The sequence below is a fragment of the Novispirillum itersonii subsp. itersonii ATCC 12639 genome, assembly GCF_000381985.1.
Taxonomy (GTDB): Bacteria; Pseudomonadota; Alphaproteobacteria; order Rhodospirillales; family Rhodospirillaceae; genus Novispirillum; species Novispirillum itersonii.
The window spans coordinates 1-114663 of sequence record NZ_KB907345.1; the positions used below are offsets into that span (position 1 = coordinate 1).

109 protein-coding genes and 2 tRNA genes (1 of these 111 only partly in view) are annotated in these 114663 nt (G+C 60.1%); 36 read left to right on the forward strand and 75 right to left on the reverse strand.

Annotation, left to right across the window (positions count from 1 at the left end):
* Positions 1-152: 152 nt before the first annotated feature.
* From G365_RS0113440 to G365_RS21555, 3 genes are all read right to left on the reverse strand, one after another.
* Positions 153-1067: an AraC family transcriptional regulator gene (locus G365_RS0113440; protein ID WP_019646048.1), complete on the reverse strand. Its 915-nt coding sequence runs from the start codon at positions 1065-1067 to the stop codon at positions 153-155.
* Positions 1068-1201: 134 nt separating this feature from the next.
* Complete coding sequence (locus G365_RS0113445) at positions 1202-2047, reverse strand: isocitrate lyase/PEP mutase family protein (RefSeq protein ID WP_019646049.1); 846 nt, start codon at positions 2045-2047, stop codon at positions 1202-1204.
* A 67-nt stretch (positions 2048-2114) separates the two neighbouring features.
* A complete protein-coding gene (locus tag G365_RS21555) occupies positions 2115-3005 on the reverse strand; it encodes an EamA family transporter (protein ID WP_019646050.1) in 891 nt (296 codons plus the stop codon).
* Positions 3006-3552: 547 nt separating this feature from the next.
* Between G365_RS21555 and rpsD the strand changes: the two genes are divergently transcribed.
* The 3 genes from rpsD to G365_RS23530 all read left to right on the forward strand — a co-directional run bounded on the left by rpsD (position 3553) and on the right by G365_RS23530 (position 6164).
* Positions 3553-4167 carry a 30S ribosomal protein S4 gene (gene rpsD / locus G365_RS0113455; RefSeq protein WP_019646051.1) on the forward strand — a complete coding sequence of 205 codons (615 nt, stop codon included), beginning with the start codon at positions 3553-3555 and terminating at the stop codon, positions 4165-4167.
* A 176-nt stretch (positions 4168-4343) separates the two neighbouring features.
* Positions 4344-5690: a tyrosine-type recombinase/integrase gene (locus tag G365_RS23525; RefSeq protein WP_155976266.1), complete on the forward strand. Its 1347-nt coding sequence runs from the start codon at positions 4344-4346 to the stop codon at positions 5688-5690.
* A 42-nt stretch (positions 5691-5732) separates the two neighbouring features.
* Positions 5733-6164 carry a lysozyme gene (locus G365_RS23530; RefSeq protein WP_019646052.1) on the forward strand — a complete coding sequence of 144 codons (432 nt, stop codon included), beginning with the start codon at positions 5733-5735 and terminating at the stop codon, positions 6162-6164.
* On the opposite strand, the gene G365_RS23825 is transcribed toward G365_RS23530, so the two are convergent.
* The 25 genes from G365_RS23825 to G365_RS0113555 form a co-directional block, all read right to left on the reverse strand.
* The gene (locus G365_RS23825) at positions 6151-6291 is read right to left on the reverse strand and encodes a hypothetical protein (RefSeq protein WP_155976267.1); all 141 of its coding nucleotides are present in this window, start codon (positions 6289-6291) and stop codon (positions 6151-6153) included. The genes G365_RS23530 and G365_RS23825 overlap by 14 nt on opposite strands.
* 2 nt (positions 6292-6293) lie before the next feature.
* Positions 6294-6446: a hypothetical protein gene (locus G365_RS24110; RefSeq protein ID WP_169545152.1), complete on the reverse strand. Its 153-nt coding sequence runs from the start codon at positions 6444-6446 to the stop codon at positions 6294-6296.
* Positions 6447-6450: 4 nt separating this feature from the next.
* On the reverse strand, positions 6451-6795 hold the full coding sequence (locus G365_RS21560; RefSeq protein ID WP_019646053.1) for a hypothetical protein: 345 nt from the start codon (positions 6793-6795) through the stop codon (positions 6451-6453).
* 13 nt (positions 6796-6808) lie between these two features.
* Positions 6809-8275 (reverse strand): phage tail protein, encoded by a 1467-nt coding sequence (locus G365_RS0113475; RefSeq protein ID WP_155976268.1) that lies wholly within the window; start codon positions 8273-8275, stop codon positions 6809-6811.
* Positions 8276-8313: 38 nt separating this feature from the next.
* A complete protein-coding gene (locus tag G365_RS23535) occupies positions 8314-8874 on the reverse strand; it encodes a YmfQ family protein (protein ID WP_081628555.1) in 561 nt (186 codons plus the stop codon).
* 10 nt (positions 8875-8884) lie between these two features.
* Positions 8885-9982, reverse strand: a complete 1098-nt coding sequence (locus G365_RS23540) for a baseplate J/gp47 family protein (RefSeq protein WP_081628556.1) — start codon at positions 9980-9982, stop codon at positions 8885-8887.
* Between the two features lie 37 nt (positions 9983-10019).
* On the reverse strand, positions 10020-10454 hold the full coding sequence (locus tag G365_RS0113485; protein WP_019646056.1) for a phage GP46 family protein: 435 nt from the start codon (positions 10452-10454) through the stop codon (positions 10020-10022).
* A gap of 12 nt (positions 10455-10466) precedes the next feature.
* Entirely contained in the window at positions 10467-10721 is a 255-nt protein-coding gene (locus G365_RS24565; RefSeq protein WP_081628557.1) for a PAAR domain-containing protein, read from the reverse strand.
* Positions 10722-11366 carry a phage baseplate assembly protein domain-containing protein gene (locus G365_RS23550; protein WP_081628558.1) on the reverse strand — a complete coding sequence of 215 codons (645 nt, stop codon included), beginning with the start codon at positions 11364-11366 and terminating at the stop codon, positions 10722-10724. It abuts the gene before it with no gap.
* 2 nt (positions 11367-11368) lie between these two features.
* The gene (locus G365_RS23830) at positions 11369-12499 is read right to left on the reverse strand and encodes a phage baseplate assembly protein (protein WP_155976269.1); all 1131 of its coding nucleotides are present in this window, start codon (positions 12497-12499) and stop codon (positions 11369-11371) included.
* Positions 12496-13623: a DNA circularization N-terminal domain-containing protein gene (locus tag G365_RS0113495; protein ID WP_026345359.1), complete on the reverse strand. Its 1128-nt coding sequence runs from the start codon at positions 13621-13623 to the stop codon at positions 12496-12498. Before G365_RS0113495 ends, G365_RS23830 begins: the two co-directional genes overlap by 4 nt.
* Positions 13624-13671: 48 nt before the next feature.
* Positions 13672-15297, reverse strand: coding sequence for a phage tail tape measure protein (locus G365_RS0113500; protein WP_019646058.1), 1626 nt, complete (start codon positions 15295-15297; stop codon positions 13672-13674).
* A gap of 169 nt (positions 15298-15466) precedes the next feature.
* Positions 15467-15721, reverse strand: coding sequence for a phage tail assembly protein (locus G365_RS0113505; RefSeq protein WP_019646059.1), 255 nt, complete (start codon positions 15719-15721; stop codon positions 15467-15469).
* A 70-nt stretch (positions 15722-15791) separates the two neighbouring features.
* Positions 15792-16154: a phage tail tube protein gene (locus tag G365_RS23555; protein ID WP_081628559.1), complete on the reverse strand. Its 363-nt coding sequence runs from the start codon at positions 16152-16154 to the stop codon at positions 15792-15794.
* Positions 16155-16167: 13 nt separating this feature from the next.
* Entirely contained in the window at positions 16168-17646 is a 1479-nt protein-coding gene (locus tag G365_RS0113510; RefSeq protein WP_019646060.1) for a phage tail sheath C-terminal domain-containing protein, read from the reverse strand.
* Positions 17647-17649: 3 nt separating this feature from the next.
* Positions 17650-17832 carry a hypothetical protein gene (locus G365_RS23835; protein ID WP_155976270.1) on the reverse strand — a complete coding sequence of 61 codons (183 nt, stop codon included), beginning with the start codon at positions 17830-17832 and terminating at the stop codon, positions 17650-17652.
* A gap of 58 nt (positions 17833-17890) precedes the next feature.
* Positions 17891-18427, reverse strand: a complete 537-nt coding sequence (locus tag G365_RS0113515) for a hypothetical protein (protein ID WP_019646061.1) — start codon at positions 18425-18427, stop codon at positions 17891-17893.
* Positions 18427-18738 (reverse strand): head-tail joining protein, encoded by a 312-nt coding sequence (locus G365_RS0113520; protein WP_155976271.1) that lies wholly within the window; start codon positions 18736-18738, stop codon positions 18427-18429. The genes G365_RS0113515 and G365_RS0113520 overlap by 1 nt, the downstream gene beginning before the upstream one ends.
* Positions 18738-18926, reverse strand: a complete 189-nt coding sequence (locus G365_RS23840; protein WP_155976272.1) for a hypothetical protein — start codon at positions 18924-18926, stop codon at positions 18738-18740. The genes G365_RS0113520 and G365_RS23840 overlap by 1 nt, the downstream gene beginning before the upstream one ends.
* A gap of 71 nt (positions 18927-18997) precedes the next feature.
* A complete protein-coding gene (locus G365_RS0113530) occupies positions 18998-20677 on the reverse strand; it encodes a phage major capsid protein (RefSeq protein ID WP_019646064.1) in 1680 nt (559 codons plus the stop codon).
* A gap of 53 nt (positions 20678-20730) precedes the next feature.
* A complete protein-coding gene (locus tag G365_RS0113535; protein WP_081628560.1) occupies positions 20731-22125 on the reverse strand; it encodes a phage portal protein in 1395 nt (464 codons plus the stop codon).
* 15 nt (positions 22126-22140) lie between these two features.
* Entirely contained in the window at positions 22141-22644 is a 504-nt protein-coding gene (locus G365_RS23845; protein WP_019646067.1) for a hypothetical protein, read from the reverse strand.
* Positions 22610-24556 carry a terminase gpA endonuclease subunit gene (locus G365_RS23565; RefSeq protein WP_081628562.1) on the reverse strand — a complete coding sequence of 649 codons (1947 nt, stop codon included), beginning with the start codon at positions 24554-24556 and terminating at the stop codon, positions 22610-22612. Before G365_RS23565 ends, G365_RS23845 begins: the two co-directional genes overlap by 35 nt.
* Complete coding sequence (locus G365_RS0113550; protein WP_155976273.1) at positions 24540-25001, reverse strand: hypothetical protein; 462 nt, start codon at positions 24999-25001, stop codon at positions 24540-24542. The genes G365_RS23565 and G365_RS0113550 overlap by 17 nt, the downstream gene beginning before the upstream one ends.
* 536 nt (positions 25002-25537) lie before the next feature.
* Positions 25538-26104 carry a hypothetical protein gene (locus tag G365_RS0113555; RefSeq protein ID WP_019646069.1) on the reverse strand — a complete coding sequence of 189 codons (567 nt, stop codon included), beginning with the start codon at positions 26102-26104 and terminating at the stop codon, positions 25538-25540.
* A 77-nt stretch (positions 26105-26181) separates the two neighbouring features.
* Between G365_RS0113555 and G365_RS0113560 the strand changes: the two genes are divergently transcribed.
* Positions 26182-26577, forward strand: a complete 396-nt coding sequence (locus G365_RS0113560; RefSeq protein ID WP_019646070.1) for a hypothetical protein — start codon at positions 26182-26184, stop codon at positions 26575-26577.
* 44 nt (positions 26578-26621) lie between these two features.
* Here G365_RS0113560 and G365_RS23850 read toward each other — a convergent pair whose 3' ends face one another.
* The 3 genes from G365_RS23850 to G365_RS23045 all read right to left on the reverse strand — a co-directional run bounded on the left by G365_RS23850 (position 26622) and on the right by G365_RS23045 (position 29923).
* On the reverse strand, positions 26622-26825 hold the full coding sequence (locus tag G365_RS23850; RefSeq protein ID WP_155976274.1) for a hypothetical protein: 204 nt from the start codon (positions 26823-26825) through the stop codon (positions 26622-26624).
* 520 nt (positions 26826-27345) lie between these two features.
* Positions 27346-28938: a primase-helicase family protein gene (locus G365_RS0113565; RefSeq protein ID WP_019646071.1), complete on the reverse strand. Its 1593-nt coding sequence runs from the start codon at positions 28936-28938 to the stop codon at positions 27346-27348.
* 115 nt (positions 28939-29053) lie between these two features.
* Positions 29054-29923, reverse strand: coding sequence for a bifunctional DNA primase/polymerase (locus tag G365_RS23045; RefSeq protein WP_019646072.1), 870 nt, complete (start codon positions 29921-29923; stop codon positions 29054-29056).
* 435 nt (positions 29924-30358) lie between these two features.
* On the opposite strand from G365_RS23045, the gene G365_RS23855 reads away from it, so the two are divergent.
* The 7 genes from G365_RS23855 (at position 30359) to G365_RS0113600 (ending at position 33086) form a co-directional block, all read left to right on the forward strand.
* On the forward strand, positions 30359-30898 hold the full coding sequence (locus G365_RS23855) for a putative PDDEXK endonuclease (protein WP_155976275.1): 540 nt from the start codon (positions 30359-30361) through the stop codon (positions 30896-30898).
* Positions 30899-30953: 55 nt separating this feature from the next.
* Complete coding sequence (locus G365_RS23860; protein ID WP_155976276.1) at positions 30954-31175, forward strand: hypothetical protein; 222 nt, start codon at positions 30954-30956, stop codon at positions 31173-31175.
* On the forward strand, positions 31168-31335 hold the full coding sequence (locus G365_RS0113580; RefSeq protein ID WP_155976277.1) for a hypothetical protein: 168 nt from the start codon (positions 31168-31170) through the stop codon (positions 31333-31335). The genes G365_RS23860 and G365_RS0113580 overlap by 8 nt, the downstream gene beginning before the upstream one ends.
* A 5-nt stretch (positions 31336-31340) precedes the next feature.
* On the forward strand, positions 31341-31961 hold the full coding sequence (locus G365_RS23865) for a hypothetical protein (RefSeq protein WP_019646075.1): 621 nt from the start codon (positions 31341-31343) through the stop codon (positions 31959-31961).
* Between the two features lie 127 nt (positions 31962-32088).
* Positions 32089-32400: a hypothetical protein gene (locus tag G365_RS0113590; RefSeq protein ID WP_155976278.1), complete on the forward strand. Its 312-nt coding sequence runs from the start codon at positions 32089-32091 to the stop codon at positions 32398-32400.
* 18 nt (positions 32401-32418) lie between these two features.
* Positions 32419-32808, forward strand: coding sequence for a hypothetical protein (locus G365_RS0113595; protein WP_019646077.1), 390 nt, complete (start codon positions 32419-32421; stop codon positions 32806-32808).
* Positions 32809-32837: 29 nt separating this feature from the next.
* Positions 32838-33086, forward strand: a complete 249-nt coding sequence (locus tag G365_RS0113600; protein ID WP_019646078.1) for a hypothetical protein — start codon at positions 32838-32840, stop codon at positions 33084-33086.
* A 215-nt stretch (positions 33087-33301) separates the two neighbouring features.
* On the opposite strand, the gene G365_RS0113605 is transcribed toward G365_RS0113600, so the two are convergent.
* From G365_RS0113605 to G365_RS0113705, 20 genes are all read right to left on the reverse strand, one after another.
* Positions 33302-34288 (reverse strand): phage late control D family protein, encoded by a 987-nt coding sequence (locus G365_RS0113605; protein WP_019646079.1) that lies wholly within the window; start codon positions 34286-34288, stop codon positions 33302-33304.
* Positions 34288-34503, reverse strand: coding sequence for a tail protein X (locus G365_RS23870; protein ID WP_019646080.1), 216 nt, complete (start codon positions 34501-34503; stop codon positions 34288-34290). Before G365_RS23870 ends, G365_RS0113605 begins: the two co-directional genes overlap by 1 nt.
* Before the next feature lie 5 nt (positions 34504-34508).
* Complete coding sequence (locus G365_RS0113615; protein ID WP_019646081.1) at positions 34509-34907, reverse strand: phage tail protein; 399 nt, start codon at positions 34905-34907, stop codon at positions 34509-34511.
* A gap of 2 nt (positions 34908-34909) precedes the next feature.
* On the reverse strand, positions 34910-37411 hold the full coding sequence (locus tag G365_RS0113620; RefSeq protein ID WP_019646082.1) for a phage tail tape measure protein: 2502 nt from the start codon (positions 37409-37411) through the stop codon (positions 34910-34912).
* Positions 37412-37529: 118 nt separating this feature from the next.
* Positions 37530-37859, reverse strand: coding sequence for a phage tail assembly protein (locus G365_RS0113630; protein WP_019646084.1), 330 nt, complete (start codon positions 37857-37859; stop codon positions 37530-37532).
* Positions 37860-37939: 80 nt separating this feature from the next.
* On the reverse strand, positions 37940-38452 hold the full coding sequence (locus tag G365_RS23055) for a phage major tail tube protein (RefSeq protein ID WP_019646085.1): 513 nt from the start codon (positions 38450-38452) through the stop codon (positions 37940-37942).
* Between the two features lie 21 nt (positions 38453-38473).
* Positions 38474-39646: a phage tail sheath protein gene (locus G365_RS21595; protein WP_019646086.1), complete on the reverse strand. Its 1173-nt coding sequence runs from the start codon at positions 39644-39646 to the stop codon at positions 38474-38476.
* A gap of 14 nt (positions 39647-39660) precedes the next feature.
* Entirely contained in the window at positions 39661-39930 is a 270-nt protein-coding gene (locus G365_RS21600) for a hypothetical protein (RefSeq protein WP_019646087.1), read from the reverse strand.
* Between the two features lies 1 nt (position 39931).
* Positions 39932-41452: a phage tail protein gene (locus G365_RS0113650; RefSeq protein WP_019646088.1), complete on the reverse strand. Its 1521-nt coding sequence runs from the start codon at positions 41450-41452 to the stop codon at positions 39932-39934.
* Between the two features lie 7 nt (positions 41453-41459).
* A complete protein-coding gene (locus G365_RS23060) occupies positions 41460-42089 on the reverse strand; it encodes a phage tail protein I (protein ID WP_169545154.1) in 630 nt (209 codons plus the stop codon).
* Positions 42089-42988: a baseplate J/gp47 family protein gene (locus G365_RS21610; protein WP_019646090.1), complete on the reverse strand. Its 900-nt coding sequence runs from the start codon at positions 42986-42988 to the stop codon at positions 42089-42091. Before G365_RS21610 ends, G365_RS23060 begins: the two co-directional genes overlap by 1 nt.
* 4 nt (positions 42989-42992) lie before the next feature.
* Positions 42993-43334, reverse strand: a complete 342-nt coding sequence (locus G365_RS0113665; protein ID WP_019646091.1) for a GPW/gp25 family protein — start codon at positions 43332-43334, stop codon at positions 42993-42995.
* A 2-nt stretch (positions 43335-43336) separates the two neighbouring features.
* Positions 43337-43924 carry a phage baseplate assembly protein V gene (locus G365_RS21615; RefSeq protein WP_019646092.1) on the reverse strand — a complete coding sequence of 196 codons (588 nt, stop codon included), beginning with the start codon at positions 43922-43924 and terminating at the stop codon, positions 43337-43339.
* Positions 43917-44432: a hypothetical protein gene (locus G365_RS0113675; protein ID WP_019646093.1), complete on the reverse strand. Its 516-nt coding sequence runs from the start codon at positions 44430-44432 to the stop codon at positions 43917-43919. The genes G365_RS21615 and G365_RS0113675 overlap by 8 nt, the downstream gene beginning before the upstream one ends.
* Positions 44433-44667: 235 nt before the next feature.
* Positions 44668-45714 (reverse strand): ABC transporter substrate-binding protein, encoded by a 1047-nt coding sequence (locus G365_RS0113680; RefSeq protein ID WP_019646094.1) that lies wholly within the window; start codon positions 45712-45714, stop codon positions 44668-44670.
* Positions 45714-46829: an agmatinase gene (gene speB / locus G365_RS0113685; RefSeq protein WP_019646095.1), complete on the reverse strand. Its 1116-nt coding sequence runs from the start codon at positions 46827-46829 to the stop codon at positions 45714-45716. The genes G365_RS0113680 and speB overlap by 1 nt, the downstream gene beginning before the upstream one ends.
* 107 nt (positions 46830-46936) lie before the next feature.
* Entirely contained in the window at positions 46937-47851 is a 915-nt protein-coding gene (locus G365_RS0113690; protein ID WP_019646096.1) for a LysR family transcriptional regulator, read from the reverse strand.
* Between the two features lie 62 nt (positions 47852-47913).
* Entirely contained in the window at positions 47914-48426 is a 513-nt protein-coding gene (locus G365_RS24235; protein ID WP_211217692.1) for a group III truncated hemoglobin, read from the reverse strand.
* A gap of 129 nt (positions 48427-48555) precedes the next feature.
* Complete coding sequence (locus tag G365_RS0113700) at positions 48556-49557, reverse strand: HD domain-containing phosphohydrolase (RefSeq protein WP_019646098.1); 1002 nt, start codon at positions 49555-49557, stop codon at positions 48556-48558.
* The gene (locus G365_RS0113705) at positions 49557-53252 is read right to left on the reverse strand and encodes a PAS domain S-box protein (RefSeq protein ID WP_019646099.1); all 3696 of its coding nucleotides are present in this window, start codon (positions 53250-53252) and stop codon (positions 49557-49559) included. Before G365_RS0113705 ends, G365_RS0113700 begins: the two co-directional genes overlap by 1 nt.
* A gap of 326 nt (positions 53253-53578) precedes the next feature.
* Here G365_RS0113705 and G365_RS0113715 point away from each other — a divergent pair, with 326 nt between their 5' ends.
* Positions 53579-54538, forward strand: coding sequence for a serine protease family protein (locus G365_RS0113715; RefSeq protein ID WP_019646101.1), 960 nt, complete (start codon positions 53579-53581; stop codon positions 54536-54538).
* Between the two features lie 186 nt (positions 54539-54724).
* On the forward strand, positions 54725-55378 hold the full coding sequence (locus G365_RS0113720; protein WP_019646102.1) for an SPFH domain-containing protein: 654 nt from the start codon (positions 54725-54727) through the stop codon (positions 55376-55378).
* 85 nt (positions 55379-55463) lie between these two features.
* Here the strand turns inward: G365_RS0113720 and paaK are convergent, their stop codons facing one another.
* The 7 genes from paaK to G365_RS0113755 all read right to left on the reverse strand — a co-directional run bounded on the left by paaK (position 55464) and on the right by G365_RS0113755 (position 63580).
* Positions 55464-56783 carry a phenylacetate--CoA ligase PaaK gene (gene paaK / locus G365_RS0113725; protein ID WP_019646103.1) on the reverse strand — a complete coding sequence of 440 codons (1320 nt, stop codon included), beginning with the start codon at positions 56781-56783 and terminating at the stop codon, positions 55464-55466.
* Between the two features lie 184 nt (positions 56784-56967).
* Positions 56968-58173 carry a 3-oxoadipyl-CoA thiolase gene (pcaF, locus tag G365_RS0113730; RefSeq protein WP_019646104.1) on the reverse strand — a complete coding sequence of 402 codons (1206 nt, stop codon included), beginning with the start codon at positions 58171-58173 and terminating at the stop codon, positions 56968-56970.
* Position 58174: 1 nt separating this feature from the next.
* Positions 58175-58645, reverse strand: a complete 471-nt coding sequence (paaI, locus tag G365_RS0113735; protein ID WP_019646105.1) for a hydroxyphenylacetyl-CoA thioesterase PaaI — start codon at positions 58643-58645, stop codon at positions 58175-58177.
* Positions 58638-60143 (reverse strand): 3-hydroxyacyl-CoA dehydrogenase PaaH, encoded by a 1506-nt coding sequence (gene paaH / locus G365_RS0113740; RefSeq protein WP_019646106.1) that lies wholly within the window; start codon positions 60141-60143, stop codon positions 58638-58640. Before paaH ends, paaI begins: the two co-directional genes overlap by 8 nt.
* Positions 60144-60147: 4 nt before the next feature.
* On the reverse strand, positions 60148-60939 hold the full coding sequence (gene paaG / locus G365_RS0113745) for a 2-(1,2-epoxy-1,2-dihydrophenyl)acetyl-CoA isomerase PaaG (protein WP_019646107.1): 792 nt from the start codon (positions 60937-60939) through the stop codon (positions 60148-60150).
* Positions 60940-60988: 49 nt separating this feature from the next.
* Entirely contained in the window at positions 60989-61804 is an 816-nt protein-coding gene (locus G365_RS0113750; protein WP_019646108.1) for an enoyl-CoA hydratase-related protein, read from the reverse strand.
* A gap of 996 nt (positions 61805-62800) precedes the next feature.
* On the reverse strand, positions 62801-63580 hold the full coding sequence (locus tag G365_RS0113755) for a Phenylacetic acid catabolic protein (protein WP_019646109.1): 780 nt from the start codon (positions 63578-63580) through the stop codon (positions 62801-62803).
* A 340-nt stretch (positions 63581-63920) separates the two neighbouring features.
* Between G365_RS0113755 and G365_RS0113760 the strand changes: the two genes are divergently transcribed.
* The 3 genes from G365_RS0113760 to G365_RS23875 all read left to right on the forward strand — a co-directional run bounded on the left by G365_RS0113760 (position 63921) and on the right by G365_RS23875 (position 67582).
* Positions 63921-64376: a flavodoxin domain-containing protein gene (locus G365_RS0113760; RefSeq protein WP_019646110.1), complete on the forward strand. Its 456-nt coding sequence runs from the start codon at positions 63921-63923 to the stop codon at positions 64374-64376.
* Between the two features lie 146 nt (positions 64377-64522).
* Positions 64523-66196 (forward strand): phenylacetic acid degradation protein PaaN, encoded by a 1674-nt coding sequence (paaN, locus tag G365_RS0113765; RefSeq protein ID WP_019646111.1) that lies wholly within the window; start codon positions 64523-64525, stop codon positions 66194-66196.
* A gap of 342 nt (positions 66197-66538) precedes the next feature.
* Positions 66539-67582, forward strand: coding sequence for a PIN domain-containing protein (locus G365_RS23875; RefSeq protein ID WP_155976279.1), 1044 nt, complete (start codon positions 66539-66541; stop codon positions 67580-67582).
* A 107-nt stretch (positions 67583-67689) separates the two neighbouring features.
* Here the strand turns inward: G365_RS23875 and G365_RS0113775 are convergent, their stop codons facing one another.
* From G365_RS0113775 to gph, 8 genes are all read right to left on the reverse strand, one after another.
* A complete protein-coding gene (locus G365_RS0113775) occupies positions 67690-68046 on the reverse strand; it encodes a cupin domain-containing protein (RefSeq protein WP_019646113.1) in 357 nt (118 codons plus the stop codon).
* Positions 68047-68280: 234 nt separating this feature from the next.
* The gene (locus G365_RS0113780) at positions 68281-70164 is read right to left on the reverse strand and encodes an SLC13 family permease (protein ID WP_155976280.1); all 1884 of its coding nucleotides are present in this window, start codon (positions 70162-70164) and stop codon (positions 68281-68283) included.
* A 41-nt stretch (positions 70165-70205) separates the two neighbouring features.
* Positions 70206-72839 carry a PEP/pyruvate-binding domain-containing protein gene (locus G365_RS0113785; protein WP_019646115.1) on the reverse strand — a complete coding sequence of 878 codons (2634 nt, stop codon included), beginning with the start codon at positions 72837-72839 and terminating at the stop codon, positions 70206-70208.
* Positions 72836-73438 carry a TetR/AcrR family transcriptional regulator gene (locus G365_RS0113790; RefSeq protein ID WP_019646116.1) on the reverse strand — a complete coding sequence of 201 codons (603 nt, stop codon included), beginning with the start codon at positions 73436-73438 and terminating at the stop codon, positions 72836-72838. Before G365_RS0113790 ends, G365_RS0113785 begins: the two co-directional genes overlap by 4 nt.
* A gap of 155 nt (positions 73439-73593) precedes the next feature.
* A tRNA-Val gene (locus G365_RS0113795) sits at positions 73594-73668 on the reverse strand.
* Positions 73669-73752: 84 nt separating this feature from the next.
* Positions 73753-74463 carry a monofunctional biosynthetic peptidoglycan transglycosylase gene (mtgA, locus tag G365_RS0113800; RefSeq protein ID WP_019646117.1) on the reverse strand — a complete coding sequence of 237 codons (711 nt, stop codon included), beginning with the start codon at positions 74461-74463 and terminating at the stop codon, positions 73753-73755.
* 130 nt (positions 74464-74593) lie between these two features.
* Positions 74594-74668, reverse strand: a tRNA-Val gene (locus G365_RS0113805).
* A gap of 78 nt (positions 74669-74746) precedes the next feature.
* Positions 74747-75469 carry a phosphoglycolate phosphatase gene (gene gph / locus G365_RS0113810; protein ID WP_155976281.1) on the reverse strand — a complete coding sequence of 241 codons (723 nt, stop codon included), beginning with the start codon at positions 75467-75469 and terminating at the stop codon, positions 74747-74749.
* 218 nt (positions 75470-75687) lie between these two features.
* On the opposite strand from gph, the gene glmU reads away from it, so the two are divergent.
* Both glmU and glmS read left to right on the forward strand, forming a co-directional pair.
* Complete coding sequence (gene glmU / locus G365_RS0113815) at positions 75688-77043, forward strand: bifunctional UDP-N-acetylglucosamine diphosphorylase/glucosamine-1-phosphate N-acetyltransferase GlmU (protein ID WP_019646119.1); 1356 nt, start codon at positions 75688-75690, stop codon at positions 77041-77043.
* Positions 77044-77055: 12 nt separating this feature from the next.
* Positions 77056-78879, forward strand: a complete 1824-nt coding sequence (gene glmS, locus G365_RS0113820) for a glutamine--fructose-6-phosphate transaminase (isomerizing) (protein WP_019646120.1) — start codon at positions 77056-77058, stop codon at positions 78877-78879.
* Positions 78880-79034: 155 nt separating this feature from the next.
* Here the strand turns inward: glmS and G365_RS0113825 are convergent, their stop codons facing one another.
* The gene (locus tag G365_RS0113825; protein WP_019646121.1) at positions 79035-80009 is read right to left on the reverse strand and encodes a toll/interleukin-1 receptor domain-containing protein; all 975 of its coding nucleotides are present in this window, start codon (positions 80007-80009) and stop codon (positions 79035-79037) included.
* A 210-nt stretch (positions 80010-80219) separates the two neighbouring features.
* Positions 80220-81074 (reverse strand): MurR/RpiR family transcriptional regulator, encoded by an 855-nt coding sequence (locus G365_RS0113830; RefSeq protein WP_019646122.1) that lies wholly within the window; start codon positions 81072-81074, stop codon positions 80220-80222.
* 122 nt (positions 81075-81196) lie between these two features.
* Between G365_RS0113830 and G365_RS0113835 the strand changes: the two genes are divergently transcribed.
* The 7 genes from G365_RS0113835 to G365_RS0113865 all read left to right on the forward strand — a co-directional run bounded on the left by G365_RS0113835 (position 81197) and on the right by G365_RS0113865 (position 89401).
* Entirely contained in the window at positions 81197-82807 is a 1611-nt protein-coding gene (locus tag G365_RS0113835; RefSeq protein ID WP_019646123.1) for an ABC transporter substrate-binding protein, read from the forward strand.
* An 87-nt stretch (positions 82808-82894) separates the two neighbouring features.
* Positions 82895-83872, forward strand: coding sequence for an ABC transporter permease (locus G365_RS0113840; RefSeq protein WP_019646124.1), 978 nt, complete (start codon positions 82895-82897; stop codon positions 83870-83872).
* Complete coding sequence (locus tag G365_RS0113845; RefSeq protein ID WP_019646125.1) at positions 83869-84786, forward strand: ABC transporter permease; 918 nt, start codon at positions 83869-83871, stop codon at positions 84784-84786. Before G365_RS0113840 ends, G365_RS0113845 begins: the two co-directional genes overlap by 4 nt.
* Positions 84783-85778 carry an ABC transporter ATP-binding protein gene (locus G365_RS0113850; protein ID WP_019646126.1) on the forward strand — a complete coding sequence of 332 codons (996 nt, stop codon included), beginning with the start codon at positions 84783-84785 and terminating at the stop codon, positions 85776-85778. The genes G365_RS0113845 and G365_RS0113850 overlap by 4 nt, the downstream gene beginning before the upstream one ends.
* Positions 85775-86779: an ABC transporter ATP-binding protein gene (locus G365_RS0113855; protein ID WP_019646127.1), complete on the forward strand. Its 1005-nt coding sequence runs from the start codon at positions 85775-85777 to the stop codon at positions 86777-86779. Before G365_RS0113850 ends, G365_RS0113855 begins: the two co-directional genes overlap by 4 nt.
* Positions 86776-87648: an alpha/beta hydrolase gene (locus tag G365_RS0113860; protein ID WP_019646128.1), complete on the forward strand. Its 873-nt coding sequence runs from the start codon at positions 86776-86778 to the stop codon at positions 87646-87648. The genes G365_RS0113855 and G365_RS0113860 overlap by 4 nt, the downstream gene beginning before the upstream one ends.
* 331 nt (positions 87649-87979) lie before the next feature.
* Entirely contained in the window at positions 87980-89401 is a 1422-nt protein-coding gene (locus tag G365_RS0113865; protein WP_019646129.1) for a M20 family metallopeptidase, read from the forward strand.
* Between the two features lie 10 nt (positions 89402-89411).
* On the opposite strand, the gene G365_RS0113870 is transcribed toward G365_RS0113865, so the two are convergent.
* Both G365_RS0113870 and pdxR read right to left on the reverse strand, forming a co-directional pair.
* Complete coding sequence (locus G365_RS0113870; RefSeq protein WP_019646130.1) at positions 89412-90194, reverse strand: methyltransferase; 783 nt, start codon at positions 90192-90194, stop codon at positions 89412-89414.
* Positions 90195-90250: 56 nt separating this feature from the next.
* Positions 90251-91717: a MocR-like pyridoxine biosynthesis transcription factor PdxR gene (gene pdxR, locus G365_RS0113875; protein WP_019646131.1), complete on the reverse strand. Its 1467-nt coding sequence runs from the start codon at positions 91715-91717 to the stop codon at positions 90251-90253.
* 124 nt (positions 91718-91841) lie between these two features.
* On the opposite strand from pdxR, the gene G365_RS0113880 reads away from it, so the two are divergent.
* Both G365_RS0113880 and G365_RS0113885 read left to right on the forward strand, forming a co-directional pair.
* Entirely contained in the window at positions 91842-92543 is a 702-nt protein-coding gene (locus G365_RS0113880) for a glutamine amidotransferase (RefSeq protein WP_019646132.1), read from the forward strand.
* A 22-nt stretch (positions 92544-92565) separates the two neighbouring features.
* A complete protein-coding gene (locus G365_RS0113885; RefSeq protein ID WP_019646133.1) occupies positions 92566-93285 on the forward strand; it encodes an MOSC domain-containing protein in 720 nt (239 codons plus the stop codon).
* Between the two features lie 339 nt (positions 93286-93624).
* Here G365_RS0113885 and G365_RS0113890 read toward each other — a convergent pair whose 3' ends face one another.
* The gene (locus tag G365_RS0113890; protein ID WP_026345367.1) at positions 93625-94536 is read right to left on the reverse strand and encodes a LysR family transcriptional regulator; all 912 of its coding nucleotides are present in this window, start codon (positions 94534-94536) and stop codon (positions 93625-93627) included.
* 101 nt (positions 94537-94637) lie between these two features.
* Here G365_RS0113890 and G365_RS0113895 point away from each other — a divergent pair, with 101 nt between their 5' ends.
* A complete protein-coding gene (locus tag G365_RS0113895) occupies positions 94638-95228 on the forward strand; it encodes a flavodoxin family protein (protein ID WP_019646135.1) in 591 nt (196 codons plus the stop codon).
* A gap of 258 nt (positions 95229-95486) precedes the next feature.
* Here the strand turns inward: G365_RS0113895 and G365_RS23065 are convergent, their stop codons facing one another.
* Positions 95487-96704 (reverse strand): GGDEF domain-containing protein, encoded by a 1218-nt coding sequence (locus tag G365_RS23065; protein WP_019646136.1) that lies wholly within the window; start codon positions 96702-96704, stop codon positions 95487-95489.
* 164 nt (positions 96705-96868) lie between these two features.
* Complete coding sequence (locus G365_RS21630; protein WP_019646137.1) at positions 96869-99217, reverse strand: alpha/beta fold hydrolase; 2349 nt, start codon at positions 99215-99217, stop codon at positions 96869-96871.
* A 197-nt stretch (positions 99218-99414) separates the two neighbouring features.
* On the opposite strand from G365_RS21630, the gene G365_RS0113910 reads away from it, so the two are divergent.
* From G365_RS0113910 to G365_RS0113920, 3 genes are all read left to right on the forward strand, one after another.
* Entirely contained in the window at positions 99415-100002 is a 588-nt protein-coding gene (locus G365_RS0113910) for a hypothetical protein (RefSeq protein ID WP_155976283.1), read from the forward strand.
* A 280-nt stretch (positions 100003-100282) separates the two neighbouring features.
* Positions 100283-102325 carry a putative bifunctional diguanylate cyclase/phosphodiesterase gene (locus tag G365_RS0113915; RefSeq protein WP_019646139.1) on the forward strand — a complete coding sequence of 681 codons (2043 nt, stop codon included), beginning with the start codon at positions 100283-100285 and terminating at the stop codon, positions 102323-102325.
* Between the two features lie 471 nt (positions 102326-102796).
* Entirely contained in the window at positions 102797-104869 is a 2073-nt protein-coding gene (locus G365_RS0113920) for a methyl-accepting chemotaxis protein (RefSeq protein ID WP_245554761.1), read from the forward strand.
* A 113-nt stretch (positions 104870-104982) separates the two neighbouring features.
* Here G365_RS0113920 and G365_RS0113925 read toward each other — a convergent pair whose 3' ends face one another.
* Positions 104983-105657, reverse strand: a complete 675-nt coding sequence (locus G365_RS0113925) for a response regulator transcription factor (RefSeq protein WP_019646141.1) — start codon at positions 105655-105657, stop codon at positions 104983-104985.
* A complete protein-coding gene (locus G365_RS23070; RefSeq protein WP_051089900.1) occupies positions 105654-108293 on the reverse strand; it encodes an ATP-binding protein in 2640 nt (879 codons plus the stop codon). The genes G365_RS0113925 and G365_RS23070 overlap by 4 nt, the downstream gene beginning before the upstream one ends.
* A gap of 486 nt (positions 108294-108779) precedes the next feature.
* Between G365_RS23070 and G365_RS0113935 the strand changes: the two genes are divergently transcribed.
* From G365_RS0113935 to katG, 5 genes are all read left to right on the forward strand, one after another.
* A complete protein-coding gene (locus G365_RS0113935) occupies positions 108780-109940 on the forward strand; it encodes a Re/Si-specific NAD(P)(+) transhydrogenase subunit alpha (protein ID WP_019646142.1) in 1161 nt (386 codons plus the stop codon).
* Between the two features lie 17 nt (positions 109941-109957).
* A complete protein-coding gene (locus tag G365_RS0113940; protein WP_019646143.1) occupies positions 109958-110377 on the forward strand; it encodes an NAD(P) transhydrogenase subunit alpha in 420 nt (139 codons plus the stop codon).
* 15 nt (positions 110378-110392) lie between these two features.
* Complete coding sequence (locus G365_RS0113945; protein ID WP_019646144.1) at positions 110393-111790, forward strand: NAD(P)(+) transhydrogenase (Re/Si-specific) subunit beta; 1398 nt, start codon at positions 110393-110395, stop codon at positions 111788-111790.
* A gap of 120 nt (positions 111791-111910) precedes the next feature.
* Positions 111911-112249 (forward strand): glutaredoxin domain-containing protein, encoded by a 339-nt coding sequence (locus tag G365_RS0113950; RefSeq protein WP_245554759.1) that lies wholly within the window; start codon positions 111911-111913, stop codon positions 112247-112249.
* A 397-nt stretch (positions 112250-112646) separates the two neighbouring features.
* Positions 112647-114663, forward strand: partial view of a catalase/peroxidase HPI gene (gene katG, locus G365_RS0113955; RefSeq protein ID WP_019646146.1) — the 5' portion only. It continues 137 nt past the right edge of the window; only the first 2017 of its 2154 coding nucleotides appear in the window; the start codon lies at positions 112647-112649; its stop codon lies off the right edge, out of view.

The following is a 114663-nucleotide window of genomic DNA, read 5'->3' on the forward strand; positions in this document are numbered from 1 at the left end:
GGGCAGAGCCCGCTGTTTTTACGTCTGCTGGCAAAGCCAGCGGGGGGCAGAGCCCGCTGTTTTTACGTCTGCTGGCGAAGCCAGCGGGGGGCAGAGCCCGCCGTTTTACGTCTGCTGTAAAAACGGCGGGGTCTTTGCCTTTATCTGCTTACTCATTCCACCGGCAGCAGGATCAGGGTCTGCAACTGATCGGGCGCTGTGGTGGCGGGGGAGTTGAGGTAGATTTCCTGACAGGGGCGATGGGCGACCTCGTGGCCGCTGTCGGGCAGCCATGTGGCGTAGAGCCAGCTGTAGGCGGCCTCCAGACCGGTATAAGGGCCGGTATACAGGATCTGGGCGTACCGGCCTTCGGGGATTTCCTGCCGCACCAGCGGGGCAAGGTCGGCGATATCGGGGACGGGGCCGTGCAGGGTGATGCAGGCGTCAGCCCGCAGCCGGTCAGCATCGGTCTGGCGCGGGTCGTCGTAACTGATCTGGATCACCTGCGTTTCTGCGGTCAGCAGTCCCTTTTGCCCGGCCAGCATCATCAGGCGTTCAAATACCGGGCCGATGGCGGTATAGGGGCCGGTATGGCGCAGGCTGGCGACGGTGCGGGCGGGCCGGGTGGCGACGGTGACGGCTGCGGTGTCCAGCCCGGCAGGGGCTGACGGGCGGTGTGGGGTTGTGGTCATCGCGGTATCTCCTGTGGGGGCCGGGGCGGGGGCGAAGACGCTGCGGTCCCGCCGCCACCGTGACGGCGGCAGCCCGAAATGGGCGCGGAAGATCCGGCTGAAACTTTCCGTGGCCTCGAAGCCGCAGTCGAAGGCGATATCGGTGACGGTGCGGCGGGAATAGCGCAGGTGCCAGGCCGCCCGCTCCATCCGCAGTCGGCGGATGTACTGGGCGACGGTCTCCCCCATTATCGCGGTGAACAGGCGATGAAAATGATAGGGTGAGAAGTTGGCAACCTCCGCCAGCCCGTCAACCGTCAGCGGCTGGTCAAGGTGGCGCTGAACGTGCCGCACCACCCGGTCAAGACGGCGGAGGTAACCGGGGTCCGTCGTGGTGGGTGTGGGGCTGGCTGTCATCGGAAAAGTCTTTCAGGTCCGGGTGGGGCAGGGGTGCCCGACACCGCCAACAGTGCCGCAGCCGGGCGGATTGCGCCTGACCGTTCTTGCTGACCGTTCTCGCGGACCATTTTTGCTCTGGGGCCTTTCGTGGGTTACGGCACCACCTGTTGCCCGGCGAAGTACTCCTCCATCCGGGCAAAGCCGATGGCCTGTGACACCGCCCCGAAGGTGCCATGCTCCAGAATTTCCTGCGCGGCGCTGATGGCCGCACCATAGGCGGCCCGGGCGAGCGATGAGCCGATGCTGATCCGCCGCACTCCGGCGGCGGTAAGATCGCTGACGCTGAAGGAGATGCCGGGCAGGCCCATAATCACGTTGACCGGGCGGCTGACGGCGGCGCAGACGGTGCGGATGCTGTCCAGATCGCGCAGGCCGGGGGCAAACAGCACGTCTGCCCCGGCTTTTTCAAAGGCCTGAAGACGGGCGATGGTGTCATCCAGATCGGCCCGCCCCCACAGAAAATTCTCGCAACGGGCCGTCAGCACGAAATCAGCGGGCAACCCGGCGCGGGCCTCGGCGGCGGCGGCAATGCGGTCAACGGCCAGCTGAAAGTCGAAGATCGGGTTGGCCGGGTCGCCGGTGTGATCTTCGAGAGAGCATCCGGCCAGCCCGACGGCGAAGGCCGCCCGGATGGTGTCTGCCGCCTCTTCCGGGCTGTCGCCGAAGCCTTTCTCCAGATCAGCGGAGACCGGCAGCGGGGTGGCCTGAACCAGCGTCCGGCAGTGGTCGATCACCATCGCGCGGGGGACTTTCCCTTCCCCGACCCCGTGGGCGAAGGACATTCCGGCGCTGGTGGTCGCCAGTGCCGGAAAGCCAAGGGCGGCCAGCAGCCGGGCTGACCCCGTATCCCACGGGTTGGGAATAACGAAGGCGCCGGGTCCGTCATGGAGCTTGCGGAACGCAGCCCCTTTGGCTGCGGAATCCTGAGGGGCGGTCATGCGGCGTCTCCGTTGAAAGTCAGGCTCACAGCGTGATCTCAGGGCATGAACAAATCAAGAACAATTTTCAGGGGGTCTGTGGCCGCAGCCGCTGCAACAGGCGGTCGCCAAAGGTGTTGAGGATCAGGCCGGACAGGATCAGCGCGGCGGCCAGCAGTTTGGCCGGGGTCAGGCTTTCCCCCAGCAGTAGGGCGGCGCTGCCCATGCCCCACACCGGTACCATCAGGGTAAAGGGGGCGACCTGTGCCGCCGGGTGGTGGCCCATCAGCCAGCCCCAGATCGCAAAGCCCAGCAGGGTGGCGATGGCGGCGAGGAACACCACCGCCCCCCATCCGGCCAGACTGGCGGCCTGCACGGTCTGCCACGCCTGTGCCGGTCCGGCCTCCAGCCCGAAGGACAGCAGCATCAGGGGCACGGGCGGAATCAGGCTGGCCCAGACCATCAGATTCAGCGGCTTTGACCCGGCGCAACGCTTCTGGATCAGGTTGGCGAAGCCCCAGGCGACGGCGGCGCAGATCGCCAGCGCCAGCCCGGTCAGCGGCAGTTCGGCGGTGTCAGCCCCGCTGACGAGTACCCCGATGCCGGAAAACGCGATGGCGGCGGCCAGCACCCGCATCAGGGTCAGCCGTTCTCCCAGCAGCAGCACCGCCAGCAGAATGGTGAAGAACGCCTGCGTCTGCAGCACCAGCGACGCCAGCCCGGCGGAAACCCCGACCTTCATGCTGACAAACAGCAGCCCGAACTTGACCACGCCCAGCGTGGCCCCAAGGGCGACAATCCATTTCCACGGAACATCAGGGCGGCGCAGGAAAAACACCGCCGGCAGCGCCGCGAACAGAAACCGCAGCGCACACAGCATCAGCGGCGGAAAGTCGTGCAGGCCGATCTTGATGACCACAAAGTTGATGCCCCACAGGGCGGTGACCAGAACGGCAAGGGCAATATGCGGCAACGGCATGATGGGGAGTCCGGTTGCGAAAAGGGGTGCGGCTACACTGCGCCCGCTTTTGCCAGCGGTCATGCGGAGAAATGTTGTACGGGACATCTTTTTATGTGTTTTTTTGTTGGGTTTCTTGTTTGTTGGGCCCCTCAGGCGCCGGGCGCGGACATCCGTCCGCTTGGCTTACGCGCGAATGGTCGCGCGGGCCCTCAATGGGCCAGTCGGTACGGCGGAGCCGTACCTCCGTTTGTTGGGCCCCTCAGGCGCCGGGCGCGGGCCTCCGCCCGCTTGGCTTACGCGCGAATGGTCGCGCGGGCCCTCAATGGGCCAGTCGGTACGGCTAAGCCGTACCTCCGTTTGTTGGGCCCCTCACGCGGCGGGCGCGGGCTTTTTCCGATTTCCCGTTTGACATCCGGCGCGGTTTGACGATAATCCGCCCCCTCATTCCCGAGAATGTGGGCACCGGCCTGTCTGCCGTGGCCCCGCCGCCTGAAGCGGGCTGTCAAGCCGCTGTTTCGGGGCCGGACTATCGGGACAACAAACCAAAGCGATCAAAGGACCGACGATGTCGAAGCGTCATTCCGCGAAATATAAGATTGACCGCCGTCTTGGCGTTAACCTGTGGGGCCGCGCCAAGTCTCCGCTGAACAAGCGTGAATACGGCCCGGGCCAGCACGGTCAGCGCCGCAAGAAGCCGTCTGACTACGGCGTGCAGCTGATGGCCAAGCAGAAGCTGAAGGGCTACTACGGCAACATCAGCGAAAAGCAGTTCCGCAAGTACTATGCGGAAGCCGTCCGTCGCAAGGGCGATACCTCCGAGAACCTGATCGGCATTCTGGAACGCCGTCTGGACGCCGTGCTGTACCGCATGAAGTTCGTCCCGACCGTGTTCGCGTCTCGCCAGGTCGTCAACCACGGCCACGTCCGTGTGAACGGCAAGCGCGTGAACATCGCCTCCTACATGATCAAGGAAGGCGACGTGGTTTCCATCCGCGACAAGTCCAAGGACATGGCGCTGATCGTCGAAGCCTCCACCAGCTCCGAGCGTGACGTTCCGGATTACCTGGAAGTCGACGCTAAGGAACTGAAGGGCACCTTCATCCGCACCCCGAAGCTGGCCGATGTGCCGTACCCGGTGCAGATGGAACCGAACCTGGTGGTCGAATTCTACAGCCGTTAAAAAAATCAACAGTTTTTTCAAAAAAAAAGCTAACAAAATCAAGCCCTTAGTAGAAATGCTAAGGGCTTTTTTGACGTTGGGGAGTCGTTGGAGAGTATTTTTAAGCCCTTGAAATCACAGGCGAACGAGTTCACAGTTTTGGGAATTCCTTGGTGGCTTTTTGGGGGTACACATACATGGTGCGGTATCTGGATAAGCACTTCCTCGAGGGCGGGAACGTCCTTTTGTTTCAGGACAGCAGGGCAGTCCGGGGCATATGGCAGGGGCGTTTTAAGGTTCCCGGCGTCAAGGGATATGTTGATAAAAGTTCAGGAACAACCGATTTTGGGGCGGCCTGCGCATGGGCTTCCGAGTTCTATTTTGAACTGAGAATGAGAGTCAGGAACGAACAACCGGTGAAGGTTGTGACCTTCAGAAAAGCCTTTGACAGATGGCTGAAGGAAGGTGTGATAAATTTATCACAGGACAGACAGACCCTTCATCGTGGCATTGGTGCCAGATATCTGCTCGGCTACTTTTCCGATTTCAACGTTGAGTTGATAAATGACGACGATATGGAAGGTTATTGGAACTGGCGTGACACATATTGGACTTCCGGGCCGGGGGCTAACGACCCTAAAAAACGAAAGGATTCCGGGACTCCATCCGTAGCAACTCGGAGGATGGAGCGCGGCTTATTGACGCAAATGTGGGGGTTTTTTCAAAGAAAAAAGCTAGTAAAAACCATACCAAATTTCCCATTACCGACAATGACGAGAGCTGAAAGCGACCCCAGAACCAGCAGAAGACCGCACCTAGAACCCCATGAAATTCGCCAGCTGTTCGATGTAATGGACGAATGGGTGAATACTGAAGACCCATTGAGTCGTACTTACCAGCGTCATTTAATCAAATATGCCATCGAAATTGTATACTACTCAGGGCTTCGACCGGGTGAGTTGTTTCAGCTGCGTTGGTCAGATGTGCGGGTTCAAAACGGGCATGTCACTCTTCAAATTAGAGAAACAACGAAGACCGGCGCACGGGTTTGTGTGCCCATGCCAGAAATTGAGCCTGTACTAAGGGGGCTTCGCGAATGGCTTGGGGACGAAGAAGGATCTGAAAAACTAATATTACGCGCAGAAAAAGGCGGACCGATCAAAAATTTCGGCTTTAAAACCATGAAAAAACTAATGGACTTAGCCGGAGTGGGGGTTGATGGGGATGGAAAAGAAAGAACGCTCTACAGTTTTCGACACACTTACATTACAGAACGTCTTTTAGCTGGGGTTGATGCCTACACAGTAGCGCGGAATTGCGGGACTTCTGTTGAACAAATTCAAAAGCATTATGACCATACGACTAACATACTGAGAGCAGACGCACTGACGCAAGGTGGCGCGGCAGTGGTAGCAAAAGTGCGCAGAACCAGTAAAAAGAAGTCAGAACCAGAAGAGCCATTACCAGACGAGTCAGAAGAAGAGATGATAAAAAGGATAAGACAAGACCTGATTCAGCCAGCAAAACGGCAAATAATATTCTGATAAAACGATAAATACCCCTAGTTAATTCTGGGGGTATTTTTTATGAATTATCTTGACATCATCAAGGAATTTGAAGGCTTTGAATCGAGAGCTTACCTGTGTCCAGCTGGCGTATGGACTATCGGTTATGGCACCACAAAAATCAATAACAAGCCCGTTAAACAGGGGCAGGTCATCACTCAGGCGGAAGCAGAACAAGAGCTGGTCAAGCACTGTGAACAGGTAGAAAGAGACATTCTTCAGCTTGTTAAAGCCCCATTAAACGACAATCAAAAAGGGGCTTTGATTTCATTTGTATACAATATCGGAATTGGAGCGTTTAAAAACAGCACCCTGTTGCGACTGCTAAATGCTGGTGATTTCACTGGTGCGGCTGAACAGTTCGCCAGATGGAACAAAGCAGCGGGTAAAGTGCTGCCCGGTCTAACTAGACGGCGGGCAGCTGAAAAAGAATTATTTGTCAAAGAAGACTAATAATATTGACAAGTTCACCAATCCCGACAACAGGGAGAACAATACCAAAGGCAGCAAAAGCCGGCACAACGATCAAACTATACGCCAGAAAAGCAACAACAATCCACACAGTGATTGATTTCTTCATTTTTACCCCCTTTTTGACTGTATCCAATCAATAATACGGATAGCAGTCCAAATAATCGAAAGTATGGCAGCGATTGCCGGTAAATACTGAGCAATCGCGCCAAAGACTAAAACCAAAGAAGCTAAATCAAGTAAATTTTTACCATCGTGAAACATTTAATCACATCACAATATCGGGGTATCTGAGACGAATTTCATTGACTTTTGACAGCCATTCTTCTTTGGTGCCTTCGTCTCGCTGCCACTTGAAGAACAGGGGGTCTGCCTCCGCTGCGTAAGCCAGCTTACGCAGATTATCAACCTTAGCCTGCTTTTCCTCTGGTGTTTCTTCTACTTCAACGGGGTCAGCCAGCGTCGGCATCCCGTCAACATCTGCGATGATGACCTTGCCGGCAGCCTGCCAATTCATCAGTTCAGCGTGCCGTTCTGCGCTGATCAGCACCGCGCCGTCGGGAATGACATTAAGACCATCAAGATAAAAAGCACCGTCTTTAAAGTAATACATTTATCAATCCCCCTTAATAACCAATAGCAATGATTCGCGGAATGTAAGTCCCCGATGCCGTAGTAGTGTTCGCAAGAAAAACCCCTACCGCGCTATTAGTTGTGTCCGACGCATTTTCAGCAATTGAACAGCCGTTGCCTGACACATACTTAGCAGTAACGCTGACACCGAGCAGCGCATTTGGGAACGTAATTGGGAGCGTAAGGGTTGCCACGGCACCAGACGATGGGGCAGCCGTCATGGCCGAGCCGGTAACCCATTGAAGAATCAAACCTCCGGGCAGCTTCTGCCAGCCGTTAGTGGTCAGACTCTGATTGATGCCAGTAAAAGCACTCATCGGCACCTTGCCAGACACTTCGTTAGCGAGCGAAGTAAGATCAAGCAAACCACTGTTAGTTGCGGCGCTGAAGGCTTTGATGATCGGCAGACGACCGGCATTCCTTGGGCGGGTTTCATTTGAGGTTCGCGGTGTTCCGTTTCCAAGATATTCCCCAGGAATCAATGGGTTAAAGGGGACCGCCGCGCCATTGGTTACATGAACGCGCCCGGCACCGGGGGCGGAAACCGTGGCGGACCCCAGCCCCTCAAGCCCGTTGTTCGTCAACTTAAGTGTCGGGTCAACACTGTTAACCAATTGGAATGCTTGGAAAGCATCATCCTGCCGCCGCCCGAAGTCAGGTTCCGTTCCTGCCTGCGCACGAATAAAAAGATTCCCGGTAATGAGATCAGGCAGACGGAAAGTCGTGGAACCGTCGCCGCTGGAAAACTTCGACCGGTTCGCAACAGAACCAGTCCATTCGGTATCCGAAACAATCATTCCGCTGGCCTGCGCAAACTCCCACAGCTGCGGGTAGGTCGAACGCGCAACCAGTGCGCCATTTTCAATCAAATATCCAGCCGGGGCAGTCTTGCCGGGCCACAGCATTTCCGTACCAACCGGTACAGAGTCAGAGCCGCCGAGCGTAAACCAGTTAGAACCGTTGCTGATAATCAGCAGGGTTTGCCCGGTGCCAACCCGAAAAGACGCAGCAGAATCAATGGTTTCCGCACCAGACGGTTGAACGGTTAGCAGGCCGGGGGAGGAATTACGAACCCCAACCGTAAAACAATTGCCAGCTACAGCAGCAGCCGGCAGATTCAGAACAGAGCTAGTCGTAAAGTTGAATACCTTGTTCTTATCATCAATCAGAGCGGTATAATCGCCCGTTTTAGTTGTGGAAATGAGCCTGAAACCAGCCTCGTCAATAAGCGCACTAATTGCGCTTGCCATCTGAGCATTGTTGTCGGGATCAGGGGTCTGACCGGTCAGCTGAACCACGTTAATAATCTCTTCCTGAACAGCGTTCAGGAAGTCTGCCGTAACCGTCGTGGCCGGGGTACCAGTATACGGGTTGCCACCAGTGAAATAACCGGGGCTAACCGGAGTATAATCCAGTTCTGGCATAGTAGTAACGCGGTTCGGATGCCTAATTCGTTCCATTTTTCACCTTAAAATATAAAAACAAGTCAAGTTATTTATCACTCATACATGAAAATGACATGCGTATGCGCGGGCGAATACTTGCGGATGACACATTCCAGTAGATCAAAACCCCATGTTGATAGGGGTTCACCAGCGCCCGAACCGGCTGAAAAATGCTTGGTGCCAGACCCCCGAACTCTGACTCCCCACACGTGATTCCAAGAATCATTATAAAGCGGCTCACTGACAACCGAACCAGCCGTGAACGGACGGAATTCTTCAATTTTTACAATGTCATAGCCCAGAGAACGCCCCAGCTCCAAAAAGTAGGCAGGGGTCTGCCCACCACGACCGCGCCAGCGGGTAATTAGGGCTTCTCTGCGCTCTTGGGTTGTAGGATTTAGCGAACATTCATCGGGCAGACCGGCTTCCGCCTCCCTCGCAGCGAACATTTCCCCGCTGGTCAAAGGGTTAATTTCAATCAGCAGCTGGTCAGCCCGGTCAGCAGCTGCCTGAAAATCTGCCCCCATAGCAGCAAAAAAGTTTGTGATTTCTTGCCCCTGCCATGCCGGGCCGGGCGGAACAAGCTGGAACAAATGCGGAACAACATTAACCATGTCTAACCCCTTACGCGAAAATTACAGAACCGAACACAATCAAATGGTTCGGGGTGACCGGAACCATCGGTCCGGCAGGGGAGGTGACTGTGTGGCTGGCCTCACCGCTTGCCACACTCACGGCTTCCCAGATCTTGGATACCGGGATTTGCGCACCGGGTGCGCCTTCGCGCCGCAACATTGCCCTGATTTCCGCCTCGACGGCAGCCCGAACGGAAGGAGTGTTCGGGCTAAGGTTTGAAATAATGAAGTCAACAGGCTGTGGGATTGGAGACACTACATAAACAACCGCAGTCACAGGGCGGCGTTCATCAATATAAAGTTGAATATCGTCTGTTACTTCTTCTGGTGGAATACCATTAGTATACAAATCATCCATAAGAACGCGAACCGTAACACTTGCTGCCCCCATCTCACCGGCTGAAACCCAAGCTCTAGTTACTCCCGGATATTCAAGCGCCCAAACCCGATAGTCTCCGGCGCTGCCGCCATGCGGTGGCGTCTGGATTCTGTCAAGAATCCGCCCCCGGTATCCCTGTTTAGTGTAGGGCTTTCCGTCCTGTTCCTGATCTGTTCCGCCAGTGATTGAGGCAACAACAGCAGAAGACTGAACGCCAGACAGCGCCAGCGGAATGGTCATCTGCGCACCCGGTGCGCAATTGAATGCCGCGCCAGCATCAGAAGAGCTGACTGGAACAGACGCGGCACCAGATGGCGGGATTTCTGCTTCGGCAGTCGTATAATAAGAAGCATTATCAGATGTGCGTAAAAGTGTAGTGCCAGCTGGCACTACAGAGCCGGGAAGACCACTGAAATTGACCAACCCAGCTGCTACTGTGGCCTGCTTCCTGCTGACTCCCCAGACCGCTCCCCACCTTTCCAAATATTCAGCTTCAGCACTTAGAACATTAGATTGAAGAGAGATGTAACCCATATGACTGTGAAGCAGGTGAGTCATTCCGGCCTGAACAGCAGCAACAACATCAGTAGTATTGCGTCGCAGATCACTATCAATAGTGCCTAAACGCGCCTCATATTCTGTCTTCGCCTGCTCAATTAGTTCATTCAGGTCAGGCCGAATAAACCCAATATCATTTTGAATATTCATAAAAAGTACCCCAGAATTATATCATCTGGGGTATTTATTACTTCAGGGCCGCCCAAGCATCGCGAATGGTCAAATTCTCAATCGTACCATCTGGTTTTGCGATGGAAATCAATAAATTCACCCTGTCTTTGTTGCTGGCGTCGCGTTCCACAAACACATTTATAGAACTGGCAACCCCATCTTCAATCATCCATTTTAGGGCTTCTTCAGTGTATATTTTGACTCGCTTTAACGTTTCTTCCGTTATCTTTTCGCGGCGCAGCAGCCAGAGGCGAGACCCCATTTTATCATTCTGGACAGCCCCGAACTCGTCACCCCACCAGCCCATCCGGTCTTGATCTGGCGGCAGAATGTCAGAATCTAGGGCACGTCTCCAAGTAAAAAGGGACTGAATGACTGCGCTATGTAGTACATTATCGCCATCAAAATCACCCACAAAAATATCACTATCCCAGCTCAAAAGAAAAACCATAATATTGCCTCATTAATGATCTAGTTGAATACACGATTCACCAGTTAAAATTACATCCCCGCAGCTGGTGAAACACCCGACGAATGCCACTTGCGCGCCAGTATCACTGAAAACACTTGATCCAGTAGTTACAGTTTGTGCCCCATGTATGGGGCAAGAATAAGTATCCCCCACTCGCGCAACTTTCTTTCCACCAGCAGTCGTTTTGCCACCTGTGGTAATAATTCCGCCATGCCCACCAGTGCTTCCAATCGTAGCAACATCCATTTACGTTACCTCCAAGTTGCCATTAATGGAAACGGGGCCGCTGATACCAATCGAACCAGTGACGGAACAGTTAGTACCGGATACTGTAACGTTTTCACCTGTTACAGACACGGAAGAACCGTTAACCGCTACAGTGGAGGCGTTAACAGTCACGGTCTGAGACTGTACCGATACTGTGCTTTCAGTAACGGTAACGGTGGAACTACCTACGGTCAGCGTGATCTGTCCTTCATCTGACACAAGAATTTCTGTTTCAATACCATTGGATGCCCTGATAATAATCTTGCGTTGCCCTCCATCAGTCGAAAGGGCTATGCGGTGTTTTGCCGCAATATGTGCGCTTTGCGGATTATCAAGCCAGCTATAAAGCATCACGTCCCCAGCCGCCGACGCAACAGGCCGGAACCTGCGGTCATCCCGAACTAGACCGATCATGCGGGAACTGGACCCAGAGCGCGCAAGAATCACTTCACTACCCTTGCCGCCGTCAGCTGGCCGGGGGACAGCTGACAGCCCATAATTTTGAAAGAACTCAATGTTATCAAGCAATTCGCCGTCAAGCCCGCTGACCTGACCAGTTTGTAACTTACCGGTATCTGTTGCGAACTTAATAACTCCAACTCTAATTTCTGGATTCTTGCTCATTTTTATTTCCCCTGAACGTCTTTTCGCACCTGCGCATAAATGCCATCATCGCCATCATCTTCGCCCTTTTTGTCTTTCTTTGGCTTCAGCTTCGCAGGGTCAACTTCAAGCGCTTCTTTTGACTTGATGGTCATTTGCGTTTTTGTGCCAGCAGAATCAAGCGAATACGTAATGCTAGTTACCACTAAGTCGTTTGACGTATTCATAAAGTCATCATTTACTTGAATCAGACCGAGTTGCCACAGAGCATCATTTTCTTGCCGCCAGCCCTGAACAGTGATGTTCCAAATCTGACTTTCACCCCGCCTTGCGGAAACCTCCCATTCTGCCTGCGCCTTACAATCAGATAATCCGCCTTCGCCTGACAGATTCTTAGTCAGCTGCTTGCCATTTTTACATCGTGTGTCTTCAGCCGTGTAACTGATCTGGTTTTTTGACTCACCAAACTCTTCATCATCTCCCTTTTGTTGCGCCCTAATTGTCACAAACTGGAAGCGATTAGTGTCATCTGCCGTAAGAGAGGCTGATAGAATGTTGTTATTCTTTGCCCCTGACACATGCTGAAGTCCTGAACTATTACGTTCAGCTGTTGAACTGAAGAGAACTACCCTGCCTTCAGCATCGTCAGTCACGATTAGTTTTCGACTCCAGCACAAGCGCTCAATGACATCAAATGCCTTTTCATCTTGTTCTAACGTGAACACTGGAACAGCTGCCCCCTGATCTGTGTTCGGGGCAAGTACAACATCAACCCCAAATGGGCCACAAAGAGATTTAGCAATATCCAATACAGTCATATTCTTGAATTGAGTTGTCTTTACCTTCGGGCTGGAATCAATAATCTTGCTCGTTAGGCTTCGTCCGCTGATTTTTCTGGTGTGATCTGTTCCGGAATAACTGATTTCTACTTTGTCAATTACTCCAGTGACGACGAGATCTTCACCTGTTTTGTTATCAATTAGGATTTGAACCTTGTCCCCCGGCTTCAGAGTGAGTTGTTCGCCAGTCGAGGGGTATTTCTCGCTAATATCCATAGCGAAGGTGCTTGCTGCTGCCTCTAACGAGCGAGTAATAGTTACGGATTTCCAGCCGCCATAGAGAACAGAATTGACCTTGACCCATACTTTATTCATTTAGTCAACACCTTATATTCATCTGGGATTATAAATGGTGACACGATATTATTTCGTGTCATGATTTCTGCTTCACGGCGGGATGTGCCATGGTGCCGATAACTTGTGATTAGTGGGGAAGGGCGATCACGGTAACTGGCTACCGTGACGCGAGGCTTACGTGAAGCCCGTTCCGTGGTGTCAGTGATTACGGAAGCCCGGAGAGCCTTCATTTCACGGTACAGAGATACCGTACCGGCCCCACCAGCCGCAGAGCTGGTGACAGATTTATCAATCATTGACGTGATGGTGTTCATGTCACCGACCGCATCATCATACGCTGGGGCATCATTGGAGGCGGCAGCACGGGCCGCCGTGGTCACTGACAAAACATTTGTCAGCTGATTTATGGCAGCAGCATTTAATGCCTGCCGGTGGGCAGTGGTGCCGGTCTGCCGAGGCACCTGAACGACTGGCTGTGAGTCCTGAAAGGTAGAAAGCCCTTCAACAATTCCTGGCATCTCATGGACACCGCCAAAAAGTTTGACAAATTCAGCCGCCAGACCTGCCGGGTTGCGCGCGACTGCCAGCAGCGCCCCGCCGTCTAGACCAACCCCAAGTGTCGCCCCCAGCAGTTCGATTGTCGAAGCCGCAGCAAATTCAGCGGCTTCCTGAACGTACCCCGGCCACCCCGCCACATCAAAAGTGTTGATAAAATTAGTTATGGAAGCTGAATCAAGCGCATCGGCTGTTTCCACAACCCTGTCAGACGTGCTGACTCTGCCTTCCGGGTAGCGCTGTTCTCCCACTGGTTGAACCGTCAGGCTGAACGCAGCCATCCGCTGCGACTGATTATCGTGAGTAAGTGAGAGCGATTCGCAATAAACTTCCAACTCCCCAATCAGATCAAGGGTCAGTTTTACCGGGTCAGCCCCATTACAAATCTTAGTCAATTGCGCACAAAGTGCGCTCACGTCGTCGGAAAACAGTGCCCCGGAGATGGTCAGTTTTCGCGCCTTGTTCCCGAGGTTCTCAATAAATGGCACATCTCGCTGTGGGTATTCGTGAGTAACTAGGCGGTTTCCGCATTCATCCGTGATGTTGTTTACGTGAAACTCCACGTCTCCAATCTTATTGATTTTCATTATAAAAATACCCCATGTAATCAAATATCATGGGGTATTTATCTTTTGTCAGTTTGTTAGCTTACGTGCGCCCACATTACTTTGATTGATTTGTGTGCTAGTCGGGCCGGACCCATCAACGGACTTAACAACTAGCCCGTTTTGCGTGTTTTCCAGATTGACGACCACGTTATTTTGTGAATTGATTTGCGGCGCAACAGAGGCAGGCCCCTGCGCAATCCGTTCGTTTGCCCGCTGTGAGAGGGACGGGACAGGCGCACCCGGTGCGCCAGCGATGGCAAGGGTTCCGCCCCCATCAGCAAACGGATTGATGGCGTTCAGCCCCGATTGAACTACAGAATAAAGCTCACCAAATCCAGAACTAATTCCAGCGGTTAAAGAACCGACAATCTGTTTACCCGCGCCTGACAGGTCAAATCCAAATAGATAATCAAGGACGCCACCCCAAAGATCAATCGTCAACTTCAATGGATTGAATTCCTCAAAAACTTTTATTATCCCGTTGACAAATCCTTCATCAAATGCGGCATTAATACCTGAGAACATGTCAGAGAAATACTTGGAGATGGGCGACCAGTTATCCCAGATCATATAGGCGGCAGCAGCAATGCCCGCAGCAATCAAAATAATTGGGTTGGACAGGGCCGCAGCGGTCATTACTCGGATGCCGTTTGTCACAAATCCCAAAGAAGACGCAAACAATTTCACGCCAGCAGCAGCAGGCCCCCAGAGAAGACCTACAGCAGAGACGACAGTAACGAGCATACCCAGACCAGTAACGGATACAGCAATAGTAGATGCGAGTGCCTTATTATTGACAATCCATTCTGACAGCTTATCAATGTATGGAATGAGTACAGGCATTAATGATGTTCCAACGGCAGCAGAGACAGCAGCCAGAGCATTACTCAATCCACGGTTAGCCCTAGCCCAGTTTTTCGCGCCAGTCATGGCATCATCATTCATGATCAAGCCAAGGTCTTCAGCCTGTTTGCCAAGTTCTTCAAGCCCTTTTGAGCCTTCTCCCATGACGTTATATAGTTTTGAAGCCTCATCGCCAAACATTCTCAAAATAAAAGTGGTTCTGGTTGCTGGATCACTGACCTTCTGTAGTTTATCAGACAGCTCTTTGAAGACCTGAATCACATCCTTGGTCTTGCCTTTATTGTCTTTTAGGCTGATACCAAGAGACTTATACATTTTTTTATGGTCTTCGGCACCCGTCAACGCATCAATCATGCTTTCTTGGAGGGTTTGGAGGCCGTCGCCAACCCCCTCGAGATCAACTCCGACGCCAGCGGCAGCATAGCCCAGCTTCTGAAACTCAGTCGCATTTAGGCCAAGTTTGTTAGTCCACATATGGATTTCAGCGGCTTTTTCAGCTACTTCATCAAATTTTTCCTTCGCACCTGCCAGCGTTAGCGAGCCGCCGACCAATCCCAGCACCTCACCAAATCCGCCGACTTTTTCGTTGAGGTCGTTGAGACTGCCTTTAAATTGGGCAGCGGACAGGTTCAAGCGTTTAAAAGAGGCACTTTCCCCAATTTTAGACAAAGCCTTATTCGTAGAAGCAACGGGTGATTGAATTGAAGAAATGGACGAACCAATCTTTTTAATTGGTTCGCTTATTTTGTCCACGCCCTTGAAAATGGCAGAAATGGAAAAACTCTTCATTCAATCACCTTCTATTACTTTTTATATGCTTCCGCCTCTCTACCAATTACTCTTTCCGTTTGTGAGAGCCAAGTACCGAGGTATTCATTATTTAGCGGAAACCCGTCTATTTCTTCACGGCCCCAGCCCCAATACCGCCCCAGATCAAAAACAGTTTCGATAAATCGGTTCAGCTGAGGGCAGAGGACAAAAAATCACTTGACTTTGCGATGATTTCTTTGGCCTGCCCAAGTGGGAGGTTACTAAACACAACGTCAGAATGACCGGCAAGCCGCGCAATCAACTTCACGGTGTGTTCCAGCTGGTTTTCAGATGCGCTCAAGTCGAGCCCGTACAAGTCTTTAAGAACAGGTTCCCGCAGTTCAAGTTTTTCGATGGTCTTGTTTCCAATAGTGATAGGGTTTTCAAGCTCAATGACACACATTTCAGTCTCCTAAAAAAATAATGATGGGGAATGTTCCCCATCATTATTTATAAATTCAGCCCATTTTAAGTTAAGACTGAGTAACCGCCCCGGACCATTCAACAGCAATAGTGCCGCCATCAACAGAAACCTGCCAGTCACCAGTCGGGATTGCTTCATCCATAGTAAAAGTCATTCCGTTGGAAAGCGACAATACTACAGTGGCACCAGTGCTATTCTTCAGGTCAGTGACATTTACATCACCAGAAAGGTAGATTTCACCGCTGATTACACCAGCGGCGAAAGTCTCTTTGTAGACGTGAGTACCATTCGAGGCAACCATTACTTCGCGGGTAGGGCCACCCGGAGTAATTGAGAAGGTTCCAGAAGTATCGAAGGAAGTACCATCCAGTACAATGGTTGCCATCCCACCAATATGATTTGATTTAGCCATAGTTCTTTACTCCTTAATTGCTTTCCAGCACGAATTGATTCTGAACGGCAAAGATTCGCAGCTGATTAATCAGATCCGGGTTCATCCGCACATTCAGCCGGTTCGGATTGCTGATATCGCGTTCCACAATCAACCCCTTGGCGAAAATGTCAGACCGTTCAACCAGCCCAAGGGTTTCCAACCTCTGGTAGATGGCGATCAGTTCAGCCTTGATGATGGCCGGTGTGACAATGGCCTGACCGGCCCCGAAGCGCGTGCCATCAGCGGCCAGCTTGTGCCGCGCATATTTGCTGGTGATCACAGACCGCAACTCACGGTTGACACGGGCAAGGGTCGCGGGCGTTTCCACATCAAGGAAGGAGATATCAGAGTCACCAAACAGGTTCTTCTGAAAAGTAGTAACACAACGGTCCCACACCAGTTCGCCAGACACGACCTTAGTAGTAGCAATGCCCGACGAAAGGAGGATGTTAGCTTCGTTGAAAGCCCAATCATTGGTGGATTTGGGGGCGACGACACCCTTAATCACCAGAGACTGAATAGGCCGGGCTGGATCGTTTGTCAGTTCCCGACCGGCCACCGTACCAGCGGCAGCAGCAATGACATAAGACGGGGACGGCGAACCATAACAACCAAGGATTGAAACATGCGGATCATTGCGGCTCTCACCAAACGTCACCAGTTCACTGAATGTTTCAGCCTTGGCGGTGAACACGTGGCCATAACGCTGAGTTGAATATCCCCAGCGGCCAGCCATGAAGTCGCGCAGAATGTTCAGGGAATTCACATCCGAATAGGCGGAAATGATATATTCAAAATCGCCTTCTGGTAGAATGGAAGACAGGTCAGTCAGATCAACAACACCAGCGCCCCCAGCCATCTGGGAGACAGTCAGCGCCAGACCAGCGGGCAGGGATTCGCCAGCATCCGCGCCACCAAAATTGACAAGAATCGGGCAGTCATTTCCGATGCTTCCCACCTGCTTGTGCGTCATCGTCACGACGCCAGCGGCAGCGGTGGCAGTGATCGGCAGATCAGGCATACCATTGATTTTGCTGACGATTTTCGCGGCCACATCGGCGACAGTGTCACCGGCAGAAACATTCGTAGACACACGGGTTCCAGCCACGTACAGGAAGATGGTTCCGGCAGAGGTGGGGGCAGACGTGATGGTGATGGTTCCGGTGGCAGCAGTGCCACCAGTCGGCTCGGGCAGGGCCACAGCCACACAATCCATGATGGTGTTGTTCGCGAAATGCGCGGCAACCATGCCAGCCAGAACCGATCCAGCGCCAAACAGCTGCCGCGCCTGCCCGGCAGAACTAACGCGAACAGGTTCAAGAGTGGCGGCAGACCCGGCAGAAGTCTTCTGACCGATAATCAGGAATTTGTGATCCTGACTGTAAATATTGGCCTTGGAATTGTCGATTTCCACATAGAACAACGGCTTCATCAGGCCAGAAGACGGGATAGTACCGAAAGAAATAGCCATTTATTATTTCCCCTTTTTATTTTCAATTACAGGAACGAGATCCCCGGAAGCAATCAGGCGCTTAATGGCAGCCCGTTCAATACCTTCCAGCTGATCTAGATCAACTTCTTTAAGAACTTCCCCGCTTATAGGATGCCGAACGGTCAGGGGAGTACCGTCTTCCTGTTTCTTTGGTGCGTATTTCACTGTAAAAAACCCTCAAATGTGTTAACACTGAGGGTATTTATAATTCTGTTCATTTTGATTACGTGTTTAGTTTTATTTCAATTTCCGAATCAATAATGCCATCTGCTTCAACTATATCTTCCTCAATGAAGATAGTGTCAAGGGCATCAATAATCATTCCAGTTGAATCAATTAACGGATCGTACTTTTCGCTATACACGCAATCAAACTTGAACTGACGAACTACCGTTTGCTTGGAATCGTTCAGGAAGCCATCTTGAAATGAATGAGATACTTCTTCAAACAAGTCTACCCATGCGCCATTCTGATAGAGGGAGGCCAAAATGATTGCCGTGATGGTATCAACTGCGGTCCCGTAATTCTGGCCTGATGTTTCCACAGAAAGGTCAATGTTTAAAGTTGTATTTGTTCGGAACAGTGGTGAATTACCGATTGAAGTGGCGCGTTCGTCAGAGGTAGTGACGACGATACAAGCCTTGTTCCCCTTGCCAATCAGGTGCTTTGATGGGTCCAGCTCGGAATTTAGAACCGGCATCGGCAGGACATTTGATAGAATATCAACGGTTTTGTTACGAATTACTTGTCTGTGAAGCATCACATTCCCCCGGTTTCGACTAGATAAACCACAGATACACCCTGATAATCGTTCTGAATATCCGCAGTTCTGAACATCAAGCTGCGGATTTGAACGGTAAAACCATCTTCAAATCCGCCGATATCTTCCGATCTAACCGTCAATTTTGGGTCGTAACTGGTATGCCGCAGGTCATTAAATTCATCACTTTGTGGCAGGGCATCGAACAAGGCTTTGATGGTTTTTTCAGTCGGCATTGTGGGGTTGATTGTTACTGTTTCACCAATCAGCCCAATCATCATTCCGATTTGAGACGAACTAATACCAACCATTACGCCACCTTTTTCTTGCGGGTAACGGGTTTCTTGTTTTCTTCAACCTTCTCTTTTACATCTTCAATGTGTTCAACGACGCGCCCAAGGGCTTTCAGGGTGTGGAACATTTCAACGTCAATTTCAATCACGTCACCTTCTGAGACGTGCCCATTAAGGTTAAAGTTGCTAATTGCTTTGGCTTTCATGTCATTCTCCAAATGAAAAATACCGGGAAATTGCTTCCCGGTATTTATTCAAGTGTTCGATTACAGTGCCATTACGCAGTAATATTGATAGCCTTCACGAACGCAGCCGGGTTGGTCACGGCGGCATCAACCATCATGCTGATCGAGACTTCAATCTGGCCCTTGTTTTTCTGCGAATACGGATCAACCAGAACGACAGGAGCGCCCCAGTCGGCCACGGTGAGGTGGCTGAAATCACCGGCAAGACCCACCGATTTCGGGGAGGCCGTCAGGTGATTGGTAACGAGGTAGTTACTACCTTCAGCGGTCGTGCCTTTCTGGGTAATACAACGGTAGGAGTCTGTACCAACCAGAACCGGGGTGCGCTTCAGCAGGGCTTCAGTCTTACTATTGAAGATGTAAGTCGGATTGACAGCATTGGCAGCCGCGACCATGCCGGACATGCTCACCAGTTCGGTGAAGCCAAAGCCGGAAGTGGCATCAACCGAGCCAATACCAGCGGTTCCCAGCACCTTGCCAAGAACATAGGCTTCAAACTGCGCACTCAGTGCGCGACGCAGGGCATCAACCACATAGGATTCGACGCTGAAACCGGCCTGCGACATCAGTTCCATGCTGACCGGAACAACAGCCTGTAGGCGCTTGCCCACCAGCGTAATACCACTGGTAGAAATGTCAGAGGCGCTAACAGTAGCACCTTCGTTGTAGGCACCGACAGACGGAACAGACAGTTCGACGGGGATCTGAACCTGACCGGTCAACCCTGACAGCGTTCGCACCGGGAGGGAGGCCAGAACCGACGCATTCAGCAGGGCTGGCACAACCCCAGCCTGAGAAATGGTGGTAAATTCGCCACCTACGCCAGCAGTGGTAGAGGCGCGGAACAGGGTTTCAGTCGGCAGCTGGAAAGAGCGGGAACCGCCTTCAGTGGCAGCGCGCAGCTGCCCGGCAAAGTCAAAATCAGAACCACGGTTAGAAATAATGCCAGCCGTGCGGGTAATATTTTCAGTCATATTGTTACCTCTTTTGATATCAAAAACAGAACGATTGTTCGTTTTATTTATCATGGAGGCATTTTTAGTATTGACTTCTTCCGTATCTTCTTCTTCGTCTTCTTCTTCAACAGTGACTTCAACGGTCACATCTTCAGCCGGTTCTTCCGTGTCTTCAACCGTGTCTTCAACCGTGTCTTCAGTGCCTTCAACCGTGTCTTCAACCGTGTCTTCAACCGTGTCTTCAACCGTGTCTTCAACCTCTTCAACCGTGTCTTCAGTGCCTTCAGTGCCTTCTTCTTCGTCTTCTTCTCCAATTGCGCGACCAATGCCGACGCTTTCATCAGCTGGAACGCTCACAAGACTGATTTCAAACGGCTTCCACTTACAAACAACATCAGAACCAGTCTTCTTCATGTCCGTAATGACATAGCCAACGGACACATTCTTGCGAATTCCGTCTAGCACGTCCTTCAAGACTTCCTGCGCCAGCTGGTTATTGCTGAATTTAACTTCAGCAATTGATCGCGAATCCTGAATAGTGGCATTGACCACAACACCAATTAGCTTTTCGTGATCGTGATCGAGGAGGAGGGGGGCATTTCCGCTGGAAATGAACGAGAAATCCGCGTCTCCTTCTTTGTGCGAGAGGATTTCGTTCCCGAACTTACGCGGATATGGGGCTTCGCTGGCGAATGACAGGGTAATGACACCATCACGGTGTTCAATGGATCCAGCGCGATAATACTTTTTATCCATAATTACAGGCACCTTTATTAGTTTTAGGTGCCTGTATTTATGTTTTTATGACCTTATTCAGCTGTATTATCTGGTTTAATGCTTTCAGCAAGCTGCCCGATGGTGATTCCGAACTCTTCCATCAGGGCTTTATCTTGCTTTAGCTGGCTAAGGTGGTCCCGGAAGTCTTTGCCAAGTTCCTGTAGGGCTTCCGATGGAGTGACAAGACCAAGTTGAAGTTGAAGCTGGATTGCCTGCGCATCCTTCAGCGGATCGACCCACTCCCACCCGTCACCAGACCAGACGGCAGCATCATCAAGTTCAGACAGCTCAACATAGGCCGGAATATTACCAAGTTCCTGTTCAAAAGCTGCCCACTTGTTGAAGAATACAGTACAGAATTTCTCAATGATGAACTCTCTACGGCGCTTATAGTGTGCTTTTTCTAAAAGTTTGTCTTCTCGCAGAGATGAATAACTTACAGATTCAAAGTCACCCGCCAATTTATTATATGACAGGTTCATGCCTGCGGCAGCACCCCGGAGACTTGACTTAATTACTGTTGCGTGTTCTGCGCTCGGGAACGGGCTTTCTGTGAACTTTAAGTTCAATCCAGCTGGAATAACTGGCGTACTACCCAATTCAAACGGCACCTGCGGAACATCCCCGAAGCCCATATCAGCAGCTTCTAGCCAAGAGTCGGTAACTGCTGCTTTTTTTGATGCCAGCAGGTGGGCATCCTGAAATTGATCGACCCACTGAAGTTTAGACAAAGAGCTGTTAAAGTATGGAAACCCCCGAACAGCAGAGGCGCTTTCTTGCCGGAAGACATGAATGATTTCTTCTGCCGGGATGAATACAGTCTTGCCGTTGGGAATATAGTAATCATCAAGGCTTGTTCTTACGTGATACCCCGTCACTTTGCCGAACTGGTTCATTTCAATGCCATTTGCGATGAACGAGCCACCCGGAAGTTCACGATTGATCGTTTCGTCTACCTGATCACTTTCCAGCACCTGACATTTGATGCCTTCGTCCGTCTTATAAAGCCGAATAAAGCATTCACCATCCACCAGTTCAGTACGTTCAATTAGCTCCAAAAGGCTTTTAAATGTGTGTCTTCCGTCAACAGTTATGCTTTTACCTGCCTCCCAAAAGAGATTTTCAATGGCTTTCAGGTCTTCCAACGTCACAGTCTGGAAGTCCACATGATGGCGAAGGGACAGGCGAAGGCCGGAACCAAGGGTGTTGATTCTAGACAGCTGAATAGCCCTAGCCGCGTAAGGGTTTACGCTGGCGGCATGACGGGAAGCACCCCGTGCGCCTTTCAGATTGTTCGTAATTTTATGTTTATTGCTTTGATTTGTAAGGCCCAAGGTGTTCTGAAGTGGGGACCCGTTGAAGTCGCCCCATCCGCTGCGCACTTCCGTTTCTGATTTGTTCTTCCGTTGCCAAAACTTCCAATTCATATCTACACCTATTAATTAATTTTTAAAAATGATGGGGGAGGAGGCGATCACGGGGCGGCCTTCGCGTGTGGCCTTCTCCCGCGCCACCTCGTTTCTGAGACTGGTTCGCAAATTCACCAGCTCTGACAAGCTCCGACTCTGAAGGGTTCTGCCTGCGATTGAAAATGATTGCTGTTCGAAGGTTGCCTGATTGGTCAAGACCGCTTCCAGCGCACTGAGTGCGCATTCGGCAAAGCTACGAACGTCAGTGACAGCGCCGGGGGCAGACCTGACGGTCAGCCTGTCCTGTTCCACGATCTGGCGGCTTCCTGCGTCAGATGTGAAAATTAGATAATAGTCATATTCACCAGCTGGTAGCGCACTGGTTGCGCTTTCATCAAGCATCACGCCATCAGCATCGCCACCCACTGACAGGGCAGCAGGGCCGGATAGAATCAAAGAATAAACGCCGTTCTGTTGCTTATTCTTTGGTTCAACATGAATACTAAAACCTTGAAAAACGTCCATTGTTACCACCATTCGCGAATAATCCAGTAGAAGTATTTATGCGGGATGGGGTATTTGCTTGCTGCTGACGTGCCTGTTGCGTGCCTTTATTCGTGTCTTCAATGCGTTTTAGTGTCTCATTCATGTTCAAAGTAAGGGAATATGCTGCCGCAAGCGCGTACACTCTACAGTCAAGTGCTTCGTTTCTGACGCCAGAGGCGCAGTACCAATAGTGTGTTTTTCTGCCTGTTTTGGGGTCAGTTTTGCTCTTTTTCTCTTCCGCCGTAAGCATACGGAAGTAATTATCAGGCAGGTGTTCTGGGAAATGGCAGTATCCGTTCTTACCTGACTGGATTTGTTTAGTAATTTCATCTAGTAATGGTTCAATTTCTAGCGAAGTGTATACTTGTTCCTTAGCCTTGCTAACTCCAACCGTAAGAACTTTACGCCCATTGCCTTTCAGTTCTGTGATTCGCTGGGAAATGATTGGGGAGTCATACGTGTTGCTACCCCGTACCCCAAGGATAGGGCCGGTTTTGGGGGCGATTCTATTAAGTCTTTCAATCTGATTTGTTACATTCGTTGATTCGTATGACGTATCAACAAACGTCAGTTTAACTGGGAGAACTACCCCATCAACTCGCGTATATTGCTGCGAAATAATGGTCTTTAACTGGTCCCATGCTTCAGGGTCTTCTGGCGGAAGCGGAATTACTCGATAGTCTATACACCAGCTTTCCAGACCAGCGCCCCAGCCGACAATCTCCAATTCAATTCTGTCTTTCTGTACGTCAGCACCACAGGTAAGTGCTACCACTTCATTGGGAATTGTTTGTGGTGAATAGCTTTCAACTCTGTCATTGAGCTTAATTACGTCTGGTCTTGCGCCAGCATCCGACCACCATTCCGCTAACTTGTTGTTTACAAAGCTCTGAAGTGCGTTCAAGCCGCCTGTTTTAGTGCTTTCCCAATCCATCGCCAGCCGCTCCAAGCTGGTTAAGTCTGACAGGAGCGTCGGAAACCGGAAGCCAATCCATTGCCCCCCGGAGCGGGTGGCGCGCCATTCCCCCCTGTTGATGTTCTTCTTTCGTTCCGTGTCATTCCAGCCTTCGCCGCACGACGAGCAATAATATTGCGCGGTGTGGAACAATGGTCTGTCCACTTCGTCGCGCTCCCACCTGACGCGGAATGTTCCATCTTTGTTCCGCCAATCCAAGACCTGTTCATGCCCGCAATGGTGGCAAGGAACAAAAAACTCGCGCTGATCTGAGTCATTCCAGAGTGGTTCCAGCTGACATAGGTCACGGGTTCCGGGGGTTGAGTTAACAACAGCTCGCATCTTCTTATGCGTGGTGGCGCGATTAAGCGCCAACTGAACGGGGGAACCTTCTCCACCGGAGGTTCCGCCCCAGCCGCTCACTTCTTCCAAAAACAAATGTTTGATACTTTTCCCGCGCAGCTGAGACGGGCTGTTCTGTGACGCAAAGGTCACACTGCCCCCCCGGAAACTTTTAGAAAGAATAGTATTTTGTGCGGTTCTTGACTTAAAAGCCGCAAAATGTTCAGTGAGGAGTGGGCTTTCCTGAATGAAACTCGCCAGTCTGGTGTTTGACAAGTCAGCTGCGCTGGCTTCGTCTGTGCTAACGATCAGCTGGCGGGAAGGCTCATGTACTGCTGCCCACAAGGAAAGCCCCATTAACATTGTGGTTTTGCTGACCTGTGCGCCGCCGACAACGACGATCTTTTGCGCACCCGGTGCGCCATAAAAATTTAACAAATCCCTCTGCGGTTTGCTCCACCGCACCGGCCCGGTGATGGCAGACCCCCCGGCAGAACTAAGAATCATATGTTCTTCCAGCCATTCAGCTGGTGGGATTACCTCTTGCTCTTCCAGCAGTTCAACCATCAGCCCGATTAGTTGATTAATCTTAGTGCCGGAGGTCATTCAATGCGCTCCGAAACTTACCAACTACTCTGTTTAGTTCAGATTCAATCAGCTTTTCTGCTTCTTCTGCGTCCTGACATGACAGAAGGGCGCGGGAAAGGGATGCCGGAAGTTCGGCCACACTTGCCTTCAGTTCAGTCACGGCTTCCCCGACAAGTGCCTTTACTGAGTCGTATTCAATGAGCTTTTCTTGCTCTTTTTCTAGCTCCAATTCTGCCAGCAGCGCGTTAGCTTTTTCGCGTCTTGCTTTCCAATATGCTGAAGTCTCTGTTTCTTGTTCGGCACCAGCGCCATTCTTGTATTCAAGGATGGCAGTTTGAACTTCATCAGGATCGAACTTGCCGTGTTCATCTGACACAATCACACCAAGGCGCTTGTACTTGTGTAGCGTCTGGCGGCTGACTCCAAGTTCAATCTCTAGTTCACTGATATTCATCTTAGTCAATTGCTTTTCTCCTGATCTGTGTCAGGATTATTTAGTCATTTTGATGATTTTTTTGTTGTAAACTTGATTTTTTTTATGAGTGGCTGCGAAACATATGCGCGAGCGCACCACCCCAATTTGAAAAAGGGCCAGAGGGACCCATTTTTGGGGTTATTTTGGGCCATTTGGCACGGTTTTTGCCGTATTTGGCCTATTTTTACCCTATTTTAGGCCCTTTCTAGACTAAAATAGGCTTTTTCTCTCTCAAAATGGCCTTTTCCTAGCAGAAAACAGCCTTTTGCCTCCTGTTTTTACCCATTTGCTCACTGATTTACAGGAGCGGGGGACACCATCATCAGCCCTACCAACCATAGCTTTTTATTGGTGATGCCCCCCTAAATGTTGTGTCAGACAGGAGACGAGAGAGGAGAGACAGACACAACATCATGAAAGTATTTAGCAATTTGCCAATAAAAAAAGCCCCCCAATGGGTGAGGTCCATTAGGGGGCTAAGTCTAGTGAGGTGTGTAGGGCTTCGCTTCCTACGCATCTATTTATCACTTAAGGGCATCTATTAAGTACTTATATAACAGGTCTGAGAACTTTTTTTGTGTGGCGGACTCAATTGTATCTTGAAAGTGAAGGCGCGGTTGATAAGTGCTTTTCTCTTCCAGACCATACAGAGTTCTAGTTCCGCCATTGGGCATTCTCTGAGCAATGACCTTTCCTTTTCGACTGTTCATTGTGAAAACATCTTCTCGCTTCAACAGCGCCTTTGGGCGCATCGCGCGCGGTACTTTTGTAGTTCCTTTGACCTTTCTTGTCGGGACATTGAGGTTCTTCTTGTCGGGGGTGATGGTGCCGCCTTCCTCATGTTTGGTCAGGAATTGTGCCCGCTCCAAAATGCCAATTGTTGCTTCTAAGCTATCTTTTGTTGCTTTTGTTACGCTCACTGACCGGGGAATGAAGTTGCCTGACCGCAAGGTAAACTCCGATTCAATCTTATCAATCAGCTCCCGACGAGCTTCAAAGCTCATACTGTTCAGGGCGCGCATCATCGCGTATGGCAGCTGTTTAGCTCCCCCTCTTGACAGCCATTCACCAAACTCATTATAAAAATCCATACCAGCACCTATATTGATTGACTTATTCGTCCCCTTTTGCTTCCATATTTACAAAAGTTCAATCGGAGGCAAAAGACATGGCAGCCAAGCCTAAAAGTGTGACAGAACAGCCCGTTCAGAACTGGTTTGATGGTTTTGATTTGGGAATTATGCCTGTTCGTACTGGCAAAGACCCGCTTCAAAACTTCCTAACCCAGTTGGATAAACAGCTAGAATTGTTTCGTGAGGGAGCGCCATCAACTGGTAGAGGTTCTTCCCGCTGGGCGCGGGAAGTCGCTGGGGTCTGGTGGATCAGGCCGACTTATTCGAGGAGGGGTTTGGATTTTGGAGGGGGCAGGGATGCCATCAGGGTCGGCCCCCGCGATCTGGTCGAGGCGGGTTTTGACAAAATTCGCGCTGCCGCTGAGGCGGGGTTCTTTACGGACCAGTTGAATCAAATCGCGGGGGAAATCGCTGATCGACTGAAAAAATGATTTGCCAAAATGTCAACACCCCCGAAAGGGGGTGTTTTTTTGTGTCAATTCCCCCCTTCGGGGGTGGGTTTATCTTCATCATTCCGCTTGACATAACGCAGGAATGGTTCGTCAACGGATGATTTTGCGATTTCCCGGAATTCTGGGGAATGAAGTTTGTCAATTTCTCGGAATGCCCGCGCAATCACCCTCAATGCTCTCTGTTTTGCCTGCCAATACTCCCGACTCAACTTACTTTCATTAATCATTCTGTTGTTCTCCTGTGAAGTCACAGGGGTATTTATTAGTATCTACGCATCTACACATCTACACAGCTTTTAAACTCGTTCTACACCGTATGGCTGACTTCTGGCTAAAATGGGGTGAAAATGCCAAAATATCTACACAACTCCCCCAATATCTACACACCATCTACACAGCTCAATGGAGTTGTGTAGATGAAAAAAGCTAGGTTTCATGCGGGTTTCAGAGGTTTTTTTGTCAATATCTACACATCTACACAACTTTTTAACTTCTAGGGGAAATAAAGAGAGAGATAGAGGTTATATAAGGAACAAGTTGAAAAGCTGTGTAGATGTGTAGATATTACGTATCCGAAATGAAAAAACCTAGGATTCATGCGGGTTTCAGCCTGTTTTTTCATCTACACAACTCAATCGAGCTGTGTAGATGGTGTGTAGATATTGTGTGGAGTTGTGTAGATGGCGCGTAGACAAACACAAAACCCCCGGATTTCCGGGGGTTTTGTTGTGATGGTGTGTAGATATGTCAATCGAGGAACGACAGATCGAGGTTGTAAGCCCCAACCGGATATTGCGAATTGTTATCAACCAGTGGCCCGGCATCAGTCCGCCGAATGACAGTCACGGTCTGCCGGTTCCCAGCCCCGTCGCGCCATGTGGTGTTCCTGACATATTCCAGATGGGGGGCATTCAGCTCAATCCACGACTTGACAAAAGCAATGAAAGAATTGCGGTTCTTTCTGAACTTTTGAGCAATTCCGGCAGAATCAGCAGCGGCGCAATAATAATCAAACAGTGTAGCGACACTGATATGCGTAAAATTAGCGTCTTGGAATATATGTCTCGCCAGTCGTTCACACGGCAGCATACTTGTTTCAAGCGACTCCCGGTATGCGCGACCGTGGAACGCACGAACTGAACGCAGGTCAGAATGCTTTGTCAGAAGGCAGTTAAACCAAATTGAGAATTGTTCGCGATCTTTAAGAATCTGCTGCCCATCGCCGAAAAGCCAATCTTCCGCCTCGTCGGCAGGCACCCCGAGCCGGTCAGCAATCCAATCTTTAAGGGGTCTGCTGCCCTTCACGACACTGAAGCGCCTGTCTGTTGAGTCCCCGGACAGCCGAACCGTACCAGATTTATCGTTACTCGACATCACGCACCACAACATATTGTTTACAGCAAGCCGGTCCTTGCCCTTAAACTCGACTGAAATTGTAGGCGAACCAATGACTTGCTTCAACGAATTCATATCTGTACGGTCTGCCGGAACCTCGTTGACCATGCCTGTCAGCTTGCCAGTCAGAGCAGAACCAGTGAATCGCCCCACCACCGCATCGATTGACAAATTAGCACTGTGTGCCCGATGCCCGAACATGTGGGAAATAACCACATCCCCCAGAAGGGTTTTACCAGTGCCCCCCGCATCGTTCAGCACCAACCAAGGAATCGTAAAGTCAGCTGGGTTCCGGTATTTAAACACCAGCAGTTGTTCGACGTGTTCCACCGCAGCTTCATCACCGCCACAGACAGACTGAAGTAATGTGCCAAAAATCCAATGCGGCTGACCAGATTCAGGCACGGCAGGCAGCGGCGCGACATCCAGCAGATTCAACACGTCACCGGGGCAAGCATCGGGGGGGTAGGCACCGACAGTCAGTTTGATTCTGCCACTTGATTGAATCTGTGAATCCCATTCTGAGATTCCACCAGCACCAAGCGCCTGAATATGTGAATATTTGAGTGCTTCCGGCGCGACAAGTACACGTTCGCCGCTCTCAGACCTGATAGACCAAGACTTGAAACTGCTAATATAGTAGGGGTCAAGCCGTTCAATCAGTTCAGCAACCCGACTTGTCAAATCTTGTGGCGCGGCAGGAGTCATCGCACCAGCCCCACCATCGCCAGCCGCCAGTGCCGAAACATCAACGCCGCCTGCCTTCAGTTGCCGCTTCAATCCTCCAAGTTGAACGAGCAGATTCGGCACCATCGTTGCCTTGTCTTGGTCACTCAAATCAGAATCATTCTTAACATCAGCGATTGCGGCCTGAACGTCAAAGTATTGGTTTTTCAGGTCGTCAAGTTGCTGGTTCTGCGGCGGAAACGAAACAATATTACCCATGATTACACCTCACGTTTTGATGGGTTTTTTACATTTGGACCACTTTCCATTCTGTGGTGCCGGAAGTATTTATATGGACCAATCCGGCATTAAGTCCTTGGTTTACAATATTTTATTACATTTTTAGCGCCTCCCTCACTTCCTGTTCCCCGGCGACCTGACAGGCATACCACCATACAGTTCCGGCAGTGATGCCACCGGGCTTATAACCCCTCAGAATTTGGTGATATTCCCCGCCCTTTTCCTCCCCCAGAGTCGCACGCAGTGCGCATTCTGCCAGCGCAGGGCCGACCATATGAGCTGCGCCCCACACGACCCTAAGCCAGTCTGAGTATGGAAGCCTGCCCCCCCGCGAGATCAGGTCTAAGAGGATGACCAGCCTATAATATTCGGGGTCTGTGACTGACACTGACGGGGCATAGGAGCGCACAGGGTGCGCCTGCTGAACAGGCTTACAGGCATCAAGCCAGAAGGTCATAAGTACGTCTGGGAGCTGCGGCAGCGGCCCGGAAGGGGCCGCGCCCCACAGGTAAGCGCCAGTCTGAGGATGGCGCGACGGCGGAAGAACAGACTGGGAACCATGCCAGCGAAATTCCAGAGCGCCACCGGGACCGGCTTTGTATGTCTTCAGCTCGTCCCAGTGCCGGAACGTAACCTGAAACGCCGCCTGAAAGCGATCAGGCTTGCCAGAAGTCCACCATACCGCCCCATCAAGATCAAATTCTGGGTGAATTTCCACAAGGAATTCAAGAGCTTCCGGGCCATCCACATCAAGGCTCATGACCCCACCGGACACAGGGCCATTAAGCAGACCAATGCCATCAGCTGCCGCATATGCTGCCGCGTCCTGCCAGCTGTGAGGCCAATCCTGCCAGTCACGCATGAAGGGCCGTTTTCCCCGGACCGGCACGAATTGCCAGTGCGGAACGTGAGAAGCCCATTCCGGGGGAGTCATGGGAACGGGGTTTTGTGATTCATCAAACATTTGTCAATCCCTCCTGATCTGTCAGAGGTATTTAGCATCAACATTTGTCAATTAAATACAGAGTTAACGGATCAGCAGCCCAGATAACGAGGCAGACGGTGGAGGTTTTGACACAGGGAATCAAGAGAAATTCACACAAAGATTTTCAGTCAGTCGCGGTGCTGACTGAACATTTCGCAACGAATTTAAAAACGTTGAGAATTGTCAAGCGAAAAAAGACTTGACGCCCATAAAAACTGTGGCACGGTAGAGACAGAAAGCGCAGGAAGCCCGCTGAAGAGCTTCAAGACACATAATAAGGAAGGAGTGAGCAAAAAACCTACCGCCTCTGTACGGGCTTTAAACGGGCTTATGGAGGCATTTAAAAAGATTAAAAGCATAATTTAATTGAGGTAGGAGGTGAGTAAATAAAAGACAGCAATTGGAGGCTTTGAAATGACAAAGGTAAATGGAAAGCAAAAGGGTAACACATGGGAACGGGAGGTGGCAGCACACTTGTCTAACGTTTTTGGTGGGTCTTTTGTCAGGACTCCCGGCAGCGGTGCGAAGGTTGGGGGCAAGCACGTTGTGCGACGGGGAGACGTAGAAATCGAGGTAAAAAGTCACAAAATCATGCGGTATTCCGCCGGTCAAACCCGACAATATCGCGGGGATATTTGTCCACCAGACGAGCTGCCGCGAATGGTGATCGAGGCGAAGGCATACAAAGATTTCCCATTTAATCAGTTGATTACGCGCACTGAGTGCGCACAGCTGAAGGGGTGGGTTCGGCAGGCACAGGAAGCCTGCGGCCCCGGTGACACTTGGTTTCTGGTCGTTAAGATTAACCATACTGGGAGTATGGTTATCGTCTCACAGCAGACGGCAGCGGCGCTTGAACTGACTGCCGGAACGTTTCAAGACTCCCTGTGGGTCGGCCCCCTTGACGGGTTCTTTGAAACTAACAAGGTAAAAATTGAGCAGTTGTGTAGTTAAAAGTGTGGGTTTAACTACCAATTGAGGCAGTTAAATACATTTGGAGGGGGTAAAAATGGAGGAATATCAGGAAGAACACATACTATTCGGCACCGTTACCAGCTTCACCAGCTGGGAACCATCGGCGGAAGAAGCGGCAAGTTCTGCCGCCTTCCACCGGGAGGAGGAGGTAAAAAAGCGGCAGGAACGCCGCGATCAAAGCCGGAAATATTGGCAAATGGCGCAAAGATATTTGAGTAATTATCTTGCGCGAGATGATGGAGACGAAGATGAATGATAAGTTAAAAGAAGCCCTTGAAACCGGGATCGAGGCATGGGAAGCGGCAGAACAGCAGGCAAACGACCAGTTGAAAAAACTGGAAGACCTAGGCAGCAAGAAAGAGAAGCCTAGCCTTTTGAGAATGGTTCTCAATTGGATCACTGGTAAACAGGAGTAAGAGAGATGAATGATACATACACATACAACTTCAAGGACGGCGGATCATACGAAGACCCGTGTGTGTGTTATTTCACCGGCGACTGGTGGACTACTTTTGAGAGTATCCGGTATCATTTGCTGTGGAGTTACGATGCTGCGGAAGAACCAGAAACAGATAAAGAAACATTGACTGCCACTGACTTGACAAACGTTGATGAAGACGAAGACGAAGACGAAGACGAAGACGAAGACGAAGACGAAGACGAAGACGAAGACGAAGACGAAGACGAAGATGAAGAGAGCAGTGAGAGATATTGCGTCGTTCTTGAATATTCAGACCTTCCAGAATCTTTCAAGAACTTTTGTGATTTTAAATACTCTGGCTGGAACGAATACCGGAGCGAATACAGTAAAGTGAATCAGGCACTTTATGACGCAGACGAGCCATTTAGTATCGACGACAATGAAGAAAAAGACTCAGAGGGGAGAAGGCACAGCACAATCCGACCCGCTGTTATCTGGTCTGACGGAACTGAAGACTGGTATGTCAATGGTAAAAAAATTGACATCGTTGAAGTTCTTGGAGAGGAACCGGACTGGCCGCTCTCTATCGAACAACAAATGGTTCTCGAACTCATGTTCTGATTAAAAAGACCGGGAATTTCCCGGTCTTTTTTTTTATCAAAATCAAGCAAAAAACATTAACTACGGTTTTAAAAATCATTGACAACGTTATAAATATTTTCGTGGTAGAGAGATAGGAGGCCGCAAAATGAATCAGATGTACTGTTTACTTCACTCGTTCCCATTTAAAACCCTAAAAAACCCTGTTCTTGTGACTGGAAAGCTGCCGCCATTGGTAAAAAATCCGGCCTATGTTCCGTGCCGGTTTATGGATCAGGACACGTTTTTTTATGTGATTGACGAAGATTCGATTGACTTTTCAGATGATATTGACACCAGCGGGTGGCTAGCCCTGTCCGGGAAAGAGGCCAGATTTTTTAACAATTGTTTCAAAAAGTTGAAAAAACCAAAGGATTGGGGGTCGGTCCCATCCCTATTTGGCAAATGGGTTAACATTTGATTAAGGAGGAACATTAAAATGAAACAATATTACAAGTTTGAAGCAGATGATGACGGAATCCATGAAATTGAATCAATATTCCGCGAACACAATATTAACTTCATCAGGAATAAAAACGTAATGTATTCTTGGTGTGACGACGAACACGTTGTGCTTGCTGCTATGTATGCTCAAGACACCAAACAAATAACAAAAGAAGAAATTGAACTGGAACTTGATCCGGTAGAGTATGGGTTTTACATCAAGTGTGACGGCGTGCTGAAGCTGCTGCCCTGTGCCGAACCGGATTTGTCAAAAATTTTGACATCTCAGCTTAGGAAAAAAATGTATACGGAAGTCAAGGACTTGCCCGGCGCTTGGGACGAGCTGTGGCGCTGGCTTCACGCTGCGGCAGGGTGGCGATTTTGAAATACCCACAGTCAAAGAATGGGTATGGGATGGTGGAGCTTTCGCCATCCCTCCCCCTGTCCAAACTAATATTCGTTCTCAACACATTACAGGCGCGACAGCTAGAATATACTTTCGTATATGGCGATACGATTTTTGTGCGCGGTGACGATTGCGAGGCATTCGCAGAAATACTTGATGAAAATGACGTTCCGGGGCTTCAACACCTGCTGCTTCCTGACCATGCGGTCAGGAAGATTCTCGACGAAGAGCAGGGCCGCTGGTGGTTTCCAGACTAGACAAATTATTTTTACGTCTATATATTTTTTGGGTTGACAAATTCTCTTCGGTAGAATTCGACCGATTGGGAAAAAATTGGAGAGATTTTTTTATAGGTCACAAGGTATTGATTTTATTGATGTTTTTTTTAGTCGAATTATACAGCCGTTAATCGGCTGCGCCACAGGGTCTGTTACGGCAAAGGCCGCTTCCGGAAGGAAGCGGCCTTTGTGCTTTATGCCAGGGTCGGCGGGGTCAGGGTCAGGGTGGTCTTTAAGGTTCCGCTCAGGGTGTGGGTGGCTTTTTCGACTTTCCACTCCCCGTTCAGTTCGGCATCAGGGAACCCGGCAAGCACCACCAGCCCTTCGGCCCGTATTTCCGGCCGGCCGGGCCCTGACAGGCTGGCCCGCAGATGGTTGCGGGCGGCGGCATTCAGGCGGGCCCGGGCGGCGGACAAGGCTTCCTGCTCCGTTGCCTTGGTGCCGGGCACAACCTCGGTACGGGCATCGGGGGTCTGGCTTCCCACCACCACCTCCTCCCGCCGCCCGTTGGCAGGATTGATCCATGCGGCCCGGGCGGCTGTCACCTGATCGCGGTCCTCAATCTCCAGCATCCAGTCATCACAGTCTGACGGGGTCAGCGGGGATGGTGTCTGGGGCAGCCCGGAGACCGTGGTATCCCGTCCGACCGGGGCCAGAATCAGCCTCTGGTCCTGTACCTTTGCTGTCAGGCCGTGCAATGCCCCCAGCCGGGTCAGCAGGTTCAGGTCGCTTTCGTCCTGCTGGTTCAGGTGGCCGGGGATGATCGCCGCCGCTTCGGGGTGGATGGCGGCAATCAGACCGTGCCGGTTGGCGATGGACCGGGTGATATCCGCCAGACTCAGGCCATCAGCCCAGGCTGTTGACCGCCGCTCGATGATTTTGCTGCCAACCGGGGTTGCCCGGGCGGCGACGGAGATTCTGCGCTGGGGTCCGCTGACCGAGACTTTGGTGATGTGGTAGGTTCCGCAGGCGATGTTGGCCCCGCCATACCCCAGTGCCACCGTCATCAGTTGCCCCCGGCGGGGCAGGGCGTACCGGGTCCGTAGATCGGTGAAGACGATGCTGGCCTCGTCGGACTGATAGCCGCGTTCGTCGGTGACGGTGATCGACACCAGCCCGTCAGCCAGCACGGCTGAAACATCCTGCCCGCTGACCTCGACCTGAAAAGACGGTGACTGCATCAGTCAAACAGGCGCTGTGGCAGCGCCGCCCCCTCAATCGGTTTCGGCAGGCTGGGGAAGGTGATCTGATCCCCGGCCTTCAGAAACAGAACCCGCTTGGCCAGACCGGGGTTGCTGTCAATGACGGCTTCATAGGCCCCGGCGAGGGTGCCGTAAGCATCATAGACAACCCGGTCAAGGCGCACGGCGTCGCGCGCGACTGTATAAACCCGCATCTCTGTTACTCCCGTACACAGACCAGTGACAGGGCCCAGCTCTGCTGGGCCGGATGGTTGCCGATGACAAACTGCCTGCTGTCCACCGACAGCGACTTGACCGCCCATTCCCCCCATACATACCCGGCGCTGTCAGTCATCAGGGCAGGGGTGCCGCTGCGGATCAGGGCGCGCAGCCCTTCCAGCGGGGTGATGCCCCCCTGATCCAGCGGAAACCGCACCCCTGACAGATCAATGCCGCGCTTCCAGCCGTGATGCTGCTGGGTGGGCAGCCCCCCCTGCGTTTCAATCTCGCTGATCCTTGCCTCCATGCTTTCTTTGAAGCTGTCGTACTGCAGGGTCGGCAGGTCGAACACCACATCCGGCCCCAACCGCATCTGCATCGTCGGTGCGACTTTGGCCATGGTTACACTCCGATCGGGTCATAGTTGGCGCGGCCGAAGCCGGGAACGGTCAGCCCGCCCCGGGTGCCGGACAGTTTTTCAATCACTTTCCGCACAATCGCTTCGGCGTCGGTGCCGGGCTGGGCATTGATGGTGAAGTTGAAGATGGTATCCCCGCCCTGACGGTTGCCGTTTCCGCCGGGCTCTCCGGCAGTTTCAAAGGCAGGCGCGGCAGTGGCCTGCATGTCGTCGGCGGCAGTGGCAACAGCCCGTCGCAGATGACCCGGCGCGGAAACACCGTTGTCGTCATCGCCCGCGATGGGGGGGGCAGGGCCTCCTTCTGCTGGCGGATTGGCATAGCTGCTTTTGGGTTTGTCCCCGGCCTCGCCAAGCCCGAGCAGACCGGCAGCCCATTGAATCCCCTCTTTCGCGGCATCAATCATCGGTGTCAGATACCGGCTGATTGACTCCCAGTTTTCGATCACCAGAGCGGCAAGATTGAGCAGGATCGACGGCAGAGCCGTAATCGGGTTTGTCATGCTGGCAATGCCGATGATCCGGAAGCCGGTGGCAACCGCCCGCATCGGCAGCCCCGACAATGCCAGCAGCCCCGCCCCGGCGACGCTTGATGCCATACGCAGTCTGGTAAGACCGCCCGCCCCCTGAAAGCCGGATGCGGCCAGCCCGCTCAGTCGCTGGGTAAAGCTGCTGATGGGGACGGCGGTGATGGCGCGGCGCACCTGCCCCAGCCTGCCGGTCAGGGCATCCAGTCCGGTCGCGTTGATCCGGTTAAGACCGCCAAGGGCTGCGGCAAAGCCGTTGGCCCTGATCGTTCCGGCGGCACTGGCTGCCCCTGCGCGGGCTGTCGCCGTCGACAGCGCCAGCACAGGCATCTGGGCCAGTGCGGTGGCAATGCGGACGCCATGAACCGCCATCTTCAGGGCGGCAAAGCCGACAATGCCATGCATCACCACACTGGTGACGCCGGGGAAGGCCTGAGCAAAGTCAGTCACGAAATTGATGGCGGTGGCGGCGGCACCTGCGACGGAGGCAAAGGTTTCGATCAGCGGCGTCCCTGCCTGCGCGTTGAAATTGGCAATGGCGGTTTGCAGCCGGTCCATCTGCGCCGAGAACTGGCCCCCGGCTTTCGCAAAATCACCGGCGATGCTGCCCTTATCCTCCAGGCTGCTCTTGCTGATCGCCTTGAAGGTTTCAAGATCCTTCAGCATCGGGGCCAGAATGGTATTCAGCCTGTCATCGCCAAACAGTTTCCGCAGGATCAGCGGGTCCCCCTTGGTCGCTTGGTTCAGCTTTTCCATCAGGGCCAGAAGCGGATCGGCTTTATTTGTGGCCGCTGCCGCGACTGTCCCGGCGACATCAATCCCCATGTCTGACAGGGCCTTGGTGACGTCCTTGTCTTTTAACTTGTCCAGAAACATCCCCAGCCCGGCGGCGGCGGTGTCACTGCTGCCGGTGGCCCGGAATGCCATCTGCAGCGATGCCCCCAGAGAAGAGACCGCCGCAGTCCCCTGCATCCCGAGGTCGCCTGCCTGCTTTGTCAGTGCGGGTAAGGCTTTCGCCATTTTATCCATCTCGAACCCGCCACGGCGTCCGGCGACGAACAGAGAGTCCAGCGATTGTGCAAACTCTTCCCCCGAGACCTGCATCGACTGGCGGAGGGAAACGGACAGGGCCGACAGATCCTGCACCGTCGCTTTGGTGACGGTGGCCCCTTTGCTGATCACATCAAGAGTGGCAAGAGCCTCATCATGGGAGACGCCCCGGGTGATCTGTGCCTCCAGCCCTTGCAGCAGATCGGCAGAGGATCGGCCGGTCCGGCCGCTGATCGCCAGAAGACGCTTTTCCAGGGTATCCCGCCATGCGGCATCCTGCTGTTGATCGGCCTCGCTTCTGTTGGCATTCCCGACAGACTCAGGGCGGGCTTTTGCCATATAGCGGTCCAGCCGGTCCTGATGGTCGTCGGCCTGCTGTGCCATTGGTATGGCGTAGGTGGTGATCACCGCCGCCGCACCGGGGATCTTGACGCCCAGATCTTCCAGCCGTTGCGCATTGGCGGCCTGCCGGTCCTGCGCTGTCTTCAGAGTGTTGATCGCCGTGATGCCTTTGGTGGCCTGTTCGGTTTCGGTCCTGACGGCTTTCAGGGACAGACCGGCCTCTTTCGCTGCGATGGAGACGGCGCGCAGATTTTGCAGATTGGTTTTATGGGCTGTCTGGGCCCGCTCCAGTTCCTGACGGACGGCGGTGTTAGCAGCCGTCAACTCCCGTGTTGGGGTGGCTGTGGCAGCCAGTTGCCGGTTCAGACGCTCGGCCTGTATCCGTGCGTCCTCATAGGCCAGCCGTCCTTCGGTGACGGCTTTTTTGGCCTGACGCCAGCCGTCCAGCAGGGCAATGCGGCTGTTCAGGGCGGTAAGGGCTTTGTCCAGACGTTCCGCCGATGTCGTCGTGACGCCCAGAAAAGCCGCGATGGCTGTGATATTGCTGACGACAGCGGCGGGCCCTGTCATGATTTCAACTCCTCCTGCAGGATGTGAACCGCCTCCCGGTGATAGGCCAGCAGGCGGCTCAGGGGCATCCGTTCAAGTTCGGTGATGGATTGGCGGTAATGTCGGGCCAGCCACAGGATCAGGCGGCGGACATCCCGGTAAAATTTCCCGCCGTCCCCGCGCAATAGGCGACATAAACCTGTTGCAGGCGCCGGTAATCAGGCCACTTGATGGCGTTCAGCTCTTCGGTGGTGATGCTGCACCAACCGGCGACGGTTGCCTTTTCCCGGGCCATATCCGGGCCGGTCAGGGTTTCCATCGCCTCGATATCCAGCAGGCTGGGGCAACGCATGATCAGGGTGGCGGTCTCTTTACCATCCACCCGCAGCGGGTGGCGCAGGGTGATGCGGGCATCGCCGCTTTCCAGCCAGTCAACGCCGGTCAGGGTCGGTTCAGGGGCGGTGGTCATGATCGTTTCTCATCCGATAAAAGGGGGGGCGCAGGAAAAAGGGGCGGGGGCCGTGTGGCCGCCCCCGCCGGATCTGCCGCTTACGGCAGGCCGAGGGCCTTGTTGACCCTGGCCCGCAGGTTGTTGCCACCGATGATCAGCACGCCGCGTTCCGGGTCGACTTCATCAATCACCAGATTGTTGGCGTCGAGGCGGTAGTAGCTGAGGGCGATTTCGTACTTTTCCTCGGTCTTCTCGCCCTGCTTCCATTCGCCACGGTCCAGCTTGTTGACCGATCCGCGCAGGGTGACCCGCACGCTGGTGGTGGCATCGGTCTGATCGACCATGGCGGCGCGGATGATCAGGCTGCGGCCAGACAGCCCGTAGACCGAGGCCATGCGGCGGTTGAAATCGCTGAAGGTCAGCTCCGACTTCAGCTCGCCCAGCGTGAAGAAGCGGCGGAACTGCTTGGCCGACATTCCGGCACCGGCGCTCCATTCCCCGGCCATTTCCAGCGCCGGATGCTTGAAGCTGGAAACGAGGCCGACCTGCATGCCGCCGTCAATGCTGACGGTATAGCCAGCGCAGTCGTGGCGGTAGGCGTTGTAAGACATGGTTTTATCCCCTTGCTGGACTTACTGGCTGAACACGGCGGTGTAGAGGGTCGGGTCGATCTGCGAGACGACGATGATGTCTTCCGCCGGAACCGGATCGACCCACTTGTAACGAAGGATCGCCTGCCCCTTGCGCAGGTTGCTCCAGCTGTTCAGGTCACCGTCGACCCAGCATTCCCCGGCCAGAATCACCCCCTGGCGGATCAGGTCAGACAGGAACTGATTACCGGTTTCGACCAGATCTTCGAAAAAGGTCGGGGTGATCGGCTGGTCAACGCGGGTCTTGTAGGCGCGCAGCAGGCTGTCACCGACAAAGTCGTCAATCACCTGCGTGGTGATGAAGCGGCGGTTTTCATCTTCGCTGCACGAATGGTTGCCCCACAGCTTGAACACGCCGTCATCATTGATGATGGTGCCGACATGGGCTTCGTTCAGGCTGTTGGCTTCGCAGGGGCGGCCCGGCACATAGTCAATCGCCTGTGACAGGCCAAGGATCGGCAGATCGGTGTTGGACGGTGACCACGCGATGTTGCGTTCAAAATGGCGCCGGATCAGCGCCCCGAGGGCAAAGGCAGAGCCAAAGCTGAGCACTTTGTTTCCGGCACGGTCCCGCACCAGCGGGCGGCCAAACACCGGGTTGTAGACACGGGCCGACGCGAAGGAGGCCGCATAGGCCTTGGCGGCGGCGTTGGTGGTGTCGGGGGCATCAACAAAAGCCCACCCGGCCAGACGCTCGGCCAGCCCCTTCAGGGCCTGTCCGACCGCCGGGCGGTCGCTGAAACCGGGGGCGCCGATGGCACGCGGTGCCAGACCGCCGGTGATGCTGCGGGCTGACAGCAGGGCCTGAAGGCCGGTGCGGGAGCCATCGGCAAGGGTTTTGCCGATAATGTTGTTTTCAATTTCCTCGTCGGTGGTGCCTTCAGCGACACGCACGACCACCACCGCACACAGGGTCAGGCTGTAGATGGCATCCATCGCCAGCGGCAGGGTGCCGGTCTCGCCCAGCGCTGCCGACAGGGTTTCGTCGGCTTCAATCGCAACCGGGGTGTTCAGCGGAAATTTGGCCGGATCGGCGTTGGGGGCGGTGCCGACCAGACCGATCACCGACACATTGACCGCCCGCACCGGGCGCGGCCCGCTGGGATCATCAACGCGGCGGACACCGTGGTTAAAAGTCTGCGGAATGGTAACCATGATTATGCTCCTTGTTACTGTGTATTCAGTTCGGCGCGCAGGCTGGCAGCCTCGGCCTCCAGTGCTGCCAGCCGGTCGTGATCGGTCTGGGTGGCAGTGTTGGTGATGATTGCGCGCAGGGGGCGGGCGCTGGCGGCGTCGATGGCTGCCAGTCGGGCGGTGATCGCGGCGGTGCGGTCGATCGCCGGGAGCGGCTGGTAGCCCTCAAGCCACTCTGTTGCCCCCGGTTGTGCATTGGCGTAGGCGGCGACAATCGTGCCGTGTTGATCTCGCTGGACGTACATCTCAGTAACCCTCCCGTGGGTCGAGGTATGCATCGGTCGATAGGCCGGCGTAGTTTGCGTTACTGATGTGGATCTGCCGCGCGGCATCGGTGATGCATGACCACGGACCGGACCCGGCGATACTGGCGATCCAGAACGAGCCACCGTAGAGCGATGACGCGGCTGCGTCCGTCGGCCTGATGAGCGGGGTGTTGAAGCTGTTTTGGATCTGGATAATCCCGCGTGCATAACAGCGGACGCCGGGCGGTACCGAAAGAACGAGATTACCTGGGGGGGCCCCGGAAAGGTCGATACGGGGGGTCCCCCACGTGATGTGACCGCCGACGTGATTGATGATCGGGACGATATTACCCCCGCCATCAGTCAGGACCGACCCGACACGGCGACGGACGGTATACCCGGCAGGAATGGCCGGGGATAACGATACTGAGAACAGAATATCGGTGGGCTGTCCGGCCCCGCCGATCAGATAGACGTGATACCACGTGTTGGTTGCCCGACTGCCGGTGTCGAGCTTAGACGCGCCAGCTCCGGCAGCCCATCCGCCGCTGGCTTGTAACGTGCCGGTCAGCGGCGACATCAGCCTGAGGTTGGTGCTGTCGGCAACATCCCGCGCCCCACCGGTACCAACGGTTACTGCCGTTGCCGTGACAGACAGCAGCAGGCCGCTGATATAATGCGGTGACCACGAGACCGCAGCCGCCGCTGCGGAGACAAACTCAGTGGTTGCCAGCCGGGTGGAGCTGTCCCCCGCTGCCGGGGTTGGTGCGGTCGGGGTCCCGGTCAGCGCCGGAGAGGACAGCGGGGCCTTAAGCGCGAGCTGGTTGGCCACGGTGGCGGCAAAGCTGGCATCGTTGCCAAGCGCTGCGGCCAGCTCCCCCAGCGTGTCCAGCGCCCCCGGTGCGGCATTAACCAGATCGGTCAGTGCAGCCTTGAGGCCTGCCGGATGGACCGCCACCGTCGCGAGCTGACCGCTGCGGGCCTCGGCAACCGTGGCAAGGCGGGTAAAGCCCTTCGCCGTCTCCGTTGCGTCGGGATGGTTGCGGCTGTTGGCGTGATCGCTGATTGCGGCAGAGACCGCCATAAGCGTGGCATAGGTGCCGCTGTCCACGGTCATGTCGATGACGGCGGCGTCGGACACGGCGATGCGGGCCAGCAGGTCGATGGTGTGGGTTTCTGCCGGGCCGCCCTTGTACAGGTCGCTCCGGCGGCACAGGGCCAGCGGGGTGCCATCGGCGGACAGGATCGCGGCTTCTCGGATCACGAAGGGACCGGCTGCCACCGGCACCACCGCCTGCACCTCAACCAGCAGCGGGTTATCCGGGGCGCGGCGGACGGTGGAGACCGGGCCGCGCCAGACTTCGTTTACAATGCCGGTGGCACTGGCAGGCGGCACCGTGCCGCCGCCATCGCCCAGCACCAGCGTGGCGATGCCGATCGGGGTATTGCTGGTAATCGCGCTGGCGATCAGAGCCAGCCCGGCGGACGTCATCCGCCAGCCGTAGGGGTCAGTTTCAGTCATCAGATCCTCACAGGGTCATGCGGGAAACGGTAAGAACACCGGCACAGATGTCCGGGGTGGCGGCGGGGTCAGCGGCGGACGGGACCAGCGCCATTCCGGCTGCATGGTGATGCACCATTCGCACGCTGATCCCGGTATGCAGGGGTGCAGCGGGGCTGATTTCCGGCAGCGTTAAGGTTTCCAGATGCTGACTTTTGCGTTTGGTGATGCCGATCACCGCATGCAGGTCGGCCAGATCCTCTGACGTGAACCCAACAGCCGGGGCGTTGACCCGGACAGCAAACGTGCCGCGCCGGGTTTCCGGCTGTTGTTCGTGCCACTCAGTCACCCGGCCCGGCCAGCCCATCGCCGACAGGGCCAGCTCAATGCCGCTGACCTTGCCGCGCAGGGCGTTGATCTGCCAGCTGTCGGCAATCATCCGGCGCTTGGTGGCTTCCGGCCAGTCGCTGCTCCACAGCACCACCCGTACCGCCTGTGCCAGATGGGGCAAAAACCACTCCGGGCACCGGGCCGGATCCCACAGATCCGTCAGGGTTTCCACCGGCAGCGATGCCAGCGGGGCGACCATCGCCTGTTCCAGCGCCTGCATCTGCGGGGTGACGGTTTTGGGCAGAAGGGAAGGGACGGGGGTAACCATCAGGCGCATCCCGTCCCGGCTGAGCCGGTGACAACGGTGATTGATGCGGCATACAGCGCGGTATCCTGCGGGCAGGCGACGGCATCCGGCGTGACGGTGGCATCCAGCACGCCGTCAACAATGCAGGCACCGATCAGGGCCCCGGCTGTCCAGCGGCGCCCCAGCGGTGTTTGCCCCGGTGTTTCCCGCCATTCGGTATAGGTTTTCAGGCGCTGATAGGCCGCAGCGCGGGCTGTTGCCGCATCGGCATTGGGGGCCAGCACCAGCCGGGCAGTGATGTCCACCGGTACCACGGTTGCGGCCTGCACACTGACGCGGTCGCCGTGGGTGCGGCGGTTGCGGTCCGTGGCGACCACCCGCACGGCATCCAGCGTGGCGGCATCCGGTGCTCCGTTCCAGCCGAGGACGGTGATGGTGATGTCGCAAGGCTCCGGGCTATGGATCCAGATATCCCGGACGTCCGGCACTTCCAGCGCCAGCGCCCGGTACAGACCGTCACTGCCGGACTGGCCCAGACGGTCCCATGCCCCGTAATAGCGGTTGAGAAGGCGCTCATCGCTTTCATAAACCGGCGGGCGCGGCGGTACTGCGGTGGCGTCACCGGGGTCCAGCAGCTGCCGGGCCACGGCGGCACGCAGGGCAATGGCATCCAGATCTTTGCCGTGCGCCAGATGGGGCATCACGGCGCGCACTGCATCATTGATGCGGGCAACAGCCATCTGATTGTGCCAGGCCCCGACCATCAGCAGCTTGTGCAGCGGGTCACTTTCCCGCCCGGCATCAAACAGTCCGGGGGTATCGGTCAGCAGGCGCTGCAGCGCCGCTGCATAGGCCTGTTCGACCGACAGGGGGGCAACAATGTCCGGGGTCGGGCCGGGAAGAACGCGGGGGATACTCATGATTTCACCTGCCTTTCACCTCAACATCAAACACATAGCGCTCGCCGCTTTCGGTCAGGGTGCCGTCCAGGGTCAGCAGCAGTTGCCCGCCGCGCCTGACGTCCGGCACCGAACGGCGCAGGATCCAGCGGTCTTCCCAACGGCGGAGACGGATGGCGGTTTCGTGGGCCAGCCAGCTGACAAAGTCGGCGGTCATGGGGCGGTCGATGGCCCCGGGGATCAGCGATCCGTACTCAGGCCGCCACAGCAGCGACCCCAGCGGTGTCATCAGAATGTCAGTCACCGACTGCCGGATGTGGGCCAGCCCGTCCAGCGTCTGACCGGTGGTTGCGTTCATGCCGGCCATGATCAGTCCTCTACTTTCGGCGGGTGATATCCGTGGTCTGGCAGGCCGGTGACAATGGCCCCGGTCTGCCAGCTTTCCGTTTCAAACTGCGGCCCGCTGATGTGGCGCAGCTGGGTTGCCATGCCGTGGTGATCGACCAGATAGCGGCCTTCTTTGCCGGTCCGCACGGTGATATCCCGGGCCTCCAGCGTGATCTTGCCGACCGCCGACAGGTGCAGGTCCCCTTCCGAATGCACCGACAGGGTTTTGCTGCGGGTGTCGTAACGGGCCTCAGTGCCGTCCGCCCAGCGGACACAGCTGATGTCAACATGATCAGCCGCCGGGGGGTGAGCCCCGGTGGACAGCCCCCCCAGCACCACGCCCTGTTGCAGATTGCCTTCCGGCGCCGCCAGCAGAACCGCTTCCCCGATCGAGGGGATCCGGTGACTGGCGGCAACCCCGGCCCAGCGCAGGCAGGGCAGCCAGCCGGTGGAAACGCCTGCGGCAATTTCCACCCGCACCGCCTGCGGGGTATGGTCTGTAACCACCCCGCGCAGCAGGACCAGCCGCAGGCTGCGGGCCAGTTCTGCCAGAATGAATCCGCTATCCATGGGGAACATCCTCGGCACCCGGCACCGGTAAAAGGACGGTGCCGTATCCTTCGGCTGTGATTTCTGCGGCGGCATCCCGCACGAACAGGCCGCCTTCAAAGGTGAAGGCGTACCGTAGGGTGGTGTTGCCGTTGTCCGTGGTCACACTGTCGCGGGTTTGCAGCGTCAGCAGCCCGGCATAAGCGGTATCGCCTGCCGATGCCGGGGAGGGCGGGGTGATCCGCAGACGGTCTGCGATGACAGACCGCTCCCAGTGCTGGATGGCTCCCACTGTTTCCGGTGGCAGGGCCGAGGCTGCAATCTCTACGGTCACCGACCCGGTCAGGGCATGCTGGGCACCCCAGCCCGGCACAACATGGCGGGCTTTCATGCCGGGGGCATAAGACATCTGCCCGGTCTGACAGAGGACAGGTGTACGGTCAGGGATTGCACCGGTCAGGGGCAGGCCAATACTTTCCATCCGGGTGAAGACAATGTTGGAAATGGAAGATGTCAACGGATCCGGCATAGATAATCCCCTGATGGCGTATAAGTGAGTCTGGAGTTTTATTTTTTCTTCAACTTCCTGACTGAAGAAAATTTATTACGATATACCCCTGATGTCTTTTTTCTCAATTCCAGATCTGGAAAGTGAATTCCAGATCTGGAATTCAGATCGTTCCGCCCCATGCGGCCATGCAAAAAGGCCCCGCCGGAGAGGCGGGGCCTTGAAAAAAGCAGGCAGGACAGAAGGGGATGGGGCGTTATTTTCTCGCCGCCCAGTTGTTGAACCGCTCTGTCAGGCGGTCGGTGTGTTCCAGCCAGAACTCGGTGTTATAAGGTAAGGCCATCGCCATGTTCTGCGGCGTGCTGGGCAGGTCGGCCAGCCGGGACGGATCAACCAGGGCCCCACCTTTGGCCGAGGTGATGCCGTAGCTGATATGGTTGGGCAGATTTTTCTGCACTTCCGGTTTGCCGACAAAGTTCAGGAAGGCATAGGCCTTGTCGAGATTGGGGCTGCCCTTCAGGATCGCCCAGCTATCCAGAACGAAGATTGCCTGATTCCACAACAGCTTAAAGTTCTTTCGGTCTTTTTGGTTGGCGGCGGTGATCCGGCCGTTATACGACGAGGTCATCACCACTTCGCCCGAGGCGAGAAGCTGCGGCGGCTGGGCTCCGGCTTTCCAGAACACCAGATCATTCTTGATGGTGTCGAGCTTGCGCAGGGCCCGGTTGACGCCGTCTTCGGTTGTCAGCAGGGTGTAGACGTCTTTCTGGGGGACGCCATCGGCCATCAGGGCGATTTCCAGATTGGTCTGTGGCCCCTGCCGCAGGGCCCGCTTGCCGGGGAATCTGGTGGTATCAAAAAAGTCAGCCCAGCTCTTCGGCCCGTCCTTCAGTCTGTCGGCGTCATAGGCCAGCACGTAGTCATAGACGATCAGGCCGACGCCACAGGGGCTGACCGCAAAGGGCAGATAGGCATCCTTGCCGCCGATCCGGCTGTAATCAAGCTGTTCGTACAGTCCTTCCTCGCAGCCGATCGCCAGTTCGGAGGAGTCCATCTGCACCACATCCCAGGTGCCGTTGCCCCCTTCGATCTTGGCGCGCAGTACCCCGACCCCGCCATCCCAGCTTTCTTCGGCCAGCGGAATGCCGGTGGCCTGCGAAAACGGCTTGAAGAAGGTCTCACGCATGGCGTCCTGACCGGATCCGCCGAACCCGACCACAGTCAGGTCGCGGGCCTGCGACGGCAGCGATGCACTGGCAACAGCCGCCAGCAGGGCAGCGGAAAACACAAGGGCAGTCTTCATCAAAGCACCTGTTGATCAGAAAGGGCGGGGGCGGAAGCAGCAGGGGCGGCAAAGCGCCCGGCGACCAGCGAGAACAGCTCGAACAGAATCTGGGCGGCGGCGTGGGCGGTGTTGGTGGTCGGGTCATACTGCGGGGCAACTTCGACCACATCGCCACCAATGACATTCAGCCCGTCCAGACCGCGCAGCAGCTCCAGCGCTTCCCGCGTGGTCAGGCCGCCGATTTCCGGGGTGCCGGTGCCGGGGGCAAAGGCGGGATCCAGACAGTCAACATCAAAGGTCACGTAAACCGGGCCGTCGCCGACCACCCGGCGCACGGTCTCCAGAATGGCGGCGGTGCCCAGTTTCGGCACGTCTTCACCGTGGATCACCGTCATCCCGGCATCGGTGGAGAACTCCCACAGATATTCCGCCGCACCGCGGATGCCGATCTGCACACTGCGCTGCGGGTCGATCAGGCCCTCCAGAACCGCATGCCGGAACGGCCCGCCGTGATGGAACTTGGCGCCCTCATAATCCCCGGCGGTGTCGCAATGGGCATCAAAATGCACCATCCCGACCGGGCGTGTGGCCCCGACGGCTTTCAGGATGGAATAGCTGATCGAATGATCGCCGCCGACAGCCAGCGGGATCACCCCGGCCCCGACCACCCGGTGAAAAAAGTCCTGAATATCTTCGTGCGATTTATCAAGCCTATAACGGCTGCGGAACGGAACATCGCCGATATCGGCGGCCTTACAGTGCAGGCCGGGCATGCGGCGCAGCACATGGTTATAGGGGCCGACCCGCTCCACCGCCCGCACGGCGCGGGGCCCGAAGCGGGCACCGGGGCGGTTGGTCACGCCCAGATCCATCGGTACCCCGATCACCGCCACATCCAGTCCGCTGAAATCGCCCCGGGCGGCAGCCTCGGCGGCGGAGGGCAGATCAAGGAAGGTGGGGATACCGGCATAGGGTTGCAGGCGGCGGTCCCCTTCCGGGAACTGGGCTTCGGCAATGGCCCGGAAGGCGGGGTCAAACACATCGCTGCCTTTGGCGTTGGCGTATTTCTGGCGCAGGGCTGCCAGTTTGGCCGGGGCAGGGCTGGCTGGGTCGGATTTGGCCGGGTCGGACACGGTGACCTCCTGATCTGAAGAGGGGCGGGATACCCTCAGCAGGCCACAGACCGGGGGCCGGGAAAAATCATGACCGTTCGATGTTCAGTTTGATCCGCTTCAAAGTATCAGGCTGACAGGTTGCCGTCCGGCAGGGGGACGGCGGCCAGATCTTCCAGAAAGGCGCGGGTGATGTCGTTGCGGCAGGCATCCTGCCGGGTAATCAGCGAGAAGGTGACATCATACCACAGGGTGCCGGGGTTCAGCGGGGCGATCAGCCCCTGCGCCTGATAGGCTGCGGCATAATGCTGTGGCAGATAGCCCAGATGGTGCCCGGACAGAATCAGCATCGCCCGGGCCTCCATATTATCGGCATAGGCGGTGATTTCGGGCGGCGGGGGGGTATTGTCTTCCGGCAGAAACCCGGTGCGCCACACCCATGGGTGGGCGTGGGCGGTTTCGGTGCTGATCTGTCCGGCCCCGGCGAACAGCGGGTGATCCCGGCCACAGCAGGCAACCTGCCGCTCCCGGAACAGCGGCTGGCTGTGCAGGGCCGGGGTCTGATGCCAGAAATAGCCGATGGCGGCATCCAGCTCGCCGGACAGCACCTGTTCTTCCAGAATGCGCGACGACCGGATCACCAGATGCAGCCGCACCGCTTCGTCCCGCTGACGGAACCGGGCAATCGCCCGGCTGAGGCGCAGGTTGTGGTCAAACGGCAGATGCCCGATGGTGCCGATGCGCAGGCTGCCGACCAGCGTGCGGTCCATGTTGCGGGCCTGCACGCCAAACTCATCAATGGCGGTCAGCAGGCTGCGGGCCAGACCGGTGAAGCGTTCGCCCTTGGCCGTCAGCCGGAAGCCGCTGCGGCCCCGCTCGCACAGCCGGAACCCCAGACGGCCCTCAAGGCTGGCAAGCTGGGTGCTGATGGTCGATGTGCTGACATTCAGGCTGTGCTGGGCCATTGCCAGCCCGCCGGCATCGACCACCGCCAGAAAAACCCGCAGATGCCGCAGATCCAGATCGCTGAGGTTGCCCAGCATGATGCCCTCCCCGGTTTATACCGGGGCAGAGCCTATCACAGACCTGCGGCCCCGCCGATGGATCAGGATCCGCAGCCGCCACCCCCGCCGCCGCATCCGCAGCCGCCGGTCGGGTGGCTATGCCCGTGGCTATGGGAATGAGCCGGGGCGGCGGGCCGGTCGGCATGCAGGGCGATGGCATAGCGGAACGACTGGGCCATGCGCTGGGCCCGTTCCATGAAGATCCCGGCGATTTCCGGGGTGAACAGGCTGTGGGTGGTGATGTGGAACAGCGCCAGCCACTGGCCGAAGTGTTCATCCTTCAGGTCGGGCATGTTGACATGTACCGGCAGCGGGCGGCCGTCGTAGCGTTTGACCCCCAGCATCATGGAACACCAGAAGTCCACCATCTTGTCCAGATGCGGGCCCCAGTCATCATGCAGGGCATTTTTAAACACCGGCCCAAGGGTTTCGTGGTCGCGGATATGACCGTAGAAGGTATGCACCAGCCGGGTGATATCGTCTTCGGTCAGCTCACGGGCCGGGTCTTTCGGCTGCCACGCGGCATAGGTGACGGGGGGAGTCTGATCGGTCATCACTGCGGGCTCCAGACTGCAGGGAAACATTGGCTGCTGTCATACTCCTGTTTTTCCGGCGCGGCCACCTTGATGGAGATCATTTTCCCCGTCGCCGGTTTACCGCCCGGGATCAGGTCCTGGCCCCGGTCAGGCGGCGGTTTCGGCGAAGCGCTCCTTCACCTCCAGCACCTCCGGCAGCCGGCTGATAAACAGATCCACCAGCTGCGGGTCAAAATGGCGGCCCTTCTCTTTTTCCAGCAGCGCGACCGCCTCTTCCGTCGGCCATGCCGCCTTATAGGGGCGGACCGAGGTCAGGGCATCGAACACATCGGCGATGGCGACAATCCGCGCCTCCACCGGAATATCCTCTCCGGCGATGCCGTGCGGATAGCCGGTGCCGTCGTATTTTTCATGGTGATGCAGGGCGATGGTGCGGGCCATCTGTAACAGCGGCGAGTCATGGTCGCCGATGATTTCCGCCCCCATCAGGGCGTGCTGTTTCATCACCGTCATTTCGCCGTCGTCCAGCCGCCCCGGTTTCAGCAGCACGCTGTCAGGGGTGCCGATTTTACCGATGTCATGCATCGGGGCGGCATGAAACAGCTCTTCCGCCCATGCCGGGCTGAACCCGGCGGCCAGCGCGATGATGCGGCAGTAATGGCTCATGCGGATCACGTGCAGGCCGGTTTCGTTGTCGCGGTATTCGGCGGCCCGGCCAAGGCACTGGATGATCTGCAGCCGGGTCTTCCGCAGTTCGTCCACCCGGACCAGTGACAGGTGGGTGCGCACCCGGGCAGAGACCACCGGCGGGCTGATCGGCTTGGTGATGTAGTCAACACCCCCGGCGGCAAACCCGGCGGACTCATCGCTGGCATCGGTCAGGGCGGTGACAAAAATCACCGGGATCCCCTGTGTCACCGGGTCAGCCTTCAGGCGCTGGCAGGTTTCCAGCCCGGTCAGGCCGGGCATCATCACATCCAGCAGAATCAGGTCGGGGCGTTCCGCCGCCGCCAGCTGCAGGGCCTTTTCGCCGTCGCGGGCAAACAGCAGGCGGTAATCAGCCTGCAACACCTGCCGCAGGATCTGCAGATTGGTCGGCTCGTCATCAACAATCAGAAGGCGGGGGCGTTGATCCTGTTGAGAGAGCATTATGCGTTATCCTTAGCGTAGCGGGTCAGCAGGGCGGCGATGACCTGCCGCGCGGCGTCAAAATCAAAGCTGTTGATGGCGTCGTCCAGCGGGGCGGCATCCTGTCGCGGCAGGGCTGCCACCGCCGTCGCCAGCAGGGTTTCATCCAGTTCCCCCCGTGCCAGCGCCTGATCCAGCTGACCGAGCAGGGACCGGGCCATGGCACTGTCGATCTGGGCGGGGGGTGCTGTCACCGACCCCGGTGTTACCGGCCCCGGTGGCAGGGGCAACAGCGCAGAGCCAAGGGTCTCGCTGACATGCAGCAGCTCATCGGCCAGCCGGTCGAGCAGGGCGGGCAGGGGGACGGTGTCGCCGTCTTTCACCGCTGTTTCGATCAGGCCGCTGACGGCGGAAACCCGTGACAGCGCCAGATTGGCCGCGGCCCCCTTCAGGCGGTGGATCTGCGCGCCCAGATCCTCCGGGGTGGCTGTCAGGGTCCGCAGATGCGGGACAGACTGGCCGTAATCGCTGAGAAACCGGCGCACGGCGGTGCGGTGACGGTCTTCGCTGCCCCACAGCCGCTGCCCCTGTACCCAGTCAATGACCGACCCGCGCACCGCGACCGGGGCCGGGGCAACGGGGCGGGCATCGCCGACCTCAATCTTCAGCAGGCGGGCCATTTCCAGCGTCAGGGCGTACAGATCGACCGGCTTGGTGGCAAAGCCATCCATCCCGGCGTCGCGGGCGGCCATCACGTCTTCTTCCAGCACGCTGGCGGTCAGGGCAATGACCGGGGTATGCGGGCGGCCGGTTGCCGCTTCCAGAGCGCGGATCTGGCGGCTGGCATCCAGCCCGTTAAGAACCGGCATCTGCACATCCATCAACACCAGATCAAAGGTTCCGGCGGTGAAGGCCTGTACGGCCTCGGCCCCGTTGGTGGCCGTGATCAGGGTGTGGCCCTGCCGGGTCAGCAGCAGTTGCAGCAGTTCCAGATTCTGCGGTACGTCGTCGGCAGCCAGCAGGGTCAGCGGCGGCAGGGCGACGGCGCTGTTTTCCTGCATCGGGTCGACCGCTTCACCCGGTGGCAGCGGCAGTTCGACATGGAAATGGCTGCCGACGCCCGGTTCGCTCTCGACCCAGATCCGCCCGTGCATCAGGTCCACCAGCTGGCGGGCGATGGTGGTGCCCAGCCCGGTCCCGCCAAAGCGGCGGGTCATCGAGGCATCGGCCTGCGCGAAGGGGTCGAAGATCCGGCTCAGGCGGTCGGCGGGGATACCGATGCCGGTATCGCTGACGGTCAGGCGGATCAGCCCGCCCGGACCCTGCCGGAAGCTGACCCGGACTTCACCCGTCTCGGTAAACTTGACGGCATTGCCGACCAGATTGAGCAGGATCTGCTGAATCCGCAGGGCGTCCCCCTTAAAGAATTCCGGCTGGTTATCGGCATACTCCAGCAGCAGCGGCAGGCCCTTGGTCTGGGCGTTGATCCGCAGCGAGGCCAGTACCTGCGTGCAGACATCGCGCAGCGAGAAATCCTTGATTTCCAGATCGACGGCACCGCGTTCCAGCTTGGCGGTATCGAGAATGTCATTCAGCAGCCCCAGCAGCGACCGGGCGGAATTGCGCACGGTGTTCAGGTGGCGGCGCTGGCTGTCGGTGACGCTGTCATCCAGCAGCACTTCCGTAAAGCCGATGATGGCGTTCATCGGGGTGCGGATTTCATGGCTCATGTTGGCCAGAAAGGTGCTTTTGACGGCGGCGGCCTGCTCGGCCCGGGCCTTGGCGTCACGCAGGTCCTGCTCCATCGCGTGGCGCTGGGTCAGATCGGTGGCGAACTTAATGATTTTGTACGGGTTGCCGTCAGGGTCGAAGATCGGGTTGTAGGTGGCATAAATCCAGATATCGCGGCCATCTCTGGCCAGCCGGTGGAACTCGCCGGCGGTATAGCGCCCCTGCCGCAGGGTATCCCACAGCTGACGGTACTGCGGAGAGGTCACCTCTGCCCGGTCACAGAACAGGGAGTGATGCTGCCCGGTCAGTTCGGCCAGATCATAGCCGGTCAGCCGCAGAAAGTTCTGGTTGGCATTCTGGATGATCCCCGACAGATCAAATTCGACCATCGCCAGAGACCGGCCGATGGCGTTGACGATCCCCTCAAATTCAGCATTGCGCCGCTTGGTGTCGGTGATGTCGATAATGATACCGTCGATCCATTCCACCGTCCCGGAATCGTCGCGGACCCCGCTGGCGCTTTCCGATACCCAGTGTTCGGTGCCGCTGCGGTCAATGATCCGGTATTCGATCATATAAGGCCGCCCGGTGCTCAGCGCCTCAGACACGGTGGCGCTGATCCGCTCGCGGTCGTCGGGGTGCAACAGCCGGTCGAAGGTCATGCTGTTGTTCAGAAAGTCCTGCTTCGGCCATCCGGTCAGGGCTTCCACCCTGTCACTGATGAACAGCATCGACCAGTCCGTGTCCGGGCGGCAGCGGAAGGCGACGCCGGGCAGATTGCCGATCAGCGAGCTGTACTGCCGCTCGCGGTTGCGCAGGGCCTCTTCCATGGCTTTGCGCTGGGTGATGTCGGTGATGAAGCCGACGAACACCGGCTCATCATCCAGTACGGCCTTGCCGATGGCCAGCCGCAGCGGAAAGGTGCTGCCATCCCGGCGCAGGCCGGTGACCTCGCGGCCGATGCCGATGATCTTTGCCTCTCCGGTGGTCATGTACTGGCGGAGGTAGCCGTCGTGCTGGCTGTGATGGGGCTCGGGCATCAGCATCATGATGTTCCGGCCGATCACTTCATCGGGGGTCCAGCCGAAAATCCTTTCTGCCCCGCCGTTAAAGGCGCTGATGATGCCCCGGCTGTTGATGATGATGATGCCGTCAACGGCGGTGTCGATGATGGTCCGCAGCCGGGCCTCGTTCTGCACCATCCGCTGGTACAGGCTGCGGTAACGCAGGCCGATGTTCAGCCCGCCGGTCAGCCCGGCGGCGAGGATGGCGGTTCCGGCGATCGAGAAGGCCAGATAGAAATTGGACTGGGGATCCGCACCGATGACGCCGCTGGCGGGAAACCGCGCTGCCGCCATACCGGTATAGTGCATGCCGCTGATGGCGCAGCCCAGCACCGTCCCGCTGAGCAGATTGACCTTGGTCTGGCCCAGCCGGGCCTGAAGGGTCAGCCCGAAGCGGACCCACAGGGCCAGCACCGACAGCGCCACCGCAACAAGGATGGACAGCAGAAACACCGGAAAATCAAACCGCAGGGTCATGGATGCTGTGATGGCGGCCATGCCGCTGTAGTGCATGGTGCCGATCCCGGCCCCGACCGAAACCCCGCTGATCACCAGCTGCGACAGGGTGATCCGGGTCCGGGCCAGCAGGGCCAGCGCCACCCACGACGCGAGAAAACTGGGCAGGACCGACAGCGCGGTGATCACCGGGTCATAGCTGGCGGTGCGGCACAGGCTGTTGGCCAGCATGCCGATAAAATGCATCGACCACACCCCGGCTCCGAGGACGAAGGCCCCGGACAGCAGAAAAATCTGCCGGTAGCGGGCCCGGGTTTCCGCCCGTGCCATACTGGCCATCTGCATGGCCATGATCCCGGCAATGACGGCGACAGCCACCGACAGGATCACCAGCAGCAGTGTGTACTCTCCGGCCAGAAAAAGCTGGGGGGAACTGTCGCTGACGAAAAAGGCGTCAAAGATCATCGGGTATCTTTTCGTGGCAGAGTGCAGCGGCACGGTGACTGACCGAGCACGTGAGTCGGATATTCTAGATAATGTGACGGGACAGTGATATTCAATCGATTTCACGGCGTATAGTGAATTTTACATCAATCGGATCGGTGTATGGCACTGCCTGTGCTGCGCTTGTTTGTCCCGGCACTGAAAAATATGTCTGATTTTATTCTTCCGCTTATTATTTTTCAGGGCATTGACGCGTTGACCCCGGCGCGGTTGCGGTCTGCCCTTGTCAGGGGGGACTTTTTGCGGCTTACCATCACCGGGTAACGCCGAGGCGGGAGGAAGACGCAATGGCACGATCGCGGACGGACCGGGGGCAGGGGGGGGCGCTGCGTTTTGCGGCTGCGCTGCTGTCGGGTGGGGTGCTGCTGGGGGGGCTTGCCGTGGCCCCGGCGCAGGCGGTGGTGATCCTCGACAGTCAGTGGAAAAAAGACGGCGGCCGTCCGGGGAAAGAGGCGGCTGGCTTTAAATCAGCGCTGGCACTTGCGGCACAGCCGCAGTTCCGGGGTGTTCTGGCACTGTCAGAGGATGGCGAAAGCTGGGGCGAAGCCTCCGGCACCTGGCTCGGCAATGCTGACGGCCATGCCTATATTCTGACGGCGGCCCACATCTACGACCTTCCGGCCAGCAAAGAGGCTTATGTGGTGCGGGCCCCCGATGGCCGTGTGCTGAAGCCCGACCGGATGTGGATCAACCCCGGCTGGAACGGGGATGTCAACGAACGCTGCGGCTATGATCTGGTGATTCTGCGGCTGGAGGCTGAGATCAGCGGTGCCGGGGATCCGCCGGTCCTGTACGCCGGCCGGAAGGAAGAGGGTCGCCTGATCACTTTTGTCGGTTACGGCAGCCGTGGCATCGGATCCGTCGGCGAGGATGACGCCTATTATCAGGGCAGTGACAAGGCGGCGGCGCAGGGGCTGGTTGAAGAGGTGACCCCGCTGGAAAAACCGATGCCGCCGGAAGGCGACGCCGGAAATTACCTTGGGGTCTGGCTGCCCCGCGAGGATGGCGGGGTGGAAAGCCCGTATGACGGCAGCACCCTGTTTCCGCCGAGCCCGCTGGCCGGTCTTCTCGGCTCCGGCGACAGTGGCGGATCGGCGTGGATGGAAGACGGCGGGCGCTGGGTGCTGGTCGGGGTCAATTCCAACGGATCCGGCAATGCCCAGTATGGTGATCAGTCATGGTTCACCCGGGTTTCCCTGCATCGCAAATGGATCCAGACCATTTTCCCGCAGGCCCGGTTTCAGTGAACCCGAGAAGAGTGTCATGGGGTATTGACGCCAGTCTCACAACCTGAGATGACTTTTGCGGGAAACTGTAACGGTTTTGTCTCGTCTGGGTGGTGTCGTCGGGCGTGTTTTCCTGCAGCGCGGCAGGTCTGACACAGTACGGCGGACCCCGGGAGCCGTTAAAGTCAGGCGAAAGGAGGACAGGGCGTGGGGGCTGTGGTTGGGTTTCTGGTCGGCTTGGTATGGCTGTGGGTAATCATCAGGATTGCGCTATGGGTCTGGCGTATGGTCGGCCCGGCGCTGATGGCGCGGTTCAGCCGGCGGGCGGTGACCGTGGAGGCAACCGATGCCGGTCTGCTGTATTGCGACGGCGTCTTCCAACGGGTTCTGTCGCCGGGATCATACCGCTTCTGGGGGGCCCGGAATGTCGTTCACTGCGTTGATATGCGCCCGTGGCAGTTCCATTCGGAGCAGGTTTTACAGACGCAGGATCATGGGCAGATTGTCATGATCGGTACGCTGATCGCCTCTGTTACTGACCCGCATCTTTTTTACGAAAGCCATCAGGCCCACCGGGATGCGATCCTGTCGTGGATGCGGTCACAGATCCGTGAGGTTTTCGCGATTCTGACCCTTCAGGACATCCGGAAGGGGGCATGGCCGATTGTCGAGAGTATTCAGGGCCGTCTGACCGACGGGCTGGCAGGCAGCGGCCTTGCCTTTGTCCGCTTTGATCTGGAGGAACTCCGTCTTCCCGTGCCGGACAGGCTGTTTATCGCGGACGATGACAGCGCTGATGCGGGCGAAGAGGGGCAGGCCGTCGATTTTGACCCCGATGATGTGCCGCCGGTGCGTCACTGACAGCCGGGGCCGGCGGAAACCCCGGAGTGTGAAAAGATAAACGCCGCCGGGCTGGGCCACGGCGGCGTTTCTGCTCCGGAAACTCTTACAGCTTCCGCTTGTCGATCACCCGGCGGGCCTTGCCGAGGGAACGTTCGATCGACCACGCCGGTTCCACCGTGACTTTGGTGGAAATGCCGATCAGCGACTTGATGTGGTGCTGCAGGTCGCGGGCGGCGGCAGCGGCGGCGCTGTCGTCGTTCAGGTCCTGCCGCAGCTCCACCCGTACGGCGACGGTATCCATGTGGCCGTCCTTGTCGACGACGATCTGATAGATCGGCGACAGGCGGTTATCCTTCAGGATCAGCTCTTCCACCTGCGACGGGAACAGGTTGACGCCGCGGATGATCAGCATGTCATCCGACCGGCCGGTGATCTTCTCGATCCGGCGCATGGAGCGGGCGGTGCCCGGCAGAATGCGGGTCAGGTCGCGGGTGCGGTAACGGATGACCGGGAAGGCTTCTTTGGTCAGGGTGGTGAACACCAGCTCGCCGAATTCACCGTCGGGCAGCACTTCGCCGGTCTCGGGGTTGATGATTTCCGGGTAGAAGTGATCTTCCCAGATGTGCAGGCCGTCCTTGGTTTCGATACACTCAATGCCGACACCCGGCCCGATCACTTCCGACAGGCCGTAAATGTCGATGGCATCAATGCCAAGGCGCTGCTCCATCTCGCGGCGCATGTCGTTGGTCCACGGTTCGGCCCCGAAGATGCCGATCCGCAGCGAGGTATCGCGCGGGTCAATGCCCTGACGTTCCATTTCATCAGCGATCACCAGCATGTAGCTGGGGGTGACCATGATGATTTCCGGCTGGAAGTCGGTGATGATCTGCACCTGCTTCTCGGTCTGCCCGCCGGACATCGGAATCACGGTACAGCCCAGCGCCTCTGCCCCGTAATGGGCACCGAGACCGCCGGTGAACAGGCCGTAGCCATAGGCGATATGCGCCTTCATGTTGCGGCGGCCACCGGCGGCGCGGATGGATCGGGCGACGACCCGCGCCCACATATTGATATCCTGCTGGGTATAGCCGACCACAACCGGCTTGCCGGTGGTGCCGGAAGAGGCATGCAGGCGCACCACTTCGGCCATCGGCACCGCGAACATGCCGAACGGGTAGGTGTCACGCAGGTCAGCCTTGGTGGTCATCGGGAACTTGCCAAGATCCTTCAGCTCCCGGAAATCGCCGGGATGGACACCGATGATGTCGCACTTGTTGCGGTAATGGGCGACGTTCTCATAGGTATGGGTCAGCGACCACTTCATCCGCCGGGTCTGCAGGGCGATGATCTCATCGCGGGAGGCGATTTCGATCGGGTCCAGCTCATGTTCCAGCGGGCGCTTGGTGAAGTCGATCTTGCTCATGATCTGCCTGTCTCTTTCTGGGCGTGGTCCCGTGGACGCACCGCTGCCGCCGGAACCGGGCAGCGGCCACGGTCCGGGGGACACCGGAAGACGGGATGTTTCCTCTTTGGGGTGGGGCGGGCGCAGGTTGGTCCCGCGCCCTTTATTTAAAAATGACTGAACCGGAAAAGCGGACGGGATGCGGTCACACCCGTTCAATGATCATCGCGATACCCTGCCCGACGCCGATGCACATGGTACACAGCGCATAGCGGGCCTTGCGGTTGATCAGCTCGTAGGTGGCGGTGGTGACCAGCCGGGCCCCGCTCATGCCCAGCGGATGACCCAGCGCAATCGCCCCGCCGTTGGGGTTGACGCGCGGATCATCATCGGCAACGCCGAGATCGCGCAGCACCGCCAGCCCCTGCGAGGCGAAGGCTTCGTTCAGCTCGATCACGTCGATCTGGTCCAGCGTCAGACCGGCTTTGGCCAGCACCTTGCGGGTGGCCGGGGCCGGGCCGATGCCCATGATACGCGGCGGCACCCCGGCGGTGGCCATGGCGACGATGCGGGCCTTCGGGGTCAGGCCCTGACGGCGGGCCATCTCTTCCGAGGCGACGATCAGGGCACAGGCCCCGTCATTGACGCCCGACGCATTCCCGGCAGTGACGCTTCCGCCCTTGCGGAACGGGGTGCCGAGCTTGGCCAGACCGTCAAGGGTGGTGTCGCCACGCGGATGTTCGTCGGTGTCGATCACCTTCGGGTCGCCCTTGCGCTGCGGGATCACCACCGGGCAGATTTCCTGCGCCAGACGGCCCGAGGCAATCGCCGCCACCGCTTTCTGCTGTGACCGCAGGGCGAACAGATCCTGATCCTCGCGGCTGATCTTGAAGTCTTCAGCGACGTTCTCAGCGGTTTCCGGCATGGAATCGGTGCCGAACTGCTCGTGCATCAGTTTGTTGACGAAGCGCCAGCCGATGGTGGTGTCAAACACCGCGTTGTCGCGGCTGAAGGCCCCGGTGGCCTTGGGCATCACGAACGGGGCGCGGGACATGCTTTCGACGCCACCGGCCAGCCACAGGTCGGTTTCGCCGGATTTGATGGCGCGGGCGGCGGTGGCCAGCGCATCCATCCCCGATCCGCACAGGCGGTTGATGGTGGTGCCCGGCACATCAATCGGCAGACCGGCCAGAAGCACCGCCATACGGGCGACGTCGCGGTTGTCTTCCCCGGCCTGATTGGCGCAGCCCAGCACCACGTCATCAACCGCGGCCCAGTCCACCGACGGGTTACGCTCCATCAGCGCCTTCAGCGGCACGGTGGCCAGATCGTCGGCACGCACGCCGGACAGGGCCCCGGCATAACGGCCGATCGGGGTGCGGATGGCATCACAGATAAAGGCTTCGGTCATTTCAGGCGTCCTTTTTGGCCGCATCGGGCAGGAAGGCGGGATCGTCGGTGACATGGCCCTGAATCCGGCGGGAATTGCCGCGGAAGTGGGCGATCACCGTTCCGTCCTGATTGGTCACCACCACATCGGTCACCCCGTTGCGGCCCTTCTGCCACACCTCCCGCCCTTCGGCGGTCAGGACGTCGCCCAGCTTTCCGGCGGCGGTGAAGGTGATGGAGCAGGAATGCGCCACGGTGCTGAAGTTGTGGGAGTTACAGACATGGGCAAAGCAGGTGTCGGCCAGCGTAAAGCACATGCCGCCGTGCAGGATGTCATGGCCGTTGACCATGTTTTGGGTCACGGTCATCCGCAGGCGGGCATACCCGGGGCCGACCGCCTCAATCTCCATGCCCAGTCCGTGCGCGGTATGGTCACGCTCATGCATGGCGGCGCTGGCCGCCTCGGCGATTTTCTGTTTCCGGCCGTCAGTCATAAAACCGCGTCCCCCCCATCACTTTGCGCCGCAGCAGCGCCGACGGGCGGTAGCGGTCTTCCTTGAAGGTCTCAAACAGGCTTTCCAGCGTGAACAGCAGGCCGTCGAGGCCGATCTCCTCAGCCCAGGCCAGCGGGCCACGCGGATAGTTGACGCCCTTGGTCATCGCCAGATCAACGTCGGCGGCGCTGGCCACCTGCTGCAACACCGCATCGGCGGCTTCATTCGCCAGCATGGCGACGGTGCGGGTGACGATCAGCCCGGCGACGTCGTCGATCACCGACACCGCCAGCCCAAGGGACTGGAAGAAGCCGGTGGCGGTGGCCACCGCCTGCGGGCTGGCCTGATCGGCGGCGGCAATGGCGACGCGTTTTGCGGTCAGCCAGTCCAGCGCCAGATCGTAGACCACCACCTCGGACTCATTCTCTTCAAAGGCCACTTCGGTGGCCATCCGTCCGTCGGAGGGTTGCAGCAGCACGCCATCCACCGTCAGGGTGCCTTCGCCGCCGTCACGGGTATAGGCAACGCCCCGGGCATCCAGCAGAGCGGTCAGGGCGACCACCCCATGCACCTGTACCGACTGCGGGGCCGGGCAAGGGGCGGCGGTGTGCGGCTGCGGCTGCTCCGCCCCGTCGGCATAGTCATAAAACCCGCGCCCGGTCTTGCGGCCCAGCCACCCGGCGTCCACCAGATCTTTCTGTATCAGCGACGGCAGGAAGCGTTCGTCTTTGAAATAGGCGTCAAAAACCGAATTGGTGACGGCATAATTGACGTCATGGCCGATCAGGTCCATCAGCTCGAACGGCCCCATCCGGAAGCCGCCGCAGTCGCGCATCACCGCGTCGATGGTGGCCGGGCTGGCCGCGCCATCCTGATACACCCGCTGCGCCTCGGCATAGAACGGCCGGGCGACGCGGTTGACGATGAAGCCGGGGGTGGATTTGGCATGCACCGGCTTTTTGCCCCACGCGGCGGCGGTGGCATAAATCGCCTGCGCAACCGCCGGATCGGTGGCAATGCCGGAGATCACCTCCACCAGCGCCATCAGCGGCGCGGGGTTGAAGAAGTGCATCCCCACCAGCCGCTCAGGGCGCTTCAGGCCCGCGCCGATGGCGGTGACAGACAGCGAGGAGGTGTTGGTGGCCAGAATGACCTCCGGCCCGCACAGGTCTTCCAGCTGGCTGAACACCGACTGCTTGACGTCAAGGCGTTCAACAATCGCCTCAATCACCAGCCCGGCCGGGGCCAGTGCCGCCAGACTGTCGGCCAGCGCAATCCGCCCGATCAGGGCATCATAGTCGGCCTGATCCATCTTGCCGGAGGCAACCCGCTTCGACAGGGTCTTGGCAACCCCGTCGCGGCCTCTGGCGGCGGCACCGTCCATGGCATCATACAGCAGCACGGAATGCCCGGCGGCAGCCGCCACCTGCGCGATGCCCGCGCCCATGGTACCCGCACCGATAACGGCGATAACAGTTGAGGTGGAAAGGGCTGTCATCGGCTTACTTCCCGGTAAAGGCGGGCTTGCGCTTATCGAGGAAGGCTTTGACCCCTTCCTGATAGTCGCTGGTGGTACCGGCGATGGTCTGCAGGTCGCGTTCCAGATCCAGCTGCTCGTCCATGGTGTTGGTCCAGGTGGCGTTCAGGGCGCGCTTGATCAGCGACAGGCCCTTGGTCGGCTGGGTGGCAAGGTGGGCGGCCATGGCGCGGGCCTCGGTCTGCAGGGCGTCATCGTCAACGCACTTCCAGATCATGCCCCAGTCGGCGGCCTGCTCGGCGCTGACCTTGTCGCCCAGCAGCATCAGGGCGGCGGCGCGGGCGTTGCCGACCAGACGCGGCAGGGTCCAGGTGCCGCCGGAATCCGGGACCAGCCCGATCTTGCAGAACGCCTGAATGAAGCTGGCGGAACGGGCGGCCAGCACGATATCGCAGGCAAAGGCCAGATTGGCCCCGGCCCCGGCAGCAACGCCGTTGACGGCGCAGATCACCGGCATCGGCAGGGCACGCAGTGACCGCACCAGCGGATTGTAGCGTTTTTCCAGAGATTCCCCGAGGTTGGGGGCCTGATCCCCCGAATTGACGGCACGGTCGCCGAGATCCTGCCCGGCGCAGAAGCCGCGCCCGGCGCCGGTCAGCAGCACCGCGCGCACGCTGTCATCGGCGTTGATCTTGCGGATGGCGTCGGCCAGTTCGGCATGCATCTGCACGGTAAAGCTGTTCAGCTTGTCCGGGCGGTTCAGGGTCAGGGTGGCGACGCCGTCGGCAATCTCGAACTGAATGGTCTCGTAAGTCATGAACGAAAATCCTGTGCGGAAGAAAGGGGCGGTGCGGGCAGCCGGGGCATCAGCGCCCGGTAAACACCGGCCTGCGTTTTTCAAGGAAGGCGGCAACCCCTTCCTGCTTGTCAGCGGTGGCGAACAGCTGGCAGAAGCTGCGCCGTTCGGCATGCAGGCCCTGTTCCAGCCCGGTTTCGAACGATTTCAGCACCGCTTCCTTGGCCATGCGCACCGCCAGCGGCGGCTTTCTGGCGATCAGGGCGGCGATCTCCAGCGCCCGGCTGACCGTCAGCTCCGGCTGGGTGACTTCAGACACCAGACCCTGCGCCAGCGCGGTACGGGCGTTGATGAAGGTGCCGGTCAGGTTCAGCAGCATGGCGTTGGATTTGCCGACGGCGCGCGTCAGGCGCTGGGTGCCCCCGGCCCCGGGAATGATGCCGAGGTTGACTTCCGGCTGGCCGAACTGCGCGGTTTCCCCGGCGATCAGAATATCGGCATGCATCGCCAGTTCGTTCCCCCCGCCAAGGGAAAAGCCGTTGATGGCGGCGATCAGCGGCTTGGGAAATTCGCGGATGGTCTTCCAGTGGCGCGGGCGCTCGTCGGTCAGGATCGAGGTGGCGGTATGCGCCGCCAGTTCCCCGATATCGGCCCCGGCGGCAAACACCGTCTCGCCGCCGGTCAGCACCACGGCGCGCACGGCGTCGTCATCAGCGGCCTGCGTCAGCACGGCGGCCAGCTCCCGCAGGGTCTGGCTGCGCAGGGCATTGCGCGCTTTCGGGCGGTTGAGGGTGATCAGCAGCACATGGGGCTGCGGCAGGCTGACAAGGATGTCTTCCCCGTCGGAATAGCCACATCGGGCTTCCTGCGTAACGTCTGGCATCATGTCCTCCCATCTCGTCCGCCCGGTGTGGACGGTTTTCCGTCCATCAGAGCGTACCGGACCCGCTTCTGGACAGAACCACGCTTTTGGTGATGGCACCGATAGGCGGATAGTCTGGCGGGTTTCTCGGGTAATTGTGATACAAAATCAGTGGCACTGACGAACTATTTTGTAAACCTTTTTTGATTGGTCAGAAACCACAAAGTTAAAAGGGTTCTAAGCGCCTCTCCCCACCCGCCGCCTGAGGAAGCAAAAAATAAAAGCGGAGCGGAGCGACGGGCGCGTTGAGCGCCCGTGCCCGGCGTGGGCACGTAAGCCAAGCGGGCGGATGCCCGCGCCCGGCGCCTGAGGGGCCAAACAAAAAAGCCCGGCTCTGCCGGGCTGACTGGGCCATTGAGGCCCCGCGCGACCATTCGCGCGTAAGCCAAGGGCGCGGACGCGCCCGCCCGGCGTGTGAGGGACAGAACAAAGGAAAGCCCGGCCCTGCCGGGCTGACTGGGCCATTGAGGCCCCGTGCCCGCGTGGGCACGTAAGCCAAGCGGGCGGACGCCCGCGCCCGGCGCCTGAGGGGCCAAACAAAAAAGCACGGCGCTGCCGGGCTGACTGGGCCATTGAGGCCCCGCGCGACCATTCGCGCGTGAGGCAAGGGCGCGGACGCGCCCGCCCGCCGCCTGAGGGACAGACAATGGAAGCCCGGCCCTGCCGGGCTGACTGGGCCATTGAGGCCCCGTGCCCGCGTGGGCACGTAAGCCAAGCGGGCGGACGCCCGCGCCCGGCGTGTGAGGGGCTAAACAAATGGAAGCCCGGCGCTGCCGGGCTGACTGGGCCATTGAGGCCCCGTGCCCGCGTGGGCACGTAAGCCAAGCGGGCGGACGCCCGCGCCCGGCGCCTGAGGGGCCAAACAAAAAAGCACGGCGTAGCCGGGCGGACGCCCGCGCCCGCCGCCTGAGGGACAGACAAAAAAGACAGGCCAGACGGTTCTGGCCTGCCCCTTTTTCCTTAAACCGATGGAATCGGCGGCAGCGACAGCCCCAGGTCTTTCAGCCGGACCGAGATGTCGGCCAGCCAGCGGTTCAGCAGCTCCGGCCCCGAGGCACGGCGCAGGCCGAAGCGGGCGTACTGGCCGGAATGCTGGGATTCCGAGCGGCCGAACGTGGCGGTGACACGGGGGAACCAGTAGTCCACCGCCAGCTGGGCCTTGGCCCCGCTGCGGGACCGGTCGATGGCCTGCTTCAGCCCTTCGTGGCCCCATTCGGCATGCTGCTTTTCCCGCGCCACCACCGGCTTCAGGGCATCGGCGAGCGGCTGGTAGGAACAGCCGGTCAGCTCCGCCAGCTGCACGGCAGAGGCGGTGCCCATCAGCAGGTTGAGGGTCAGGGCATCCAGCCAGCCTTCCAGCGGGTAATGGAAGACGTTCAGCCGCTTGTCAGAGCCGACGCGGCGGGTGCCAAGATCCAGCGCCCGGTCAAGGCGGCTGTACCAGCAGTGCGACCGCACATACAGGTCGGCGTTGACGTTAAACGGTTCCATCAGTGCCAGCACCTGATCGGCGTGCTGGTACTTCTCGCTGACGATCCGGGCAGCGATGCCGCGTTCCTTCAGGCCCGGCGCGCTGTTGATGAAGGGCACAAAGCCCGCCGCGCCCGCCAGTTCGGAATCGACGAACACCGCCATCAGGCGCATCAGTTCGCCCCGGTAGCCCGGCGACAGGTCATCGCCTGCGGCAAAGGTGCCGCCTGCGGCGATGTGGGTGATGATGTCGGTATCGGTCTTGGCCATGCTCACTGCCTCTCTGGGACGTCTTGGCCCGGCGGTGTCGCGCCGGGGGTCGGTGGGGGTGGGCCGCCTGACGGGGCCTCGTTGTTATGGTCTCTTCCCGGTATGGTAAAAACGTCCGGCGGGAAGAGATACAAAAATAGACACCTTTCTTTAAATTTGGTATCAGAAAAAACAACGGCAGGCGAGGGCGGGAAATTCAGGCCCCGATCAAAAGCCGGATGAGGACAGCGGCCCGCCAGAGGCCGCACTTCACGAACGGTTTCAGCTGAGCCTCCCAATTGAGTCTCAAATGACAGGCCCGGTAACAGCGGGCCGGAAAGACAGAGGGGTAAACGTCCTTATGAGCAACATTCTGATCCTTGTCGGCACCGAATCCGGCAACGCCCAGATGGTCGGCGATACCCTCATGGATGAGTTCACCGCCCTCGGTCACGGGGCGGAGGTCTCCACCGACGCGCAGACCGTCGCCGATCTGGGGCTGGACGGGCGCGACGTGGTGCTGATCGTCACCTCCACCCACGGGCTGGGGGAGCTGCCGGACAACATCATTCCGGTCCATGATGATCTGGCGGCAAACCGCCCTGATCTCTCCGGCCTGCGCTACGGCGTGATCGCGCTGGGCGACCAGACCTATTCCGATACCTTCTGCAAGGCCGGTAAGATCATGGATGGTCTGTTTGCCGCCTGTGGCGCGCAGCGCGTCGGCGAACGCCTTGAAATTGATGCCTGCACCCAGCCGCTGCCCGATGAAGAGGCGGTGATGTGGTCAAAGGAATGGCTGGCCCAGCTGGGCTGACGCCGCCTTCAACAGTTTTGAATCAATAAAGAATATACGGCAGTCTCAAAGCCCGCAGCCGGGCGCATCCGCCGCCTGAGCCAAGACAACCGGGAAACGTTCCTGAAAAGACATCCGGGGCCAGCCGCCCCGCAAAGGAGAAGCACATGAGCCGCCTGAGCGATCTGGTCGCCAAACATCAGGGCCTGCTGGATAAGGGCATTGAAGCCGCCGCCGCGCGCGGGTACTGGGCTGCCTATCCGGAAATGCCGTCCGGCAAGATTTATGGCGAAACCGCCAAGGACGATGGCGAAGCCGCTTTCAAAGCCGCGCTGAACCAGCCGTTCGCGCTGGACGTACCGGGTGCCTCCGGCACCGTCGGGGCGGAACAGAGCCCGTTCGGCTTTGATCTTGGCATCACGTACCCCAAGGCCGATGTTTCCGCCGTCATCGCCGCCGCGCAGGCCGCCCTGCCGGGCTGGCGCAAGGCCACCCCGCTGGAACGCGCCGCCGTCTGCGCCGAAATCCTCGAGCGGCTGAACAAAAAGTCTTACGAAATCGCCTTCGCCGTGATGCACACCACCGGGCAGGCCTTCATGATGGCCTTTCAGGCCGGTGGCCCCCACGCGCAGGACCGTGGCCTTGAAGCCGTGGTCTACGCCCTGAAAGCCCAGACCGACGTGCCGGGCGGCGAAGTGGTGTGGGACAAGCCGCAGGGCAAGAACCCGCCGCTGGTGATGAAAAAGCGCTTCCACGTCGCCCCGCGCGGGGTGTCGGTGATGATCGGCTGCTCCACCTTCCCGACCTGGAACGGTTATCCCGGCCTGTTCGCCAGCCTCGCCACCGGCAACCCGGTGATCGTTAAGCCGCATCCGGGTGCGGTGCTGCCGCTGGCGATCACCCTGAAAATCGCCCGCGAGGTGCTGGCCGAAGCCGGGTTTGATCCCAACCTGCTGATTCTGGCCGCCGACAGCGCCGATGCGCCGATCACCAAAGATCTGTGCCAGCGGCCGGAGGTGAAGATCATCGACTTCACCGGCTCCTCCGCCTTCGGCAACTGGCTGGAAGACAACTGCCGTCAGGCGGTGGTCTATACCGAAAAGGCCGGGGTCAACTTCGTCATCATCGAGTCCACCAACGACTTCAAGGGCATGATCCGCAACATGTCCTTCACCCTGTCGCTGTACACCGGGCAGATGTGCACCACCACCCAGAACATCTTCATCCCCAAGGGCGGCATCGACACCGAAGACGGCCATAAGTCCTTCGATGACGTGGCGCAGGCGCTGGCCACCGGCGTTGACAAGTTCCTCTCCGACCCGGCCCGCGCCGTGGAAGTGCTGGGCGCGGTGCAGAACCCCGCCACCGCCGCCCGCATCGCCGATGCCGCCAGACTGGGCGAGGTGGTGCTGGCGTCAAAGACCCTCGATCATCCGTACCTGCCGGGCGCCCGCGTGCATACCCCGACCATCATCAAGCTGTCGAAGGCCGACGAAGCCGCCTACACGCAGGAATGCTTCGGCCCGGTCAGCTTCGTGATCGCGGTGGATGACGCCGACGACGCCATCGCGCTGGCCCGCAAGACGGCGATGGAACACGGGGCGATCACCGCCGGTCTGTATTCCGCCAAGGATGAGGTGATCGAAAAGACCACCGAAGCCTGCCTTGATGCGCAGGTGGCCCTGTCGGTCAACCTGAACGGCGGCGTGTTCGTCAACCAGACCGCCGCCTTCTCCGACTTCCACGCCACCGGCGGCAACCCGTCGGCCAATGCCTCGCTGGCCGACTACGCCTTCGTCGCCAACCGCTTCCGCTTCGTCGGGGTGCGCGTTCCGGCATAATCCGGGGCCTGTCGGGAGACAAAGCCGGGCGCGGGGAGACGATCCCCGCGCCCGGTTTTTTTTGGGTGGGATTGGGAAGGGGGCTGCTGTTTTCAGAACGCAGGGCGCTGCCCTGCAACCCGCAAAGGGCCATTGGCCCTTTGATCCCTGTTTCGGTTTATTGCCATCTCTGTACACTTTGAACGCTCAAAGGCTGAAAGAACGCCCATCACTCTCCGCAATCAGAGGAAGCATGGTTGCCGAAGATGTCCAATTGTGCGGTTCTCTTTTTTCCTGTACAATTTTAAATCTATATATTTTCAAAGTTATCAATCGTGAAGAGTGTTTCGACGGGAGCTGTCAATGAGCGCAAAAAAGCCAATCCATCTTTTCATTGATACTAATATATTTCTTAGTTTTTATGCATACAGTAAAGATAATTTGGAGGAACTAAAAAAAATTGTTAGTCTCATAAAGACGAATCAAATTAAGCTTTATATTCCGCAACAAGTTATTCATGAGTATTACCGTAGACGCGAGGATAAGCTTGCCGCCTCTCTCAAAGAGTTCGAGGGAATATCGACATCAGGAATTCCTCGCTACATCGAAGAACTGGATGCTGCAAATTCATACAAAGAGGCTATAGAGAAAGCTAGAAAAGCTCGGAATGAACTCGCAAATTTTGTTAGGGATCAAGCCGAGAGGAATGAACTTGCAGCCGACAAGCTGATTCATGAAATATTCGATGCTGCTAAATACATAAAAACAAATGATGAAATATATAAAGCTGCACTAAAGAGGATGAATATTGGGAATCCACCCGGAAAAGCTAATAGCCTTGGTGATAGGGTTAACTGGGAAGCGCTATTAGCGAATACTGAAAAAGGGACGGAGCTTCACATTGTATCGAAAGATGGTGATTTTAAATCTCCGCTCAACCCAATAAGGCCGCATGTTTTTCTAATTTCTGAATGGAGAGAAAGGAAGGAGAGTGAAATTCGCCTTCACTCTGAATTAAAGCCATTTCTTAGCAGTGAATTTCCAGATATTAAATTTGCAGTTGATGTTGAGAAGAAGAATGCAATATCATATCTTGTTAATAGTGGAAGCTTTTCATCAACGCACGATGCCATTGCAAAGTTAACTCCATTCATCGATGCTATATCAAAGGATGAGTTAATAGAGATTGTTAATGCAGCTCTAGAGAACTCACAAATAAAGCGTATTTCTATGGACTCTGATGTGAGGAGATTTTATTATGAAATAATGAATGGTAAATCAGAGTTTATACCTCCAGATAAATCCGTTGCTGTTGAGGAGCTGTTCAATATTAAAGGGTACAATAAGGCGCTGGAGAATTTTTCTGACGACTTTGATATCGATATATTTTTTTCGCAAAAGCAGTAATTATCTGATGGTTCTGCCTCAGATGTAGGGCAGGCAGCCGTCGGTTTCGTGGTGCAGGAGGGGGTGTTTTACTCTCCCTCTTGCCCACATTTGGCTATGCCTGTGAATCACAACCGGGGCTTTTCCGACGGCGCGCGGTCGGAATCGCCGGAGTTGGGTTCGCCCTTTGGTTCGATCAGCAGGACTTTCACCTCTTTCTCCGCCCGGGGGCGGTGGACGACGCCCTTGGGGACGACGAACAGATCCCCGGCTTTGAGGGGCTGCGACGGTTCCCCTTCGATATCCATCACCATTTCGCCCTCAAGGACGAGGAAAAAGTCGTCGGTGGTGTCGTGCTTGTGGAAGGGGTATTCGCCGATGAACTTCACCACCATCACGTCGTTGTCGTTGTAGTCGGCAATCACGTGCGGGTCCCAGTGGGTGGTGATGTGGCCCAGCTTTTCGGCGAGAGAGATGCTGTTCATGATGGCGTGTCCTGTCTTCCCGGTGCGTGGGTGGTGCCCGGTGTGTGTGGCAGACAGAACAGCATGGTCCTCAATCGGCGGTCTTGTACGTTTGTGCAGAGTGGAAAAACCGGGATGCAAGGGCCAATGGCCCCAACCGGGCAAAGCCCGGCCAAACCGGGATGCAAGGGCCCAAGGCCCTTGCCGGGTGCGGGCAGCGCCCGCGTCTTCCCATTCTCCCCCCCCCTCCAACACTCAAAACGCCGGAAACAGCAGCGGCACCAGTGCGACGGTGACGGCCATGACGATCAGGGTGAAGGGCACGCCGATGCGGAGAAAGTCGCCGAAGGTGTAGTTGCCCGGCCCGACCACCAGTGTGTTGACCGGCGAGGACACCGGGGTCATGAACGCGGCGGAGGCCGCCAGCGCCACCGTCATAGCGAAGGGCAGGGGGGATGCGCCAAGGGTCTGGGCGACGGCCAGCGCCACCGGGGCCATCAGCACGGCGGTGGCGGTGTTAGAGATAAACAGCCCCAGCACGGCGGTCACGGCAAACAGGCAGGCCAGCACGGTATGCAGGCTGGCCCCGCCGGTAGTGGCAATCAGGAAGTCTGCCGCCAGTGTCACCCCGCCGGTACGCTGGAGGGCGATGGAGAACGGTAGCATGCCGACGATCAGGATCAGGCTTTGCCAGTGGATGGAGCGGTAGGCCGAGGACAGATCGACGCAGCGCAGCGCCCCCAGCAGCAGGCAGGCGATCAGCGCCGCCTGTACGTTGGGCACGGCCCCGCTGACCATCAGGCCGACCATCACCGCCAGCGCGGCAAGGGCCTGCGGGGCGCGTCCGGCGGCGGGCACGGCGTCGTCCACCTCGGCGGGCAGGGTCAGCACGATCAGGTCGCTGGGGTCGGCCTGAAGGCGGCGGATGGCTTTCCACGGGCCGATCAGCAGCAGGGTATCGCCGGTTTTCAGCGGGGTGTCGAGCAGGCGGCCGGAATGGGGGCTGTTGTTGCGGTGCAGGCCGATGACGGTCAGGTCGTAGTCGCTGCGCACCTTGCCGGTCAGCACGGTTTTACCGACCAGCCGCGAGGTCGGCGGCACCATCACCTCCACCATGCCGATTTCGTGGGTGCGGTCGGAGAAATAGGGCGCGGTCAGCGGCAGGCGGTCAAGACGGTACAGGTCTGCCACATGGTCCACATCCACCGTCGGCTGGCTGAGGTCGAGATAGATCACATCCCCGGCTTCCAGCACCGTATGGGCCAGCGGCCGCACGAAGCGGTCGCCAAGGCGCGGGGTGGCGCGTTCAATCAGCACGATATTGACGCCGGAGGCGGCCCGCAGGTTCAGGTCGCTCAGGCGCTGGCCGACCAGCGGTGACAGCGGGGCGACGCGCAGGCGGTATTCGCGCTCGTGCAGGCGGTATTTTTCCACCCAGTCGGCCAGACGCGGGCGGTGGCGCTTTGGCTTGGCCCCGCCGCGCACGGTCAGCCAGCGGCGGGCGACGGCCATGTAGGCCACGCCGAGCAGCAGCACCGGCACCCCGATCGGCGTGAAGTCAAAAAAACCGAAGCCGGGCAGGCCGTGGCGCTGCAATTCGGCATGCACCACCAGATTGGGCGGGGTGGCGACCAGTGTCATCATGCCGCTGATCAGGGCGGCCATTGACAGCGGCATCATCAGCCGCCCGGCGGCCAGCCCGGCGGCGCGGGTGATGCGCAGCACCACCGGAATGAAGATAGCGACCACGCCGGTGGAACTCATCACCGATCCAATTCCGGCGACGCTGACCATCAGCAGGCCGAGCAGGCGGTTTTCATTCCGCCCGGCTTTCATCACCAGCCAGTCGCCCATGCGCTGGGCCACCCCGGTGCGCACCAGCCCCTCACCGACCACGAACAGCGCGGCGATCAGGATCACGCTGGGGTCGCTGAACCCGGCAAGGGCTTCCTGCATGGTGATGACGCCAGACAGCGGCATCGCCACGATCAGCATCAGCGCCACCACATCCATGCGCGGGCGGTTGATGGCAAACAGCAGCACCGCCGCCGCCAGAAACAGCAGAACGGTCAGCAGATCGGGGGACATGGCAGGCTCTCGCAGACAGGGCAGACAAAGCCACCACGCTACCGGAGCCATCCGGTTCAGGCTATCCGCATGAATACGGAGGACCGGCCCCGTTACCGCAGCAGCCGCACCACCCCGGCGTTGCCGTCCACCTCCACCGTTTCGCCGTCGCACAGGCGGCTGAGGATGCCGGGGCAGTTGACCACGGCGGGCAGCCCGTATTCCCGCGCCACGATGGCGGTATGAGAGATCCAGCCCCCGGTCTCGGCCACCACCGCCCCGGCACGCAGGAACAGCGGCGTCCATGCCGGGTCGGTGGCGGGGGCGACCAGAATATCCCCGGCCTGAAGGCGGTGGCCGTCGGCAGGGTGATGCAGCAGCCGCACGGTGCCGCGTATCACCCCGCCGGAAACCCCCATGCCGACCAGCGTGGTATCGGTGGCGGCGACACTGGTGGGCGGCGGCAGCGCCACCCCGGCGGTGATGACGGCGGGGGTCTGGTCCGGCAGGCGGGCATGACCGGCGCGCCGGTCCGCAATGCGGCGGCGCAGCGGCAGGGGGGCTTTAAGCAGATGGTGCCAGACCTCCTGCCGGGTGCAGAAAAAGATGTCGTCCGGGCGGTCGGTCTGGCCCCGTTCCACCAGCCGTCGCCCCAGCTCCAGCATCAGGGTCCGCAGGCTGTCGAGCAGGGCGACCAGCGTTGATTTGGCCTCTTCCCGGGCGGCGGCATCGGTGGCGGCGGTGGCGGTCAGGGCCCGTACCAGCGGCCGCAGCAGCAGCGGCACCTGTGTCCAGGCTTCACTGCGGCGGCGGCTGGCGCGCAGGGCGCTTTCCCCGGCGGTATCGGCCCCGCCGGTCAGGTGCCCGGCGATGACGTCAAGCAGCCAGCGCGGATCATCGCGCCAGCGCGGGCTGGCAATGTCGATCTCATCAATGCCGCGATGGCCGAAGGTGGCGAGAAAATCGGCGAAGGCCGCGCGGAAGGGCGATGTCGGCGGCAGGGTCTGCCAGTCGGGGCGGCGGTCGGGCAACTGGCAGATCCAGCGCAGGGCGTCGGGGTCGCGGCGGATCAGGTCGGCCAGACTGAGCAGGCGGCTGCCATGGTCGGCGCTGGTGACGCCGCCGCGCCCGGCCATCAAGGCCGAGGCGAGTTCGGTCCCGCGTCCGGGCCGGACCCGGTCCAGCAGCAGGCGCACCGGCAGCACCCCGCCACCGCCGAAAATCAGCCCGGTCAGAATCACGTCATCGGGGGCGATCAGGCAGCACAGGGTATCGGCGCGCTCGATCAGCGCCGTATCCGGCAGGGGGTCCAGCGGGGCGGCGGACAGGCGGGCCGCCTCGGCCCGCACGGCGGCGACGCGGGCGGGCAGGGCCCGGCGCATCTGCTTCAGGGCCCGGTTGACCCGGCTGAGGGAGCGCATCCAGCGCAGCCGGTCGCGCCACCCGGCGGGGGGCACGGCAATGGCGGGCTGATGGCCGCCGATCATACTGTTGAACAGGGCGGGCGGGGTGCCGAACTGCCTCCAGCTTTCCCACTGCATCTGGGAAAGGTTCAGATACATCCGCCCGTGAAACAGCCGGAACCGCCGGATTTCCGGGGCGGTGTCGCTGCCGGTGGCCCGGGCCGGGGCCTGCAGGGCCCGTTGCAGCAGGTCGCGGGACAGGCTCCAGCCCATCGGCGACGGCGGGCGGGCCACCACTTCCCGCACATTGGCGTCAGACCACAGCAGGGGCTGGCCGCTGATGGCGGCGGGCATCGGCTCCGGCTGGCGGGTCACCGGGCGGGCCTGCACCAGCCACAGGCGGTCGCCATCCCAGACCCATTCGATATCCTGCGGGGTTTCAAAGGTCCCGAGGGTATCTTCAACCTGCCGGGCCAGACGGGCGAGATCCAGCGCCGCCGCCTGTGGCAGGGCCGGGCGGGTATCGCCGCCGGGGACGGTTTCGGTGGTGGTCCCGCCCCCGGCGGCGGGGACGAAGCGCAGCTCTTTCCGCCCCGGCATCCACTGCACGATCCGGGCGTCGCTGCCATCGCGCAGGCTGCCGTCGGGGTTAAACTCAATCACGATGTTATCGGGGTCACAGCGGCCCTGCACCACCGCTTCACCAAGGCCGAAGGCGGCGGCGATGCGCACATGGTCGTGGCGTCCGCTGCGCGGATCCTGCGAGAAGGCGACCCCGGCGGCGACGGCGGACAGCATCGGCAGCATCAGCACGGCGGGGTCAATCGGCCCGGTCAGCCGCAGGCGGCGGCGGTAACTGAGGGCGGCATCCCCCCAGGCGGAGGCCCAGCAGGCCCGCACCGCGTACTCCAGCGCCGCCATCCCGCCGACATGCAGCAGAGAAGTATGGATCCCGGCGAAGGAGGCGGCAGCGGAATCTTCCCCCGAGACCGAGGAGCGTACCGCCAGCGACGGCCAGCGCGCCGCCAGCCCGGCCAGCGCGGTCAGCAGGGCGGGGGGCATCGCGGCGGTGGCGATGGCCTGTTGCAGCCCGGCGGCGGTGTCTGCCGGGGTGATGGCGGTCTCCGGGTCCGGGGTTGCCCGCTGCCACAGCCCGGTCAGGCCGTTGCTGTCCAGAAAATGCCGGAAGGCGGTGACCGGCAGCACCGCCAGATCGGGCACGGGAAAGCCGAGGCTGCTCAGACGGGCCAGCGCGGCTGCTTTTCCGCCGGTCTGGCCCGGTGCCGCAGACAGGATGGCGTCTGCCCCGGTCAGCAGCAGGGGGGTGGTGGGAAGGGCGTTCATCGGCGGGTTGCTCCGTGCAGGAACAGGGTCAAAATGCGCTGGAAGTCTGTACGCAGCGCTGCGGGATCGGGATCTGTCAGGCAGCGCAGGGTGACGCCCAGATAGAGCATCTGCAGATTATCCGACAGGGCATCGGCGCTGATGTCGGGCCGGATGTCGCCCTCGGCCTGCCCCTGTTCCAGCACTTTGGTCAGGATGATGCCGAAGCCGCTGCGGCGGTGGTCGCCTGCCGGGTTTGCCATCTGGCTGAAGCGGTGCCGCAGATAGGCGGGAAACAGCCCGTCGTGGCGGTCAATCCAGCGGACGGATGCCTCAAACAGCCCTTCCAGCCGGGTGGCGGTGGTGCCGGGGGCTTCGATCAGGCCCAGCATCTCGGGGCGGGCGGTGGCGATATCGGCGCGGACGATGGCGGCAGCAATGGCGTCTTTGGTCGGAAAGTGGCTGTACAGGGTTGCCTTGGCGACGTCGGCGGCGGCGGCGATCTGTTCCATGGTGACGGTGCTGAAGCCGTCGCGGGCGAACAGGTCGGCGGCAATGGCGACAATCTCATCATGGGCAGCCTGCCGCTTGCGTTCCCGCCGGGTTGAAGGGATGGGCATCGGACCTCGCAGGGCGTTATAAACTTGAACGTCGTTCAAAAATAATACGCCGTTCAGGTTTGTCAAGGCGCGGCGGCGGGCCGGGATCATCAGCGGTGCGGCTGAAAGGAATGCTGAAAAGCAAGAAACCCCCAAGGTTTCCCTTGGGGGTTTCATGGTGGGCGATACAAGGATTGAACTTGTGACCCCACCCGTGTGAAGGGTGTGCTCTCCCGCTGAGCTAATCGCCCGTTTTACCGGTTGCCGAGATCCTCGGCGTCGGGAGGCGCTTTATAAAAAAGCTGATCCCCCCTGTCAACGGGAAAAGAAGAAAATCAGCCGGTCCCGCAGGCCCCATCTGTTCCCAGCCGCACCTGATCGGCACGGGCGTCAATACGGGCAACATGGCGGCTTAAGGCCGGGCCGGGGTGCAGCGGGTTACGGTCCAGCGGGTCGGGCAGCAGGGCAGCCAGCAGGGCGGCTTCCCGTGCGGTCAGCGCGGCGGCGGGTTTACGGAAGTAGTGGCGGGCGGCGGCCTCGGCCCCATACAGGCCGGGGCCGAATTCGACGATGTTCAGATAGGTTTCCAGAATCCGCCGTTTCGGCCACAGCGTCTCCAGATAGACCGTCAGATACGCCTCCAGCCCCTTGCGCAGGAAGGTCCGGCCCGGCCACAGGTACAGGTTTTTGGCTGTCTGCATGGAAATGGTGCTGCCGCCGATCAGGGGGCGTCCGCTGCCCAGACGGTCAAAGGCAGTGCCGATCGCATCCCAGTCAAACCCCCGGTGGGTGCAGAACTTGCCGTCTTCTGACGCGATGACGGCGCGGCGCAGGTGGGGCGAAATGGCGTCCAGCGGCTGCCAGTCTTTTTCCAGCCCGTATCCCTGTGCGGCGCGGATCAGCATCAGCGGGGTGCCCGGCGGGGGCAGCAGACGGAACAGCAGGGTCAGCACCAGCGGCAGGCCGACGCCAGCCACCAGCAGGCCGCGCCACAGCAGGCGGCGGGTGCGGGGCGATGGCAGGGACAGGCGGAACGGCAGTGGCACGGGGCGGGGGGATCCGGTCTGTGTGTCTCGGGGCTGACAGGCTACCCCCGAATGACCGGCGCCGGAACCCCTGTGAGCTATCCGGGGGCCCGGAAACAGGAAACCCCCGAGGTTTCCCTCAGGGGTTTCATGGTGGGCGATACAAGGATTGAACTTGTGACCCCACCCGTGTGAAGGGTGTGCTCTCCCGCTGAGCTAATCGCCCGTTTTACCGGTTGCCGAGATCCTCGGCGTCGGGAGCCGGATGTATAAAGATCCGGCTCCCCGCTGTCAACATAAAAAATCACGCCATCGCCGGGGCGGTCAGCACCTGCGCAACCGCCTGCGGTACCTGGGTAAAATGATCAATCAGCGCATCAGCGCCCAGGCTTTCCAGCGGGCCGTGGCAATAGCCGAACGTGACGCAGACGCTGGGCAGGCCGGCGGCGCGGGCGGCGGCGCTGTCGTTCAGGCTGTCGCCGATCATCACTGCCGGGCGGCCGGTGGCGTTCAGGCGGTCCAGCGCCGTGGTCAGCGGCAGCGGGTCGGGTTTCAGCGCCGGGGTGGATCCGCCGCCGATCACCACGGTAAAGAATTTCAGCAGATCCAGCTTTTTCAGCAGGGCGACGGCGGGCTGTTCCGGCTTGTTGGTCACCACCGCCATCGGGTGCCCGGCATCGCGCAGGGCGGTCAGGGTTTCCACCACGCCGGGGTAGAGGGTGGTTTCGGTTGAAGGGTGATCGCCGTAAACCGCCATAAAGCGGTCATAGAGGGTTTCGATGACAGCCTCACCGTCATGGCGCGGGGCGGGCAGGCCGCCGGTGTGGCGGTAGGCGCGTTCCATCAGTTTACGGGCGCCGTTACCGATCATGGCGGTGATCGCCGGGCGGTCGAGCGCCGGGCGGCCATCCTCGGCCAGCACCGTGTTCACGGCGGTCAGCAGGTCGGGCACGCTGTCAACCAGCGTTCCGTCAAGGTCGAAGAGGAGGGCAGGAGTTTTAATGTCGGAAATCTGGGGAGTCATCATCACATCCGGGATCAGGAGAAAAACAGGGGACTGAGAAAATCTGAAACACAACGAAACACGTTTTGATTTTCCGGTTGCATCAGGATATGGCACTTTCCCGACGGACACACCAGTCCGTCTGCCGCTTTTTGTCCCCTGCCGGGGACCGGTGCAGTTTGTCCCCTGCCGGGGACCGGTGCGGGCGGGAAAACGAACATTTCAGGTCTGTGGGGTTTTTGATGGCGTCGTCTGCTGCTGCGATTGTTCTGGCCGCCGGTCTGGGCACCCGTATGAAGTCCTCTCTGCCGAAAGTGCTGCATCCGGTTCTGGGCCGCCCGATGGTCGCCCATGTGGCGGCGGCGGCGGCGCAGGCAGGGGTTGACCGTCTGGTGGTGGTGGTCGGGCCGGAAGGCGATGCGGTGGCCAGAGTGGTCGCCCCGCACCCGACCGTGGTGCAGCACGACCGTCTGGGCACCGGCCATGCCGCGCTTCAGGCCCGCGCGGCGCTGGAAGGGTTTACCGGCACGGTGGTGGTGCTGTGCGGCGATGCCCCGCTGCTGCGCCCGGAAACGGTGCGCGCCCTGATTGATGCGCGGGAAAGCGCCGGGGCCGGGGTGGCGGTGCTGGGGTTCGAGGCTGCCGAGCCGGGGGCCTATGGCCGCCTGATGCTGGAAGACGGATCCAGCCTGACCGCCATTGTCGAGGCCAAGGAAGCGACCCCGGAGCAACTGGCGGTGCGCTGGTGTAATTCCGGGGTGCTGGCGATTGACGGTGCCGCCCTGTGGGGCTGGCTGGACCGGATCAGCAACGCCAATGCCAAGGGTGAATATTATCTGACCGACGTGGTGGCGCTGGCCCGGGCCGATGGCCGTGCCTGCGTGATGGTGCCGTGCCCGGAGCAGGAGGTGATGGGCGTCAACGCCCGGGCCGAGCTGGCGGTGTGCGAAACCGTGGCCCAGAACCGGATGCGCCAGCAGGCGATGGCCGACGGTGTGACCCTGATTGACCCGGCCACCACTTATTTCAGCTGGGATACCCGGCTGGGGCGGGATGTGACGGTTGGCCCGTTCACCGTATTCGGCCCCGGCGTGACGGTGGCGGATGGGGTCGAAATCAAAGGCTTCTGTCATTTTGAGGACTGCACCGTGGCGGCCGGGGCCAGCGTCGGCCCCTATGCCCGCCTGCGTCCCGGTGCCGAGATCGGTGAAGGGGCCCACATCGGCAACTTTGTCGAGGTCAAGAAGGCGACGGTCGAGGCCGGGGCCAAGGTCAATCACCTGTCTTACATCGGCGATGCCTTTGTCGGGGCCAAGGCCAATATCGGGGCGGGCACCATCACCTGTAACTATGACGGCTTCGGTAAGTATAAGACCACCATCGGCGCCGGGGCCTTTGTCGGGTCCAATTCCTCGCTGGTGGCCCCGGTGACCATCGGGGACGGGGCGATTGTCGGGGCGGGATCGGTGATCACCCGCGATGTAGAGGCCGACGCGCTGGGTGTGACCCGCGCTGAACAGGTTCAGAAATCCGGCTGGGCGGCCCGGTTCCGGGATGTCAAGCGCGCCGCTAAACTTGCCCTTTCGGCGAAGAAGTAAGGAAATTCAGACATGTGCGGCATTATTGGTGTTGTTGGCCTGCAGGATGCGGCCCCGCGTCTGGTCGATGGTCTGAAGCGTCTGGAATACCGGGGCTATGACAGCGCCGGGATCGCCACCCTGATCGGGGATGGCATCGACCGCCGCCGGGCGGAAGGCAAGCTGGTCAATCTGGCCAACCGCCTGAAGGAAGACCCGCTGCCGGGCACCGTTGGCATCGGCCATACCCGCTGGGCCACCCACGGCGTGCCGACCGAGCGGAATGCGCACCCGCATACCGATGGCCGGGTGGCGGTGGTGCATAATGGCATCATCGAAAACTACGCCTCCCTGCGGGCGGAGCTTCAGGCGGTGGGCTGCGAATTCCGCAGCGATACCGACACCGAGACGGTGGTGCACCTGATCAGCCATTACTGGCAGAACGGCGTTGACCCGGTGACGGCCACCCACAAGGCGCTGAAGCGTCTGGACGGGGCCTTTGCGCTGGCGATTATCTTCACCGGCGAACACAACCTGATGATTGCCGCCCGCAAGGGCAGCCCGCTGGCGGTCGGCTATGGCGACGGGGAGATGTATATCGGCTCTGACGCGCTGGCCCTGTCGCACCTGACCAACCGCCTCAGCTATCTGGAAGAAGGCGACTGGGCGGTGGTGCGCCGTGACGGTGTGGAGTTCCGGACCCTTGACGGTGATGTGGTGCAGCGCCCGGTGCATATCTCTGCCCTGTCCGGGGCGATGATCGGCAAGGGCGAACACCGCCACTATATGGCGAAGGAAATCTTCGAGCAGCCGCAGGTGATCGGCGACAGCCTGAACGCGCTGGTCAACCCCAGCACCCGGGCGGTGTCGCTGCCTGATCTGCCGTTTGATCTGGCGACGGTGCGCCGGGTGACGATTGTCGCCTGCGGCACTTCGTATTACGCCGGTCTGGTCGCCAAGTACTGGCTGGAAAGCGTCGCCCGGGTGCCGGTGGATATCGACGTGGCGTCGGAGTTCCGCTACCGCGAGCCGGTGCTGGAAGACGGCGGGCTGGCGCTGTTCATCTCCCAGTCGGGGGAAACCGCCGACACGCTGGCTGCCCTGCGCTACTGCAAGGAACACGGCCAGCATGTGGTGTCGCTGGTCAACGTGCCGGAAAGCACCATGGCGCGGGAAAGCCATGCCATTCTTCAGACTCTGGCCGGGCCGGAAATCGGTGTGGCGTCCACCAAGGCGTTTACCACCCAGCTGACCGTTCTGGCCTGTCTGACGCTGGCGGTGGCGCGGGCACGCGGGGCGATCTCGGTGGAGCGCGAGGCCGAACTGTCGCAGGCGCTGATCGAGGTCCCGGCCCGCGCCGGGGAAGTGCTGAACCACGACGAACGCATCCGCGCCATCGCCGAAGACGTGATGCTGGCCCGCGACGTGCTGTATCTGGGCCGGGGTGCCAGTTATCCGATCGCGCTGGAAGGGGCGCTGAAGCTGAAGGAAATCAGCTACATCCACGCCGAAGGCTACGCCGCCGGGGAAATGAAGCACGGCCCGATCGCTCTGATCGACGACAGCGTGCCGGTGGTGGTGATCGCGCCGGGCGACAGCCTGCTGGACAAGACCATTTCCAACGTGCAGGAAACCGTCGCCCGCGGTGGCCGGGTCATTGCCTTCTCCGACGCCGACGGCGTGGAGCGGATGAAGGACAGCGCCGTGTACTCCATTACCCTTCCGGCGGTGGATCCGTTCGTGGCGCCGATCCTGTACGCCATTCCGGTGCAGCTTCTGGCCTACCACGTCGCGGTGCTGAAAGGCACCGACGTTGACCAGCCGCGCAATCTGGCGAAGAGCGTGACGGTGGAGTGATCGACCGTCCGGCATGACCAAAACAGTCAGCCCCGTCGGGTTTTTCGACGGGGCTGTTTCACGTCTCGTGATGTGTGGGAACGTGGGCAACCCATACAAAATGCGTGTTGGGTCGGCTTTTTGGTTGGGCTGTGTTAGACAAAATCGCTATCGTCTCACCACGTTCGGTCTTTACCTATCATTCGATTTTCAATCTTTAATGACACGGCGTGATCAATCAGACGTGGGATTTCCATCAATAGAATATGATTTGCTTTGCTTCTGCCCATAATGCGTTCTGCCATCGGACTGCTCGTTGCTTGATGGACGAAGCGTGTCAAGCGACCGCCGATTTCATTTATATCTTTCGAGTTTGCTGTCTTTAATTCTTGGTGTGCTTGGATTAAAACTTCAGCAAGCCAAGGCATTTTATCTCTTATAAAACCTGCAATAACCAAAAGCGACATGTCTGTGTTGCTGGCCTCAAAAAGAAAATGCATCATTTCGTCAATGCTGCGCGCATCCATCTCTCGTGGCCTAAGTGTCATGAGGCGCGTATCTTTTTCAGAGATCTCCATATCAATTTCACGAAAACGCGAGTTTATCCCGCGAATCTGCGAAACAAGATCCTCCAAAACCTCGGTTTGTGTTCTCGCCTGCTTTCCTAAATTCTCATGTTTTGGAATTGAATCAAGTTTAGATTGGAGTTGAGGCCAAATAAGGGGAACGAGTTTTTCGATATTAGATTCTTCAGTCTTTGTATCGGATACGGTATTGATTGCCTTTAGTACGCTGAATAAACCTTTCTCTTCAACTTTTATTGCTTGAAATTGAGAGAGGGGACCGCTCAGTTCTCTTAATTCCAAATCATATAAAAGCGGGATCACTTTTCCGTCCTGCATCGACTTAGAAAGCGCCCCTGCCTCGAAAAGAATCCATTCAGACTTAATATTCTCTGGGGTGACACAAAGAATGCCGAAGTTAGCTGACTCCAATTCCGTGGCAACGGTTTTGGCCCATCGATCTCCGGCACTGATATCTTTGTCGGAAACAAAAGGACGAGCATTCTGGAGTACAAGTGGAATCAACTCCTTCAATGCGGTGGCAAGTGCTTTGCTGCGATCTCCGCTCCAGCTTATGAATACCTTCATCAAACCCTCGAAGAATTCTTCTGTTTGAGGGAATTATCGCATTAATTGTATTTTTATGCAAGACAGCACCGTAAGGGGCGGGTGTTTTTTCGTATGTGCGCTTCCCTTGTATGATGTCGGTGCGGGGGAGGTGATGAAGGGATGGGTGGGTTTCTGGGATATTGATAGCGCTTTCTGCGGTGCTGATCCGTTTATCGGCCTGTGTCCCCGTTACCGATGCACATCTTCCGGCAGGGTGCCGAGGGTGGCGGCGACGATGTCGGGGCGCCGGGCGGCGACCGTTGCAATCAGGGCGTCGGCCACCGCGAAGATGGCCGCCGGAGAATTCGGCAGCAGGCGGCTTTTGGCCGGGGCAAACAAAGCGGCATCGGCCAGCTGGGCCAGCGGTGAGGTCGGGCTGTCGGTCAGGGCCAGCACCGTCGCCCCCTGTGCCTTGGCGATTTTGGTGAAGTCCGCCGTGCTGCCGGAGTAGCGGGGGACGGAAATGGCGATCACCGCATCCTCTGGCCCGATGGTGCGGATCAGGCTGCTGGAATACTGCGTTGCCCCCCGCATCAGCAGGTTGGTCACGCTTTTTGCCGTATACAGCGCCAGACCTTCTTCCAGATAGGCGGCGGCGTAATGGCTGGCCCCGGTGCCCAGTATCAGGATCCGCCGGGCCTGCAGCACCGCATCAACAAAGCGGCTGGCGGTCTGTGCGTCAATGTTGGCAAGGGCATCGCGGGTGTTCTGCACCGTGTCAGCCAGAAAGCCGTGCAGCGGGGTTCCGGCGGCGGCGTCACTGTCGCTGACGGTACTGCTGCCGCCCGGCGGGGCCTGATAATCCGCGACGATCTTTTCCCGGAACTCACTGAAGCTGCTGTACCCGATTGCCCGCACAAACCGGGTGATGGTGGCGGTGGAGGCGCCGCTGGCCTCTGCCACCCCTTCAATTGACAGGGCGACCACCTCCAGCGGGTGAGACATCACAAAGTCAGCAATTTTGCGGTGGGATTTGCTCAGGTCGGGGTAGGCGGCGGCAATCCGCCCGGCGAAGTCAGACTTTGGGCTTAGAGTTGCGGCCATGACGAATTCCCCATTGCTGGCGTCAAAATATTTTCATATGATTATCTTATGAAAAAAATTCTATCAAAAAACTAACCGGCTGTCATCAAACATTCTCCGGTCCAAAAAACAGCGAGGCTTTCATGACCAAAAATCTGTTCGCCGCCAGCCTTCTGGCAACCACTCTGCTGGCAGGGGGCGCCCATGCGCAGGGGCTGAAAATCGCCCTGTCGTCAGAGCCGACGGCCATTGACCCACATTACCACGATGTGACCCCCAACAATGCGATGACCTCGCACATTTTTGAAGGTCTGACCCGTCAGGATGAGAAGCAGGGCATTCATCCGGCCCTTGCCGCCTCGTGGGACAATGACGGCGCGAACCGCTGGACCTTCAGGCTGCGCGACGGGGTGACCTTCTCTGACGGCACCCCCTTCACCTCGGAAGACGTGGTGTTCACCTTCTGCCGGACCCTGAAGAACGAAACCGCCATCGCCGGGTCGTTTGCTGATGTCACCGCCAGCTTCGCCAGTGTCGAGGCCCCGGACGCCAAGACCGTGGTGATCACCACCAAGACGCCGGAGCCGTTGCTGGCCAACTTCCTCAGCACCGTGCGCATTCTCAGCGCGTCAATCGCCAAGCATGACAAGATCACTTTTGACGTTGCCAACAACTGCGGCGTCACCAGCCCGTGGCCGGTAGTCGGTGATTTCAACGACGGCAAGCTGGCGCTGGGCACCGGCCCGTACAAGCTGAAGAGCTATGTGCGCGGCACCGGCATCACGCTGGAACGCAACGAAACCTACTGGGGCGGCAAGGAACCGTGGGAGAGCGTGCAGTTCGTGCCGGTCCCCAACGCCGGGCCGCGTCTGGCCGGTCTGCTGGCCGGGGATTATGACCTGATCGAAAACCCGGCGGCCCGCGATCTGGGCCGGGTCAAGGGTGACAAGCGTTTCGGCATTGCCATCACCCCCAGCACCCGGGTGATTTATTATCAGCTGGACGTGGCGCGGGAGCAGAGCCCCTTCGTCAAGACCGCCAACGGCAAGAACCCGCTGCAGGATGTGCGGGTGCGTGAAGCGATCTCGCTGGCGATTGACCGCAAGGCGATCATCGACCGCCTGATGGACGGTATGGCGGCACAGGCCGGTGAATTCCTGCCGACCGGTATGTTCGGCGCGCTGCCGACCCAGCCGGTGCTGCGCTATGACCCGGCGGCGGCGAAGAAGCTGCTGGCCGAGGCGGGTTATGCCGACGGCTTCCAGCTGACCATTTCCACCACCAATGACCGTTACATCAACGACAGTCAGATCGCGCAGGCGGTGGCGCAGTACCTCAACCAGATCGGCATCAAGGCCGATGTTGATGCCATGACCCGCACGCTGTACTTCCCGCGCCGTGCGAAGAAGGAATTCAGCATGTCGGTCGGCGGCTGGACCTCGGCCAGCGGCGAAGCCTCGTCGTTCCTGCGGCAGTGGGCGGCAACCCCCAATGCGGCGGGCACCCTTGGCGGCTCCAACTACGGTGGCTACAAGAACGAAGCTTTCGACAAGCTGATCTATGAAGCCGTCGCGACGATGGATGATACCAAGCGGTCCAGCCTGCTGCAGGAAGCGACCAAGACCGTGATGAAGGATTACGCCTTCATTCCGCTGCACTTCGAGGCCGGGGTGTGGGCCCATAAGGCCGGTCTGACCTTCACCGGCCGGTCCGATCAGTTCACCCTCGCCATGTCGGCCCGTCCGGCACAGTAACCGTACCGTGTGCGCCCCCCGCCCCGGCCATGCTGCCGGGGCGGGGGATGCTGATCCGGGGCAATGGGTCCGGGGTGGGGTAATCCAATGACCGCCTATTTTTTACAGAGACTGATCCAGAGCATTGCGGTGCTGCTGGCGGTTTCGGTTGTGGTCTTCTTTGCCGTCTATGGCATCGGCGATCCGATTGAACTTCTGGTGCCGCCGCAGGCCAGCGCGGCGGAGCGTCTGGCCCTGATCAAACGGCTTGGCCTCGACCAGCCGGTCTGGCACCAGTACTTCACGTTTCTCGGCAACGCCCTCAGCGGCAATCTCGGCACCTCGTTCGTGCATGGGGTGCCGGTGGTCTCGCTGATCCTCGGGCGGCTTCCCGCCACGCTGGAGCTGGTGCTGCTGTCGATGATCACCGCCGCCGTGGTCAGTGTGCCGCTGGGCCTGTATGCCGGGCTTAACCCCGACAGCCGCCCGGCACGCTTTATCATGGCCGGTACGGTGATCGGTTTCTCCCTGCCCAGTTTCTGGAAAGGGATGATGCTGGTGCTGCTGTTCAGTGTCTGGCTCGGCTGGCTGCCGACCGCCGGGCGGGGCGAGACGGTGGCCTTTCTTGGCCTTCAGACCAGTCTGTTCACGTGGGATGGGCTGGAACATCTGATCCTGCCGACCCTTAACCTCGCCATTCCCAACACCGTGCTGATGGTGCGGCTGATTGCCGCCGGTGCGTCAGAGGCGACGACGCAGGATTACGTTAAGTTTGCCCGCGCCAAGGGCATTCCGCGCCGCCGGATCGTCAACCGCCACATTCTGCGCAACATCCTGATTCCGGTGGTGACGGTGGTGGGCATCGAGTTCGGCAGTCTGGTCGCCTTCTCGACCATCACCGAGACGGTGTTCTCGTGGCCGGGCATGGGCAAGCTGCTGATTGACAGTATCTATCAGCTCGACCGTCCGGTGGTGGTCGCCTACGTCATGCTGACGACCCTGCTGTTCGTCGGCGTCAACCTGATTGTCGATGTGCTGTACGCGGCCCTCGACCCGCGGGTTAAACTCTCGGGAGGGATGACATGAGCAAGCCCGGTCTTCCGGTTCCGTCTATTCCGGCTTCTGCCGATACGCCGCTGCGGCGGCGGGTGCTGAAGGCGATCCGCAACCGCCCGACCATGCGCGGTGCCGCCGTTCTGCTGGGGGTGCTGGTGCTGCTGGCGCTGCTGGCCCCGTTCATCGCCCCGCAGAACCCCTATGACCTTGCCTCGCTGAACATGATGGACAACCGGCTGCCGCCGGGGGCGGCGGCAATGGGGGGGGCCACCTACTGGCTTGGCACTGACGCGCAGGGCCGTGACATGGTCAGCGCCATTCTGTACGGCCTGCGGACCAGCCTGCTGGTCGGCCTGCTGTCCACCGGCGGGGCGATGCTGATCGGCATCACCGCCGGGCTGTTTGCCGCCCAGATCGGCGGTGCGGTTGATGCCCTGATCATGCGCATTGTCGATTTCATGCTGGGGTTTCCGTCCATTCTGGTGGCGCTGGTGCTGCTGGCATCGGTCGGGCGCGGCATCGACAAGGTGATTCTGGCGATCATCGTCGTGCAGTGGGCGCAGTATGCCCGGCTGATGCGGGCCTCGGCACTGGTGGAACGGCGGAAGGAATACATCGAGGCGGCGGTCAACTTCGGCCTGCCGACCCGCCACATCATGCTGGCGCATCTGCTGCCCAATTCGGTCGGGGCGGTGCTGGTGGTCTCGACCATCAGTGTTGCCAGTGCGATCACGCTGGAAGCGACGCTGTCGTTCCTTGGCGTCGGGGTGCCGGTGACCCAGCCGTCGCTGGGCCTGCTGATTGCCAACGGCTTTGAATATCTGCTGTCGGGCGAATACTGGATTGCCGTGTTCCCCGGTATTGCGCTGGTGCTGCTGATTGTCTCGCTTAACTTTGTCGGTGACCGTCTGCGCCGCAGCTTCAACGTGAGGGCCTCAACATGACCGGCCTGCTGGATGTCCGCGGCCTGCGGACGGTTTTTCACGCCCCGGAAGGGGCCTGGGCGGCGGTGGATGGCGTTGACCTGACCATCGGGCGCGGCGAGGTGCTGTGTCTGGTCGGGGAGTCGGGGTCCGGGAAGTCGGTGACCGGGTTCTCCATCGTCCGGCTGATTGACCCGCCGGGCGAAATCGTCGAGGGCGAAATCCTGTTTGACGGTGCCGACCTGCGCCGGGCCTCGCAGGAAGATCTGCGTGCCCTGCGGGGCAACCGTATCGCCATGGTGTTTCAGGATCCGCTGTCGACGCTTAACCCGGTGCTGACCATCGGGGAGCAGATGGCCGAAGCCATCACCGCGCACCGCAGCTGTAGCAAGGCGCAGATCACCGAAGAGTCGGTGCGGGCTCTGGCCCGGGTCGGCATTCCGTCGCCGGAGGTGCGGCTGCGCCAGTACCCGCATGAGTTTTCCGGCGGGATGCGGCAGCGGGTGGCAATTGCCATTGCCCTGCTGAACAGCCCGGATCTGATCATCGCCGACGAGCCGACAACCGCACTGGACGTGACGATCCAGAGCCAGATCCTGTACGAAGTGCAGAAACTGGCGCGGGAAACCGGGACCGCCATCCTGTGGATCACCCACGATCTGGCGATCGTGGCCGAGCTGGCCGACCGGGTGGCGGTGATGTACGCCGGGCAGATCGTCGAAAGCGGCCCGGCGGATGATGTGCTGGACCGGCCACGCCATCCCTACACCCTTGGTCTGCTCAAGTCTTCGACCGGCACGGTACAGCCGGGGGAACGGCTGCATCAGATCGACGGCAACGCCCCGCGCATTGATGCCCGCCCGTCGGGCTGCCCGTTCCGTACCCGCTGTGACCGGGTGGTTGCGGTCTGCGCTGAGGTCTATCCGGCCCGGCAGCAGGCGGGGGAGCAGATCTTCCGCTGTCATAACCCCGTCACTTCTGCGTCTGTCACTTCGGGGGAGGACCTGCCGTGAGCGATACCCTGTTTGAGATGATCGGCGTCCGCAAGTACTTCCAGCCCCGCCCGAAAGCGGCGGAACGGCTGCTGGGGCTTGTCGGGCGCGCGAAGCCCCCGGCGGCGCTGCGGGCGGTGGACGGGGTTGATCTGGCGGTCCGGCGCGGCGAGGTGCTGGGGCTGGTCGGGGAATCCGGCTGCGGCAAATCCACCCTGTCGCGGATGGCCACCGGCATCCACACCCCCAGCGCCGGAGAGGTGCTGTACAACGGCCGCAGCGTGTTTGCGCTGAAAGACCGGGAGAAGCTGGATTTTCTGCTGAAGGTCCAGATGATCTTTCAGGATCCGTATGCCTCGCTCAATCCGCGCATGCGGGTCCACCGCATCATCAGCGAGGCGCTGGAAGTCCACCGGCTGGCCCCGAAGGCGGAAATCGCCGACCGGGTCAGTCAGGCGCTGGAAGACGTCGGGCTGGATGCCGCCTACCGCAACCGTTATCCGCACCAGTTTTCCGGCGGGCAGCGCCAGCGCATCGGCATTGCCCGGGCCCTTGCGGTCCGCCCGGAGTTTCTGGTCTGCGATGAGCCGGTCTCGGCACTGGATGTGTCGGTACAGGCGCAGGTCATCAACCTGTTTATGGATCTGCGCAGCCGCTATGGCCTGACCTATCTGTTTGTCAGCCATGATCTGGGGGTGGTCCGCCACATCAGCGACCGCATCGCCATCATGTACCTTGGCCGGATTGTGGAAATCGGCCCGGCGGCTGCGGTGTTCTCTGCCCCCGCCCATCCGTACAGCGCGGCACTGCTGAAAGCCAGCCCGTCGTTAAGCCGCCGCCGCCGGGTGTTCGAGCCGCTGCAGGGCGATCTGCCTTCGCCGCTGTCCCCGCCATCGGGCTGTCCGTTCCATCCGCGCTGCGCGCAGGCCATGCCGGTCTGCCGTGAGCGCCGCCCCGTCCTGAAAGAGGTGGCCCCCGGCCAGAGTGCCGCCTGCCACCTGCATCACCCGGAGTCAGCATGACCACCCTTTCCCTTTCCCCGGCGACCGGGCGCAGCGCCCTGCCGTTCGTTGATGCCCATCACCCGGACCGTCCGCTGATGGTGCATTGTTACCGCCCGGCCTCTCACCGCCCGGAAAACCCGGTGGTGATCGTGCAGCACGGCATGATGCGCAACGGTGATGAATACCGTGATTTCTGGATTCCGGCGGCGGAAAAACACGGCCTGCTGATTGCCGCGCCGACGTTTTCCGACGCGGCCTTTCCGGGCGTGGATGGCTACAACAACGGTCTGGTGGTGGCGTCTGACGGCAGCATGACCCCGCCGCAGCACTGGGCCTATGCGGTTCCGGCCCGGGTGCTGGAGGCTCTGCGCGCCGGGGGGGCGACCACCCGCACTCAGGCGATGCTGTACGGTCATTCCGCCGGGGGGCAGTTCGCCCACCGCCTGCTGGCAACGCAGGACCATGCCCCGTTCGCGGCGGTGATTGCCGCCAATCCCGGCTGGTACACCCTGCCGGACCTCGGGCGGGCCTTCCCCGAGGGGCTGGGCGGGACCGGCTTTGACGATCACCGGCTGGCGGAATGGTTTGCATACCCGATGCAGATTTTTGCCGGTGATCAGGACATCGAGGAAAACGATCCCAATCTGCCCGCCCAGCCGGAAGCTCTGGCGCAGGGGCCGTGCCGGTATGCGCGGGCTAAGTTCATGTTTATGTTTGCCCGCACACAGGCGGCGGCGCTGGGGATGCCGTTTCACTGGACCCTGACCGAAGTGCCGGGCGTCGGCCACGATGGCGAGGCGATGTCACGGGCAGCGGCGGCCTTCTGGTTTGAAGACGGTCGCATTCCCCCGGCATCGGAACTGGTTTCCGATGCCGGGCAGCTCTGACAGATCCGCCAGAGGCAAGGGAAGGGCGCGGATGCGCCCGTCCGCGCGTGCGGACGTAAGCCAAGCGGGCGGAGGCCCGCGCCCGGCGCCTGAGGGACTAAAAAGAAAACCGGAGCGCAGAGACTGGCCCATTGAGGGCCCGTCCGCGCGTGCGGACGTAAGCCAAGCGGGCGGACGCCCGCGCCCGGCGCCTGAGGGACCGAACAAACGGAGGGCTGCGCAGCAGACCGACTGGCCCATTGAGGGCCCGCGCGACCATTCGCGCGTAAGCCAAGCGGGCGGACGCCCGCGCCCGGCGCCTGAGGGGCCGAACAAACAAAAGGACATCATCATGACCGCGCAGGATTATCAGGCATTGTGGCAGGCGGTTGACGCCCGGAAAGACCGGCTGACCGCCCTGAGTGATCAGGTGTGGGAAACGCCCGAGGTCTGTTACACCGAGGTCCGGTCCGCCGCGGCCCATAAGGCAGAGCTTCTGCATCACGGGTTTCGGGTAACGCAGGGCGTTGCCGGTATTGAGACGGCCCTGATTGCCGAGGCCGGGCAGGGCGGGCCGGTGATTGCCTTTCTGGGGGAATATGATGCCCTGCCGGGCCTTAGCCAGCAGGCCGGGCTGTGTCAGCACCACCCGGTGGAACCCGGCGGCAACGGTCATGGCTGCGGCCATAATCTGCTGGGGTCTGGGGCGATGCTGGCTGCCGTCGCGCTGAAGGCGTATCTGGCGGAACACGGTCTGCCCGGGCGGGTGCGCTATTACGGTTGTCCGGCTGAGGAAGGCGGGGCGGCCAAGACCTTCATGGTCCGCGACGGGGCATTTGCCGATGTCGATATTGCCATCTCGTGGCACCCTTACAGCTTCTGGGAAGTGGCCCCGGCGCTGTCGCTGGCCAATACCCGCGCCGATTTCTTCTTCACCGGGCGCACCGCCCATGCCGCCGCCTCGCCGCATCTGGGCCGCAGTGCGCTGGATGCGGTGGAGCTGATGAGCGTCGGCGTCAATTATATGCGGGAGCATATGCCCTCTGACGCCCGTGTCCATTATGCCCTCCTCGATGCCGGGGGGATTGCCCCCAACGTGGTGCAGGCCCGGGCCCATGTCCGCTATTCCATCCGGGCGATGGATCTGCAGGGCATGCTGGATCTGGTGGAGCGGGTGCATAAAATCGCACAGGGTGCGGCCCTGATGACGGAAACCAGTGTGCGGATGCAGATCATCAGCGCGGTGTCGAACACGCTGGGCAACCGCCCGCTGGAAGAAGCCCTGCACGCGGTGATGACCGATCTGGGGCCGCCGCCGTTTGATGCCGGGGACCGCGCCTACGCCGAAGGTATTCGGGCGACGCTGTCAGAAAAGGATATCGCCTCGGTCTATCAGGCGATCGGCATGCCGCAGCGCGATGTCCCGCTGGCTGATTTTCTGGTGCCGCTGGATACGCCGCGCAAGCCGCTGATCGGATCCACCGATGTCGGCGATGTCAGCTGGGTGGTGCCGACGGTGCAGGTCCATGCCCCGACGGTGGCGATCGGTACGCCGTTCCACACCTGGCAGGTGGTGGCGCAGGGCAAGGCCCCGGCAGCCCATAAAGCGATGGTGCATGCCGCCAAGGCAATGGCGGCCACCGGGTTGGCCGCAATCCGTGATCCGGCGCTGATCGTGGCGGCGAAAGCGGCACTGGCTGCCCATACCGCCCGCACCCCCTATGTCTGCCCGGTCGGGCCGGACGTACAGCCGCCGCTGGATATGTCGCGCTGATCCCCTGTGGTTATGGGATCAGCCGCACCGGCGGGCTGTCGGCTGTGGCCGGGTGCTTCTGGTAAATGACACCCTCCTGCGCCGGATCGGACCGCAGGAGGTTGTCCGGCCCGTACAGCGGCATGCCGGGGTACTGTCTGATGGTTGCCCGGGGGGTGAACCCGGCGGCGACGGCGGTATCATGGAAGGCGAAGTTACTGAAAATCTGACAGTAAAACCCGCCGGGCCGCACCACCTGCGCCAGCCCGGTCACCGTCCGTTCGTAATCGGCAAACCGGATCAGCCGGTCACAGCGCCGGGGGCGTGACCACAGGTCATGGTGCCGGAACACTGACAGGGCGAACACCGCGTCAAACAGCTTTCCGTCTTCTGGCAGTACAGCGGCGGATGATCCGCACAGCAGGGTCAGCCGCCCGTCGTGCTGCAAACGCGACAGGGTGTGTCCGGCACTGGTCAGGCGCTGTGGGCTGATATCAATGCCGGTCAGCAGGCTATCAGGAAAGCTGATGCTGAGGGATGCCAGCTCTTCCCCGGTTGAGCAGCCGAACGACAGCAGCCGCAGCGGCCGGGGCTGTCCGGCCAGTTCTGCCTGAAGAAAGCGCAATAACGCCGGATGGCGCACGACTTTGGTGAAGCCGGAGGGCTGAAACAGATTGTCCGGTGCCTGAAGCTGCAGGCGGGCTGTCTCCCGCTCTTCCGGTGTGCTGCCCCGGTACAGGCTGTGCAGAAGCCGGAGACGGCGAACCCCGGGAAGCATGCGGATGTAGCTGTGAAGGCGGGACTGAAAACGCATAACGCCCTGAAAGGGTCAGTGGAAATGGCAAAGGCACCCTACTGTGGCTGATGCTCTCACGCAAGCATGCGGTGTGCCTGTGCCAGCAGTGCCACTGCCTGACCGGCCTCGGCTTCGGTCAGGGCGGCAAAGCCGATGCGGAAGGCCTGCGGGGAAGGGGTGCCCGGTATCACTGCAAACGAAGATCCCGGCCGCACCGCCAGCCCCAGCCGCGCGGCGGCGGTGGCCCAGCGGTCGGCGTCGCTGCCGTCGGTGATGGTCGCCCACAGGGCCAGCCCGCCTGCCGGGGAATGGATCTGCAGGGCATGGCCGAGGGCTGCGGTCAGTGCTGCCGTCATGTGATCGCGCCGGGCCTGATAGATCCGCCGCGCCTTGCGGGTGTGGCGGGCCAGATCCCCGTCCTCAATCAGCCGGGCGACGGCGGCTTCCAGCGGGGTATCGCCCTGACGGTCGATGGCATCCCGCCGCTCCGCCATCACCCGCAGCAGGGCCGGGGGGGCCGCTGCATAGCCCAGCCGCAGGGTCGGGGCCAGCACTTTCGACAGGGACCCGACGTAGATCACGGCTCCGCCACCGGGCAGCCCGTCTCCGCCGGGGCGGCACCGGGCGGCCAGCGGCAGCACCGGGGTGCCATCGAAGCGGTAATCGTGATCATAGTCATCCTCGATGAGGATCAGGCCGTGACGGGCGGCCAGATCCAGCAGCCGCAGCCGCCGTTCCGCCCCCAGTGTCACCGTGGTCGGGTACTGATGATGCGGGGTGACGTAGACCGCCCGCAGCCCGGCACCGGATGCCGCCAGCGCTTCCAGCGCCGTCAGATCAATCCCGCCGGAATCCACCGGGACCGGCAGCACCCGGGCTCCGGCAGCCCGGAAGGCGGCTGCGGCCTGCGGATAGCCGGGGTCTTCCACCGCAATGGCACCATTCCCGGTGATACCGGGCGGCATGGCGGCCACCGCAGCCAGATACAGCGCCATCTGGCTGCCCCGGGTGACCAGCAGATCGAAGGCCCCGGGGGACAGGCCGCGTTCAGTCGCCAGAAGCCGGGACAGGGCCCCCCGCAGCTGAGGCAGCCCGCGCGGATCGCCATAGCCGTCACCATAGCCGCTGCTGCCGCTGAGGGCACGGCGGAAGGCGCGGGCGAAATCGGCGGCAGGCATCAGGCGCGGGTCTGGCACACCGTCTGACAGATGCAGCAGCACTGCCGGGGTGCCGGGCGGCTTGGGCCGCACCGGCGGGCGGGCGGGGGCCGCCGGGGCATGATCGGGCAGGGTGGCGGTGACAAAGGTCCCGCGCGACGGGGACGGCGTCAGCCAGCCCTGAGCGATGGCCTCGCGGAATGCGGCATCGACGGTGTTGCGGTGCAGCCCGAGTTCCGCCGCCAGAGCCCGGCTGCCGGGCAGCCGGTCGCCCGGCTTCAGGCGGCCATCGGTGATGGCGGCAATAATCGCATCGCACAGCCGCAGGAACACCGGGCGCCGCTGCCCCGGTGCCTGCGACAGATCGAACGGAAAGGTCTGCATCACAACCGGCCTATCAGAAATCTCAGAACCGGCACTTTATCACAGGCCGGGGAGACGGTAGCAGGGGGATCTGCCCAGCTCCCTCCCCCAGCTCCCTCCCCGGCCCCCGACAGGAGACCCCCCAATGCTGAAAACCGCTGTCGCCATCCGTCATGTTGCGTTCGAGGATCTGGGGACGTTCGCCCCGGTGCTGACCGCCGCCGGGTACAAAGTGCATTACTATGATGCCGGTGTTGATGACCTGTGGACCCTTGATCCGCTGAAGACCGATCTGCTGATCGTGCTGGGCGGTCCGGTCGGGGTCTACGACGCTGCCCGCTATCCGGTCCTGACGGAAGAAACGGAGCTGCTGCGCACCCGTCTGGCCGCAGGCCGCCCGACGCTGGGCCTGTGTCTGGGGGCCCAGCTGATGGCTGCGGCCCTTGGGGCGCGGGTGCAGGCCACGGGGCGGAAGGAGATCGGCTTTTCGGCCCTGACCCTGACCGATGCCGGGCGTTATGGTCCGCTGGGGCAACTGGATGGTATCCCGGTGCTGCACTGGCATGGCGATATGTTTGACATCCCCGACGGGGCGGTGCGGCTGGCGGGGACCCCCCTGTGTGCCAATCAGGGCTTTGCCCTTGGCCCGAATGTGCTGGGCTTACAGTTTCACCCGGAAGCGGACGCCGCCCGCTTTGAGCAGTGGCTGATCGGTCACGCGGCGGAGCTGGAAGGCGCGGGGATTGACCCGCGGACCCTGCGGGATCAGGCTGAATGGCGCGGGGCGGCCCTGCGGCAGGCCGGTCAGGCGATGCTGACCGACTGGCTGGCCGGTTTGCAGCGTTGAGCGGAGAGGAAGGGAGAGCGCAATGTCTTCAGTCAATCTTCAGGCGCTGCTGACGGGGGCGGTTGCCCCGCTGACGGGGGCGCTGCCGGGGGCGGGGGGCAGCCGCACGGTGCCCAGCGGGATTGCCAAGCGGCCTGTTTCTGCCCCGCTGCCGCTGGGGGCAACCGGGTTCAGCGGCGACGCTCAGGGGGATACCCGGCATCATGGGGGGCCGGAAAAAGCCGTGCATCATTATCCGCTGGATCATTATGACGGCTGGCGGGCCGATCTGGGGGCGCATCCGCTGCTGACGGCGGCGGGGGCCTTCGGTGAAAACCTGTCAACGCTGGGGCTGGATGAAGCGGTGGTGGCGGTCGGCGATGTGTTCCGGCTGGGGACGGCGGTGGTACAGGTGTCGCAGGGGCGGCAGCCCTGCTTCCGGCTTAATCTGCGGTTCGGGCGGCCGGATATGGCGCGGCGGGTACAGGCCAGCGGCCGGACCGGCTGGTATTACCGGGTGCTGCAGCCCGGAGTGGTCGGGCCGGATGACACCCTGACCCTGATTGACCGCGTCGCCCCTGCGTGGACGCTGGCCCGCCTGTGGCGCACCCTGTATGCCGACCCTTTGCACCGGGGCGAGTTGCAGCGTATGGCAGCCCTGACCCCTCTGGCGGAAGGCTGGCGCCTGCTGGCGGCAAGGCGTCTGGCCTCCGGTGCGGTGGAAGACTGGGGGCGACGGCTGGATGGCCCGGCAGCGGAGTAAGGGGTGTTGCCCGGAATTTGCCGTATTCCATTCAGACAGCGTTCAGGCGGGCAGGGGTAGTGTCTGTCTTACACGCTCTCTCTCCTTGTCGTGTCGTAACAAAGACCCTGCCTTAAACAAGCCCTGTATGATCAAAGTCCCTCCCATTTTGATCCGTTATCCTGTCTGTCTTATGTTCCCTGTCCTGTTTTCCCTGTCCTGTTTTCCCTGTTCTGTTTTCCCTGTCTTGATACCCTGTCTGTATTTACCTTGTCTGTCCTTGTCCCCTTTAAGATAATCCCCTCTCTTTAAAGGGATCCCCACGAAAACGGCTCCGGGCTCCACCGGGGCCGTTTTTGGTTATGTCGCCGTCGGGCAGGCATCGCGCACGGTGCCCCGGATCAGGTCGCGCAGCCAGCGATGGGCCGGGGATGCGCTGTCCCGCACATGCCAGACCATCTGCAATGGCAGCACGCGGGCAGGCAGCGGCAGCGGGCAGACGCCGAACCCGGCCAGCCCGAAGTGGCGCGACAGGGCCATGGTGGTCACCACCAGATCTGTGCCGCGCAGAAACACCGGCAGAGCGGAAAAGTTGGGCAACTGCAACACCACCTGCCGCCGCAGGCCCCGTTCGGCAAGGCTTTCGTCAATCGCCGTCTCTTCAGTGTCGCTGTACACGATGGTGATGTGTCGGGCTGCCAGATAATCCTCCAGCGATGCCGGGGCGTCGCGGCGGGTGGAATCGTAGAAGCAGGCCATGGTGTCATCATACAGGCCGGTGCGCACCAGATCCGGATAATCGGGGGCGAACGGGCTGATCAGCAGATCACAGTCACGGTTCCGCAGCATGTCGCCGCCGCTGTTGCCGGGGGTTCTGATGCGCAGGCGGATGCCCGGGGCTTCGCGCTGCAGACGGTGGAACACCGGGGGCAGAACGATATCGCGCTGATAATCATTGGCGGCAATCACGAAGCGGCGGGTGGAGCTTGCCGGATCGAAGGCCGGTTCCTGCGCCATCCCTTCCAGCGCCGTCAGGGCCTGCCGTGCCACCGGCGCAAGCGACAGCGCGTGTTCGGTCGGCTCCATGCCGCGTCCGGCCCTGACAAACAGCGGGTCGCCCAGCACGGTCCGCAGCCGGTCCAGCGCATGGCTGACCGCCGACTGTGTCAGGCCCAGCCTGCGGGCGGTGGCAGTGGCCGATCCGGTCTCCAGCAGGGACAGCAGCAGCCGCAGGGATCGCCCGTCGAGATCAAGGTAATGAAGTTTGCTCATGGTATTTATGAAACCGATGCCATTTTCTTCATGGTCTGTCACGGGCACAGTGTCGTCAACAGAGAGTTGGCAGCCCTGCCTTCCAGACGGAGATCACGACCATGACCACGACCCTTCCCACCGTTGCCATTGTCTATCACAGCGGCTACGGCCACACCAAAGTGCTGGCCGAGGCCGTCGCCTCGGGCGTTGAGGCCGATGGTGCCGCCACGGCCCTGCTGGTGCCGGTGGATGCCTATGAGCAGAACATCGAGGCCCTGAATGCCGCCGATGCGATCATCTTCGGGTCCCCGACCTATATGGGCAGTGTCTCCGGCCCGTTTAAAACCTTCATGGATGCCACATCCGGCCAGTGGATTGCCCGCAAATGGTCCGGCAAGCTTGCGGCGGGGTTCACCGTTTCTGCGTCCCGCAGCGGTGACAAGCTGGGCACGCTGATGCAGATGGCGGTGTTTGCTGCCCAGCACGGTATGATCTGGGTCGGTCTGGATCTCCTGCCCGGCAACAACAGCAGCAAGGGCAGCGAAGACGACCTGAACCGGCTCGGCAGTTTTCTGGGGGTGATGGCGCAGGCCAACGCCGATCAGGGGTCTGATGTGGTGCCGCCGGATGCCGACCGCCGCACCGCCGCAGTCCTGGGGCAGCGGGTGGCCGGTCTGGCCGGGCGCTGGGCGACGGCCAACGCCGCCTGAGGATTTTGAAAAAGGGTCAGACGTTCAGGTCCGGTTCAGGCTGGCGGTGCAATGATCGGCCCTGTTGAATGACGCTGTAAGGCGGCGGGTGCGGTCTTCCCCTCTCTCCTCGTCACCCGCCGCTGTCATGCGTTTGTTCCGTACCCTCCTCTTCGACAGAGACCCCCTTAAAGCCCGGCAGCCTTCCCTCTGCCGGGCTTTTTTCATCGGTCCTGCCGGTCGGTCTGTGAGCAGGCCTGTGAGCAGGTCTGTGTAAGGTCAGGGGGTGACGGCAACCTGATCGTCGCGGGGGATCGGCACCGAATGCGGCTCGCTGGCCAGCGGCTGGTCAGACACGCAGTTGCGCCCGCTTTTCTTCGCCCGGTACAGGGCGCTGTCGGCACAGGCCTGCAACCCTTCCAGCGTATCGGACGACTGCGGATAATAAGCCACCCCGATGCTGACGGTGATCGGGATCAGAAAATCCCGGAATGTCATCGGCGTATCCTGCACGGTCCGCCGCAGGCGCTCGGCGACATCCATCACTTCCGACGGCGGGGTTTCCGGCAGGACGATCACAAATTCCTCGCCGCCCAGACGGGCCAGAATATCGGTCTGGCGCAGCGCGCGGTTCAGCAGGGCGCAGAAATACTGCAGCACCATATCGCCCGCCGCATGGCCGTAGGTGTCATTCAGGCGCTTGAAATGGTCGATATCAGCCACCAGAACGCCCAGTGGCCGGGCGGAGCGGGCCGCCTTCAGCAGTTCGCGCTCGGCCAGTTCCTGAAAGCCGCGCCGGTTCAGGGTATTGGTCAGGGGGTCGGTGCGGGCCTGATGGGTCAGTTCCCGCTGGAGGCGCTCGGCAACGATCATCACCGTACACAGGGCGGTGATGAACAGCAGCAGCACCACTTCCAGAAACAGCAGCCGGTCGATCAGGCTGTAGGGCACCGGATAAGGCTGCAGGGTGTTTTCCTGCATCATCAGCACCATCCGGGTCAGCAGAAAACCGGCATGGATCCCCTGCGTCCCCGCCATCACCCACAGCACCGCCGGTGACGTCTGACGGGCCCGGATCAGCACGATGACAATGGCAACCGCCATGCCCGCCAGCGTCAGGCTGTTCACCACCAGACGCATTTGCACAAACGGTGACAGGACAGAAAAGTACAGTACCAGCGCCGGGTGCCCGATCATCAGGGTCACCAGCGGCAGTACCGGCGGCCGTCCGGGCAGCAGCATCACCCGCAGGCCGTACCACGACAGCACGCTGGACAGGACCAGCAGCACGCTGGCGACAAACAGGGTGATGCGGGGCAGCGGCAGGTCATAAACCGGCAGCAGGAACAGCGACAGCCCGGCAATGGCCATGCCGAGGGTCAGGCAGCGCAGGCCGGGCACCGCACGGGCCAGCCGCCACGACAGCGGCAGGCACAGGGCAAAGCCAAGGCTGATACAGCCGGCAACAATCGCCAGTGTCGGGACGTGGAGCAGCATTTCGCAGGGGGGACCCAGTAATCCGGACCGGTTAATGGCCTATACCAATTGCGCACACCTTACCACTTCACCGCCGTCAGCCAATGAAATTAAGAGGACGAACAGAATAAAATTTTCATTATCCCGATGCCGGTGATGGAAAAGAACCCCGGAGGCGGCTAAATCTACGACGTTTGTAGGAATAAAGACGACAGATACTGTACAACATGATCGTGGCAGTTGCCGATGTTCTCGTTAAGGATACCGTGGCGGGTGGACGGAATCATTTCCAGGCGGCGGCGGTGGCTGGCCAGGCGGCGCATCAGGGTCACGGCCCCGGCGGGGTCAACCACCGGGTCGCGGTCCCCCTGTAAAATCAGCGCCGGGCAGCGCACCAGGGGCAGGCGGCGGCGCAGCTCTGACATCAGGTCGCTGACTTCATGCAGCCCGCGCAGAGGGACATGGCGGTAATTGATCTCGGGGTGTTCGCTGTCGTTTTCACGGAACGGCGCGGTGCCTTCCCACGCCGGGACCCATTCCGCCAGACGGCTCAGGCCATGCATCAGCGGGGCAAAAATCAGCGCTTTGTTGCGGTAGGTGACGGGGACGCTGGCGGCGACCACGCCGGTCAGGCCCGGCGGTGCCTCGGCGGCATAGGCAAGGCCAAGCGCCCCGCCGGTGCCAAACCCCACCACCGCCCGTTGCGGGCAGTGGGCGGCCAGAATGTCGTCGGCCCGCCGGACGGCATCCAGCCATTCCGGCCAGCCGCGTTCCCGCAGATCCCACGGGCTGGTGCCGTGGCCGGGCAGGCGGACCCCGATCACCGTGTATCCCTGTGCCTTCAGCCGCTCTGCCAGTCCCTGCAGTTCAGCGGGGGAGGCAAGGAACCCATGCACCAGTACCACGCCGCAGCCGTTCGGCGCTTCCGGCATCAGCAGAAACGGTGCCCCGCTGCGGGTGGCGGTTTCCCGGCTGTTGACCGCTGCGTGGCCGGGGCCGGAAAAAGCCTGCTTCGCCCGCTGCCATGCCCGCGTCTCGTCATCAAACCGCAGGTCGGCCAGCCGCCGGGGCGGCAGGGTGGTCAGGTCCTGCCGGGCCGCCGCGACGTGGACCAGCACTTCCGGGATCGGGGTGATTTCGTTGGCGGCGACCAGCAGCGGATTTTCCAGCCGGACCCGGTCAAAGTCATGATCATCGCGCAGTTTGGGGCGGAAGGTCAGATGGGTGCCGTCGTCGTCCAGCAGTCCGGCCCCGACGGCGGTGGACAGCACGCGGTTAAAGTCTTCGTTGGTGCCGCGCAGCAGACCGCGGTACCGGTCCGGCTCTGCCAGTGTGCGGTGCAGGTGCACGGCGGAGGCGGTCTGCAACCCCTTCAGGGCCAGATAGACCTGTCGCCCCAGATCGGTACGGCTGACTCCGGTTTCCCCGTCTTCAATGCGGTCGAGAATCGCCTGTGCGGCCAGATGACCGATGTTGACCGTCACCTGCCGGTAAATGCCATAGGTGCAGGCGTCGCGCACCGCGTCACTGGCATCATCCAGCCGCCGGGCCAGCAGCCGGTCAAACCACGCCGAGGCCTTGCGGTTAAAGTCAAACAGATCGTGCAGGCTGGCGGTGTCCTCAAAGGCGCGGCGCAGCAGCAGCCGTTCCCACCAGTTCCAGTCCGCTGCGACCGGCAACGGTGCGCCAAGGCGGATATCCATATCGGTATCTCGGAACAGGATATTGCTTTCCACCAGCAGCTCTTCCGAAAACTGCTGCGGCAACGTGTCGGTAAAGCGCTCGACCAGCCGGGGCAGGGGGTGATCGTCGATCCGCAGGGGATAGAAGGTGATATTGCCGGGCACCACCAGCGTCGGGGTGCGGGCTTCCGCCAGCAGGGCGTCGGCTGAGGAAAAGCCAAGCGCCGTCCGCCAGCGCTCCAGCCGCTGGGTATCACCGTCGGCGGCCAGTTCGCGCAGGCGTTCCTTGAACACATCAAGCATCAGCGCCAGAACGGCGGCCCCGCGATGGTGTTTCCGCCGTTCCTTCGCGGTGCGGGAATAAACCCTGAAGTCGCCGCCGTCATCGACCACCCGGCGGTCTTTGACCATGCCGCCTTCGGGAAAAATCACCACTTTGCGCCCGCGCAGGATCTCGGCGGCCAGAAACGGCAGCAGGCCGGGCAGGCTGTTCGGCACCGCCCCGACCCCGCGCAGAAACGCCCCGAACGAAGACCCCGGCGGCCCGAACAGGGCCGTGTCGGCAATGGTACGGCAGAACGCCCCGGTCCGGCTGTGGATCAGGTAAGGGGGGATGATGGTTTCGAAGCGGGCGAAATGGTTGAACAGAAAAATGTGACCACGGCCGAGAACGCCGGTGCCATCGTCCTGTTCCGGGTCGTGCAGGGCAACCTGTAGCCCGAGATAGCCTTCAATAGCCCGGAAGGCGCGGACACACCAGTCAAGGGCGCGGGGATTAAGCGCCAGCGGATCATCGGCGGCGGTGTCGGCGGGGCCGGGCGGCGGGCCCGGCGGAAGCGGGGAGTGCGGCACGATCGGTCTTCCGGCGGTCTGGTGACGTGGGAGGGGGGGGGAAGGGATGGCGGGACCCGGATTGGACGCTGCGGACCCGGCATGATATACCGTCATGCTACACCCCCTTGCACCCGGGCAAAAGCGGAAGCATGCCGCATCTTCTGCCCCGGACCCTTAAACTGCCGGGGTGGTCTGAAACTGAAGGTACAGAGGCAATGCGTATTTCCGGACTGTGTCTGACGCTGGCGGCGGCCCTGTCGCTGTCGGCCTGTGGGGCAACCCGTTACACCCATGTCATTCCGGTGTCGCCGACGCAGGAAGCGCCGTCGGCCTATCGCTATGTCGCCAGTATCGGCGGGCCGATGCTGATGGAGGTTTATGCCCCGCCGCCGTCGGCCTCTGCCGCTGACATCGCTGCCGCCTTTCCGCCGCCCGCTGAGTACAGCCCGGTGACCTACACCACGGCCCTGCCCGCCGGAGCGCGGAAAGAACTGGCCGATTACCGTGTGGTTCTGGTGTTTTCCGCCCCGGTTGCCTTTGACGGCGATGATGCCTGCGCGTTGACCGCCGGGGTGCCGGGGGCCGTGGCAAAAGCACCGGAAAAAGGCAGTGCCGATCTGTTGGCCGCCTTCTGCCGTGGTGACCGCAATCTGCGGCAGGTGCGGGTTGCGGGTGACAGCCTGTCCTTCCCCGGTGGGGCGGGGGCCGAACCGGCGCAGGCGGTGCTGTCGCAGGTTTCGCGGTATCTGGTGCCGCGCTGTAGCGGTGATGCCCCGCGTACGAGCTTTATGGGCGGTTGCTGAAAGGGCTGATCCGCCCGTCTGACCTGCCACGCATGGCGGTGGATTTCTGGGATACCACTTTACCCCTTTTGTTGCTATGGTCTTATAAAATTTGTCTGGCCTTGGGGGACCACTGACACCGGGTTGCCGCTGACACCGGGTTCCCGACACGGGGTTCAAAATCCGGTGTCCGGTCTTCAGGCCGAGACAGGCACTGTCGTTGCGGCGTCTGGCGCCGTGATGCTTGGGGGGTCCCCGGGGGATTCGGGGCAAGGGGAAGGTAGGGATGGTTTTACGGATAATGCACTCTTTCCGGGTGCTGACGATCGGCCAGTTCATGCTGGTCGTCTCCGGTCTGGCAATGGCGCTGGCCATTTCAACGGTGCTGCTGCTGTCAGGCATCATCGAACGCAAGGCGGTCGAGGATCTGGCCCGCGAGGATGCCCGCCAGACCTCGGAGCTGATCTTCCAGTCTCTCTACTCCGCCATGCGGAAAGGCTGGGATAAGGCTGAGATCGCCGAAATCATCCAGCGCCTGAACGAGACCCGCCCCGATGCCACCATCCGGGTGTTCCGGGGCGCGCCGGTGATCCGTCAGTACGGTGAGATCCCCGGCGAGGCAACGGCCCGGATGCAGGATCCGATGCTGCGGGCGGCGCTGTCTTCCGGCGAGGAGCAGATGCAGACCGAGCGGGATTCCCTGCGCTATCTCTATCCGCTGCGGGTCAAGGCGGAATGTCAGCAGTGCCATGATGCACAGGTGGGGGATATCAACGGGGCGGTGGATATCACCTTTCCCGTCACCAATCTCAAGGTCTCGCTGGGGTTTGTCATCCAGTCGGTGATCGTTTATTTCATGGTCGTGATCGGGGCGATGTGTATCGCCCTGTATTTCAAGCTGCGGTACTTCGTTGCTTTCCCGATTGCCGAGTTCGTTAAGATCATTGACGAGATCATCCGCAACACCGACCTGTCCCGCCGGGTCGATGCGCAGGGCAGTCACCTGCGGGAAGTGCGCAAGCTGTCGGAACATTTCAACCGACTGCTGTCGACGTTGCAGGATTATCAGGACCGGCTTCAGACTTATTCCGAGCGGGACCCGCTGACCGGTCTGTATAACCGCCGCAAGTTCGATGAGTTCCTGAATCTTGAGGTCGAGCGCAGCCGCCGGCACAACCGCCATTTTTCCCTGCTGCTGCTGGATGTCGATAACTTTAAGACCATCAACGACAGTTACGGTCACCCGGTCGGGGATCTGGCGCTGAAGGAACTGGCGGCCGTGCTGAACCGCCGTCTGCGCCGGACCGACCTGATCGCCCGGCTGGGCGGTGATGAGTTTGCGGTGCTGCTGTCCGACACCCCGGCTGAGGCGGCGCGGGTGCTGGCCGAAAGCCTGCGGGAAGACCTGACCCGCAGCACGATCCACCTGCCGGTCGGCAATACCCGCCTGCATGCCAGCATGGGGGTGGTCTCCTTCCCCGAAAACGGGCAGGACGTGGAGCGTCTGACCATTGCCATGGATGTGGCAATGTACAAGGCCAAGCGGCTGGGTAAAAACCGTGTCGCCACGCTGGACGCCACCGAAGAGGATCTGGTGCAGGATGCGTTCCGGCAGGGCCGCAAGGTGCAGCGGGCGCTGGATGAAGACCGCGTTCTGCCCTACTTCCAGCCGATCTGCTGCATGAAGGGGCGCCAGCCGTTTGGCTATGAAGTGCTGGCCCGCATCCGCGAAGGCGATGTTATTCTGTCTGCCGGGCAGTTTATCGAGACGGCGGAAGAACTTGGGCTGGCACAGGAAATCGATAAGGCGGTGTTCCTGAAAGCTTTGGAAAAAGCGGCGATGTTCCCGCCAGAAACCCGTCTGTTCTTCAATCTGTCCGCCCGCACCATCGGCGATACCCGCTGGATGCTGGGTCTGCCCGCCCTGATCCGGGCGCAAGGGCTCAGTCCGGCCCAGATCGTGCTGGAAATTACCGAGCGCGAGGCGCTGCCGCAGTTTGATACGGTGATCCAGTTGATGGAAGGGCTGCGGTCGGAAGGGATCGCCTTCGCGCTGGATGATTTCGGCTCGGGCTTCTCATCCTTCCTGTATCTGAAGTATCTGACGGTCGATTATGTGAAGATTGAGGGGTCTTTCGTCCGGCATCTGGCAACCGACCCGCGCGACCGGATCATGGTTGAACATATCCACGCCATGGCGCGGGAATTTGGCCTGAAGACGGTGGCTGAATTTGTCGAGGATGAAGCCAGCGCCGAGATCATCCGTGAGATCGGTGTTGATTTCGGGCAGGGCTATCATCTCGGTCATCCGGTGCCGGAGGTTACGCCTGCACACACGGCCTGAGCCGGGGGATATGGCTGCTGTTTCCCCCGGTTTTGCAACCGGACCTCTTTTTTCTCCCCCGGAGCGGCGGCTCCGGGGGATTTTCATTACCCGGCTGGGATGGGCCCGGCTGGGATGGGCCGGACAGGGGGGGGGGCTGACTGGCGCGGTGTGGAGTCGGGGCGGGATCTACCATAATTAGAATTTATGAATGGCTCTGATGGCATATCATCGGCCACATCATTCGAAAGACGTAAGAATTTAAATTGGATTCTTTCTAGTTTAAGGGCGCAAGGGCAGGCGCGGGGCGCAGAAGTATGAATTATGCTCTCATCTTGCACTGCAAAATGAGAATTATATTGCGTGAGCTTGCTCTATTGGGGAATTCTAAACCAAGCGCCGATTATATGTCGTGCGAGATACGTCTGGTGAGAAGACGCGAGGGGGTACGCCTTTTTCTCAGACCGGCAAGGAGGGATGGCCTTGAAAGGCATGTTGAAAGCGGTTCGTACCAACGCAGGGAATAACGGGGTCGGATCAGGTGTTGGGGGGGGCTTTCTCGGCTCTCTCCGGATTAAGTACAAGATCTTCCTCGGCTTCGTGACACTGCTGCTGCTGGTGGCAATGCTGGCTGCCATCGCGGTGTCATCGTCCCGCACCACCCGCACGGCGGTAATGACCTATGAGACGGCCGCCACCGAGGCCGCTGCGGTGCAGAAGCTGAAAAATGACTTTCTGGCCATGCGTCTGAGCATCCGCGACTTTGTGGTCAGTGGCCGCGATGCCGACGCCGCCGATGCCCGTAAGCGCTTCATCGAAATCAACGATGCGGTTGATGCCCTGAAGGGGCACGCCGCGCCGGAGAAGGTGAAGGCACTGGAAGAGATCCAGACCGATCTGCAGACCTATATGCGCTATTTCGGCGATGTGGTCCGTCACCAGACCCAGTTGCAGGCCACCACCACCCTGACCTTTGATCCTGCCGGACAGAACATGGTGGAAAACCTGAGCGTCCTGCAGACGGAACTGGAGACCGCCAATCAGTACGAGGCGATTTCTTACGTCCGTGCCGCTACCGACAAGGCGTTGCAGTCGCGTCTGTACGGCACCATGTACCTTGGCCGCTTCAAGCGGGAGCTGGCGGACCGGACCAATACCCTGCTGAAGGATATGGAAACGCCGATGGATCTGATCGGCTATGCCATCCCGAAAGACTCCTCATCCCGGGTGTTTTACGAGGATGCCAAATCCCATTACAACGAATTCCGCGAGGCGTTCACCGAAGCCTCCACCCGGCTGGTCACCCTGCGGACTCTGCTGGATGGCCCGATGAAGATCCTGTCAGACAAGCTCGACACCCTGTTTGACGATATCGTTCAGGAATCCGTGGCGGAGCAGGATGGCATTCAGGAATCCATGGGCAAGACCATGACCGCCACCGAAACCACCCTGATCGCTGCGGCCCTCGTCGGGCTGGGGCTGGGTGTGGTGCTGGCGGTGGTGCTGGGCAACGGCCTGTCGCGCCCGATCGGCCGGATGACCACGGCCATGCAGGAACTGGCACGCGGTAATCTGTCGGTCGCCATCCCGGCCATGGGGCGGCGCGATGAAATCGGTGAGATGGCCGGGGCGATGGCCGTGTTTAAGGAAAACGCCCTGCGGGCGCGGGAGCTGGAGGAAGAACAGCAGAAAGCCGCGATCCGCACCGAAGAAGAGCGCCGCGAGCTGATGCAGACGATGGCGAATGACTTCCAGGACAGTGTCGGTCACATCATTGATGCGGTCAGTGCTTCGGCAACCCAGCTGAAGGAAACCGCGCAGATGATGAGCGGCAGCGCCACCGATGCGGCTGACCGGGCCTCGGCGGTTGCCAACGCGTCGGAAGAAGCCACCACCAATGTGCAGACGGTGGCGGCAGCGGCGGAAGAACTGGGGGGCTCAATCTCTGAGATTGCCCGTCAGGTCACCCATTCCTCGCAGATTCCCCATCAGGCGGTGCAGCAGGCGCAGCGCACCGACGAAATGGTGCAGGGTCTTGCCACCTCTGCCCAGAAGATCGGTGAAGTGGTGGCGATGATCACCGACATTGCCAATCAGACCAACCTGCTGGCCCTGAACGCCACGATTGAGGCTGCCCGGGCCGGGGACGCCGGTAAGGGCTTTGCCGTGGTTGCCAATGAGGTGAAGAGTCTGGCGACCCAGACCGGCCGCGCGACGGAGGAGATTTCTTCGCAGATCGGCGGTATCCAGACTGCCACCGGCGAAGCGGTGTCCGCCATTCAGGCGATCAGCGGCATCATTGCCCAGATTGATGAAATCAGCAGCGCGATTGCCAGTGCGGTGGAAGAGCAGGGCGCGGCAACGCGTGAAATTACCAACAATGTCCACCGGGCTGCCGATGGAACGCAGGGCGTGGCTGAGCATATTCAGGGCGTTACCCGGGCTGCCCAGCAGACCGGCGATGCCTCTGCCTCGGTGCTGACGGCTGCGGGAGAACTGTCCAGTCAGGCGGAAATGCTGTCGGAAAAGATGAGCAGCTTCCTTGCCCAGATCCGGGCCGGTTAATCCCGCTCGACCACTGTTTCATACGATATTGCGGTACAAGACAGAACACCCGCCGGGGCATTCCGGCGGGTGTTTTCTCATATCAGCTCCGTTGCGATCCGCGAGGGGGGGGCTCATCCCGGTGTCAGGGCGTAGCCGACACCGCGCACGGTGATGATCGGGGCCTCTTCGGTGTCGCTGCGCATTTTACGGCGCAGGCGGGCAATCAGGGTGTCAACGGTGTGGCTGCTGACGCTGCGCGGGTCGCGGTTGCTGATCACATCCAGCAGAAAATCCCGGCTGACCGCCTGAGGGCGCTGGGCGGCCATAGCGGCAAGGATGTTGAATTCCCCGGAGGTCAGTTCCAGCATCTGGCCATTGGGGCGGAACAGTTCCCGCCGGACGGTGTCGAGGATCCACCCATCGAAGGTTACCACGGTGTCGGCGGTGGCGGTCCGGCGCAGCACGCTGTTGATGCGGGCCAGCAGAGCGCGCAGGTTGACCGGCTTGGTCACATAATCGTCCCCCCCGGCATCCAGTCCGGCGATGACATCGTCGTCGGCACTGCGGCTGGTCAGGAAGATCAGGCGGCAGGTGTCGGCCAGCCGCAGCGAGCGGGCCAGTTCGATGCCGTCCGCATCGGGCAGGTTGACATCCAGCACGATCAGCGCCGGGGCCTGCCGCAGCAGGGCATCGCGCATTTCTGCGGCGGAACGGGCGCGCAGGCAGGTAAATCCCTGATTTTCCAGATATCCGGCGACAAGCTCCAGACTTTCGGGGGAATCTTCGACAACAAGGATGGTGGTCACGGTCCGGCGGCCTTTCGGCTGTGGGGGGGAACGGTGGCGGTGGCGGTGGCATCGGCCCCGGTCAGGCTGGCCTCCACATCGGTGATCAGGGTGGCAATGGTTTCCTGCAGTGTCTGACGGCAGCGGATTAACCGCAGGGCAGTCCCGGTTTCGCTGTCGTCCGGCGGGGCCGACAGCTCCTGCATCACGGCATCCGCACGGGCGGCAGCGGCCCGGAAGCGCATGTTTCCGGCGCTGCCCTTCAGGCGGTGGGCAATCTGGTGCAGGGTGTCCCGGTCGTGGCCGGGCGGGGCCAGATGGTCGGCCAGGTCGCGCAGGCCGTCCAGCATCAGGTGGCGCAGCCGCCGCACCTGATCGGGGCCCATCAGGGCATCAAGGGGTTCATCCGTGTCAGGGCTGCTCTGTGATAGTGGCAGCAACGGCATGGCGGCATCCGGCAGGGTCCCGGCGGGCAGGACCTGATGCGCCCCGGCGGTGATCAGCAGATCGTCCAGCCCGGGGGCGGTCCCTGCCTGCCCGCTGCCGGGATCAGCGGGGACGACAATGATTTCCGCTGGCAGGGCGTGGCTGTTGTTGACCGCCGCCGCATGGCGCAGGAACGGGGCAACGGCGGCGGGGTCAGCGTCAGGGACCAGCAACAGGGCGTCAAAGGCCCGGGCTGCCAGCATCGACAGTGCCGCCTGATCGTTGCGGCAGGGAAAGACCCGGTGGCCATGACGCCGCAGGGCATCCGTCCAGTCCTGCACCGCATCCCCGGCCCGCAGCAGGATGTCAAGGCTGCGCGGCGGTGTTTCCGCCGCCGCTGCCGGGGTGGCGGCACTGACCTGCCGCAGGACCGCCAGCAGATGTGCGGGGGCAAACGGCTTGGTGACGTGGGCGACCATGCCCGCCTCGTGACAGCGGCGGATATCGTTCTGCATGGCATTGGCGGTCAGGGCCACCACCGGCACCTGCCCGAACGGGGCGGGCAGGGCACGGATACGGCGGGTGGCCTCCGGGCCGTCGATGCCGGGCATCTGCATATCCATCAGAATCACGTCGTAGTGGCGTTCCGCCGCCAGCGCCACGGCTTCCGCCCCGCCTGCAACCACATCGGTCCGGTGTCCGGCCCGGCGCAGCACCTCGACCGTCACCTGCTGATTGACCGGATCATCCTCGACCACCAGCAGGGACAGGGCCGGGGCCGCGGGGGCGGCCTCCTCCACCGGGGCCGGAGGGTCCGGCGTTGCCGCCGGGCGGACCGGTAGGGTCAGGGTAAAGCGGCTGCCTGCATCGGGGGCGCTGCTGACGGCAATGGTACCGCCCATCTGTTCCGCCAGCCTGCGGCAGATCGCCAGCCCCAGACCGGCCCCGCCGAAGCGGCGGCTGATTGAGGCGTCGGCCTGACTGAAGGCCTGAAAAATACGGTCCTGCTGGTCGGGGGGGATGCCGATGCCGGTATCGGCGACGGTCAGGATCAGCCGTGCCGGGGCACTGTCTGCCGCTGGGTCTGTCGCTGGGGCTGTCGCTGGGTCTGCCGCTGGGGGGGCAACCTGCACCCGCACGCGGACCCCGCCGGTCAGGGTAAACTTGACAGCATTGCCGAGCAGATTGAACAGAATCTGCCGCAGCCGCACCACATCCCCCTCCACCCACTCCGGGGTGTCGGGGGCGATGTCGATGGTCAGGCTCAGACCTTTATCGCGGGCGCGCGGTTCCATCAGCTCGGCGACGGCCTGCACGGTGCGGTGCAGGGGCAGGGGGGCGATGGCGGTCTGTTCCTGCCCGTTATCAAGCCGGGAATAGTCCAGCGCGTCATCCAGCACGGTCAGCAGCCCTTCGGCTGACTGACAGGCGGTTTCCAGCCGCTGGCGGTCGGCGGCGGGCAGCGGGGAATCCAGAACCAGCCGGATCATCCCCAGCACACCGTTCATCGGGGTGCGGACCTCGTGGCTCATCACCGCCAGAAACTCGGCCTTGGCGCGGGCCCCGGCCTCGGCGGCCTCCTTGGCTTCCTTTAAAATCTGGTTGGTACGGCGTTCCCGCTCGATCTGTAGGTATTCTTCCCGTTGCAGGCGGTTGAACTGACCGCGTGTGACCCACCCGGCGACAAAGGCGGCGGTGATCATCATGCCGATCACCGCCAGATCCGACGGGCTTTCGGGGTCGGGGCGCAGCACCCCCCAGAACAGCAGGCTGATCAGCGGCCCATAGGCCGCCACTGACGCCGCCGCCCGGAAGCTGCCGGGCAGGCAGATGAACAGGGCGATCGACATCAGCGGCAACAGGATGCCGCCATGCCGGTCCAGCGCCGGATGATTGAAGATCAGGGCATTCAGGGTCAGGAACAGGTATTGCTGGGCATAGGTGGTCCACACAATCGCCCGGCTGCTGCGGGCCCGGCTCAGGGCCAGCAGGGCGGCCAGCCCGATCAGGGCGATCAGGATCCGGTCGGCGACGAAAAACAGCAGCCGGTCGCCGGACAGCAGCAGCAGGTCAAACGGCAGAAACCCCAGCGAGGTCAGGGTGGTGGCAGCCACGCACAGTTTGGCCGTGCCCAGCGCCCGGGGCACTGAGACGGTCAGAAAAATCCTCTCCCGGCTCCGGTTTCTGAATTCACCGGTCCAGGCGATGATGCTGCGGTGTCCGGAGAACATCAGGCCCCGTCCCTTTCCCCATAGTGTGGCCGTCGCCCCGTGCGGTGCGGCCTGCCGCTCTCTTCTGCCCCCAGAAGAGACCCACAAAACAGCGGGGATCCCCCGGCGGAACAAAATCCGCCGGGGGATCCCCGGGCCAGAGCATGGTACAGGGGATCTGCCGTCAGGGGAAGTCAACTGAGGGGCGCAGACTCCTGCAGGATGATCAACGCCCGGCGAGGTTTTGGGCTGCTGTTTTGGTATAAGGGGTGCATATTGGATACAGAACCTGCGCTTATCCCCAGGGGCGGGTAGGGTAGGGGTGGGGAAAGTGTAGGTCCATTTCGTGCAGAACCCACCCACAGGTAATATTCTGTCGAATTTTTTGGGGGAAATCGGAATTTCCTGTCGTTGAGGGCTTCACAACGGCCCCCCGTTACAGGCATGGTTAGGCCCATATTGCTGCAACTCCAACACAATTGGAACAGGCACAAGGGATACGCCCAAATGAAGATCGCCATACCGAAGGAGCGCCGCGCCGGAGAACTGCGCGTGGCCGCATCCCCGGAGACGGTGAAGAAGCTGATCGGCCTCGGTTACACTGTTGTGATCGAAGCCGGTGCGGGGGAGGGATCATCCTTCCCCGATGCCCAGTTCACCGAAGCCGGAGCCACCGTCGCCGCGGATGCCGCAGCGCTGTCTGACGCCGATATCATCCTGAAGGTCCGCCGTCCGCTGACCGCAGAGGAAGGCACCGATGAAACCGCCTCGTATAAAGAAGGCGCGGTGCTGTTCTGCCAGCTGGATGCCCTGACCCAGCCCGCCGTGGTCGACGCGCTGAAGGCCCGTAAGGTGACCTCCTTCGCGATGGAGCTGATGCCCCGCATCACCCGGGCCCAGTCGATGGATATCCTGTCATCGCAGAATAACCTTGCCGGATACCGTGCTGTCATTGATGGGGCGGCGGAATTCGGGCGGGCGTTTCCGATGATGATGACGGCGGCGGGTACCGTTGCCCCGGCCCGTGTGCTGGTGTTCGGTGCCGGTGTCGCCGGTCTTCAGGCCGTTGCCACCGCCAAGCGCCTTGGCGCGGTGGTGCATGCCACCGACGTGCGCCCGGCCACCAAGGAACAGGTGGAATCCCTGGGCGGCAAGTTTGTCGTCGTTGACGAAGCCATGGAAAAAGAGGCGGAAACCGCCGGTGGCTACGCCAAGGAAATGCCGGCGGAATACTTCGTCAAGCAGAAGCAGGTGGTCGGTGAGTTTCTGAAAAAGGCGGACATCGCCATCACCACCGCACTGATTCCGGGCCGGAAGGCCCCGACCCTGATCACCGAAGAGCAGGTGAAGACGATGAAGCCGGGCTCGGTGATCATCGATCTGGCCGCCGAGCAGGGCGGTAACTGCGAATGCACGGTGCCGGGTGAGGTGGTGATCCGCCACGGGGTCAAGATCGTCGGCCATACCAATGTCGCCAGCCGTCTGCCCGGTGATTCCTCCGCCCTGTTCGCCCGCAACCTGTTCAACTTCGTCCAGCTTCTGACCGACAAGGGGGAAAAGACCCTGAAGATCAACTGGGAGGATGATCTGGTGAAGGGCACCTGCGTCACCCGCGACGGCGCGGTGGTGCATCCGGCGCTGGCGGCCGCGCCCGCCGCCGCAGGCTGACAGGGAGGACAGGGATAATGGATCAATCTGTTCAGGCCATTCAGGAAGCCGCCAAGGTGGTGGCCCAGCAGGCCAGCGAACTGGCGATGAAGGCACAGGTTCTGGCGGCGCAGGCCGCCGCCACCTCGGCGCAGGCCGGGGCCGCCCATGGCGGGAATGAGTTCTGGTATCTGTTCACCATCTTCATTCTGGCGTGTTTCGTCGGGTTCTATGTGGTGTGGTCGGTCACTCCGGCCCTGCACTCGCCGCTGATGGGCGTGACCAACGCCATCAGCTCGGTGATCATCGTCGGCGCCCTGATCGCGACCGGCCCGGTTGATTTCACCGGCTCGAAGATTCTCGGCTTCTTTGCCGTGCTTCTGGCTGCGGTGAACATCTTCGGCGGCTTTATCGTGACGCAGCGGATGCTCCAGATGTTCAAGAAAAAGGGCAAGTAAGGGGAGCCGCATCAGATGAGCGCCACGGATTTCACCATGGCGGCGTATATCATCGCCGCCGTCTGCTTCATCCTCGCCCTGCGCGGACTGTCGCACCCTGAAAGCGCCCGCAAGGGCAACATGCTCGGCATGATCGGCATGGGTCTGGCCATTGTCACCACCCTGGTGTCGCCGGTGGTCCAGAGCTATATGCTGATTATCGTCGCCATCGTCATCGGTGGGGCCATCGGCACCGTCGTCGCCCTGCGGGTGCAGATGACGGCGCTGCCGCAGCTGGTCGCCGCCTTCCACTCGCTGGTCGGTATGGCCGCCGTGCTGGTGGCTTCTGCTGCCCTGTTCGCGCCGGAAAGCTATGGCATCGGCACCGTCGGCCACATCAAGGCCGGGTCGCTGGTGGAAATGAGTCTGGGTGTTGCCGTCGGGGCAATCACCTTCTCCGGCTCGGTCATCGCCTTCGGCAAACTGCAGGGCCTGATCTCGGGCAAACCGCTGCAGTTTCCGATGCAGCATCCGCTGAATGCGGTGCTGGGCATCCTGCTGGTTGTCCTGATCATCTGGTTTGTCAGCACTGAAAGCTATTTTGCCTTCACCCTGCTGGTGATTCTGGCTTTTGCCCTCGGCTTCCTGCTGATCCTGCCGATCGGCGGGGCGGATATGCCGGTGGTGATTTCGATGCTCAACTCCTACTCCGGCTGGGCAGCCTGCGGCATCGGCTTTACGCTGGGCAACTCGCTGCTGATCGTGGCCGGGGCACTGGTCGGGGCCTCAGGGGCGATCCTGTCCTACATTATGTGTAAGGGCATGAACCGCTCGATCTTCAACGTCATCCTCGGCGGCTTCGGCGGCGACAGCGCGGTGGCCTCTGCCGGTGGTCCGGGCGGCGACCGTGCGGTCAAGGCCGGGTCGGCGGAAGATGCGGCCTTTATCATGAAGAACGCCTCTAAGGTCATCATCGTGCCGGGCTATGGCATGGCGGTGGCGCAGGCCCAGCATTCCCTGCGGGAAATGGCGGATCTGCTGAAGGCGGAAGGCGTTGACGTCAAGTATGCCATCCATCCGGTGGCAGGCCGTATGCCGGGCCACATGAACGTGCTGCTGGCCGAAGCCAACGTGCCGTATGATGAGGTATTCGAGCTGGAAGAGATCAACAACGACTTCCAGACCGCCGATGTCGCCTATGTCATCGGGGCCAACGACGTGACCAACCCGGCGGCGAAGACCGATCCGGCCAGCCCGATCTACGGGATGCCGATCCTTGATGTCGAAAAAGCCAAGACCGTGCTGTTCATCAAGCGGTCGATGGCCTCGGGGTATGCCGGGGTGGAGAACGAGCTGTTCTTCCGCGACAACACCATGATGCTGTTCGGCGATGCCAAGAAGATGACCGAAGAGATTGTTCAGTCGCTCGGCTGAGCGGGTCTTCAGGCCTGAGATCTGCACACCCCTCTCCCGGGATACCGGGGGAGGGGTTTGTTTTGTCAGACTGCAATAAATCTGAAAAAACGATCAAAAATATCGGAACTATCGTCTGGAATGACAGGCGCAATCCGCTATGGTGACTGCACCGCGCTGAAGCGCACCCCGCAGACCCGCACATCAGAGAGGGCACCGACGATGAAGGTCGAGATCTACACCAAAGAAACCTGCATGTTCTGCCACAAGGCGAAGGCCTGGTTTGCCGAACACAACATCCCTTACGAAGAAAAGGATGTCGGGACCACCGCCGCTTTCTCCGCCATGCAGGAGCGGGTGCCGGGGGCAAAGACCGTGCCGCAGATCCTGATCGACGGTCACGTTATCGGCGGCTGGGATAATCTGTCGGCCTACGCCGAGCCGATCCTGAAAAAGCTGCGCACCGCCTATCCGGCGTAACCCTGTTACAGACTGCTGACCGTTATCCGCAGAAGCCTGCCGTCTCACCACGGCAGGCTTCTGTTGTTTTGGGGCAGTCTCTTCCCGACATCATCTGTTTGCATGCGAAAAGGGCCCTGTTTTCGGCGGAAACAGTTGTGCCGTTTCTTATGAGGGATACCCTGTTTGAGGGGAGCATCGTTGCCCCTTGGCCGTCCCCGTAACAGTGGAGAATTTTAATCGTTTAATGCGATTAAAAGTATCGGAAGTATCGTCTTTATAATTTAAGTCAGGCTGGTAAGGTTTTTGAACAGGGCGATGGATGCCGATGCCCCCCCGCCGCCCTCCGGCATACGCCGCTTCCCGGAATTCAGCTTCCCGGTATCCCGACAATTTCAGCCATGATCGGAGTCTCGATATGGACACCACTTCTTCCGGTAAATGCCCGGTTCTGCATGGGGGCAATACCGCTTCCGGCTCCTCCCCGACCCACTGGTGGCCGAAGACCCTTAACCTCGATATTCTGCACCAGCATGACAGCAAGACCAATCCGCTGCCCGGCGTCAGCTACCGCGAGGCGCTGAAGTCGCTGGATGTCGAGGCCCTGAAACGGGACCTTAAGGCGCTGATGACCGACAGTCAGGACTGGTGGCCTGCCGACTGGGGCCACTACGGCGGTCTGATGATCCGCATGGCATGGCATGCGGCGGGCACCTACCGCAGCGCTGACGGGCGGGGTGGTGCCGCCACCGGCAACCAGCGCTTCGCCCCGCTGAATTCGTGGCCGGATAACGGCAATCTTGATAAGGCCCGCCGCCTGCTGTGGCCGATCAAGAAGAAATACGGCAACAAGATCAGCTGGGCTGACCTGATCGTGCTGGCCGGGACCATGGCGTATGAGTCGATGGGCCTGAAAAGCTTCGGCTTCGGCTTTGGCCGCGAGGATATCTGGCACCCGGAAAAAGACATCTACTGGGGCAATGAAAAAGACTGGATGGGCGCCGACCGTTACGGCGACGACAGCCGGGAAAGCCTTGAAAACCCGCTGGCCGCCGTACAGATGGGCCTGATCTACGTCAACCCGGAAGGGGTGGGCGGCAAGCCCGACCCGCTGCGGACCGCGCAGGACGTGCGGGAAACTTTCGCCCGCATGAGCATGAATGATGAAGAGACCGTCGCCCTGACGGCGGGCGGCCACACCGTCGGCAAGGCACATGGCAACGGCGATGCGGCGAAGCTCGGCCCGGCCCCGGAAGGGGGCGAGATTGAGGATCAGGGCTTCGGCTGGCTGAACAGGTCAGGCCGTGGCATCGGCCGCGACACCGTCACCAGCGGGATTGAAGGGGCGTGGACCACCCACCCGACGCAGTGGGACAACGGCTATTTCGACATGCTGTTCGGCTATGACTGGTGGTTGCAGAAATCCCCGGCCGGGGCGTGGCAGTGGGAGCCGATCGACATCAAGGAAGAAGACATGCCGGTTGATGTCGAGGATCCGACCATCCGCCGCAAGCCGATCATGACCGATGCCGATATGGCGATGCGGTTTGACCCGGAATACCGCAAGATTGCCGAGCGGTTCCACAAAGATCCGGCTTATTTCTCCGAGGTGTTCGCCCGGGCGTGGTTCAAGCTGACCCACCGCGACATGGGGCCGAAGGTCCGCTATGTCGGGCCGGATGTTCCGGCGGAAGATCTGCTGTGGCAGGATCCGGTTCCGGCGGGCCGTACCGATTATGATGTCGGTGCCGTTAAGGCGGCGATTGCGGCCACTGGCCTGAGCGTCAGCGATCTGGTCACCACCGCATGGGACAGTGCCCGTACCTTCCGGGGGTCAGACATGCGCGGCGGGGCCAACGGTGCCCGCATCCGCCTTGCCCCGCAGAAAGACTGGGCCGGGAACGAGCCGGACCGTCTGGCCCGGGTGCTGGCGGTGCTGGAGCCGATTGCCGCCGCCCACGGTGCCAGTGTGGCCGATGTGATCGTGCTGGCCGGTAATGTCGGGGTGGAGCAGGCGGCGAAAGCAGCCGGTATCACGGTCACCGTTCCCTTCCTGCCCGGCCGGGGGGATGCGACGGCAGAGATGACCGATGCCGCGTCCTTCGCGGTGCTGGAGCCGGTGCACGACGGCTTCCGGAACTGGCAGAAGGCTCATTACACCCCGGCCCCGGAAGAGCTGTTGCTCGACCGTGCCCAGCTGATGGGTCTGACCGCACCGGAAATGACGGTGCTGGTCGGCGGGATGCGGGTGATCGGCACCAACCACGGCGGCAGCCGTCACGGGGTCTTCACCGACCGCGTCGGGGCGCTGACCACCGATTTCTTCACCACGCTGACCGACATGGCCTATACGTGGGTGCCCACCGGCCGCAACAGCTATGACATCCGGGACCGGAAGAGCGGTGAAACCCGCTACACCGCCACCCGTGTTGATC

Bases quoted from the DNA above. Each gene is read 5' to 3' on its own strand.
- G365_RS0113940 (WP_019646143.1), top strand. From the start codon at position 109,958: ATGGATCAATCTGTTCAGGCCATTCAGGAAGCCGCCAAGGTGGTGGCC.
- G365_RS23565 (WP_081628562.1), bottom strand. From the start codon at position 24,556: ATGACCTCCGGCACTAAGATTAATCAACTAATCGGGCTGATGGTTGAA.
- G365_RS23535 (WP_081628555.1), bottom strand. From the start codon at position 8,874: ATGGTTAATGTTGTTCCGCATTTGTTCCAGCTTGTTCCGCCCGGCCCG.
- G365_RS0113580 (WP_155976277.1), top strand. From the start codon at position 31,168: ATGAATGATAAGTTAAAAGAAGCCCTTGAAACCGGGATCGAGGCATGG.
- G365_RS0113865 (WP_019646129.1), top strand. From the start codon at position 87,980: ATGACCGCGCAGGATTATCAGGCATTGTGGCAGGCGGTTGACGCCCGG.
- pdxR (WP_019646131.1), bottom strand. From the start codon at position 91,717: ATGCAGACCTTTCCGTTCGATCTGTCGCAGGCACCGGGGCAGCGGCGC.
- G365_RS23850 (WP_155976274.1), bottom strand. From the start codon at position 26,825: ATGATTAATGAAAGTAAGTTGAGTCGGGAGTATTGGCAGGCAAAACAG.
- G365_RS23550 (WP_081628558.1), bottom strand. From the start codon at position 11,366: ATGAGCAAGAATCCAGAAATTAGAGTTGGAGTTATTAAGTTCGCAACA.
- G365_RS0113620 (WP_019646082.1), bottom strand. From the start codon at position 37,411: ATGACAGGGCCCGCCGCTGTCGTCAGCAATATCACAGCCATCGCGGCT.
- G365_RS0113560 (WP_019646070.1), top strand. From the start codon at position 26,182: ATGGCAGCCAAGCCTAAAAGTGTGACAGAACAGCCCGTTCAGAACTGG.
- G365_RS21600 (WP_019646087.1), bottom strand. From the start codon at position 39,930: ATGTACGTCCAGCGAGATCAACACGGCACGATTGTCGCCGCCTACGCC.
- G365_RS0113885 (WP_019646133.1), top strand. From the start codon at position 92,566: ATGTCTTCAGTCAATCTTCAGGCGCTGCTGACGGGGGCGGTTGCCCCG.
- G365_RS23870 (WP_019646080.1), bottom strand. From the start codon at position 34,503: ATGCGGGTTTATACAGTCGCGCGCGACGCCGTGCGCCTTGACCGGGTT.
- G365_RS23825 (WP_155976267.1), bottom strand. From the start codon at position 6,291: ATGAAGAAATCAATCACTGTGTGGATTGTTGTTGCTTTTCTGGCGTAT.
- G365_RS0113790 (WP_019646116.1), bottom strand. From the start codon at position 73,438: ATGCCCATCCCTTCAACCCGGCGGGAACGCAAGCGGCAGGCTGCCCAT.
- G365_RS0113590 (WP_155976278.1), top strand. From the start codon at position 32,089: ATGAATCAGATGTACTGTTTACTTCACTCGTTCCCATTTAAAACCCTA.
- G365_RS0113530 (WP_019646064.1), bottom strand. From the start codon at position 20,677: ATGGATAAAAAGTATTATCGCGCTGGATCCATTGAACACCGTGATGGT.
- G365_RS23860 (WP_155976276.1), top strand. From the start codon at position 30,954: ATGGAGGAATATCAGGAAGAACACATACTATTCGGCACCGTTACCAGC.
- G365_RS0113780 (WP_155976280.1), bottom strand. From the start codon at position 70,164: ATGGCTCCGGTAGCGTGGTGGCTTTGTCTGCCCTGTCTGCGAGAGCCT.
- G365_RS0113520 (WP_155976271.1), bottom strand. From the start codon at position 18,738: ATGGTTGGTATTAGTTCGTCTCAAATCGGAATGATGATTGGGCTGATT.
- G365_RS0113785 (WP_019646115.1), bottom strand. From the start codon at position 72,839: ATGAACGCCCTTCCCACCACCCCCCTGCTGCTGACCGGGGCAGACGCC.
- G365_RS0113705 (WP_019646099.1), bottom strand. From the start codon at position 53,252: ATGATCTTTGACGCCTTTTTCGTCAGCGACAGTTCCCCCCAGCTTTTT.
- G365_RS0113650 (WP_019646088.1), bottom strand. From the start codon at position 41,452: ATGACTGAAACTGACCCCTACGGCTGGCGGATGACGTCCGCCGGGCTG.
- G365_RS0113715 (WP_019646101.1), top strand. From the start codon at position 53,579: ATGGCACGATCGCGGACGGACCGGGGGCAGGGGGGGGCGCTGCGTTTT.
- glmS (WP_019646120.1), top strand. From the start codon at position 77,056: ATGTGCGGCATTATTGGTGTTGTTGGCCTGCAGGATGCGGCCCCGCGT.
- G365_RS0113760 (WP_019646110.1), top strand. From the start codon at position 63,921: ATGAGCAACATTCTGATCCTTGTCGGCACCGAATCCGGCAACGCCCAG.
- G365_RS0113835 (WP_019646123.1), top strand. From the start codon at position 81,197: ATGACCAAAAATCTGTTCGCCGCCAGCCTTCTGGCAACCACTCTGCTG.
- G365_RS0113825 (WP_019646121.1), bottom strand. From the start codon at position 80,009: ATGAAGGTATTCATAAGCTGGAGCGGAGATCGCAGCAAAGCACTTGCC.
- G365_RS23055 (WP_019646085.1), bottom strand. From the start codon at position 38,452: ATGTCTTACAACGCCTACCGCCACGACTGCGCTGGCTATACCGTCAGC.
- G365_RS0113840 (WP_019646124.1), top strand. From the start codon at position 82,895: ATGACCGCCTATTTTTTACAGAGACTGATCCAGAGCATTGCGGTGCTG.
- G365_RS23540 (WP_081628556.1), bottom strand. From the start codon at position 9,982: ATGAATATTCAAAATGATATTGGGTTTATTCGGCCTGACCTGAATGAA.
- paaK (WP_019646103.1), bottom strand. From the start codon at position 56,783: ATGAGCAAGATCGACTTCACCAAGCGCCCGCTGGAACATGAGCTGGAC.
- G365_RS0113860 (WP_019646128.1), top strand. From the start codon at position 86,776: ATGACCACCCTTTCCCTTTCCCCGGCGACCGGGCGCAGCGCCCTGCCG.
- G365_RS0113750 (WP_019646108.1), bottom strand. From the start codon at position 61,804: ATGATGCCAGACGTTACGCAGGAAGCCCGATGTGGCTATTCCGACGGG.
- G365_RS0113680 (WP_019646094.1), bottom strand. From the start codon at position 45,714: ATGAAGACTGCCCTTGTGTTTTCCGCTGCCCTGCTGGCGGCTGTTGCC.
- G365_RS0113910 (WP_155976283.1), top strand. From the start codon at position 99,415: ATGCGTATTTCCGGACTGTGTCTGACGCTGGCGGCGGCCCTGTCGCTG.
- G365_RS21610 (WP_019646090.1), bottom strand. From the start codon at position 42,988: ATGAGTATCCCCCGCGTTCTTCCCGGCCCGACCCCGGACATTGTTGCC.
- glmU (WP_019646119.1), top strand. From the start codon at position 75,688: ATGGCGTCGTCTGCTGCTGCGATTGTTCTGGCCGCCGGTCTGGGCACC.
- G365_RS0113700 (WP_019646098.1), bottom strand. From the start codon at position 49,557: ATGCTCTCTCAACAGGATCAACGCCCCCGCCTTCTGATTGTTGATGAC.
- G365_RS0113505 (WP_019646059.1), bottom strand. From the start codon at position 15,721: ATGTGTGTCATTGAGCTTGAAAACCCTATCACTATTGGAAACAAGACC.
- rpsD (WP_019646051.1), top strand. From the start codon at position 3,553: ATGTCGAAGCGTCATTCCGCGAAATATAAGATTGACCGCCGTCTTGGC.
- G365_RS0113595 (WP_019646077.1), top strand. From the start codon at position 32,419: ATGAAACAATATTACAAGTTTGAAGCAGATGATGACGGAATCCATGAA.
- G365_RS0113500 (WP_019646058.1), bottom strand. From the start codon at position 15,297: ATGAAGAGTTTTTCCATTTCTGCCATTTTCAAGGGCGTGGACAAAATA.
- G365_RS0113600 (WP_019646078.1), top strand. From the start codon at position 32,838: ATGGTGGAGCTTTCGCCATCCCTCCCCCTGTCCAAACTAATATTCGTT.
- G365_RS23555 (WP_081628559.1), bottom strand. From the start codon at position 16,154: ATGGCTAAATCAAATCATATTGGTGGGATGGCAACCATTGTACTGGAT.
- paaG (WP_019646107.1), bottom strand. From the start codon at position 60,939: ATGACTTACGAGACCATTCAGTTCGAGATTGCCGACGGCGTCGCCACC.
- G365_RS21595 (WP_019646086.1), bottom strand. From the start codon at position 39,646: ATGGTTACCATTCCGCAGACTTTTAACCACGGTGTCCGCCGCGTTGAT.
- G365_RS24110 (WP_169545152.1), bottom strand. From the start codon at position 6,446: ATGTTTCACGATGGTAAAAATTTACTTGATTTAGCTTCTTTGGTTTTA.
- G365_RS0113775 (WP_019646113.1), bottom strand. From the start codon at position 68,046: ATGAACAGCATCTCTCTCGCCGAAAAGCTGGGCCACATCACCACCCAC.
- G365_RS24565 (WP_081628557.1), bottom strand. From the start codon at position 10,721: ATGGATGTTGCTACGATTGGAAGCACTGGTGGGCATGGCGGAATTATT.
- G365_RS0113845 (WP_019646125.1), top strand. From the start codon at position 83,869: ATGAGCAAGCCCGGTCTTCCGGTTCCGTCTATTCCGGCTTCTGCCGAT.
- G365_RS0113485 (WP_019646056.1), bottom strand. From the start codon at position 10,454: ATGGTTTTTCTTTTGAGCTGGGATAGTGATATTTTTGTGGGTGATTTT.
- G365_RS0113615 (WP_019646081.1), bottom strand. From the start codon at position 34,907: ATGGCCAAAGTCGCACCGACGATGCAGATGCGGTTGGGGCCGGATGTG.
- G365_RS0113890 (WP_026345367.1), bottom strand. From the start codon at position 94,536: ATGAGCAAACTTCATTACCTTGATCTCGACGGGCGATCCCTGCGGCTG.
- G365_RS0113445 (WP_019646049.1), bottom strand. From the start codon at position 2,047: ATGACCGCCCCTCAGGATTCCGCAGCCAAAGGGGCTGCGTTCCGCAAG.
- paaH (WP_019646106.1), bottom strand. From the start codon at position 60,143: ATGACAGCCCTTTCCACCTCAACTGTTATCGCCGTTATCGGTGCGGGT.
- G365_RS23845 (WP_019646067.1), bottom strand. From the start codon at position 22,644: ATGGTGGTAACAATGGACGTTTTTCAAGGTTTTAGTATTCATGTTGAA.
- G365_RS23830 (WP_155976269.1), bottom strand. From the start codon at position 12,499: ATGAATAAAGTATGGGTCAAGGTCAATTCTGTTCTCTATGGCGGCTGG.
- G365_RS0113510 (WP_019646060.1), bottom strand. From the start codon at position 17,646: ATGGCTATTTCTTTCGGTACTATCCCGTCTTCTGGCCTGATGAAGCCG.
- G365_RS0113440 (WP_019646048.1), bottom strand. From the start codon at position 1,067: ATGACAGCCAGCCCCACACCCACCACGACGGACCCCGGTTACCTCCGC.
- paaI (WP_019646105.1), bottom strand. From the start codon at position 58,645: ATGACTGACGGCCGGAAACAGAAAATCGCCGAGGCGGCCAGCGCCGCC.
- G365_RS21615 (WP_019646092.1), bottom strand. From the start codon at position 43,924: ATGGATAGCGGATTCATTCTGGCAGAACTGGCCCGCAGCCTGCGGCTG.
- G365_RS0113565 (WP_019646071.1), bottom strand. From the start codon at position 28,938: ATGGGTAATATTGTTTCGTTTCCGCCGCAGAACCAGCAACTTGACGAC.
- paaN (WP_019646111.1), top strand. From the start codon at position 64,523: ATGAGCCGCCTGAGCGATCTGGTCGCCAAACATCAGGGCCTGCTGGAT.
- G365_RS0113755 (WP_019646109.1), bottom strand. From the start codon at position 63,580: ATGGCCAAGACCGATACCGACATCATCACCCACATCGCCGCAGGCGGC.
- G365_RS0113945 (WP_019646144.1), top strand. From the start codon at position 110,393: ATGAGCGCCACGGATTTCACCATGGCGGCGTATATCATCGCCGCCGTC.
- G365_RS0113950 (WP_245554759.1), top strand. From the start codon at position 111,911: ATGACAGGCGCAATCCGCTATGGTGACTGCACCGCGCTGAAGCGCACC.
- pcaF (WP_019646104.1), bottom strand. From the start codon at position 58,173: ATGACCGAAGCCTTTATCTGTGATGCCATCCGCACCCCGATCGGCCGT.
- G365_RS0113880 (WP_019646132.1), top strand. From the start codon at position 91,842: ATGCTGAAAACCGCTGTCGCCATCCGTCATGTTGCGTTCGAGGATCTG.
- G365_RS23530 (WP_019646052.1), top strand. From the start codon at position 5,733: ATGAATTATCTTGACATCATCAAGGAATTTGAAGGCTTTGAATCGAGA.
- G365_RS0113675 (WP_019646093.1), bottom strand. From the start codon at position 44,432: ATGCCGGATCCGTTGACATCTTCCATTTCCAACATTGTCTTCACCCGG.
- G365_RS21560 (WP_019646053.1), bottom strand. From the start codon at position 6,795: ATGTATTACTTTAAAGACGGTGCTTTTTATCTTGATGGTCTTAATGTC.
- G365_RS0113495 (WP_026345359.1), bottom strand. From the start codon at position 13,623: ATGAAAATCAATAAGATTGGAGACGTGGAGTTTCACGTAAACAACATC.
- gph (WP_155976281.1), bottom strand. From the start codon at position 75,469: ATGATGACTCCCCAGATTTCCGACATTAAAACTCCTGCCCTCCTCTTC.
- G365_RS0113605 (WP_019646079.1), bottom strand. From the start codon at position 34,288: ATGCAGTCACCGTCTTTTCAGGTCGAGGTCAGCGGGCAGGATGTTTCA.
- G365_RS0113535 (WP_081628560.1), bottom strand. From the start codon at position 22,125: ATGAATTGGAAGTTTTGGCAACGGAAGAACAAATCAGAAACGGAAGTG.
- G365_RS0113690 (WP_019646096.1), bottom strand. From the start codon at position 47,851: ATGCTGGGCAACCTCAGCGATCTGGATCTGCGGCATCTGCGGGTTTTT.
- G365_RS0113920 (WP_245554761.1), top strand. From the start codon at position 102,797: ATGTTGAAAGCGGTTCGTACCAACGCAGGGAATAACGGGGTCGGATCA.
- G365_RS0113630 (WP_019646084.1), bottom strand. From the start codon at position 37,859: ATGACCACCGCCCCTGAACCGACCCTGACCGGCGTTGACTGGCTGGAA.
- G365_RS0113665 (WP_019646091.1), bottom strand. From the start codon at position 43,334: ATGGCCGGCATGAACGCAACCACCGGTCAGACGCTGGACGGGCTGGCC.
- G365_RS0113870 (WP_019646130.1), bottom strand. From the start codon at position 90,194: ATGCGTTTTCAGTCCCGCCTTCACAGCTACATCCGCATGCTTCCCGGG.
- G365_RS23875 (WP_155976279.1), top strand. From the start codon at position 66,539: ATGAGCGCAAAAAAGCCAATCCATCTTTTCATTGATACTAATATATTT.
- G365_RS0113515 (WP_019646061.1), bottom strand. From the start codon at position 18,427: ATGCTTCACAGACAAGTAATTCGTAACAAAACCGTTGATATTCTATCA.
- G365_RS23070 (WP_051089900.1), bottom strand. From the start codon at position 108,293: ATGTTCTCCGGACACCGCAGCATCATCGCCTGGACCGGTGAATTCAGA.
- G365_RS23525 (WP_155976266.1), top strand. From the start codon at position 4,344: ATGGTGCGGTATCTGGATAAGCACTTCCTCGAGGGCGGGAACGTCCTT.
- G365_RS23855 (WP_155976275.1), top strand. From the start codon at position 30,359: ATGACAAAGGTAAATGGAAAGCAAAAGGGTAACACATGGGAACGGGAG.
- G365_RS23840 (WP_155976272.1), bottom strand. From the start codon at position 18,926: ATGAAAGCCAAAGCAATTAGCAACTTTAACCTTAATGGGCACGTCTCA.
- G365_RS0113935 (WP_019646142.1), top strand. From the start codon at position 108,780: ATGAAGATCGCCATACCGAAGGAGCGCCGCGCCGGAGAACTGCGCGTG.
- G365_RS0113475 (WP_155976268.1), bottom strand. From the start codon at position 8,275: ATGGAACGAATTAGGCATCCGAACCGCGTTACTACTATGCCAGAACTG.
- G365_RS0113915 (WP_019646139.1), top strand. From the start codon at position 100,283: ATGCACTCTTTCCGGGTGCTGACGATCGGCCAGTTCATGCTGGTCGTC.
- G365_RS21555 (WP_019646050.1), bottom strand. From the start codon at position 3,005: ATGCCGTTGCCGCATATTGCCCTTGCCGTTCTGGTCACCGCCCTGTGG.
- G365_RS0113895 (WP_019646135.1), top strand. From the start codon at position 94,638: ATGACCACGACCCTTCCCACCGTTGCCATTGTCTATCACAGCGGCTAC.
- G365_RS23865 (WP_019646075.1), top strand. From the start codon at position 31,341: ATGAATGATACATACACATACAACTTCAAGGACGGCGGATCATACGAA.
- G365_RS0113830 (WP_019646122.1), bottom strand. From the start codon at position 81,074: ATGGCCGCAACTCTAAGCCCAAAGTCTGACTTCGCCGGGCGGATTGCC.
- G365_RS0113850 (WP_019646126.1), top strand. From the start codon at position 84,783: ATGACCGGCCTGCTGGATGTCCGCGGCCTGCGGACGGTTTTTCACGCC.
- G365_RS23065 (WP_019646136.1), bottom strand. From the start codon at position 96,704: ATGCTGCTCCACGTCCCGACACTGGCGATTGTTGCCGGCTGTATCAGC.
- G365_RS23045 (WP_019646072.1), bottom strand. From the start codon at position 29,923: ATGTTTGATGAATCACAAAACCCCGTTCCCATGACTCCCCCGGAATGG.
- G365_RS24235 (WP_211217692.1), bottom strand. From the start codon at position 48,426: ATGACCGATCAGACTCCCCCCGTCACCTATGCCGCGTGGCAGCCGAAA.
- G365_RS23060 (WP_169545154.1), bottom strand. From the start codon at position 42,089: ATGGTTACCCCCGTCCCTTCCCTTCTGCCCAAAACCGTCACCCCGCAG.
- G365_RS0113555 (WP_019646069.1), bottom strand. From the start codon at position 26,104: ATGGATTTTTATAATGAGTTTGGTGAATGGCTGTCAAGAGGGGGAGCT.